The 110,135-nt window shown below is 63.9% G+C and carries 116 protein-coding genes, 1 tRNA gene and 2 pseudogenes (2 of these 119 cut by a window edge); 63 read left to right on the top strand and 56 right to left on the bottom strand.

Annotated features, from left to right (window positions below; genetic code table 11):
- From ACSBOX_RS14440 to ACSBOX_RS14425, 4 genes are all read left to right on the top strand, one after another.
- Window positions 1-510 carry the 3' portion of a CDP-alcohol phosphatidyltransferase family protein gene (locus tag ACSBOX_RS14440; protein ID WP_442543062.1) on the top strand. 114 nt of this gene lie to the left of the window's left edge, so only the last 510 of its 624 coding nucleotides appear in the window; the start codon falls outside the window, past its left edge; its stop codon occupies window positions 508-510.
- Window positions 510-1,415: a DMT family transporter gene (locus ACSBOX_RS14435; RefSeq protein WP_442543061.1), complete on the top strand. Its 906-nt coding sequence runs from the start codon at window positions 510-512 to the stop codon at window positions 1,413-1,415. Before ACSBOX_RS14440 ends, ACSBOX_RS14435 begins: the two co-directional genes overlap by 1 nt.
- Before the next feature lie 111 nt (window positions 1,416-1,526).
- Window positions 1,527-2,723, top strand: a complete 1,197-nt coding sequence (locus ACSBOX_RS14430) for a glycosyltransferase (protein ID WP_442543060.1) — start codon at window positions 1,527-1,529, stop codon at window positions 2,721-2,723.
- A 246-nt stretch (window positions 2,724-2,969) separates the two neighbouring features.
- Window positions 2,970-3,043, top strand: a tRNA-Ile gene (locus tag ACSBOX_RS14425).
- A 102-nt stretch (window positions 3,044-3,145) separates the two neighbouring features.
- Here the strand turns inward: ACSBOX_RS14425 and ACSBOX_RS14420 are convergent.
- Together ACSBOX_RS14420 and mobF are read right to left on the bottom strand one after the other, a co-directional pair.
- Window positions 3,146-4,327, bottom strand: a complete 1,182-nt coding sequence (locus ACSBOX_RS14420) for a tyrosine-type recombinase/integrase (RefSeq protein WP_442543059.1) — start codon at window positions 4,325-4,327, stop codon at window positions 3,146-3,148.
- Window positions 4,328-4,371: 44 nt separating this feature from the next.
- Complete coding sequence (mobF, locus tag ACSBOX_RS14415) at window positions 4,372-7,971, bottom strand: MobF family relaxase (protein WP_442543058.1); 3,600 nt, start codon at window positions 7,969-7,971, stop codon at window positions 4,372-4,374.
- A gap of 942 nt (window positions 7,972-8,913) precedes the next feature.
- Here mobF and ACSBOX_RS14410 point away from each other — a divergent pair.
- Window positions 8,914-9,309 (top strand): YegP family protein, encoded by a 396-nt coding sequence (locus ACSBOX_RS14410; RefSeq protein ID WP_442543057.1) that lies wholly within the window; start codon window positions 8,914-8,916, stop codon window positions 9,307-9,309.
- A gap of 524 nt (window positions 9,310-9,833) precedes the next feature.
- On the opposite strand, the gene ACSBOX_RS14405 is transcribed toward ACSBOX_RS14410, so the two are convergent.
- Entirely contained in the window at window positions 9,834-10,976 is a 1,143-nt protein-coding gene (locus tag ACSBOX_RS14405) for a glutamate--cysteine ligase (RefSeq protein ID WP_442543056.1), read from the bottom strand.
- Between the two features lie 381 nt (window positions 10,977-11,357).
- Here ACSBOX_RS14405 and ACSBOX_RS14400 point away from each other — a divergent pair, with 381 nt between their 5' ends.
- From ACSBOX_RS14400 to ACSBOX_RS14390, 3 genes are all read left to right on the top strand, one after another.
- Entirely contained in the window at window positions 11,358-11,681 is a 324-nt protein-coding gene (locus tag ACSBOX_RS14400) for a PadR family transcriptional regulator (RefSeq protein ID WP_442543055.1), read from the top strand.
- A gap of 178 nt (window positions 11,682-11,859) precedes the next feature.
- Window positions 11,860-12,066 (top strand): hypothetical protein, encoded by a 207-nt coding sequence (locus ACSBOX_RS14395; protein ID WP_442543054.1) that lies wholly within the window; start codon window positions 11,860-11,862, stop codon window positions 12,064-12,066.
- A gap of 236 nt (window positions 12,067-12,302) precedes the next feature.
- Window positions 12,303-12,563 (top strand): hypothetical protein, encoded by a 261-nt coding sequence (locus tag ACSBOX_RS14390; protein WP_442543053.1) that lies wholly within the window; start codon window positions 12,303-12,305, stop codon window positions 12,561-12,563.
- Between the two features lie 153 nt (window positions 12,564-12,716).
- Here ACSBOX_RS14390 and ACSBOX_RS14385 read toward each other — a convergent pair whose 3' ends face one another.
- Together ACSBOX_RS14385 and ACSBOX_RS14380 are read right to left on the bottom strand one after the other, a co-directional pair.
- Window positions 12,717-13,043 carry a hypothetical protein gene (locus tag ACSBOX_RS14385; RefSeq protein WP_442543052.1) on the bottom strand — a complete coding sequence of 109 codons (327 nt, stop codon included), beginning with the start codon at window positions 13,041-13,043 and terminating at the stop codon, window positions 12,717-12,719.
- 333 nt (window positions 13,044-13,376) lie between these two features.
- The gene (locus tag ACSBOX_RS14380) at window positions 13,377-14,300 is read right to left on the bottom strand and encodes an SDR family oxidoreductase (RefSeq protein WP_442546037.1); all 924 of its coding nucleotides are present in this window, start codon (window positions 14,298-14,300) and stop codon (window positions 13,377-13,379) included.
- Between the two features lie 512 nt (window positions 14,301-14,812).
- Between ACSBOX_RS14380 and ACSBOX_RS14375 the strand changes: the two genes are divergently transcribed.
- The 3 genes from ACSBOX_RS14375 (at window position 14,813) to ACSBOX_RS14365 (ending at window position 16,100) form a co-directional block, all read left to right on the top strand.
- Window positions 14,813-15,265, top strand: coding sequence for an SRPBCC family protein (locus tag ACSBOX_RS14375; RefSeq protein ID WP_442543051.1), 453 nt, complete (start codon window positions 14,813-14,815; stop codon window positions 15,263-15,265).
- Window positions 15,266-15,648: 383 nt separating this feature from the next.
- Entirely contained in the window at window positions 15,649-15,912 is a 264-nt protein-coding gene (locus ACSBOX_RS14370; RefSeq protein ID WP_442546036.1) for a divalent metal cation transporter, read from the top strand.
- Entirely contained in the window at window positions 15,909-16,100 is a 192-nt protein-coding gene (locus ACSBOX_RS14365; RefSeq protein ID WP_442543050.1) for a hypothetical protein, read from the top strand. Before ACSBOX_RS14370 ends, ACSBOX_RS14365 begins: the two co-directional genes overlap by 4 nt.
- Window positions 16,101-16,132: 32 nt before the next feature.
- Here ACSBOX_RS14365 and ACSBOX_RS14360 read toward each other — a convergent pair whose 3' ends face one another.
- The 6 genes from ACSBOX_RS14360 to ACSBOX_RS14335 all read right to left on the bottom strand — a co-directional run bounded on the left by ACSBOX_RS14360 (window position 16,133) and on the right by ACSBOX_RS14335 (window position 20,408).
- Entirely contained in the window at window positions 16,133-16,345 is a 213-nt protein-coding gene (locus ACSBOX_RS14360; protein ID WP_442543049.1) for a hypothetical protein, read from the bottom strand.
- Between the two features lie 11 nt (window positions 16,346-16,356).
- Complete coding sequence (locus ACSBOX_RS14355) at window positions 16,357-17,508, bottom strand: YihY/virulence factor BrkB family protein (protein WP_442543048.1); 1,152 nt, start codon at window positions 17,506-17,508, stop codon at window positions 16,357-16,359.
- Between the two features lie 78 nt (window positions 17,509-17,586).
- A complete protein-coding gene (locus ACSBOX_RS14350) occupies window positions 17,587-18,162 on the bottom strand; it encodes a DUF3618 domain-containing protein (RefSeq protein WP_442543047.1) in 576 nt (191 codons plus the stop codon).
- Window positions 18,159-18,584, bottom strand: coding sequence for a phage holin family protein (locus tag ACSBOX_RS14345; RefSeq protein WP_442543046.1), 426 nt, complete (start codon window positions 18,582-18,584; stop codon window positions 18,159-18,161). The genes ACSBOX_RS14350 and ACSBOX_RS14345 overlap by 4 nt, the downstream gene beginning before the upstream one ends.
- Entirely contained in the window at window positions 18,581-19,528 is a 948-nt protein-coding gene (locus tag ACSBOX_RS14340) for a hypothetical protein (RefSeq protein ID WP_442543045.1), read from the bottom strand. The genes ACSBOX_RS14345 and ACSBOX_RS14340 overlap by 4 nt, the downstream gene beginning before the upstream one ends.
- Before the next feature lie 124 nt (window positions 19,529-19,652).
- On the bottom strand, window positions 19,653-20,408 hold the full coding sequence (locus tag ACSBOX_RS14335) for an HAD family hydrolase (protein WP_442543044.1): 756 nt from the start codon (window positions 20,406-20,408) through the stop codon (window positions 19,653-19,655).
- 239 nt (window positions 20,409-20,647) lie between these two features.
- On the opposite strand from ACSBOX_RS14335, the gene ACSBOX_RS14330 reads away from it, so the two are divergent.
- Complete coding sequence (locus ACSBOX_RS14330; protein WP_442543043.1) at window positions 20,648-21,160, top strand: hemerythrin domain-containing protein; 513 nt, start codon at window positions 20,648-20,650, stop codon at window positions 21,158-21,160.
- A 214-nt stretch (window positions 21,161-21,374) separates the two neighbouring features.
- Here the strand turns inward: ACSBOX_RS14330 and ACSBOX_RS14325 are convergent, their stop codons facing one another.
- From ACSBOX_RS14325 to ACSBOX_RS14310, 4 genes are all read right to left on the bottom strand, one after another.
- Window positions 21,375-21,650, bottom strand: coding sequence for a hypothetical protein (locus ACSBOX_RS14325; RefSeq protein ID WP_442543042.1), 276 nt, complete (start codon window positions 21,648-21,650; stop codon window positions 21,375-21,377).
- 98 nt (window positions 21,651-21,748) lie between these two features.
- The gene (locus ACSBOX_RS14320; RefSeq protein WP_442543041.1) at window positions 21,749-22,123 is read right to left on the bottom strand and encodes a hypothetical protein; all 375 of its coding nucleotides are present in this window, start codon (window positions 22,121-22,123) and stop codon (window positions 21,749-21,751) included.
- Window positions 22,124-22,157: 34 nt separating this feature from the next.
- A complete protein-coding gene (locus ACSBOX_RS14315; RefSeq protein ID WP_442543040.1) occupies window positions 22,158-22,619 on the bottom strand; it encodes a J domain-containing protein in 462 nt (153 codons plus the stop codon).
- A gap of 213 nt (window positions 22,620-22,832) precedes the next feature.
- Complete coding sequence (locus ACSBOX_RS14310) at window positions 22,833-23,258, bottom strand: Hsp20/alpha crystallin family protein (RefSeq protein ID WP_442543039.1); 426 nt, start codon at window positions 23,256-23,258, stop codon at window positions 22,833-22,835.
- A gap of 134 nt (window positions 23,259-23,392) precedes the next feature.
- On the opposite strand from ACSBOX_RS14310, the gene ACSBOX_RS14305 reads away from it, so the two are divergent.
- The 5 genes from ACSBOX_RS14305 (at window position 23,393) to ACSBOX_RS14285 (ending at window position 25,885) form a co-directional block, all read left to right on the top strand.
- Window positions 23,393-23,710: a MerR family transcriptional regulator gene (locus tag ACSBOX_RS14305; protein WP_442543038.1), complete on the top strand. Its 318-nt coding sequence runs from the start codon at window positions 23,393-23,395 to the stop codon at window positions 23,708-23,710.
- 150 nt (window positions 23,711-23,860) lie between these two features.
- The gene (locus tag ACSBOX_RS14300) at window positions 23,861-24,034 is read left to right on the top strand and encodes a hypothetical protein (protein ID WP_442543037.1); all 174 of its coding nucleotides are present in this window, start codon (window positions 23,861-23,863) and stop codon (window positions 24,032-24,034) included.
- A 333-nt stretch (window positions 24,035-24,367) separates the two neighbouring features.
- Complete coding sequence (locus ACSBOX_RS14295) at window positions 24,368-24,880, top strand: PRC-barrel domain-containing protein (RefSeq protein ID WP_442543036.1); 513 nt, start codon at window positions 24,368-24,370, stop codon at window positions 24,878-24,880.
- Between the two features lie 203 nt (window positions 24,881-25,083).
- The gene (locus ACSBOX_RS14290; protein ID WP_415985452.1) at window positions 25,084-25,239 is read left to right on the top strand and encodes a hypothetical protein; all 156 of its coding nucleotides are present in this window, start codon (window positions 25,084-25,086) and stop codon (window positions 25,237-25,239) included.
- A gap of 88 nt (window positions 25,240-25,327) precedes the next feature.
- Complete coding sequence (locus ACSBOX_RS14285; RefSeq protein ID WP_442543035.1) at window positions 25,328-25,885, top strand: Hsp20/alpha crystallin family protein; 558 nt, start codon at window positions 25,328-25,330, stop codon at window positions 25,883-25,885.
- Window positions 25,886-25,955: 70 nt separating this feature from the next.
- Here the strand turns inward: ACSBOX_RS14285 and ACSBOX_RS14280 are convergent, their stop codons facing one another.
- A complete protein-coding gene (locus ACSBOX_RS14280) occupies window positions 25,956-26,357 on the bottom strand; it encodes a hypothetical protein (protein WP_442543034.1) in 402 nt (133 codons plus the stop codon).
- Between the two features lie 469 nt (window positions 26,358-26,826).
- Here ACSBOX_RS14280 and ACSBOX_RS14275 point away from each other — a divergent pair, with 469 nt between their 5' ends.
- Genes ACSBOX_RS14275 through ACSBOX_RS14265 form a run of 3 tightly spaced genes read left to right on the top strand, consistent with a single transcriptional unit; the run spans window position 26,827 to window position 30,108 of the window.
- Complete coding sequence (locus ACSBOX_RS14275; protein WP_442543033.1) at window positions 26,827-27,912, top strand: acyl-CoA dehydrogenase family protein; 1,086 nt, start codon at window positions 26,827-26,829, stop codon at window positions 27,910-27,912.
- Window positions 27,906-29,288: a PIG-L family deacetylase gene (locus ACSBOX_RS14270; protein ID WP_442543032.1), complete on the top strand. Its 1,383-nt coding sequence runs from the start codon at window positions 27,906-27,908 to the stop codon at window positions 29,286-29,288. The genes ACSBOX_RS14275 and ACSBOX_RS14270 overlap by 7 nt, the downstream gene beginning before the upstream one ends.
- Entirely contained in the window at window positions 29,275-30,108 is an 834-nt protein-coding gene (locus ACSBOX_RS14265) for a glycosyltransferase (protein WP_442543031.1), read from the top strand. The genes ACSBOX_RS14270 and ACSBOX_RS14265 overlap by 14 nt, the downstream gene beginning before the upstream one ends.
- Window positions 30,109-30,204: 96 nt before the next feature.
- Here the strand turns inward: ACSBOX_RS14265 and ACSBOX_RS14260 are convergent, their stop codons facing one another.
- The 6 genes from ACSBOX_RS14260 to ACSBOX_RS14235 are packed head-to-tail and all read right to left on the bottom strand — an operon-like array spanning window position 30,205 to window position 37,647.
- Window positions 30,205-32,001, bottom strand: a complete 1,797-nt coding sequence (locus tag ACSBOX_RS14260) for a glycoside hydrolase family 15 protein (protein ID WP_442543030.1) — start codon at window positions 31,999-32,001, stop codon at window positions 30,205-30,207.
- Window positions 32,002-32,005: 4 nt separating this feature from the next.
- The gene (locus tag ACSBOX_RS14255) at window positions 32,006-33,124 is read right to left on the bottom strand and encodes an enolase C-terminal domain-like protein (RefSeq protein ID WP_442543029.1); all 1,119 of its coding nucleotides are present in this window, start codon (window positions 33,122-33,124) and stop codon (window positions 32,006-32,008) included.
- Window positions 33,124-34,917 carry a thiamine pyrophosphate-requiring protein gene (locus tag ACSBOX_RS14250; protein WP_442543028.1) on the bottom strand — a complete coding sequence of 598 codons (1,794 nt, stop codon included), beginning with the start codon at window positions 34,915-34,917 and terminating at the stop codon, window positions 33,124-33,126. Before ACSBOX_RS14250 ends, ACSBOX_RS14255 begins: the two co-directional genes overlap by 1 nt.
- Window positions 34,918-34,919: 2 nt before the next feature.
- A complete protein-coding gene (locus tag ACSBOX_RS14245; RefSeq protein WP_442543027.1) occupies window positions 34,920-36,548 on the bottom strand; it encodes a GMC family oxidoreductase in 1,629 nt (542 codons plus the stop codon).
- Window positions 36,545-37,195 (bottom strand): gluconate 2-dehydrogenase subunit 3 family protein, encoded by a 651-nt coding sequence (locus ACSBOX_RS14240; protein ID WP_442543026.1) that lies wholly within the window; start codon window positions 37,193-37,195, stop codon window positions 36,545-36,547. Before ACSBOX_RS14240 ends, ACSBOX_RS14245 begins: the two co-directional genes overlap by 4 nt.
- Window positions 37,192-37,647 carry a hypothetical protein gene (locus tag ACSBOX_RS14235; protein WP_442543025.1) on the bottom strand — a complete coding sequence of 152 codons (456 nt, stop codon included), beginning with the start codon at window positions 37,645-37,647 and terminating at the stop codon, window positions 37,192-37,194. Before ACSBOX_RS14235 ends, ACSBOX_RS14240 begins: the two co-directional genes overlap by 4 nt.
- A gap of 82 nt (window positions 37,648-37,729) precedes the next feature.
- Between ACSBOX_RS14235 and ACSBOX_RS14230 the strand changes: the two genes are divergently transcribed.
- The gene (locus ACSBOX_RS14230; protein WP_442543024.1) at window positions 37,730-38,215 is read left to right on the top strand and encodes a MarR family winged helix-turn-helix transcriptional regulator; all 486 of its coding nucleotides are present in this window, start codon (window positions 37,730-37,732) and stop codon (window positions 38,213-38,215) included.
- A gap of 7 nt (window positions 38,216-38,222) precedes the next feature.
- Here the strand turns inward: ACSBOX_RS14230 and ACSBOX_RS14225 are convergent, their stop codons facing one another.
- Together ACSBOX_RS14225 and ACSBOX_RS14220 are read right to left on the bottom strand one after the other, a co-directional pair.
- A complete protein-coding gene (locus ACSBOX_RS14225; RefSeq protein WP_442543023.1) occupies window positions 38,223-38,540 on the bottom strand; it encodes a hypothetical protein in 318 nt (105 codons plus the stop codon).
- The gene (locus tag ACSBOX_RS14220) at window positions 38,537-39,553 is read right to left on the bottom strand and encodes an SDR family oxidoreductase (RefSeq protein ID WP_442543022.1); all 1,017 of its coding nucleotides are present in this window, start codon (window positions 39,551-39,553) and stop codon (window positions 38,537-38,539) included. Before ACSBOX_RS14220 ends, ACSBOX_RS14225 begins: the two co-directional genes overlap by 4 nt.
- Before the next feature lie 723 nt (window positions 39,554-40,276).
- Between ACSBOX_RS14220 and ACSBOX_RS14215 the strand changes: the two genes are divergently transcribed.
- On the top strand, window positions 40,277-40,603 hold the full coding sequence (locus ACSBOX_RS14215; protein ID WP_442543021.1) for a hypothetical protein: 327 nt from the start codon (window positions 40,277-40,279) through the stop codon (window positions 40,601-40,603).
- A 394-nt stretch (window positions 40,604-40,997) separates the two neighbouring features.
- Here ACSBOX_RS14215 and ACSBOX_RS14210 read toward each other — a convergent pair whose 3' ends face one another.
- From ACSBOX_RS14210 to ACSBOX_RS14190, 5 genes are all read right to left on the bottom strand, one after another.
- Entirely contained in the window at window positions 40,998-42,119 is a 1,122-nt protein-coding gene (locus ACSBOX_RS14210; protein WP_442543020.1) for an NAD(P)/FAD-dependent oxidoreductase, read from the bottom strand.
- 63 nt (window positions 42,120-42,182) lie between these two features.
- The gene (locus tag ACSBOX_RS14205) at window positions 42,183-43,226 is read right to left on the bottom strand and encodes a Gfo/Idh/MocA family protein (protein WP_442543019.1); all 1,044 of its coding nucleotides are present in this window, start codon (window positions 43,224-43,226) and stop codon (window positions 42,183-42,185) included.
- Entirely contained in the window at window positions 43,226-44,002 is a 777-nt protein-coding gene (locus tag ACSBOX_RS14200) for an amino acid ABC transporter ATP-binding protein (protein ID WP_442543018.1), read from the bottom strand. The genes ACSBOX_RS14205 and ACSBOX_RS14200 overlap by 1 nt, the downstream gene beginning before the upstream one ends.
- Window positions 43,999-44,787, bottom strand: coding sequence for an amino acid ABC transporter permease (locus ACSBOX_RS14195; RefSeq protein ID WP_442543017.1), 789 nt, complete (start codon window positions 44,785-44,787; stop codon window positions 43,999-44,001). The genes ACSBOX_RS14200 and ACSBOX_RS14195 overlap by 4 nt, the downstream gene beginning before the upstream one ends.
- 74 nt (window positions 44,788-44,861) lie before the next feature.
- Window positions 44,862-45,743 (bottom strand): ABC transporter substrate-binding protein, encoded by an 882-nt coding sequence (locus ACSBOX_RS14190; protein WP_442543016.1) that lies wholly within the window; start codon window positions 45,741-45,743, stop codon window positions 44,862-44,864.
- A gap of 145 nt (window positions 45,744-45,888) precedes the next feature.
- Here ACSBOX_RS14190 and ACSBOX_RS14185 point away from each other — a divergent pair, with 145 nt between their 5' ends.
- Window positions 45,889-46,971 carry a LacI family DNA-binding transcriptional regulator gene (locus ACSBOX_RS14185; RefSeq protein WP_442543015.1) on the top strand — a complete coding sequence of 361 codons (1,083 nt, stop codon included), beginning with the start codon at window positions 45,889-45,891 and terminating at the stop codon, window positions 46,969-46,971.
- Here ACSBOX_RS14185 and ACSBOX_RS14180 read toward each other — a convergent pair.
- Entirely contained in the window at window positions 46,968-47,270 is a 303-nt protein-coding gene (locus tag ACSBOX_RS14180; protein WP_442543014.1) for a thioredoxin family protein, read from the bottom strand. The genes ACSBOX_RS14185 and ACSBOX_RS14180 overlap by 4 nt on opposite strands.
- A gap of 663 nt (window positions 47,271-47,933) precedes the next feature.
- Between ACSBOX_RS14180 and ACSBOX_RS14175 the strand changes: the two genes are divergently transcribed.
- The 4 genes and pseudogenes from ACSBOX_RS14175 to ACSBOX_RS14160 form a co-directional block, all read left to right on the top strand.
- Window positions 47,934-51,182, top strand: a complete 3,249-nt coding sequence (locus tag ACSBOX_RS14175) for an RHS repeat domain-containing protein (protein WP_442543013.1) — start codon at window positions 47,934-47,936, stop codon at window positions 51,180-51,182.
- 27 nt (window positions 51,183-51,209) lie between these two features.
- Window positions 51,210-51,404 (top strand): hypothetical protein, encoded by a 195-nt coding sequence (locus ACSBOX_RS14170; protein ID WP_442543012.1) that lies wholly within the window; start codon window positions 51,210-51,212, stop codon window positions 51,402-51,404.
- 91 nt (window positions 51,405-51,495) lie between these two features.
- On the top strand, window positions 51,496-52,209 hold the full coding sequence (locus ACSBOX_RS14165; RefSeq protein WP_442543011.1) for a hypothetical protein: 714 nt from the start codon (window positions 51,496-51,498) through the stop codon (window positions 52,207-52,209).
- Window positions 52,187-52,819 (top strand): annotated as a pseudogene (locus ACSBOX_RS14160) (HAD family hydrolase); the annotation flags it as partial. The gene ACSBOX_RS14165 and the pseudogene ACSBOX_RS14160, both read left to right, overlap by 23 nt.
- A 204-nt stretch (window positions 52,820-53,023) precedes the next feature.
- Here ACSBOX_RS14160 and ACSBOX_RS14155 read toward each other — a convergent pair.
- From ACSBOX_RS14155 to ACSBOX_RS14125, 7 genes are all read right to left on the bottom strand, one after another.
- Window positions 53,024-53,566 (bottom strand): DinB family protein, encoded by a 543-nt coding sequence (locus ACSBOX_RS14155; RefSeq protein WP_442543010.1) that lies wholly within the window; start codon window positions 53,564-53,566, stop codon window positions 53,024-53,026.
- 45 nt (window positions 53,567-53,611) lie between these two features.
- Window positions 53,612-54,034 carry an arsenate-mycothiol transferase ArsC gene (locus tag ACSBOX_RS14150; RefSeq protein WP_442543009.1) on the bottom strand — a complete coding sequence of 141 codons (423 nt, stop codon included), beginning with the start codon at window positions 54,032-54,034 and terminating at the stop codon, window positions 53,612-53,614.
- Window positions 54,031-54,702: an arsenate reductase ArsC gene (locus tag ACSBOX_RS14145; RefSeq protein ID WP_442543008.1), complete on the bottom strand. Its 672-nt coding sequence runs from the start codon at window positions 54,700-54,702 to the stop codon at window positions 54,031-54,033. Before ACSBOX_RS14145 ends, ACSBOX_RS14150 begins: the two co-directional genes overlap by 4 nt.
- A 53-nt stretch (window positions 54,703-54,755) precedes the next feature.
- Window positions 54,756-56,129 carry an FAD-dependent oxidoreductase gene (locus ACSBOX_RS14140; protein WP_442543007.1) on the bottom strand — a complete coding sequence of 458 codons (1,374 nt, stop codon included), beginning with the start codon at window positions 56,127-56,129 and terminating at the stop codon, window positions 54,756-54,758.
- Between the two features lie 177 nt (window positions 56,130-56,306).
- Window positions 56,307-57,308 carry a thioredoxin-disulfide reductase gene (trxB, locus tag ACSBOX_RS14135; protein ID WP_442543006.1) on the bottom strand — a complete coding sequence of 334 codons (1,002 nt, stop codon included), beginning with the start codon at window positions 57,306-57,308 and terminating at the stop codon, window positions 56,307-56,309.
- Between the two features lie 37 nt (window positions 57,309-57,345).
- Entirely contained in the window at window positions 57,346-57,768 is a 423-nt protein-coding gene (locus ACSBOX_RS14130; protein WP_442543005.1) for an arsenate reductase ArsC, read from the bottom strand.
- Between the two features lie 157 nt (window positions 57,769-57,925).
- Window positions 57,926-58,600 carry a metalloregulator ArsR/SmtB family transcription factor gene (locus ACSBOX_RS14125; protein WP_442543004.1) on the bottom strand — a complete coding sequence of 225 codons (675 nt, stop codon included), beginning with the start codon at window positions 58,598-58,600 and terminating at the stop codon, window positions 57,926-57,928.
- 45 nt (window positions 58,601-58,645) lie between these two features.
- Here ACSBOX_RS14125 and ACSBOX_RS14120 point away from each other — a divergent pair, with 45 nt between their 5' ends.
- Window positions 58,646-59,386, top strand: coding sequence for an aquaporin (locus tag ACSBOX_RS14120; RefSeq protein ID WP_442543003.1), 741 nt, complete (start codon window positions 58,646-58,648; stop codon window positions 59,384-59,386).
- A 56-nt stretch (window positions 59,387-59,442) separates the two neighbouring features.
- Window positions 59,443-59,793: an ArsR/SmtB family transcription factor gene (locus ACSBOX_RS14115; RefSeq protein ID WP_442543002.1), complete on the top strand. Its 351-nt coding sequence runs from the start codon at window positions 59,443-59,445 to the stop codon at window positions 59,791-59,793.
- Window positions 59,794-60,066: 273 nt separating this feature from the next.
- On the opposite strand, the gene ACSBOX_RS14110 is transcribed toward ACSBOX_RS14115, so the two are convergent.
- Complete coding sequence (locus tag ACSBOX_RS14110; RefSeq protein WP_442543001.1) at window positions 60,067-60,282, bottom strand: helix-turn-helix domain-containing protein; 216 nt, start codon at window positions 60,280-60,282, stop codon at window positions 60,067-60,069.
- Window positions 60,283-60,772: 490 nt separating this feature from the next.
- Between ACSBOX_RS14110 and ACSBOX_RS14105 the strand changes: the two genes are divergently transcribed.
- Window positions 60,773-61,843, top strand: a complete 1,071-nt coding sequence (locus tag ACSBOX_RS14105; RefSeq protein WP_442543000.1) for a hypothetical protein — start codon at window positions 60,773-60,775, stop codon at window positions 61,841-61,843.
- 384 nt (window positions 61,844-62,227) lie between these two features.
- Here ACSBOX_RS14105 and ACSBOX_RS14100 read toward each other — a convergent pair whose 3' ends face one another.
- The 5 genes from ACSBOX_RS14100 to ACSBOX_RS14080 all read right to left on the bottom strand — a co-directional run bounded on the left by ACSBOX_RS14100 (window position 62,228) and on the right by ACSBOX_RS14080 (window position 64,634).
- Window positions 62,228-62,752 carry an AAA family ATPase gene (locus ACSBOX_RS14100; protein WP_442542999.1) on the bottom strand — a complete coding sequence of 175 codons (525 nt, stop codon included), beginning with the start codon at window positions 62,750-62,752 and terminating at the stop codon, window positions 62,228-62,230.
- A gap of 108 nt (window positions 62,753-62,860) precedes the next feature.
- Complete coding sequence (locus ACSBOX_RS14095) at window positions 62,861-63,133, bottom strand: hypothetical protein (RefSeq protein WP_442542998.1); 273 nt, start codon at window positions 63,131-63,133, stop codon at window positions 62,861-62,863.
- A gap of 27 nt (window positions 63,134-63,160) precedes the next feature.
- Window positions 63,161-63,619 carry a phosphotransferase gene (locus tag ACSBOX_RS14090; protein ID WP_442542997.1) on the bottom strand — a complete coding sequence of 153 codons (459 nt, stop codon included), beginning with the start codon at window positions 63,617-63,619 and terminating at the stop codon, window positions 63,161-63,163.
- A 9-nt stretch (window positions 63,620-63,628) separates the two neighbouring features.
- Window positions 63,629-63,883 (bottom strand): ASCH domain-containing protein, encoded by a 255-nt coding sequence (locus ACSBOX_RS14085; RefSeq protein ID WP_442546035.1) that lies wholly within the window; start codon window positions 63,881-63,883, stop codon window positions 63,629-63,631.
- A gap of 277 nt (window positions 63,884-64,160) precedes the next feature.
- Complete coding sequence (locus ACSBOX_RS14080) at window positions 64,161-64,634, bottom strand: DUF805 domain-containing protein (RefSeq protein ID WP_442542996.1); 474 nt, start codon at window positions 64,632-64,634, stop codon at window positions 64,161-64,163.
- A gap of 321 nt (window positions 64,635-64,955) precedes the next feature.
- Here ACSBOX_RS14080 and ACSBOX_RS14075 point away from each other — a divergent pair, with 321 nt between their 5' ends.
- The 7 genes from ACSBOX_RS14075 (at window position 64,956) to ACSBOX_RS14045 (ending at window position 70,487) form a co-directional block, all read left to right on the top strand.
- A complete protein-coding gene (locus ACSBOX_RS14075) occupies window positions 64,956-65,879 on the top strand; it encodes a hypothetical protein (protein WP_442542995.1) in 924 nt (307 codons plus the stop codon).
- 100 nt (window positions 65,880-65,979) lie between these two features.
- On the top strand, window positions 65,980-67,065 hold the full coding sequence (locus tag ACSBOX_RS14070) for a hypothetical protein (RefSeq protein ID WP_442542994.1): 1,086 nt from the start codon (window positions 65,980-65,982) through the stop codon (window positions 67,063-67,065).
- A 70-nt stretch (window positions 67,066-67,135) separates the two neighbouring features.
- Window positions 67,136-67,807, top strand: a complete 672-nt coding sequence (locus ACSBOX_RS14065; RefSeq protein ID WP_442542993.1) for a nucleotidyltransferase family protein — start codon at window positions 67,136-67,138, stop codon at window positions 67,805-67,807.
- Window positions 67,800-68,576, top strand: coding sequence for an aminotransferase class IV (locus tag ACSBOX_RS14060; protein WP_442542992.1), 777 nt, complete (start codon window positions 67,800-67,802; stop codon window positions 68,574-68,576). Before ACSBOX_RS14065 ends, ACSBOX_RS14060 begins: the two co-directional genes overlap by 8 nt.
- A 77-nt stretch (window positions 68,577-68,653) precedes the next feature.
- Window positions 68,654-69,253, top strand: coding sequence for a TetR/AcrR family transcriptional regulator (locus tag ACSBOX_RS14055; RefSeq protein ID WP_442542991.1), 600 nt, complete (start codon window positions 68,654-68,656; stop codon window positions 69,251-69,253).
- On the top strand, window positions 69,250-70,152 hold the full coding sequence (locus ACSBOX_RS14050; protein WP_442542990.1) for an SDR family NAD(P)-dependent oxidoreductase: 903 nt from the start codon (window positions 69,250-69,252) through the stop codon (window positions 70,150-70,152). Before ACSBOX_RS14055 ends, ACSBOX_RS14050 begins: the two co-directional genes overlap by 4 nt.
- 68 nt (window positions 70,153-70,220) lie before the next feature.
- The gene (locus ACSBOX_RS14045) at window positions 70,221-70,487 is read left to right on the top strand and encodes a three-helix bundle dimerization domain-containing protein (RefSeq protein WP_442542989.1); all 267 of its coding nucleotides are present in this window, start codon (window positions 70,221-70,223) and stop codon (window positions 70,485-70,487) included.
- Between the two features lie 34 nt (window positions 70,488-70,521).
- Here ACSBOX_RS14045 and ACSBOX_RS14040 read toward each other — a convergent pair whose 3' ends face one another.
- Complete coding sequence (locus ACSBOX_RS14040) at window positions 70,522-71,394, bottom strand: SGNH/GDSL hydrolase family protein (protein WP_442542988.1); 873 nt, start codon at window positions 71,392-71,394, stop codon at window positions 70,522-70,524.
- A gap of 83 nt (window positions 71,395-71,477) precedes the next feature.
- Here ACSBOX_RS14040 and ACSBOX_RS14035 point away from each other — a divergent pair, with 83 nt between their 5' ends.
- Window positions 71,478-72,395, top strand: coding sequence for an alpha/beta hydrolase (locus ACSBOX_RS14035; RefSeq protein ID WP_442542987.1), 918 nt, complete (start codon window positions 71,478-71,480; stop codon window positions 72,393-72,395).
- Between the two features lie 128 nt (window positions 72,396-72,523).
- Here the strand turns inward: ACSBOX_RS14035 and ACSBOX_RS14030 are convergent, their stop codons facing one another.
- Window positions 72,524-73,627 carry a hypothetical protein gene (locus tag ACSBOX_RS14030; RefSeq protein WP_442542986.1) on the bottom strand — a complete coding sequence of 368 codons (1,104 nt, stop codon included), beginning with the start codon at window positions 73,625-73,627 and terminating at the stop codon, window positions 72,524-72,526.
- Window positions 73,628-73,863: 236 nt separating this feature from the next.
- Here ACSBOX_RS14030 and ACSBOX_RS14025 point away from each other — a divergent pair, with 236 nt between their 5' ends.
- Window positions 73,864-75,054 (top strand): acyl-CoA dehydrogenase family protein, encoded by a 1,191-nt coding sequence (locus ACSBOX_RS14025; protein ID WP_442542985.1) that lies wholly within the window; start codon window positions 73,864-73,866, stop codon window positions 75,052-75,054.
- A gap of 156 nt (window positions 75,055-75,210) precedes the next feature.
- On the opposite strand, the pseudogene ACSBOX_RS14020 reads toward ACSBOX_RS14025, so the two are convergent.
- Window positions 75,211-75,618: pseudogene (locus ACSBOX_RS14020) on the bottom strand (peptidoglycan DD-metalloendopeptidase family protein); the annotation flags it as partial.
- 435 nt (window positions 75,619-76,053) lie between these two features.
- On the opposite strand from ACSBOX_RS14020, the gene rpsB reads away from it, so the two are divergent.
- The 6 genes from rpsB to ACSBOX_RS13990 all read left to right on the top strand — a co-directional run bounded on the left by rpsB (window position 76,054) and on the right by ACSBOX_RS13990 (window position 80,962).
- Complete coding sequence (gene rpsB, locus ACSBOX_RS14015; protein ID WP_442542984.1) at window positions 76,054-76,932, top strand: 30S ribosomal protein S2; 879 nt, start codon at window positions 76,054-76,056, stop codon at window positions 76,930-76,932.
- A gap of 120 nt (window positions 76,933-77,052) precedes the next feature.
- Window positions 77,053-77,889 carry a translation elongation factor Ts gene (gene tsf / locus ACSBOX_RS14010; RefSeq protein ID WP_442542983.1) on the top strand — a complete coding sequence of 279 codons (837 nt, stop codon included), beginning with the start codon at window positions 77,053-77,055 and terminating at the stop codon, window positions 77,887-77,889.
- Between the two features lie 146 nt (window positions 77,890-78,035).
- Window positions 78,036-78,773 (top strand): UMP kinase, encoded by a 738-nt coding sequence (gene pyrH / locus ACSBOX_RS14005; protein WP_059387847.1) that lies wholly within the window; start codon window positions 78,036-78,038, stop codon window positions 78,771-78,773.
- Between the two features lie 102 nt (window positions 78,774-78,875).
- Window positions 78,876-79,433, top strand: a complete 558-nt coding sequence (gene frr / locus ACSBOX_RS14000) for a ribosome recycling factor (protein ID WP_078105729.1) — start codon at window positions 78,876-78,878, stop codon at window positions 79,431-79,433.
- Window positions 79,433-80,356, top strand: a complete 924-nt coding sequence (locus ACSBOX_RS13995; protein ID WP_442542982.1) for a phosphatidate cytidylyltransferase — start codon at window positions 79,433-79,435, stop codon at window positions 80,354-80,356. The genes frr and ACSBOX_RS13995 overlap by 1 nt, the downstream gene beginning before the upstream one ends.
- Window positions 80,357-80,377: 21 nt before the next feature.
- Window positions 80,378-80,962 carry a DivIVA domain-containing protein gene (locus ACSBOX_RS13990; RefSeq protein ID WP_442542981.1) on the top strand — a complete coding sequence of 195 codons (585 nt, stop codon included), beginning with the start codon at window positions 80,378-80,380 and terminating at the stop codon, window positions 80,960-80,962.
- A 118-nt stretch (window positions 80,963-81,080) separates the two neighbouring features.
- On the opposite strand, the gene ACSBOX_RS13985 is transcribed toward ACSBOX_RS13990, so the two are convergent.
- From ACSBOX_RS13985 to ACSBOX_RS13970, 4 genes are all read right to left on the bottom strand, one after another.
- A complete protein-coding gene (locus tag ACSBOX_RS13985) occupies window positions 81,081-81,668 on the bottom strand; it encodes a hypothetical protein (RefSeq protein ID WP_442542980.1) in 588 nt (195 codons plus the stop codon).
- 28 nt (window positions 81,669-81,696) lie between these two features.
- Window positions 81,697-82,110 carry a DUF4383 domain-containing protein gene (locus tag ACSBOX_RS13980; protein ID WP_078105726.1) on the bottom strand — a complete coding sequence of 138 codons (414 nt, stop codon included), beginning with the start codon at window positions 82,108-82,110 and terminating at the stop codon, window positions 81,697-81,699.
- A gap of 128 nt (window positions 82,111-82,238) precedes the next feature.
- Complete coding sequence (locus tag ACSBOX_RS13975) at window positions 82,239-82,859, bottom strand: hypothetical protein (RefSeq protein ID WP_442542979.1); 621 nt, start codon at window positions 82,857-82,859, stop codon at window positions 82,239-82,241.
- A gap of 125 nt (window positions 82,860-82,984) precedes the next feature.
- On the bottom strand, window positions 82,985-83,470 hold the full coding sequence (locus ACSBOX_RS13970) for an Lrp/AsnC family transcriptional regulator (RefSeq protein WP_078105724.1): 486 nt from the start codon (window positions 83,468-83,470) through the stop codon (window positions 82,985-82,987).
- Between the two features lie 195 nt (window positions 83,471-83,665).
- Between ACSBOX_RS13970 and pdhA the strand changes: the two genes are divergently transcribed.
- Genes pdhA through ACSBOX_RS13955 form a run of 3 tightly spaced genes read left to right on the top strand, consistent with a single transcriptional unit; the run spans window position 83,666 to window position 87,266 of the window.
- Entirely contained in the window at window positions 83,666-84,832 is a 1,167-nt protein-coding gene (gene pdhA / locus ACSBOX_RS13965) for a pyruvate dehydrogenase (acetyl-transferring) E1 component subunit alpha (protein WP_442542978.1), read from the top strand.
- Window positions 84,832-85,842 (top strand): alpha-ketoacid dehydrogenase subunit beta, encoded by a 1,011-nt coding sequence (locus ACSBOX_RS13960; RefSeq protein WP_442542977.1) that lies wholly within the window; start codon window positions 84,832-84,834, stop codon window positions 85,840-85,842. Before pdhA ends, ACSBOX_RS13960 begins: the two co-directional genes overlap by 1 nt.
- On the top strand, window positions 85,839-87,266 hold the full coding sequence (locus ACSBOX_RS13955) for a dihydrolipoamide acetyltransferase family protein (protein ID WP_442542976.1): 1,428 nt from the start codon (window positions 85,839-85,841) through the stop codon (window positions 87,264-87,266). Before ACSBOX_RS13960 ends, ACSBOX_RS13955 begins: the two co-directional genes overlap by 4 nt.
- Window positions 87,267-87,379: 113 nt before the next feature.
- On the opposite strand, the gene ACSBOX_RS13950 is transcribed toward ACSBOX_RS13955, so the two are convergent.
- The gene (locus tag ACSBOX_RS13950; RefSeq protein WP_442542975.1) at window positions 87,380-88,033 is read right to left on the bottom strand and encodes an SACE_7040 family transcriptional regulator; all 654 of its coding nucleotides are present in this window, start codon (window positions 88,031-88,033) and stop codon (window positions 87,380-87,382) included.
- Between the two features lie 151 nt (window positions 88,034-88,184).
- Between ACSBOX_RS13950 and ACSBOX_RS13945 the strand changes: the two genes are divergently transcribed.
- The 7 genes from ACSBOX_RS13945 to ACSBOX_RS13915 are packed head-to-tail and all read left to right on the top strand — an operon-like array spanning window position 88,185 to window position 95,961.
- Window positions 88,185-89,792, top strand: coding sequence for a carboxyl transferase domain-containing protein (locus tag ACSBOX_RS13945; RefSeq protein WP_442542974.1), 1,608 nt, complete (start codon window positions 88,185-88,187; stop codon window positions 89,790-89,792).
- 4 nt (window positions 89,793-89,796) lie between these two features.
- Window positions 89,797-91,890 (top strand): acetyl/propionyl/methylcrotonyl-CoA carboxylase subunit alpha, encoded by a 2,094-nt coding sequence (locus ACSBOX_RS13940; RefSeq protein ID WP_442542973.1) that lies wholly within the window; start codon window positions 89,797-89,799, stop codon window positions 91,888-91,890.
- Window positions 91,891-91,892: 2 nt separating this feature from the next.
- The gene (locus ACSBOX_RS13935) at window positions 91,893-93,056 is read left to right on the top strand and encodes an acyl-CoA dehydrogenase family protein (RefSeq protein ID WP_442542972.1); all 1,164 of its coding nucleotides are present in this window, start codon (window positions 91,893-91,895) and stop codon (window positions 93,054-93,056) included.
- A 19-nt stretch (window positions 93,057-93,075) separates the two neighbouring features.
- On the top strand, window positions 93,076-93,843 hold the full coding sequence (locus tag ACSBOX_RS13930; RefSeq protein WP_442542971.1) for a CoA transferase subunit A: 768 nt from the start codon (window positions 93,076-93,078) through the stop codon (window positions 93,841-93,843).
- A 2-nt stretch (window positions 93,844-93,845) separates the two neighbouring features.
- Entirely contained in the window at window positions 93,846-94,598 is a 753-nt protein-coding gene (locus ACSBOX_RS13925) for a CoA transferase subunit B (RefSeq protein WP_442542970.1), read from the top strand.
- Window positions 94,595-95,128, top strand: coding sequence for a MaoC family dehydratase (locus tag ACSBOX_RS13920; RefSeq protein ID WP_442542969.1), 534 nt, complete (start codon window positions 94,595-94,597; stop codon window positions 95,126-95,128). The genes ACSBOX_RS13925 and ACSBOX_RS13920 overlap by 4 nt, the downstream gene beginning before the upstream one ends.
- On the top strand, window positions 95,125-95,961 hold the full coding sequence (locus ACSBOX_RS13915) for an HpcH/HpaI aldolase/citrate lyase family protein (protein WP_442542968.1): 837 nt from the start codon (window positions 95,125-95,127) through the stop codon (window positions 95,959-95,961). Before ACSBOX_RS13920 ends, ACSBOX_RS13915 begins: the two co-directional genes overlap by 4 nt.
- Window positions 95,962-95,983: 22 nt before the next feature.
- On the opposite strand, the gene ACSBOX_RS13910 is transcribed toward ACSBOX_RS13915, so the two are convergent.
- Window positions 95,984-97,438, bottom strand: coding sequence for a lipase maturation factor family protein (locus tag ACSBOX_RS13910; protein ID WP_442542967.1), 1,455 nt, complete (start codon window positions 97,436-97,438; stop codon window positions 95,984-95,986).
- 38 nt (window positions 97,439-97,476) lie between these two features.
- On the opposite strand from ACSBOX_RS13910, the gene dxr reads away from it, so the two are divergent.
- The 5 genes from dxr to ACSBOX_RS13885 all read left to right on the top strand — a co-directional run bounded on the left by dxr (window position 97,477) and on the right by ACSBOX_RS13885 (window position 102,420).
- Window positions 97,477-98,661 carry a 1-deoxy-D-xylulose-5-phosphate reductoisomerase gene (dxr, locus tag ACSBOX_RS13905; protein ID WP_442542966.1) on the top strand — a complete coding sequence of 395 codons (1,185 nt, stop codon included), beginning with the start codon at window positions 97,477-97,479 and terminating at the stop codon, window positions 98,659-98,661.
- A gap of 17 nt (window positions 98,662-98,678) precedes the next feature.
- Window positions 98,679-100,010 (top strand): M50 family metallopeptidase, encoded by a 1,332-nt coding sequence (locus tag ACSBOX_RS13900; RefSeq protein ID WP_442542965.1) that lies wholly within the window; start codon window positions 98,679-98,681, stop codon window positions 100,008-100,010.
- Window positions 100,011-100,043: 33 nt separating this feature from the next.
- A complete protein-coding gene (locus ACSBOX_RS13895) occupies window positions 100,044-100,337 on the top strand; it encodes a YciI family protein (RefSeq protein ID WP_442542964.1) in 294 nt (97 codons plus the stop codon).
- Window positions 100,338-100,403: 66 nt separating this feature from the next.
- Window positions 100,404-101,570 (top strand): flavodoxin-dependent (E)-4-hydroxy-3-methylbut-2-enyl-diphosphate synthase, encoded by a 1,167-nt coding sequence (gene ispG / locus ACSBOX_RS13890; protein WP_442542963.1) that lies wholly within the window; start codon window positions 100,404-100,406, stop codon window positions 101,568-101,570.
- Window positions 101,533-102,420: a GNAT family N-acetyltransferase gene (locus tag ACSBOX_RS13885; protein ID WP_442546034.1), complete on the top strand. Its 888-nt coding sequence runs from the start codon at window positions 101,533-101,535 to the stop codon at window positions 102,418-102,420. Before ispG ends, ACSBOX_RS13885 begins: the two co-directional genes overlap by 38 nt.
- 133 nt (window positions 102,421-102,553) lie before the next feature.
- Here the strand turns inward: ACSBOX_RS13885 and ACSBOX_RS13880 are convergent, their stop codons facing one another.
- The 3 genes from ACSBOX_RS13880 to ACSBOX_RS13870 are packed head-to-tail and all read right to left on the bottom strand — an operon-like array spanning window position 102,554 to window position 104,711.
- Window positions 102,554-103,171: a TetR/AcrR family transcriptional regulator gene (locus ACSBOX_RS13880; RefSeq protein ID WP_442542962.1), complete on the bottom strand. Its 618-nt coding sequence runs from the start codon at window positions 103,169-103,171 to the stop codon at window positions 102,554-102,556.
- Entirely contained in the window at window positions 103,168-103,911 is a 744-nt protein-coding gene (locus ACSBOX_RS13875; protein WP_442546033.1) for an ABC transporter permease, read from the bottom strand. The genes ACSBOX_RS13880 and ACSBOX_RS13875 overlap by 4 nt, the downstream gene beginning before the upstream one ends.
- An 8-nt stretch (window positions 103,912-103,919) precedes the next feature.
- Window positions 103,920-104,711, bottom strand: coding sequence for an ABC transporter ATP-binding protein (locus ACSBOX_RS13870; protein WP_442542961.1), 792 nt, complete (start codon window positions 104,709-104,711; stop codon window positions 103,920-103,922).
- Window positions 104,712-104,877: 166 nt separating this feature from the next.
- Between ACSBOX_RS13870 and ACSBOX_RS13865 the strand changes: the two genes are divergently transcribed.
- From ACSBOX_RS13865 to ACSBOX_RS13855, 3 genes are all read left to right on the top strand, one after another.
- Window positions 104,878-106,026, top strand: coding sequence for a DUF4062 domain-containing protein (locus ACSBOX_RS13865; RefSeq protein ID WP_442542960.1), 1,149 nt, complete (start codon window positions 104,878-104,880; stop codon window positions 106,024-106,026).
- Between the two features lie 713 nt (window positions 106,027-106,739).
- On the top strand, window positions 106,740-108,551 hold the full coding sequence (locus ACSBOX_RS13860; protein ID WP_442542959.1) for a proline--tRNA ligase: 1,812 nt from the start codon (window positions 106,740-106,742) through the stop codon (window positions 108,549-108,551).
- Entirely contained in the window at window positions 108,548-109,345 is a 798-nt protein-coding gene (locus tag ACSBOX_RS13855; protein ID WP_442542958.1) for a sulfite exporter TauE/SafE family protein, read from the top strand. The genes ACSBOX_RS13860 and ACSBOX_RS13855 overlap by 4 nt, the downstream gene beginning before the upstream one ends.
- Before the next feature lie 51 nt (window positions 109,346-109,396).
- Here the strand turns inward: ACSBOX_RS13855 and ACSBOX_RS13850 are convergent, their stop codons facing one another.
- Window positions 109,397-110,135, bottom strand: the 3' portion of a protein-coding gene (locus tag ACSBOX_RS13850; protein ID WP_442542957.1) for an aminoglycoside phosphotransferase family protein. It continues 308 nt past the right edge of the window; 739 of the gene's 1,047 nt are visible here — the last part of the coding sequence; its start codon lies off the right edge, out of view — the gene reads right to left on this strand; the stop codon is at window positions 109,397-109,399.

The raw sequence follows: 110,135 nt of genomic DNA, 5'->3' as shown, positions 1-110,135 counted from the left end.
GTGTGGCTGGTCCTCTGGCAGAGGGAATACGGTTTCGCTGTCCTGGTACTTGCCATCATGGGCGGTACCGACTGGGTGGATGGCTACGTCGCACGGCGTTTCAACCAGACCTCCAAACTGGGCCGCATCCTCGATCCCGTCGCGGACCGTCTGGCACTCATCACGGTGGCTGTCACGCTCGCCATCGCCGGGGTGGTGGATTGGTGGTACCTGGCCGCCTTGGTGGTGCCCGACGTCGTCCTGGCTACAGCCTCGTTGTTCTATTTCCATAGCCACCCCGACCTCCCGGTGAGCCGGATCGGGAAGATCCGCACCGCGTTCCTGCTTCTGGGCACACCCCTCCTGGTCCTCTCCAAGCTCGCGGTTCCCTTCACCGGTGTCTATTTCGTGATCGCCTGGATCTGCCTTGGCTTGGGCCTGGCGGGGCACTGGGTAGCGGCCTACAACTATTTCTGGGCGATTCTCCGCAAGGGCAAAGAACTCAAAGCCCACGACGGCGGTCGCAGCTGATGGTCTGGTTAGCAGTCCTTCTTGCGGTGCTTGGCGCCTTCTGCCTCGCCATTGGCGCCCAGCGGCAGGGCAGCGCGGTCAAAGCCGATACCGGTGGCCTTGCCTTGAGTTCCCATGGTTTCCTGAGGCTCCTCCGAAATCCGCGCTGGATGTTCGGCCTGCTGCTCCTTGCCCTGGGCATGGGCATGAACGCCATTGCCCTGGTGTCGGCACCCTTGACGGTGGTCCAGCCCATCGGCGCCATCGCCTTGGTCATCACCACGGTGGTCAACGCTAAGGACCAGGGACTCAGTATCAACCGCGGCACGGTGGTGGCGATCTCTGCTTGCGTGACCGGCTCGGCGATGTTCGTCCTGTTGGCCGTCAATGCCACCCAGGAGAACCATCACGTCAGCGGCGAGGATGAAATAACCATCGTGCTCCTGCTGGCACTCGCCGTCGGACTTTTTGGCACGTTGGCCGTGATGTTCCGGCACCGCATGAGCGCCTTTGTGTACATCCTGGGTGCCGGGGTGTTGTTCGGGTTCGTCGCCGTCCTGACGCGCATCATCGGCCGGCACCTGCTGGACCCCAACGGGCACTTTCTGCTGAACGTGCAGTGGTACACCGTGGTGGCCATTGCCGCGGCAGGCGGTCTTGGTTCCTGGTTCGTGCAGAGTGCCTATTCGGGCGGGCCGCCGGACCTGGTGATCGCAGGATTGACTGTCATCGACCCCATTGTCGGAATTGCCATCGGCATCGCAATTTTGGGTGAGCTTCGTCCCGATGTCCACGCCGTATTGGCAATCGCCATGGCTGTGGCCGCTTCCCTTGCTATCGTGGGGGTTATTGCCTTGAGCCGGCACCATCCCGAGGTCACCAAGCGAAAGCGTGACGCGAAGGCGGCAGCAAGCCGGAAGGCCTAGGGCAAAAGTTCGACAACCGTGCCCCGCACACCCGCGGCAGGCAACCGGCGAAGACACCGCAGGGCGAGGCGTTTTGCGATGTTCGCACCGTGACCATCAGGAGTTCTCCACGTGACCGTTCCCGAAACCAACAAACCCCTCACCATCTTGATTGCGGCGGAAACCTACCGCCCGCAGGTCAACGGTGCTGCTCAGTTCGGGTACCGGCTTGCCAAAGGAATGAAGGCGCGGGGCCACAACGTCCATGTGCTGGCGTGCCGGGCGGACAACGGCAAGAGCTTTACCGAGTTCGGCGATGAGGGCACGATCCATCGCTTGAAGTCCCACGGCGTCTTTACGCACGAGTACTTCCGCATCTGCTACCCCTGGGAAATCAAGAACGACATTCGGCTGCTCTTCGACAAGGTGCAGCCCGACGTCGTTCACATCCAAAGCCATTACATGATCGGCGAGCACGTCCTCTACGAGGCGAAGAAACGGGGCATCCGGATCATCGCCACCAACCACTTCATGCCCGAAAACCTGAATCCGTTCCTGCCGTTCCCGCAGTGGTTCAAGGACATCATCGGGCGGGTCTCGTGGAAGGACATGGGCAAGGTCATGGGCCAGGCCGACGTCGTCACCACTCCTACGCCGCTTGCTGCCAAGGCGATGCACCAGCACGCATTCCTCCGCAAGGTCCTGCCTTTGTCCAACGGTATTGACGCGGCCGCCTATGAACTGGGGCCGGGCGAAGAGATCGAGCGGCATCCAAACCCCACTGTTCTCTTCGTCGGCCGCCTTGCCGAGGAAAAGCATGTGGACGTCCTGATCGACGCCGTCTCCAAGACACCCGCCGAACTCAACGTCCATCTTGAAATCGTCGGTGGCGGCGAGGTCCGCGCCGCGCTGGAGGCCCAAGCCAAGCGCCTGGGCCTGAGCGAGCGGGTCAGGTTCCTGGGGCTCGCAAGCGATGAGGAACTCAGGAAGTCGTATCTTCGCGCCGACCTGTTCTGCATGCCCGGAACCGCCGAACTGCAGTCCCTCGTGACGCTCGAGGCGATGTCGGCGTCGACGCCGGTTCTTCTCGCCAATGCGATGGCCCTGCCGCACCTTGTGCGCGACGGCGAAAACGGACACCTGTTCACGCCAGGGGACAGCAACGAGTTGGCAGCCAGGATCACAGAGCTCTTCCGACTGCCGGCCAGCGAACTCGAAGCCATGGGCAAGGCGAGCCGCGCCATGGTGGAACCGCACAGCATCCAAGGCACACTACAGACGTTCGAGGACCTCTACCGCGGGGCGAGCTACGAGGACAAGGTCATCTAGCCACGCGAGTCCGGCGTAGCCTGCCGCTTCTCAAGCGACCGAAACGAATTCCCCACCTTTGGGAGACCGAACCGACCGCAATCCCGGATTCCTAAGGTTTCGGAGGTTCGATCAGGACCAAAACCGGGGAACTTCAGCGCCCCTCCGTGGTTTTGGTTATGATCGGTGCGCCTGGGCCTCGGAGATGACTATTATTGCTAGAGTGTTTTGGCCCGGGAGCTTCCTATGGAAGCCCGGGCACTTTACGGGGCTATAGCTCAGCTGGTTAGAGCGCGGGACTCATAATCCTAAGGTCCTCGGTTCAAGTCCGAGTAGCCCTACCTGAAGAGTGCCCCTGACCTGCGGAAACGCTGGGAAGGGGCACTCTCGTTTTTGCGTTCTGAGGTAGCGATCCACCGGAAACCCACCGGAAACGAATTGAACTAGTTTCCGAACGCCTCCAGGAGCGAGGTGTTATCCGGCGCCTCGTGGGTCTTCTGGACGTAGTGCTTCCTCGTCACGTTTTCGCTCGAGTGGCCAAGCTGGGCGGAAGCGACAGCCACGCCTGACGAGGCTTCCAACAGGGTTCCGACGGTCTTTCGAAAGGTGTGCGGGGTGACCCATTGGAATCCAAGATCCAAACTCGCAGAACGCCACTGCCTGCGGAAGTTGTTGGGATCGCGCAGCGAACCAACGGCCGAGGGGAACACGACGTCCCATGGGTTGGCCTCCAGTTGGCCAATTTGCCGTCTCAGGAGCATTTCCACGGCGAAAGACGGTAGGAAGTACTTTTGCCGGGAATTGGCGCTCTTTGGGTGGTCCTGGATGGTCAGCCCCTTTTTGGGCACGTAGACAATCGTTCCGTTCACCGTGACGGTTGGTTTCTCGGATTTTAGATCGACGTCCTTCCACCGTACGGCTAAGGCCTCACCAATGCGTGCGCCCGTGGCGAGCATGATGTCGATGACGTCGAGGATGTCCACAGTCGGGTATCGGCCGGCCTGCTTTTTATCGGCCTCCCATTGCCTGAGACCTGCACGTAATGCCCCGACCTCTGTGACGGTTAGCGCCCGGACTTCCTTGTGATTTATCGGGATGGTCGCCACGTCCCGCAGAGGGTTCCCATCCAGAGCGCCGTGGCGCGCTGCGAGACCGAGCATTCCAGACAGCACCGTTTTGCACTGCTTGGCCGTGCCGTTGCCATGCTTGATGCGCATGGTCTTGAGGAAGCGATCCAAAGTGGAGACTGTTGCCTCGCGAATTCGTAAGCCCCCGACTCCGGGAGAAACGTAGTTTTCCAGGATGTCCCTATACCGAGTGCGTGTATTGATGGCACGATCCGCATCCTCAAATTCCGCCCACCAAATCAGACCGAGCTTGGTGATCCGAGTGTCTGAAGTGATGTCTTCACCTGCGGGCATGGCACGGTCCGTGAGCGCAGCAATCAGCAGCCTTTCGGCCTTTCCGCCTTTGTCGTTCTTCGACGTGGCCGCCGCCCGAGCCTCGACTTTGCGGGTGACGCCGTCGAAGTCCCGGAATCTGGCCATTGCACGCCAGACCCCTGGCGATACCTCATCTCGGCTGATCTTGCCCCAGGTGCCGATTTGGAGCGGTGGCCTAGACATTGTGGGTGCTCCCTTCTCGCCCGATTGGCCTGCTCGAGCCCAGTTTAAAGCTGCCAGCCGACATTTATTCGGCTGGGCTCTTGCGTGGGCGGCCCGTCAAACCACATGCCTTGGTGCGGACTGGCGAATGGCGCGGGTCCGGCGGCGTCGATGATTCGCTGAATGCTCACGGTCTGAGATTTCCGCTCCCATTCGTACTCCGCCGGTACAGGTCCGAGCGGAAGGGGTGAGTCTCCGATGCCCCATCTGTCCCGGTGGATGGCGACGGTGCCAATCACGCGGCGTAGATCTTCTGCACTCACGTTCGGTCGCAGAGCTCCGAGAAGGTTTCGTTTCCATTCGGGGTGATTTATGAGTGCTTCGAAGGTGACTTTGTCGGTCCGGCGTTGTATTAACTTCTGTACCTGGCTGATCATGCTTGCGAGATCGTGACGCTCGGTGCGGATCGGCTCGGCCAAGGGATCAGGCCCTCCGGCGGCCATTCTGTTGAGGAAGCTGCGGAGTCGGGCATGGATGACCGCGGTCGGGTCATTAGCTGACGCGCTTGTCTCCAGCGCGTTGGCGACAATCCGCAGGGCACTTGGTCGGCTTACACTTGTGGATCTGCGCCAGGCCGCGACGGTTGCTCCCCACGACGGGGACTGTTGCAGTTCCTTTAGATTCCTAGGGTTGTGCGCCGTAAGGAACTTGGTCAGGTCGTCGGCTGCCGCGATTTGCGCGAGGTAGTCGTATTCGGCGCTGAGCCTTTCCAGGCTGTCTGCTTTGGATTGTTCTGCGTCGCGGACTTCGTGGGCGGCCCGTTCGGCGCCTTCGGCAGCGAGCACTTCGCCAAGGATCTCTCGCCACGACGCTTGCAAGGAGGGATCAAGTGGCTCGTGGTCGGCGGGGTCACTTTCGCTGACGTAGGCGTAGTTACCGCCGCGTCCCCGGGTCATGCTGACGTAGAGAAGCTCACTGGTGAGCCGGCCTTGGGTGACGATGGTGTGGCCAGCGTCGACCGTAATCCCCTGGGAGCGGTGCGCCGTGGTCGCGTAACCGAGCTCGACCGCGGACTCGATATAATCGCGGTGAAGGGTGACGATGGCGCCGGTGTCCCTGCGGACCGCGGTGAGGGACCCGTCGCGCCCGCCGGCACGGACGACGTCGAGCAGGCTTCCGTTGCGGATGAAGTCGCCGTTGCTGTCTGTAACCGTGCGGTCGTTGCGGCGGGCGATGACCGTGTCACCGCGGCCGGCACGCAGACCGTCACCAAGCAGTGCTGTGTGTTCGGCGTCCACCAGACTATGGATCACCCGGTCGGCCTGGGCCCGTTCGTTGAGCATGCCGACGGTGTCGTTGTCCGCGGCGATCAAGATCGACGACCTTCCGGCCCGGATGTCCGCCTGCCAGTTCAGATAGGCCTGGTCGACCATGTCCAGGTAGTTGCCGTGCCGTATTCGTTGGTGCTTGTCATATTCGGCGATGGCCTCAGGGTCCCCGGCACGCAGCTTCAGCGAAGCCTCCCGCTCCCAGGCGTGGTCGAACCGCCAGATGGTGCTCAATCTTGTGGTTTTGCCTTGCCGGTCCAGCCAGCCGAGGATGCCGCCGGCATCGATGGCATCCAGCTGGCGGGGATCACCGACCAGCAGGACCTTCGCTCCGGCGTCGTTGGCCTGATGCACCAGGGCGGACAACTGAACGGTAGACACCATGGAGGCTTCGTCGACCACGACGAGCTGGTTGGGATGAAACCGCCACCGATCCTGCTCGGCGGCCAAGCGGGCGGCTTCCTGAGCGGCGCGCGTATTTGTAGCCCACGAAATACGCAGGCGCTCTTCGGTCGCGAAGAAGCGTTCGCCCCGGTGACTGGCTCCTGCCCCGACAGACTCGTACAGCCACTTCGCGACATTCTCCGTGACCATCGACAACTCCCGTCCCAGAACCTCGGCGCTCGCCGCCGCAGGGGCCAGCCCGACGACACTGCCGGCCCCGAACTCTGCTTCCCACGCGGCTTTGATCGCGCCGAGGGTGGTGGTTTTGCCGGTGCCGGCCGGTCCGACGACCGCGTCTAGACGGTTGCCGCTGAGCAGCACCTGACCCGCGGCGGCTCGCTGGTCCTGATGCAGCCCGAACCTGCCGTGGTGTTTGTATCCGGCGAGTGCCTCCATGGCAGCGGATGCGCTGATGGCCGGTCCACCGTCGTTGTTCCTTGCCGCCATGACGGTCTCCTCGCTGGCGAGGGTCGAGGCGTCCGTGTAGAGACGGGAGCCGTGGAAGTCGAAGACGCTCTGCTCGCCGAGGCGGAGATCTGGCCGCGCGTCCGAGGGGACGCTGTACCGGTAGTCGTTCAGTGGAACCGATTGGGTCTCGGCAGCTGTGGCCACGGCGTCGATCAGAGCGTTACGGTCCTCGGGGGCATGGCAGCGGATTGCGGCGCAGACCCGTTCGGCCTCGGCGATCAGGTTCCACCGGTTCCAGGTCGCGCGTTTGGCCGCGACACGGTCCCGGGTCAGCGAGGCCGCGGCGTCGACCCAGGATGCTTCGAAGTCGCAGGCACGGAAAGGGGTGGCATGCGACCGCCGGACGGTGGCGGCCAGCACAACTCCGGGGTCGAAGCCCTTGGCGGTGGCCCGCGACCGCCAGCGAGCCGAGAGTTCGTGGAGAGGGGCGATGGAGTCGGGTTTGGGGGTTCGGGTGGCGAGGGTGGCCTGCTGGCGGAGCTTGATGGTGGTTGTCGCCGATGGGGGAGTGCCGTGGTCTTTGGTCCATTCGGCTACGAGGCGGTCGGTTTCTACCTCGATGAGGCGGGAGCGGTTTGAGAATTCGAGGACCAGGGCGTCGTCGATACCGGTGAGCTGCGGGCTGGGATTGTGTGTGGTGGCTGCTGGCTGGCGGATCTCGGTGTCGGTCCCGAGCTGGCGGTGGAGGGCGTCGAAGAGCAGCCCGTTGTAGTGCTCGCTGGCGGCGACCGCTGCTTTGTAGAGGGTCCGGGAGTCGAGCGTGACCCAGGCGTCGTCGATCATGCGTTGCACGCGGTTGGCGATGACCAAGTGCGTGTGGAGCTGCGGGTCTCCGGAGCGTGATTCCCAGTGATCGAACGCGGCGGCAACCGCGCCGCGGGTGTCGAGGCGGGCGACGCCGTTGCGTCCGGCCCGGGTGTGGATGACAAGCTTTTCCAGCCAGTCGAGGGTGGCGGTGACAGCGTCGTGGTGGGTCTGCAGGATCTGGTTCTGGAGGGCCCGAGGGCTCAGCGCCCAGAGCACGGACACGGATTTCGGGACGCTGAAGGTGAGGTCGAATCCGGCGACGGCGCGGCGCGTGCTGGATTGGCCGTGGTTGTTTTGGGCGATGGTTGGTTGGCCGTGTGGTCGGCCAAGAGGCGCAGCCGTGTCTGGATGGGTCGCGCTATCGAAGATGGCTCTGGCATCGGATTCGGTGACCGCGTCACCGGTTGTACGGTTGATGCCTTTCAACCCGGAGCCGATCCAGCGACCCTGTGGAGTCCCGGCCTTCATGTAGTACGTGGTGGTATCTGCTGGGGCGACCGTCCGATCGTCCATCATCGTCGTCTTGAACAGGTACTTCAGGCCCGATTGCGCGGACAGCCTGGCGATGGACATCGTCATGGCCGGGGTACGGTCGGTAGCCGATGGCTGGACGTCCATCTACGACGGCGAGGGCTGGAGGGCGGGTCGATCCCATCCCCGCACTCCTTCCAAAGTTTCCAGTTCACCTCGATTCATCGACTCAGCGCCCAACCGCTACATGACCTGCCGGGAGGCGTGGCTCACGGCGAGCCTTGAGTGCCAGAGGTGTAAGGGAGGGGAGGTGTAAGGGAGGGGAGGTGTAAGGGAGGGGAAGTGTAATGCCTTACCGAGGGAAGAGAACGGTTAATAGTTGCGCCGCTTGGCGACGTCGGTGAACCCGCGGAGTGTATGAAGCAACGGACAACAGGAGGCAACGCCCGCAAGTTCGTCGTTGGGACCTGTGCCGGCGGGCCACCTCGCAGCCGCGTCTTGTGAGCGCTCTGCGGTCCAGTCCCTGGGCAAGGACGGAATCGGGAACCTCAATGTGGCGTCGAGTTCCCTTCCGTACAACTCTTTCGAGAGCACCTTGACAGGAGTAATTACGACCGGACAACGAGGTCAGTGGCAGATCGGCCGGCCCGCCGCCGTGAATGGCAATGCGATGAGGAACCCCCGCGCGAGTCGGGAGCGACTCCAGCGCAGGGATTCCCGGCGGCTGCACAAATGGGGGACATGCGAAGATACCAGAACAACCGTACGCCCATGGCCGCCTTCGACGCCGTACCTGTGGGCCTGGGTTTGAGGCTCGGTGGACTTGTCGGACATTTCCGTCCCAGGAAGGGGACACGTCATACAACAGAACCCAATCCTCTGGTCGTGACGCAGGATCAGGGCGGGGAGGGGACTCGCCAATGCCGGCTCCCTCCGGTATGGTTGGCGCCTGACGTCATGTGGTGCGAGGCACCTTTTTTGGAATACGCATTCGTTCCGCGGGTCAGCAGAGCCGGAACGCAGCGACGCGTTCAGGCCCATGAGCAACGTCTAGCGGCCCTTCGGGGCCGGACGTGAAGGAGGACTTCCATGACAGGTTCATTCGAGCTGTTCGAAGATCAGCGCGGCTGCTTCAGGTTCAGGATCACAGCCCCCGACGGGACAATGATGGCCCTCTCCGGGGACTTCCCTGACAAGCGGTCAGCGGTAGCCGGCATCGAAGCCGTGCGAGAATACGCCGGAATGGGTCTTATAACCGACCAGTGTCCGAAGATCCCGCTGCGTGCACCGGACGCCGGGGACAACGAGGGTACAGGCCGTCGACGCAGCACGATCGCGGCCGCCCCGGAGCCCTCTCTCACGCCTCGGCAGACAGCCCCGCACTTGATCGGGACGGTCCACGCTCCGCAGCGCACAGCCCCGCTGGAAATGGCCGGTGCCGGCCACCGCGCAGTCACAGCCCGTCCTCGCCAACGGCAGCCCTGACTGGGTCCGGCCACGGTCACAAAACGAACAGCCTGCGCTTAGCATGTGCACCGCTTGGCATCCCGTACCTCCCATTTTGCCGGACACGGCGCCGCCCGCCGACACCACCGCCGGGTTCCTGCGACCACCTAAAACCACCTGAAACAGGTAGTCGGCACTCAAGTGCGGGGCCGCATCCGCGGCCTACGATCAGCACGAGGGCGTTTCCCTGAAAGATGCTCTCGGTGGTAGCTGCGCCAATGCCCGGCACAAGGTGACACCGGGCATTGGCGCGTTTCCTTGTCGCCGGTCCACGCATCCGCGCGGCCGGGAATCAGCAGCTCACGCATTTTGTTACAAATGCACCGTCGCGGCGTGGACACCGGAACAACCACGGAAACACTGTCTGGGGAGACCACGACCTCCAGCTCCACCAAGGAGAACGCCGGGACTTAGACGCTGCCGTTGAGAATGTAGTCCACCGCCGCGGCTCCTGTTTCAAGGACAATTAGCACGGATCAAGCGGGACAAAATATCTGCGGCGGTTAATGACGACTTTGATACCGGTTCTCGTCCGGGGCGGTTGCGTTCCCGCCGGTCCTCCGGCCTCCGTGGGTGGCTGAGACAATGGCCGCGACAACATCGGCGGTAATCCGTCGTTTGAAGGCTTGGCGCTGCAGCCGCTCGCCTGTTCCGCGGGAGAAGATGTCTGCGAGGCCGGCGCGGGCGAACATGAGGTCTCCGGATTGTTCCAGTGCGTGGCGGACATGGCCGGTCAATTCGTTGACTGCTGTGGCGGTGGGTCGGGGCCGTCCATCGAGGGGCCCGAGCAGGGGACCGTTGACCCCGAAACGGCTCGCCTGCCAGTTGGCGAGCCTGAGCGTGCCGGTGTCCACGGCCGGGGGCGCGGTACCGAGCCGCCATTCCCGGGCGGCGGTTTCAACCAGGGCCCGGATCAGCGCGGCGATGACGGCGGCGTCCTCGGCGTACAGGCAGATGTCGGCGATTCTGATCTCGACCGTGGGATTGTCTTTCGAAAGCCTGGCATCGAAGTAGACCATGCCCGCATCAAGGAGCACCCCTGTTCCGATAAGCCCGGCTATGGCGCGGTCGTAACCGGCGGCGGAGCCGAAGACCTCGGTCGGCCCGGCCGTGGGCCACCTACTCCACATTTGCGTGCGGTAGCTGGCGAAACCGGTGTTTTCGGCCTTCCAGAACGGTGAGTTGGCACTGAGCGCCAGCAGCACCGGAAGCCAGGGCCGGATCCTGTCCAGCACTCCGACGCCTTCTTCACGGGATTCAATGGACACGTGGACGTGGAACCCGCAGGTGATCTGCTCCCGGGCAACCGCACCGAACCGCTCGGCCATCACCTCGTACCGCGGGTTCCCCATGGTCGGGGTCGCCGAGTACAACGGCGGAGTTGCGGTCGCAGCAATCCTGGCCCCCAGCAAGCCGGCCGCCGCGTCCGCCAAGGCCCGCCCGGCCCGGATTTGCGCCAGAAGCTCATCCACGGTCCCGCATGGCCTCGTGTTGACCTCGAGCTGCTCCTGCTTGAATTCCGTATTCAGTACAGGCCCGGAGTCCCTGGTCCCGGCAGCGTCCAGGGCCGCTCCGGCCAGCGGCAGAGGCAATCCGCTTCCCGCCGAAACGATCAAGAGCTCTTCCTCAACCCCGATCGTGCGCATCTGCGTCTTCCTGTCGAACATCGGTTGGCTGGAGAAAGGGAGCACCCGGCCAGAGCCAGGGTCGCCGCTACTTGATCCGTGGTCCTTCCTGGGGCGGGTGCAATTGTTGTTCGAGTTTGGCTTCCGCGTCGTTGCGGCGCCGCGCCAGCACACGCATTTGATGCGTGGCCGGTCTACCGGCGTCATCCATCAACGTCACCGGTCGCCGTGTCACCCGATGGGCTGGATGCGGCGGGACCTACGGCTTCTTGTTTCCACTCATGCTTGCATCATCCCACCGCGCCCTCCCGGGCAGAAGGTATCTCCAGGACATGGGACAGCGCCGCGGTTCCGGCCGTTTGATCTTGTCAGCGTCCCGTCCCATACCTAGACACTCTAGGCATGGGACGAAGTTCAGTGAACGGACAGCTTGACCTGCTGTTGCTTGGCTCGCTCGGGGCGGGCGACGCACACGGCTACGCGCTGATCGCGCGCATTCACGAGCGCAGCGGCGCGCGGATTGAGCTCCAGGAGGGCTCGGTCTACCCCGCGCTGCACAAGCTCGAGGCCGCGGGGTGCGTCGCGAGCCGCTGGGCGGACGACGACGGCGGCCGACGTCGCGTCTATGCGCTCACCGGGGCCGGACACGCCGAGCTTGCCCGCAAGGTGGAGGAATGGAAAGGCTTCTCGGCGGCGGTGCAGGGCGTTCTTGGAGCGGCGTCGTGAACGCGGGAACAGCTTGCATTCTGCCGTCCATGGCCTGGTGAGTGACTAAAACCGGCCGGATGGCCTTCGGGGTTGTGACAGGATGCGATGAGTGGGATGGTGGATGGTGTCTCAAGCAGAGGGATGCGAAGGCGATGGCTGCCCAGGGCGCGGCTCCGTGGCAGTGGTGAGGCACCAAATGAAAAATCCACGACTCACGGCGCGAATGATGCTCCTGCACGACACCGAGTGGCTTGACGAACTATGGCTTTGGTACTGGGCCAACGGCGGTAACGCAGATAAATTCGAATTCGAGGCACTCCTGCATGGACTCGGCGAGGAGGATCCCTTTGATGAAAAGATCCTTGCTTGGGCAATCGAAGACCTCTCATGCCGCCTTGCATAGCGCTTGCGTGGCCGCCAAACGAATGCCCTGCAGACTTTTGGCCCATTTGTATCAACTTGGCACCGACACCTGCTCTTCATGCCATCACCGGTAATCATCGATGTCGTTTCCCTTCTGTCCTCGATCTCTTCCGGGCCTGCGGCTGGAGCGGGTCGACGGTGGTCGAGGCCGGAGATACCGCGGTAACCTTCGGCGTCCACCTCACGGCCGCAAAAGTTGATCGTTAGAGTTGGGCCATGATGACCTCGCATTTTCAACAGTTCCTCCGCGAGGCAACTATCCGGGACCCTGGGGCCGCTGGTGACCTGCTGGGGCCGGACAGTTTCTACGGGCTGTACATCAGCTGGTGCCTCCTCCACGGGATCACCCCTGTGCCGGACACCGACTTCCGAGCCGGCATGCGCCGCTGCGGCATCGACATCCACCACAGCGGGCTGGCGATGACCGGACCCGCCGCGGCCGACTACATCGTGGCCAGCCACCCCGACGTCAGCTGAACCTGTGGACCATCTACCGGGGCGGCGCCCATGTGACCGTTCTTCAAAGGCTTTCAGTCCCCGTGCACGCGACACACGGGATACGCCCGTGCGGAATGGCACGGGTCGTGGCCGGTAGCACATGCGCGGGTTAGAGTGATGGAAATGGGTCGGTCAGGCCGCCCGGCTTCCCTTCCATACGGCCGTGGAGGGATCCCGGGGTGCCAGGATGCTGAAGCTGCAGTCGGCTTGGAACGGATCGATGTGCGCCGGCAGGTGATGGGACTGCGAGCAGGCGCGCAACTGCTCCAGGGCGTCGGGTTCGATTCGGGCGCGTGTCACGTCGATTTCGAGGGCCAGGCCCTCCATCAGGGAGTTGGCGCGTTTCACGACCACGTAGATGGCCTGGAGGCTTTGCGTTGTCACGCGGCCTTGGGCCGCGATCTTGGCGCGGGCGCAATCTATGTCCACACGGACCAGGACGTTTAGCTTGTCTGTCATGGTGCTCCTGCCGTTCATGGACGGCCGCGACGCTGCGACCGCCCCCCGCAACCTTAGGCACGATCTGTGACGCGCGCAACACTCGTGTGCGATCGCTGTATCTATGCTTTTCGTCAAGCGGTGAGCGCTTCGGACCCGTCCTTGCCGCCGAATTCCTCGGCATCAACGCCCTTTGGCAGGTCAATGGATGACGTCTTTCAAATGCGACTCGCAAGGTTGGCGCCCCATGGTTCCTCGCGTTTCCCCTGCGAGCTCATGGTGGCGCCTCCTCCATGTGGGATTTTCGTCCCCTGTGGGCTGACGGCCTGCGCTGATCCTCCCACTGGCGTGGTTCTAGGCGAGGTGCTTTCCTCCGGTGACTCCGATAACGGACCCTGACATGTAACTGGATTCAGCGGTTGCCAGTAGCACGAAGGTTGACGCAAGTTCAGCTGGCTGGCCCGCCCTCCCGAGAGGCGTGTCCTCGCCAAAATGCTCTATTTTTTCGCGCGGCTGGGTCGGTGGCTGAAGCGGGGTCCAAATTGGTCCGGGTGCCACCGCGTTCACCCGGATCCCACGAGGCCCCAACGATTCTGCCAGTGAAAACGTCATGTTGATGATGGCCGCCTTGGTGGCGGCGTAGTCGATGAGGGAGTCACTCGGGTGGTAGCCCTGGATGGAAGACGTGTTGATGATCGCGGCGCCCGGTTTGAGGTGGGGCAGTGCGCCTTTGACCAGCCAGAACAGGGCATAGACGTTGGACTTGAAGGTCCGATCGAACTGTTCGCTGGTGAGGTCTTCGATGCCATGGCTGGTGGTCATTTGAAAGCCGGCGTTGTTGACGAGCACGTTGAGCCCACCGAACTCGGTAACGGTTTGGGCGATGACTTCCCGGCAGAAAGATTCGTCCTGGAGGTCCCCCGGCAACGCCAGGGCCCTGCTGCCGGCGTCTTCGATCAGTTGGACCGTGTTTACCGCGTCCTGTTCTTCTTCGGGCAGATAGGTGAAGGCAACGTCTGCACCTTCCCGGGCGTAGGCGATGGCTACGGCTTTTCCGATTCCGGAATCTGCCCCAGTGATCAAAGTCCGGAAGCCCGTCATGCGGTGATGGCCTATGTAGCTGCTTTCCCCGTGGTCAGGCCGCGGTTGCATGGCGTCCGTCCAGCCGGGGTAGTCCTGGGTCTGGGGCTCGAATCTCGCCTTTGGGTATTGGGTCCGGGGATCCTGCGCTCCGAATGGAACATCAGAGTGCCCAATGACCTGGTTTTCCAAAGCCATCGCAACGTCCTCGTCCAAATCGGTGGAGTCCCTATCGGTGGGGTCCAGATCGCCCGGAATTGACTTGTTGTCGCCAAACAGCGCTTCCTTTTCCAGTTTCTCGTTTTGAGGGAAATTGCTCTCTGTCATCGCTATTCCTCCATCGGCTTTGCTTCAGTCGTCGAAGGTCTGGTCGTTTTAAAAAAGTAAAACCGCCAGCAGGTGTGCGCAAGTTCTTCAGCATACTTATCTTCCAGCGAGCCCCGAGAAGGTGGTATCCGTTCTTGCTCGTCAGCCGAAAAGAGGTCACGGCAACGGTCTTCCGGCGCGCGAGGTCGGCTACCGCATTAGCCTGTCCATGATCGGCTCCGTGTCCGGGATGACGAGCGACCAGTTGAGTGATCCTTGCGGGAACCGGTCACGTGCTTGAACGAGAAGATAAGCATGCTGATGGTTTTGTGTAGAATGACTGCCGGGTAGGTCACAACACGACGGATCGTTTTGGCCGCCGGTTACAGACGGGAGTCTGCGTCATGAATGACGTTCATGGGTCAATCAACGTCAACGTTCCGGTTCGGCTGACGTATGAACAGTGGACACGGTTCGAGGAATTCCCGCTTTTCTTGAGCGGAGTCGAGTCCGTGACAAGGATCGGTGACGTTCGCCTCCGGTTCAAAATGATGGTCGGCGGAGTGCCCCGCGAATACGATGCGTGGATCATCGCCCGTGAGCCGGACGAACAAATTACTTGGGAAAGTGTTGGCCATCCCCTCGCCGGAGGAACCGTGCTTCTTGAGCCGATGGGGCCGACGGAAACCAAGGTACTCCTGCGCCTGAACTGGGAGCCGGACTCACTCCGAAGCGCGAACGCCGAAGATCAGGACGCGTTACAAGTGCGGCAGGACCTGGAGCGCTTCAAGGAAATCGTCGAGCGGCCAGAAGGGGTGGGCTTCGCCGGGCGGATCACTCCCGCGCGGGAATCGTAGCGGCTCGCCCCGGGCCTGCCTGATGGGGCTGCTTCCTGCCGTACGCTGAGTCGGATCGGGGATAATAAGCATGCTTAGTATTTAGGCGTGGTTTACAACTGAACAACGGGAGAACGACATGAGTTCTGTGGAAGCTACCGAACCGGAGTCCGGCGAGGCCCTGGCCATCGATACCAGGACAGAGGAAGCTTCCGGAAGTGGTCGCGCTCCTACCGGCGCGAAACGCTCGTCGGCCAGGCGGTTCCTCGGCCTGCTCGGACCGGGCCTGGTCACAGGCGCGGCCGATGATGATCCGTCCGGAATCGCGACCTATGCCCAGGTCGGCGCCACGTTCTCCAACGGGATGCTCTGGACTGCGCCGGTGACTTTGCCGATGATGATGGCTGTCCAGGAAGGCCCTGGAACCCATCGCGGGCCCCGCTGCCAAGTTCCTCTTCGCGGCAGGGTTTGTCGGCTCCGGGATCCTCGCCGTCCCGGTCCTGGCCGCCTCGGGCTCTGTCGGCCTTGCCGGCCTGCTCGGAACGAATTGGGGTTTTGACCGCCGTCCCAGCAAGGCACGCACCTTCTATGTACTGCTCGGAGTGGGTTCCATCGGCGGCGTCATCATCAGCCTCTTCGACTCCGACCCCATCGGGCTGCTCGTTTGAGTGCCATGATCACCGGGATCGCCGCCGCGCCGTTCCTCGTTGTCACCATGCTCATATCCAGGGACAAAGTCCTCATGGGCAACTACCGTGACGGAAAACTCGCCGCCACCCTCGGCTGGACCGCCACCGCCATCATGGTGGTGGCGGGAGCCATCGGCATCTGGACCACGGTCACCGGGGCAGCGTAAGCCGATGATAGTTACCGTCGAACGACCTGAGTCTATGGATCGCTCTTGGTAATTCCTTGGTGTCGGTGATCGTCCGTGGCGTTTTTGTTCCGGCGTCGATTCCTGGGCTCGGGCGGAGTAAGTCCCAAGGGCGGCAAGCCCAGGGCCTTCCGCCTACGCGAGGAGCGAAGGTTTGCGTAGACCAAATACACGAAGAAGCTCAATGACGGGACCAGCATGACGATGATCCACGGGAGGTTGCCCATGCGCGCCTCCTTCAGTTAGGAGCTGAACGCCGGTCGGACGTCGAGTCATCCTCTAAGCCGGCACTAACGGTGGGCTGTTCCATTAGCCTAGCGTTTGATGCGCTCCGGGTGTGCCGCGCGCCGAGCCTCTCGCCGTCGACGATTTCTTTCTCCTCGTGTTTCGCGAGTTTCTCGCTGCGCTTGATTCCGCGGGGTGGGAGCTGGATGGTTTCTTCGGCGTCGATTCCTGCCTGCAGTTCCCGCCCGCGCTCCATTTCGGCGTCGAACTCTGCCCCGAACAGGAGGGACATGTTCAAAATCCATAACCACAGGAGCATCACGATGACGCCTCCTATTGCCCCGTAGGTCTTGTTGTAGTTGCTGAAGTTGGCCACGTAGAAGCCAAAGCCCATCGATGCAAGGATGAATGCCAGCAAGGCGATGAAGGAGCCGATGCTCATCCAACGGAACCGCGGCTGCTTCACGTTAGGGGTGGCGTAGTACAGGACCGCGATGATCAGGATCACCAGCAGGAGGACGACGGGCCATTTTGCGATACTCCACACCGTCAGGAGGTCCCCGCCCAGGTTGACTGCCCTGCCGGCAGCCTCGGCCACGGGACCGCTGAGCACGAGCATGCCGGCGATCAGGGCCACGAGCATCACCGCGAACACGGTAATACCGAGCATGGTTGCCCTGAGTTTGATGAATCCGCGCCCTTCGTCCACTTCGTAGATGCGGTTCATGGCCCTGCTGAAGGCTCCCACGTATCCGGACGCTGACCACAGGGCAGCGACGAGACCGAGTATCAGGGCGAAGCCGGCCGAGGTCGAGGTGGTGAGCTCTTCAATGGGCTGGCGGATGGTGTCGATGGTGGATCCAGGGGCGATGCCTTGGAGGAGGTCCAAGAGGGCGGACGTGCTCTTTCCTGCCTGCCCGAAAATACCGAGCAGCGAGACGAGCGCAAGCAAGGCGGGGAAAAGGGACAACACCGCGTAGTAGGTCAGTCCCGCGGCAGCGTCCGGGCACTGATCCTTGCCGAACTCACGGAAGGTCCTCTTTGCTATGTAGGTCCAGGTTGGCCTGACGATCTCGGTGGGCCTGTCCGGTTTTCGGGCATCATCCGCATCCGGGGCTGTGGCTGCCTTCGCCTTGCTGCTGTCGGCGGGGTTCTTCGTCGTCATGGATGTCCCTTTCAAAAGCGGGCTGGAGGCGTGCCGTCCTTCATGCTGCCTTGGCCGGACAGCACGCCTCCGTGTGGATCAGGCGGGCTCGATCCGGTCCCTGGCCGCTGTGGTGCTGTCCGTGACGTCGGAGACGGCGGTCTGGGTTTCATCCTTGACGTTTTCGACTGCCTCTGTGGCCGCGGACTTCACGTTTTCCAGCGCTTCCTGGGCAGGTTCCTGGAGATCCTGGGCCACGTCCTGCGCCGCACCAGCAAGTTCGGTGGTCAGGGGTTCGGCCGCTTCCTTCAGGGCCGTCGCTGCTTCCTTCTCCTTTTCGCTTGCCGGGATCAGGGAAGCCACCAGCAGCCCGGCCCCGAAGGCTATCAGCCCGGCAGCCAGCGGGTTGCCTTGCGTTTTGCCGGCGAGGCGGTGGGGCACGTCGCCGATCGCCGCACCGGCGTCGTCGATCGCTGATCGGCCGCCGTCCGCCAGATCATCAGCAGTACCCATGACGTTCTCCTTCACGCCGAAGACGGCGTCTTTGACTCTCTCGGTTTGGCGTCGGACAACGTGCGACGGCGTCACCTTATCGGCGACGGCGTCAACGTTGGTGCCAAGACGCCGGCGGGTTTCTTCGATCTCGGAACGAATATCATCCGGATTTTCACTCATCGTTGCTCCTCGCGTGGTTTGAGTGTTCCTGGGATTTCCTGGATTGTTGCGGCCGTCTGGGGCATGCCTTTGACGGCTTTGAGTTCCTTTCGGCCGATCGACGCCAGGACGGCCGCAACGATCGCCCAGATGACAGCCACGACGACGGCGGACCAACCCAGGCCAATCAGCTCGCCAAGTGCGTACCAAAGGGCGAGGGAAAGGAAAAGAAGGACGAAATGCCCGGCAACGCCGGCGCCTGCCAGCATTCCTCCGCCCTTGCCTGCCCGCGCCGTGGACTGCTTCAGCTCGGCCTTGGCTAGTTCCACTTCCTGGCGCATCAGCGTGGAAATGTCCCGAGTCACCTCGCCTAGAAGGTCTCCCAACGATGTCGATTCCGCTTTGGCCTGTGCGGGCGTCGGCGGGATTTGGTTCTCGGTCATCGCGACTCACCGCTGGCGGGCTCGACGCCGGGCCTGTTTTCGCCGTCGGCTGCCTCAGTTCCTGCCGAGGGAGCCGGAGAACCGAGGCGATGCGAACGATCACGGGTGAATGGATCCTCGGCTATCCCGCCGTCAGGCCAGGGGTCGGCTTCCGGCTCCGTGACCGGTGCGGGTTGGGGCAGAGTGCCGGGTGCGCCGTTGGGCGCAACGGTCCCTTCGCCCGAGCCTGGGCCAGGGTTCGCGTATCCAGCGGTCGTGGTGGTTGGGCCGGGAAGCTGGACCGGGGGAGGGGGCACTGTCATCCCCGGCCCGGGGACGAAAGGTCGAGCTTCCTCGTGGGCGGGCTGGTTGGAGGGATGCCTGGGGACCGTTCCGCGTGGGGAGTCGTCAGCGCCGGCGCTCAGTCCGCGGCTGAGACGGCCGGCTAGGACGCCTGCTCCGGCGGCCAGGAGGAGGAACATGCCAGGACGCTGTCGAGCGAAGGTCTTCACTTCGTCGAGCAGGGAGCCTGGGTCCCGGCCCTCCAGCCAGGTTGCCACTGATGAAGACCGTTCGGCGGCTTGCCGCACCAAATCCGTTGCGACGCCGGGTTGCTCCGAAGCGGTGGCCATGGATTGCAGTTCCTCTGAGATGGACCGAAGGCCTACAGCGACTTTTTGCTGCTGCTTTCCGGCCTGGTCCTTGAGGTCCAGCCTGGCCTGCTCCAGCAGATCCCTTGCGCTTGAGTTCACTTCAGAGGCAACGTTCGCGACTTCGGATTTGGCGGTTTCAACGACATTCTTCGCAGAGTCCCCGGCCTGCTCGGCCACGTTCCCGGCTTCGTCCTTGATGGTTTCCGTCGTCGGCATGCCGCTGCTCCGGGTGGACGGGGGCACGTGCGTACCCGCTACTTGCCCGGTGGCCGGCGGGGGCGTGTAGTTCCCGTCCCATTGGTTCTCTGTCATCTTCGCTCTCTTTCCAAGAAGGTCGGCTGCGGATCAAGAACCAGAAATACTGGCAATTAAGATAGTAAGCATGCTTACCATCTGTGCGGAACCCCCTGTCACGAATGTGACCTCACTTCGGTGACTATTGCGACGGGGCGTCCCTGGGGGCTCCTGGGGTGGCTCCATCGGGTTCCGCGCCATCGTTCCGGTGGGCAAGCTTTCCGATGGAGCTGGCGCCTAATCGATGGAGGAGTGCTCTCGGTCCCGAATAGACTTCGACCGCTCCTGCTTCGAAAAGCTCGGCTGCGCTGATTCCTCCGCAGGTGAGGCCGATGGTTTCGATGCCGAGTCGGGCCGCAGCCTTGACATCCCAGACGGAATCGCCGACAAATGCCACATCTGCCGCCTTCAACTGCAGCTTTTCAAGTGCGGCCAGAAGAATGTCGGGGGAGGGTTTGCTCTCGGTGGCGTCGGCCGAACTCGTCGCACAGTCGATCCATGGTTCGGCATCGAGAATGCTTCGGAGTACCCGAAGATCCCGTTCGTGTGCCGAGGAAGCCAATGCCACGGCCAATCCGGATTCCGCACACACTTGCAGGAGGTTCCTTGCCGATTCGAAGGGCCGGATAGCCGGCCAAAAGGTCGAGAATATTGCGCCATGAGCGCGCTCGACGGTATCGCGTACATCTCTAACGGAACCCGCAGGGAGCAGGCGATCAAGCAGTTTGTCTCCACCCATGCCGATGTGGCGGTGGATTGAGGCCATAGGCACCTCCAATCCCTGTTGCCGGAAGGCTTGCCACCACGCAATTGTGTGGAAGTAGGTGGAATCAACCAAGGTGCCGTCCACATCGAACAGGACTCCGACATCTTTCGAGCTTTTCGTTTGGTCGTCCATGAGTGGCAGCCTCCCTTGGCTGGCTGGCGTGGCCCGCCACGGCGCGAGTGCGGGTGAGGCAACCATGGACCGACGGTCCGTGACTGCCCTATCCCTCGGGCGGCAGAAGCAGCAGAATATGGTAAGTATACTTACTGAACTGGGCACGCGACGTCGTTCCATCCGATCAATTTGCAGAATTCTCGAGCTTTCCTGGCATGCAGCCGGGGACTATCTGAGCGGTGCCAAAGGAAGAGGCTATGGACATAACCGATGTGATTCTCAACGATCATCACGACCAGCGCCGTATGTTTGCGCTTCTGGACGAGATGCATGAGGCGTCGGCTTCGGACCTGGACGCGGTCTGGTCCAGGCTACGGATCCTCCTTGAGGTCCATGCGAGGGCAGAAGAGCTGTTGTTCTACCCGGAGTTGCTTTCGCTGGGCAAGGGAGCCGGTGGCAAGGACTCGCCGGAGGATGAGACGAGCGACGCGATTCATGACCACAATGAGATCCGGGACGCGATCGAAGCCGTAGGCGCCCACGAAACCGGCTCTGCGGAGTGGTGGCTCGCAGTTGCGCGGGCGAATGAAGTGAACGGTGACCACATGGCGGAGGAAGAGCGCGAGGGACTGAGCGATTTTCGTCGCCACGCCAGCTTGGACCTCCGGCACCAGATCGGGTTGGCCTTCTGCGCCTTCGAAGCCGGCCATGCGGGAGGGATCACTGGCCACGACCTTGATCCCGAGTCCTACGTCCGGCGGCATGAATAGCGAGGTCAGGACATTCCGGGGAACATCCTGCCCTCCCGTACTTTCTTTGCGACGTCTCGCAATCTGGAGTGCTGTGAGAAAGGGCATCATCGCGGAGACTGACTTTCCGGTTCAGGGAACTCCGGTCCCTGGCCTTGCAGGCCTGACTACGGGGCGAGCTCTTCCCTCTTTGCAGCCTTCCCTGCCATGGCATCGGCGCAGTGGTGTCCGGGTTTTAGTCGCCGCTGTTGAGGATGTAGTCCACGGCGGCTGGCCCTGTCATGCGGAGGCCTTGGAAGACTGCCTTCTTGCCCTTCCCGTTCTTTTCGGTGCGAAGGCCTGCGATCCGGAGCGCGGTGCGGAAGGCTTGGTCAGGGAGGGGGACTTTGAGGTTCAGGGAGCACCAGCTGACGTAGAGCCCGTAGAACATGTCGGCGTCGAGTCCTGAATCGTTCGTGTCATCTTGGATGATGCAGTCCTGGAGGAACTGGCTGATCTGTGGAGGGGTCATGGTGTACTCCGGGTAATTGATTTTGTAGTCCGGGTATTGTGTACCAGTGTCCGGACCATGGCAGGAGTTTTCCGGCGGGTGCGGGTGCGGGTACGGTGTCAGGGTTGGGTTCCGTAGATGAATTCCTTTGCGTGTGCGACGGCTTTTCTGAAGGCGTCGTTGCGCAGGTTGGCTTGCTCGGTGTTCCTGGTGTCGGTTTCGAGGTAGTTTGTGTAGCCGGGTCGCAGTATCCAGATGTCGCCGGCCGGGGGCAGGTAGAACACTCCGAAGGAGCGGTGTTGGGGGTCCTCGGTCCAGATGGGGACGACCGCGACAGCGGCGCCTGTGTCGGGGTTGATCCATTGGGCCCGGGGCATGGGTTGTTCGTGGATCTCGGGGTCCAGGAACGGCGCTGTTCCTTTGCCCCACCGCTTTTCGAAGCGTTCGTAGAACGCTGGCATCAATTGGTTGTCGTACGGGCGCCAGGCACTCATGGGGGCTCCTTGGACTTGTGTGGTGTTTCGGCTCTCAGCGCCTGATCTGCAGCATCAGCGTGTAGCCGGTTGGCGAATATGACCGTTGCCGGAGCGGCATTCCGGGGCACCGTCCGCCCGGCGGCTCCCAGATGACCGGTCCGATCAGCAGCGACGTGGCGGGAAGCAACTGCCCTGAAATCCGAACGGTGGCGGCGCCGGGCCGTTGCGGCGTGGCGTTCGAGGCCGGACTCGGGTGCGCGCGGTCATAGGCGGCCCGTCTTTCCGGGTTGCCGAGGATGGCGTAGGCGGCCATGATGTCCCGGAGCTCCTGAGGTTCGTCCTGCGTCTTCGTCCCCGGTTCCGTCGGCCCGGGGCCGGTGGGGTGTTCGCGGGCCGCCCGGGTGTCGGGGTGCAGGCCTCGGATGAGCGCGCGGTAGGCGCGGGTCACCTCGCGCGCCGTGGCAGTGGGGGCGATATGCAGGATGTCGTAAAGGTCGGGGCCGTTGTTCCTCATGGTTGGAGGTGGTGTGGGGTTTAGATCCGGGTGTTTTCGTGGGAGGGGGATGGTCCCCGGCCTGTTCGGCCGGGGATCATCGTTGCGGGAGTTATCCTCGGGGCCTCATCCATCCGTGCGCTGGCTGCGCTGTGGCGTGGTCTGTGAACTCGACCGCCCTCTTTACATGGTGGGCCGCTGTGGTGCTCCCGGTCCGGGAAGTCGGGCCGGCGGTCAGGCGTTGATCTCCTGGCGCTTTTTTCCGGTGGTTTCGATTTCGATGCGGCGCGGCTTTGCTTTTTCCGCCACCGGGATGCGCAGGGTCAGTACGCCGGCGTCGTAGCTGGCGGTCACGGCGTCGGTATCCAGGGCATCGCCGAGGATGAGCTGGCGGCTGAAGACGCCGCGGGGCCGTTCGGAGGCGATCAGTTCGGTGCCCTCGCCGACGGGGTCCGGGCGTTCGGCCTTGACGGTCAGCACGTTGCGTTCGACGTCGATGTCCACAGAGTCGACGGTGACTCCGGGGAGGTCGAAGGCGACCACAAAGTCGTTCCCTTCCCGCCAGGCGTCCATCGGCATGGCCGCAGGCCGGGCTGTGGTGCCGAGTACCTGTTCGGCGAGCCGGTCGAGTTCACGGAAGGGGTCCGTTCGCATCAGCATGGTGTGTCACTCCTTGCAGATCGCAGCTTTTTTGTTGTAAATCCAGCCGATCTATGGTGGCTGGTATATATTTCTTATAGCGCTGCGTATGGGTCAGGGCAAGTCTGATTTTCGAAGGATTTTGGAGGTGCCCGATGGGCCAGGCCGAGGACCGGGGGAGGGGTGTGTATGCGATTTCCGTTGCGGCCGCACTGGTGGGAACGGGTCAGCAGAACTTGCGCCTCTATGAACGTAAGGGCTTGCTGGAGCCGGGCAGGACTCTGGGCGGTACGCGCCAGTACAGCGAGAACGACCTTGTGATCTTGCGGCGGATCGGGGAGCTTCTGGAGTCGGGGTTGAATCTGGCCGGCATCCGGATGGTCCTGGTCCTGGAGGCCGACAACCAGCGCCTCGAAACGGAGCTCAGGTCCGCGAACGCTCCACGGGACACGGCCCGGCCCCCGTCAGGATGAGGCGGAACTGGGCCGCCCCGAACCTTCTAGGGAACTAGGCCGGGCCTTCAAAGGACCGGCTGGCTTCGGGCTTCGACCTGGCATCGGCGATCCTTGATTTGCGGCTGATGCGACCTCGACAGCGCGTGCCTACGGCGATACTTTGGGGACATGAGCGAAGAACGCCCAAAAGAGCGGTACACGCGCGATGCGAACCAGACACCGGGGAATATGCCGGCCGGCAGCCGGGGCAGCGAGGTGGACCCCGACTTCGTCCCGGACGAAAGACGCGAGAACCCAAACGAGAAGCGGGCGAGGAAACGCCCCGAAGAAACCGGAAGCTGACTTCTCAGGCTGGGACATGGCCGTTCACTGAGGAGACGAAGATGAACGCCGAAACAAGCGAACCTGACCAACCGGTCCATGATGGCGTCCAAAACGATACAGATCCGGTCTCCAGGGAGCCCGTCAGCTCGCCGACCTCCGGGGCCAGCCCATCCGACGGTCATGTGCCGGTCCCGGAGGCCGGTGCCAGGGAGGCATTAGAGCCTGGCTCCGAAGTTCCGCCCGGTCCGGCAGAAGAGCACAACCGGGCTTCTGCCGATGACCGCGGTCTGACGACTGAGGTAGCCCCGAGCGACTAGCAGTCGGAGGGAATCCAGAATCCGAGGAGTGATCATGATTGCAAGGGAAAACATCGACGCCCTGCTTCGGGGCAACGGCGATGTACTGAGCCAGGACGGGGAGAAGATCGGGGGCATTGGTCAGTTCTATCTCGACGAAGAAACCGGTGAACCCGCCTGGATCACAGTGAAGACGGGGCTGTTTGGCCTGCGGGAGTCGTTCGTCCCGCTGGAAGGTGCTTGGGTCCAGGGTGATGACCTTGTTGTCCAGCATCGCAAGGAGGAGGTCAAGGACGCTCCGCTCATAGATCCTGACGGACATCCCGGCCCGGAAGACGAGGCACGTCTTTACGAGCATTACCGTCCGGAAAGGATGCGCACCTACGCTGAGGCCGCTGACGGGGAGGGTGACGCAGATATCGCGAGACCGGAAGCGCATTTAGCTTTTCATCGGGGCGCCGGACGTCCCAGACTCCACCGCTACATGGGAACAGCCACGAACGGCGCTGATGAATCCCTCGCCGAGGAACTGCGTAGGGAGAACAGCGACAGGGACGAAGGGGTCTGACCCTGGCACGAGACTATGGTGGCGGGCCAGGACGCATGAGGATAGAACTACCCGGCCGCCATTCACGCCTTCTGTGAACCATACCGCGCAACGGCTCGTCCAGGCCCGGAGCGTATCACTGGAAACGCTGTTCCGCGCAGAGTAGATTGGGGCCAGCCGCCGATCAGGGGCTGTTCGAGAAGACAATTTGGGAGGTAATGGTAATGAGCGCGTTGCTGTGGATCCTGGCTGTTATCGCGATCGTTTTGTTCATCATCGGCGGCACCGTGAAGGCTGTCGGCTTCTTGTTGTGGATCGCTCCGATCCTGCTTGTGGTCGCTGTGATCATGTTCTTCGTCAACCGTGGCCGAAGGGTCTAAGCCCCGATCAGGCGCTGATCACCCAGAGCCTCCCGCAAGTCCGGACTGGTGCCTGCCTGCCGGAGGCGCATAACAGTGGAGGATAGTCATGAGCGATTTCTTGCGGCACGTGCCTTTCGATGTACCGGAGCCGGTACGCCGCTTCCTACAGGGAGATACAGGATCCTGGCTGCGGGTCGAGGAGTTCAGCGATGGCGCCACGATGGTCATCCGGGCAGAGCTTCCTGGCGTTGATCCGGAAAAGGACATCGACATATCCATCTCGGACCACACGCTCACCATTGAGGCCCGTCGAAAAGAAGTGTCGGCGAACCAAAGTAAGGCTAATTACCGGTCCGAATTTCGTTACGGCGAGTTCACTCGCAGTTTTCGGATGCCCAGCGGGGTCAACGAGGAAGACATTCTGGCTTCCTACAGCAGCAGGATCCTCGAGGTTCGCGTTCCCCTCTCCGGACAGCAGAGCACGCCCCGACGGAAAGTTCGGGTAACCCGCACGGATACAACCGGCTCGTCCGCTCGTAGCACCGACACCCCCGCCACGGAAACCATGGGTGCCACGCGCGAAGACAGTTTGCCTTCCAAGGCCGAGTTTGTCCCGGGCGATCAACAGCACCCGGACACACCGCAGGAGGACTCCACGTCCTGATTCGGGAGGAAAGGGACCATAGGCATCGGCCGGCGATTCTTCGACCGCGCAGCAAACGCGCACCCGCAGTTCAGCCGCGCCAACTAACAGTGATGGCTTCACCTTCGGGCACGGCCTTAATGTGCAAAGAGACATCCAGGCCCTCGGGATCACGGCACGGGTCCGTTCCGGTAGTGGTGATGATTTCCTGGATCAGCTGGGTCAGGGCAAGGGCCGTGGCCCGTCCCCAGTCCTCCGGGTGGGTGCTGGACGCCTCCACGGTCACTGAACGGACGGTTGTTTCGGGTTCGAGCTCGGGGTCTGTCTGCATCACGGTCACCATCTTCCGCGGAAGACTTCCCTCAGCCTCTGCCCATACCGACAGAAGGATCTTCGTCGGATTCGAGGGCCTCGGACGTCCCGTCCTGTGGGTCATGCTCCGGAAGGCCAGCTGGCCCAGGAGGGCGACTCCTAGCTGCTTGTGCGGTGACACCTTCCACCCTGGGGCTCCGGTCAACATCAGCTGCATGCAGACTCACGGGAGGAGTCTGTGAGTCGGCTTCACGGGGGCCAGTTGAGGTTCCATCGGGTGACGAGCCATCGGTGGCGGGGCCTTCGCGTTCGGCTTCTGACGCGTTTGTGGCCTCACTGACCGAGGAATTCACTTTGATGGGCTCTCCAGGCTTTCCGGGCTCTGGTACGTGACCGTCGTCGGTCGGTTCTGACGTCCCCGCGAGGTCTTCCATGGCGTTCTCCACTGCCTTGCTGATTTCGTCGTGCGCACTCATCATGCCTCCCAGGGGCCAGCGGGCCGGCGGTTCCGGCGCCTCCAAACCAGATTAGTCAGCATGCTGACTAATACGCTAGTGCTCCCTGGAGAAAGCGGCTTGCTGGCCAGTTGATAATAAGGCTGCTTACTATTATACGGGAAATGGTTTGGTCGAGGTGATGCGGAGGAAGACATGAACATGCACCGCCCGGGCAATGACAAGACGAGCAAAGGCGTGCGGCTTGGGAAGGCTCCACTGCCTGACGACGTCGAGCGACTGTTGTCGCAGACCGAAGAGCGGATAGGCGACGTCCCCGCGTTGCTGGCGCTGGCGGAGGTGACAGGCCAGACGACGCCGGATCCCGGCGAAGGCGAGACGGTCCGGCTGTGGGAGATCCTGGCGTCGCTGGCCACAGTCGACGTCGCCGCTGCGCGAGTCTTCGAACCGCACTTGGACGCCGGCGCAATTCTGAAACAAGCGGGAAAGCTGGCCCTTTTCGAGGGAACATGGGGGGTGTTCGCCGCCGAGGGGCCGGGCCACGCTCTCGAGGCGCGTGACCCCGGGCAATCCGCACCCCCAAAGGCCAACGTAACCCTTTCCGGCTCGAAGCCGTGGTGTTCCTTGGCGGGCTACCTTGACCACGCAGTCATCACCGCGAAGACGCAGTCGGGCAGTCGCCAGGCATTCGCCGTCGACTTACACTCCCAGGGAGTGAAGGTCGAGGAATCGACCTGGATTAGCCACGGCCTGCGTGAAATTCCCAGCGGTACGGTGCAATTCGCTGACGTACCTGCTGTTCCCGTCGGCGAGCCCGGCTGGTATTTCGAACGACCCGGTTTTGCCTGGGGAGGCATCGGCGTCGCTGCTTGCTGGTTGGGCGGCGCCGTCGGACTGCTGCGAACGTTCAAGGATGCCCTGGCGCGGCGGGACCCGGACCAGATCGCGCTCTCGGGCCTTGGCGAAGCGGACCGATTGCTCGCCTCCGGATTTGAGTTGCTCCGCGGCGCGGCGGCGGCGATCGACGGTGGCACCTTGGGCGATAACGAGGACAGCAACGGCGCGTGGGCGCACGCATTGCGAGTCAGGGGAAACGTGGCTGAGATCGTGGAAAGGATTCAGGAAACCGTCGGAGAGAACCTTGGCCCGGCCCCGCTTGCCCGGGATGAGCGGCATGCTAAGCGGGTTTCCGATCTTCGCCTCTACGTCCGGCAGCATCACGGCCAGCGCGACGACGCCCAGCTCGGTTCCTTGGTCTTGAAAGGCGCAAGCACATGGTGACTTTTGCACATGCCGATGCAGGCACGGCCGAGGACGAGTGGCTGAGGGCGGGGGCGGACTCGCTGCCCGAGCTCCCGCTGGACGATGCCGAACTGGCCGGGCGGACCGTCGTCGTGCTCGCTGCCCATCCCGACGACGAGACGCTCGGTGCCGGAGGCCTCATCAGCCGCCTGGCGGACTTGGGCGCCGCTATCAGGGTGGTGCTGTGCAGCGCGGGCGAGGCCTCGCACCCGTACTCTCCGACTACCGCTCCTGGCGAACTGGCAACGCTCAGGCTACGGGAATTCGAGGATGCGATGGCGGAGCTCGGACTGGGGGGCCGTTGGACGTTCCTCCGGCTCCCCGACGGCCAGCTTGGACATCACCGCTCGGCGATCTGCGATGCCCTGAATGCTGCCGTTCGGGACGCTGCTGGCGGCTGCCCGCCGTCGGACGTCGTACTGGTGGCGCCGTTCCGGGCAGACGGCCACACCGATCATGACGTCGCCGGTTCCGTTGCCGCGCAGCTCGCCAAAGAAGAAGGTTACGGGCTCCTCGAATACCCGATCTGGTATTGGCTTTGGGCCGATGTAGCTGACGAGCGATGGCGTCGCTGGGTGCGGTCGGATCTGACGGCGGGCGGCCGGGAAGCCAAGTCCGCGGCGTTGCAGGCCCACCGCTCACAACTGGAACCGCTGTCAGGTCAGCCTGGTGACGAAGCACTCCTGCAAGAGGGTTTCGTCGATCACTTCCGACGGAGCTGGGAGACCTTTGCGTGGACTCCTCCTTCAGGCACCAACACTGCTGCCGACGCGGAGCGCGTCTTCGACGCCATACACCTTGCGTCCAGCGACCCCTGGGACTATTCGAGCAGCTGGTACGAGAAGCGAAAACGCACCTTGACCATGGCGGCGCTGCCCAAGCCGCGCTACGCCCGGGGACTCGAACTGGGCTGCTCCACTGGAGTGCTCAGCGCGGAACTCGCCCAGCGCTGCGAGCAACTTCTCTGCGTGGATGCGAGCGGCCAGGCACTCGCATCGGCGGAGGCACGGCTTGCCGATATCCCCGGGGTCACGACGGCGCACATGACGGTGCCCACCCAGTGGCCCGATGGCCGGTTCGACCTCATTGTCATTTCCGAGGTGGGCTATTACTTGGGGGCCGCCGAATTGGACGCCGTGCTCGACAAATCGGTGGATTCCCTCTTGCCGGGCGGGACGTTGGCGATGTGCCATTGGCGCCGGCCTATTTCTGGCTGGTCATTGGATGGGGACAGCGTCCATGCGGCCGCGCGGGGGAGGCTGCCCTGGCCGTCCGCCGCGGTCTACCGGGAGAGGGACTTCATCCTTGAGACGTTCATCGCGGCCGCGCCTGGAAGCGCCGATGCCCGCGCTTAGGCTTGAGGACGGCAACCGGCCCCTCGCTGGAATACCGCCCGCCCGCGGTGGACTATTCGATGGCAGCATCGCCCATGTCGCCGTCGTGGTGCCGGCCCGTAACGAGGCCGAGCGGATCGCCCCGGCGATCCGCGCCATATGCCGGGCCGCCGCCCAGTTGCGAGCGGCCCGGCCCGGCGTGGACATCGGCGTAGTGGTGGTGTTGGACTCGTGCGACGACGGCACGGGAGAAGCCGTCGTCGACGCCGCCAGCCCCGCCGGATGCCTCAGCCTCCTCGACGTTCGGCTGCACAGTGCCGGGGCCAGCAGGGCGGCCGGCATCCGCGCCGCCCTCACCGCCACAACCGCCGCCCCTGAGCGGATCTGGTTGGCCAATACAGATGCCGACTCCGTGGTTCCACCGCATTGGCTCTGCGGCCAAGTCGAACTTGCCGAGGCCGGGGCGGACGCAGTACTGGGCACCGTCGAACCGAACCCCAATGAGCTGGACAAGGGCCTGCTCAACGCGTGGGCACACAGGCATCGCTTCGCCGAGAACCACCCGCATGTGTTCGGGGCGAACTTCGGCGTGCGTGCTTCGCACTACCTCCGAGTGGGTGGGTTTGAGCCCGTGAGCCTCCACGAGGACCGGATCCTGGCGGAGCGCCTCCGGCGCGCCGGCAGCGCCGTGGTGGCTACGGACACCCTGAGGGTCATCACCTCCAGCCGCCTGCACGGCAGGGCGCCCCACGGGTTCGCCGGTTACCTCCGCGGCTTGGGCGAGGCTTTGGCCGCGCCGCCGGACGCAGCAGTAGCGACCAGCGCCGCGCTCGATGTTTGAGACCGATTAGCTCGTTGGCGTGGAGACGCTAATCGAAACCGGTGGGTCCTATAAACCGTGTGCTCGGGTCCGCGACGCGTTCGTGCGTTGCAGTCGTTACTGTTCATTGACTTGGAACGATCGTCGGGGCGTGGGTGGACCGGCGAGTCGGTATGCCGTTTCGAGCATGGCGGCATGGACGAAAGCTTGGGGAAAATTCCCGCGAAGCTGGCGTTGTTCGATGTCGTATTCTTCCGTGAACAATCCGGGGGAGCCGCATGCGGACCGGTTGCGTTCAAAGAGCCGGATTGCCTCCGTGATGTTGCCTTGCAGGTGTTCCGTCAGGGCCAGGTTGAATCCGCAGAGGAGGAAGGCGCCTTCGGAATCGGCCAAGGGACCGGGCCGGTGCCTGAATCTGTAGACGTATCCGTCGTCGAGGAGTTCCTTTCTGACCGCTTCTGCCGTGGCAAGGGAGCGGGGGTCGCGGGCTGGCAAGGCTCCGCGGATGGCCGGAAGAAGAAGTGCCGCGTCGATCCTGTCGTCGGCGGCTGATCGTTGCCACCTACCGCTGGGATGCGTGCACGTGGCCGCGGTGTGGGTCAGGATCAGCCCGGCCAGTTGGTCCAAGGCCGACGCTTGGTCGGCGGGGGCATAGCGGGAGATGGCCTTGAGGCCGGCGACGCAGCTCAGGCGGGAATGGGTCCATCGTTCGTCCCCGAGTTCCCAGATGCCGGCATCGGGGACGTCCCATTTTGCTTCGATGGCCGCCACGGCCTGCCCGACCGCGTGCCAGTGCTCCTTGTCGAGATGGTCGTGGCGGGCGGCCGTGGCGAAGAGCAGCAGGGCTTCGCCGAAGGCGTCAAGTTGAAACTGTTGGTTGACCCAGTTGCCTACTGTGTCGGTGCCTCCCGGGTAGCCGGGAAGTTCGAGTGTGTGCTCGTCCGGTACCCTGCTGCCGGTGACGGTGTAAGCGGGCCTGAGGTTGATCCCGTCGGTCAGCAAACGCTCGCTGACGAAATGGACGGCGCTGTCGAGCAGGTCGGTGGCCGCCCCCGCTCCAGCTGCCTGTCCGGCAAAGCATTGGTCCCGGATCCAGGCGTAACGGTAGTCGTAGTTGCGTTTTGCCTCGGCACGCTCCGGCAGGCCCAGAGTGGCGGCCGCGACCATGGCCCCTGTCGAGCTCGTCATCCCGCGCAGGACCGCGTACGACTGGCGCGCATCGTCCGGCGCGACCGTCTCGTCCATCGCAGGCACCGACGAGGCCCAGGCCTGCCCCGTTGCGGTCCAGAGATCAGCCGGTTCAGGCGACCGTGACGGTAGCGGTTTGCTGGAGAGTTCCAGTACGAGGTGGTGTTCCCCTCCGGGCTCAAGCCCAATGTCCTGCCGCAGCATGCCGTCGATCACGGTAGCTTGGCCCATCCCGCTGATCCGGAGCCTAAGTCCGCCGCCGTCACCGGACCACACGCCGTCATCGGACCTGGAGACGTCCACGCCGTGCCGGCCGAAGCCGGGACGGGGTTGAAGAAGGATCCGGACCGGAGCGCTTCCGGAGATGAGCCGGATGTGGCGCATCAGCACTGCCGTGGCGGGGTCGCCGGGCATGGCGAGGGCTTCGCGGCATTCGACGATCCCGTCCGTCGTGACCCAGCGGCTGTTCCAGATCAGCGTGCCGTCCTCGTAGTGTCCTCCCCAGACATAGCGCGGGTTCAGGGGGGTCACGGCAAACACGCCGGAACCGCCCACCAGGGAAGAGAACACTGCGGGGCTATCCCATTGCGGGGCACACATCCAGACCACGTCTCCGCGCGGCCCGATCACTGCGCCCCGTTCACCATCGCCGATCAGGGCGTATTCGCGGAGAACCTGGGCAGGAAAAAGGAGATCGTTGCTGTCGGATTCTTTGCCGGATTCCACCTAACTATGCCTGGATCCGGTACTTATCGGCGTCCCGCGCACGGAAAGTGAGTCCGTTGCCCGGACAGTCCTCGCCGGGCCGGACGCTACCGCCGGCGGGGTCGCCTGTACCGTCAAAGAACATTTCCTCGATCCGGACGTGGTCGTGGAACCACTCCAGGTGCCGGAAATTCAGCGTGCCTGCTGCCGCCGGGACGGTCAGGTTGGGGGCACAGTGACCGGAGACCTCCAGTCCGCGGGCTGCGGCTACCGCAGCGGCCCGGAACCACTCCGTGAACCCGCCGCACCGGCTCAGATCCACCTGCAGGCAGTCCACGGCGCCGGCCTCGCACATCCGCCGGAAATAGAACAGTGTGGTGCCGTATTCGCCAGCTGCGACATCGGCTGAGATGGATCGCCGGACCTGGCGGAGTCCTTCGAGATGATCGCTGGACACCGGCTCTTCGAACCAGACCACCTCCTGCTCGGCGCATGCTTCGAAAACCCGGACAGCCTGCTTGGCGGTGTAGCCGCCATTTGCGTCGACGAAGAGCTCGACGCCGGAGCCGATCGTTTCCCGGGCCTGCCGGATCCGGGCGAGATCGCGGACTGTGTTCGTGCCGCGGTCTTCTCCGATCTTGATTTTCACCCGCGGGATCTGCTGGTCACCGGCCCATCCCTCCAGCTGGGTGCGCAGCTGCTCCTCCGAATACGTGGTGAAACCACCGCTGCCGTAAACATCCACGACCGCCCGGGCCGCGCCGAAGAGACGGTGCAAGGGAAGACCGAGGATCCGTGCCTTGAGGTCCCAGAGGGCGCAGTCGACGGCGGAGATGGCGTAGCCTGCCAGTCCGGGGCGTGAAGCGTTCCGGACGGTCCGGGCCAAGGCCTCGGCCGCAGCCGGAACGTCGAAGCAATTGAGCCCGACCACAGCCGGCTCCAGAATTTCCCTGATCAATGCCGCGCAGGCCGCGGGCGCGTAGGTCCAGCCGACGCCGGTCCACTCTCCCGCCGTGGCCTGCACGAGGACCATGGTGGTGGCGTCCCAGGCGTAGGTGCCGTCGGCCTCGGGCGTGGTGGTCGGGACGGTGTAGGCCGATACGTCAAGGGACTTCAGCCGAAGCGTCGAATCGGTCACGGCCATCAATCGTTCCTTTGCGGCAGGAACTCCTGGGCCTTGGTTTTGATTCCTTCCTTGATGAAGCCCCAGGCGCTGTCGTCGCCCTTCATGACAGCCTTCGCGCTGTTGAGGGCCTGCTCGAAAGTTGCGTGGGGCGGGATCGGAGGGATGTCGGGGTCGGTGCGCACATCCAGGACGGTGGGCCGGTCCGCGGCGAGGGCCTTCTCCCAGGCGCCTCCGAGCTCGTCGGGGGAGTCGACGTTGATGCCCTGCAGCCCGAGGCTGGATGCGAAAGACGCGTAGTCGACGTCGGGCAGGTCCTGCGATTCACGGAAGGACGGGACGCCTCCCATGGCCCGCATTTCCCATGTAACCTGGTTCAGGTCATCGTTGTGCAGGACCGCCACGATGAGCCGGGGATCGGCCCACTCGCGCCAGTAGCGGTGGATGGTGATGAGCTCGGCCATGCCGTTCATTTGCATGGCACCGTCCCCGGCGAAGGCGATTACGGGACGTTCCGGATGGGCGAATTTCGCTCCGATGGCATACGGGACCCCGGGCCCCATGGTGGCGAGGTTGCCGGAGAGGGAGCCGCGGATTTGCCCGTGGAACTTCAGTTGCCGGGCGTACCAGTTGGCTGAGGAGCCGGAGTCCGCCGTGATGATTGCGTCCTCCGGCAGGCGGTCGGAGAGTTCCGAGAACAGCCGCATGGGATTGATCGGGTTGGCTTCCACCATGGCCTCGGCGTGCATGGTTTCCCACCACCGGGTGATCTTGGATTCAAGGTCAGCGCGCCAGGACCGGTCCGCTTTGCGTTCCAGATGCGGAATGAGGGCCCGCAGGGCGGCCGCGGAATCGGCAACGATGTTGAATTCGTAGGGGTACCGCAGGCCGATCATGCCCGGATCGATGTCGATCTGGACGCCGCGGGCCTGCCCGTCTTCGGGCATGAACTGGGTGTAGGGGAAACTTGACCCGATGGTCAGCAACGTGTCGCAGTCGCGCATCATTTCATAGCTCGGACGGGTGCCGAGCAAGCCGATCGATCCAGTGACGTACGGCAGGTCGTCCGGCAGGGAGTCCTTGCCGAGAAGCGCCTTGGCGACCCCTGCGCCCAGCAGTTCGGCGACTTCGCGTACCTCCGCCGCGGCCCCGCGTGCGCCCTGGCCGATCAGCATGGCCACCTTGCTTCCCTGGTTGAGCAGCTCGGCCGCACCCCGGATCGCTTCGTCATCGGGCTGGATATCCGGCCAACGGATGCCGAGGCTGGACGGAACCATTTTGAAGGCGTGGGTCGGCGGCGTGTATTCAAGATCCTGGACGTCGGACGGAATGATGACCGCCGTGGGTGTGCGGTTGGCCAGGGCTATCCGCAGCGCCCGGTCCAGGACGTTGGGGAGTTGCTCGGGGACGGTGACCATCTGGACGTAGTCCGAGGCCACGTCCTTGAAGAGGCTAAGCAGGTCCACCTCTTGCTGATAGGAACCGCCCATGGCGCTGCGGGCCGTCTGGCCGACGATCGCCACCACCGGGACGTGGTCCAGCTTCGCGTCGTACAAGCCGTTGAGCAGGTGGATGGCGCCCGGGCCGGAGGTGGCCATGCAGACTCCGACCTTTCCGGAGAATTTGGCGTAGCCGACCGCTTCGAAGGCGCTCATTTCCTCGTGTCTGGCCTGAATGAATTTCGGCTCGTTTCCGGCTTTTCCGAAGGCGGCGAGTACACCGTTGATGCCGTCCCCCGGAAAAGCAAAGACCTTGTCCACGCCCCATTCGCGGAGCCGGGCGAGCAAGTAGTCTGCGACCGTCTGTGATGTCATGATCAATCTGCCTTTCCTGCGATTAGTCGTTCGGCGGCGCGTGCCGCTACTGCCATGATCGTCAGCGCGGGATTCGCGCTTCCTTGGGTCGGCAGCACGCTGCCGTCGGTGATGAACAGGTTGGGGACCGCGAAGGTGCGGCACATCGGGTCCACTACACCGTGGTGTTCGTCGGCGGCCATCCGTGCTCCGCCCACGAGATGTGCGTACCGTTTGATCGTGATGACTTCGTCCGCGCCGGCGGCCTTCAGGATCTTCTCCATGACGGATTGGGCGGCGCCCATCAGCTGCCGGTCGTTCTCGCATTGGCTGTAGCTGAACCGGGCGACGGGCAGCCCGTGGCGGTCCTTTTCGTCCGCCAGGGTGACGCGGTTTCCTTCCAGCGGGAGAAATTCGCACAGCGCCCCGAGGCAGGCCCAATGCGGATAGTCACTCATATACCGACGCAGCTCCGCGCCCCAGTGCCCTTGGGCGGCTACGTGTTCGGCCCACGCGATGGGAAGTGGCGAAACGGTCTGGATTGAAAATCCGCGCTTGTAGGGCTTGGTGGAATCTGTTTCGTAGAACTCCTCGGTGCTCACCTCAGGTGGTGGAGCCTTCCACATACGGACTTCCGCGTCGAACCGGCCCGCCGTCTGCGGCGCGCCCTGGACCATCAGGTACCGGCCCACCTGATCGAAGTCATTGCACATGCCGTGCGGGAACCTCGTTGAGATCGAGTTCAGCAGGAGCCGCGGTGTTTCGATCGAATAGCCGGCGACGGCGACCGTGCGGGCGCGCTGGAACCGCTCCTTTCCGCCGCGGACATAGTGGACGCCGGTGGCCCTGCCTGTCCTTTCGTCGAAGCCGATGCGGGTCACCATCGAATCGGCCCGGACTTCGGCGCCGTGGGCGAGCGCGTCCGGAATGTGGGTAATCAGGGGTGAGGCCTTGGCGTTCACCTTGCAGCCCTGAAGGCAGAAGCCGCGGTAAATGCAGTGCGGCCGGTTGCCGAAGCGACCGTTGGCGATCGCTACCGGCCCGACCTTGGCACTGATGCCGCAGGCGCGGGCACCGCGCAGGAACAGTTCACCGTTGCCTCCGACGGGGTGGGGGCGGTGCGGGTACCGGTGCGGATCGCCCCAGGGCCAGGATTCTCCGGCGACCGGGAGTTCCTCTTCAATGTCTTCGTAATACGGACGCAAATCCGCATAGTCCAGGGGCCAGTCGGCGCCGACTCCGTCGGTCGTGAAGGTGCGGAAATCGCTGGGGTGGAAGCGGGGTGTGTAGCCGGCGTAGTGGACCATGGACCCGCCTACCCCACGGCCTGAATTATTCGATCCCAGCGGCACGGGGTCCTCGCCGCCGATCACCCGCGGATCGGTCCAATACAGGTGATGCGATCCTGCCTCGTCACTTACCCAGTCCCGATCGGGGTCCCAGAACGGGCCGGCGTCGAGAGCTACCGCCCTCCATCCTGCGCGGGCCAGCCGTTGCAGGAGTGTTGAGCCGCCCGCGCCGCATCCGACGATGACGATGTCCACGTCGTCCCGGTCATCGAACGTGCGCATGTCATCGCGCAGGCGGTGGTTGCTGCCGGGACCGGGTGGAAGCAGCCACGCCGATTCGTTGCGGTTCCGGACGTGACTCATGGCCGGACTCCTCCGTCATGGGCCACGGGGTCTTCCTGCGGACTCGCGTCGGCCACTTCGAACGGTTCCAGCCGGTCGACGCCTAGGTTCTTGTAGCCGCGCGGATAGGCGGGACCGCCGAAGCCGATTTCGTCCCACACCCAGGGATTCGAGTAGAAGGCCGTGCAGGCGTAGCGGGTCCACAGCCCCCACACGTGTCCGGCCGGCATGCCTTGCCACATCGAGCTGCCGAGGGCCTGGATGGCCTGAAGCACGGCGGCCTGTTGCTCGTCGCTGCAGTTTGCGAAGGATTGATTGAATGATTCCTCCGCTGCACGGTCCAGCGCCGACAGCGACGTGCGCCAGGCCTCCCCATCTTCGGGCATGTCCTCGTAGCGCCAGCCATCCGTCTGGTTTTCAGCAAGTCGTGCGTCGACGAAATTGACCACCGGGATGCGGGGCTCGGCGTGCTGGGCGAGCAGTTGGTCAAACAGCGCCTTGGCCGTGGCCTCTTCGGCCGGAGTGAAGAAGCGGATGTCGGCGGGCCGGGCGAGCCGGCCCAGGACCACACTGGCGGTGGTCTTGTCCCAATGGCCGGATTGGGCAACGGTGCTGAAACCTGGGTATCGGCCGCCCCCGGCCTCCTTGTCCAGAGGAAGCGAACTCATTTCTCTCGCCTCAGTATTGAAGCCAGCAGCCCCATGCCGCCGACAAGCGTCACCAGCAGGGGCGCGAGCAGGGGCGGTCCCATCTCCAGGTTGTAGCGCAGATTGGAGAACCCGCCTGGCTTTTGGGCGATGCCGCGGGCGTGGAGGTAGGTTCCCTGCAATCCGTTGGCGACGATCGCCGCGCTTGCGATCGGCAACGCAGTTTTAGCCATCCTGCGGCTGAAGACCCCCGCTATGCCGGCTGCCGCGCCGACCGGGCCGAGCGCCACGGGAAGCCACATCCATTTGTTCCCGAAGCTGGCCTTGTCATGTTCGAAGTAGATCTCCGCCGCCGTCACCAGTGCGCCCGCAGCTGTGAGTCCCGAAAGAGATTTTTCAAAGCGACCCCCTTTCACGTTGCCGACCATGCGATCGACGAGGTGGATCACTTCGCCTTCGGCTTCACGTTTCATGCTGTTCCTCCTCAACCAGACACGTTCGGTGCAGTGCTGCAAATATTGCAGTCACGCAAATACCAGGGTGATACTGGGGTTCGTGGAGAGAATCGAAGACCATGACGCCGATGCCCAGATCGATGCGGTGCTTCGGGCCGCCAACGTGCTGCTTCGGGTCGTGGCGCAGTCGGTCGTGGAAGTCGAGGACATCGTCACGAGCCCGCAATTGCGTGTGTTGGTCATGATTGCCTCGCGCGGACCGCAGAATCTCGGCGCGGTCGCTGCGGAGTTGGGCGTGCATCCCTCCAATGCCACGCGTATCTGCGAGCGGATGGTCAATGCGGGGCTGATCGGTCGGCGCGATGACCCCGGTGACCGCCGGTACCGGGCTTTGTCTTTGACCCCCGAGGGTGTCTCCCTGGTCAACAAGGTCCTGGAACACCGCCGCAAGGCCGTTGCCGCGGTGATGGGTCGGATGCCGGCGGAGTTGCGCGGGGTTTGCGCTGTGGGCATGGATGCGTTTGCGGCGGCGGACGGTGGCGAAGGCTCCGAAGACGGCCGGTTCAGCATTGATCTCGACGGGTGACGGCAGCTCATTCGTACTCTCCCGCTGCAAAGACAAGTGCAAGGACGGCATTGGCGGCCGCGGGCGTCCGGTACCTGACGTCCAGCGCAGCGAGCAGGACCATGCTCGCGGCGTGGACCGCGTCCACGCTGCCTCCGATGCGGTGGGCAGTACGCCCGGCCCGGGCAGTCAGCACCGCCTGAATCAGGTGCCGTGCTCCGAGGATTCGGATGACGGTCCGGGCCTTGCTGTCAGGTGTGGAGCCCAACAGCCGGCCGGTCAGGAAATCCGGGGCCAGAAGCTCGCACATGCCGTAGACCCCCCGGACAACTTCCAAGGGCTTCATCGCTCTGCTCTCCGCAAGAACGCGCCCCGCGCAATTGCCACGGCCGTGAGGAGCCCGACGGCGGCACCCACCATTGCATGACGTTGGGATGCCCAAAGCTGGGCACTGCGCCGGGAAGACCTGCGATCAAAAATGCCATGCGTGCCGAAATCCCTGCTACTGTCTGCGGGCTCCCAGAGGTTCACCGGCTGCTGCGGACTTCGGGGCTCCGAGGTCTGCTGGGCCTTGAAGCCAGTCTTGGCGAGGTAGCGGTCGAGCAGTGCGGGGGCGAAAGCGTTCACGATGAGGGTTCCGGCGGTACTGCCGCCCACCCAGTATTCGCGCCGTTTCGGGTGGTTCGCGGCGTACACGACCGCCCGTGCGGCCACCTCCGGCTGGTAAATCGGCGGCACCGGTTGCGCGTGATGCGGAAGACGGGAGAGCACCCAGGAAAATTGGGGTGTATTGACTGCGGGCATCTGCACCATGGTGGTGTGGATGCCGCTCGATTCATGGAGCAGTTCGCACCGCAGAGACTCGTTGAATCCTTGAATCGCGTGCTTGGCGCCACAGTAGGCGGTCTGCAGCGGGATGCCCCGGTAAGCGAGGGCTGAGCCTACCTGCACAATGACTCCACGGTTCCGTGTCCGCATACGCTTCAAAGCCGACATGGTTCCGTAGACGTAACCGAGGTAGCTTACCTCGGTGACACGCTTGAATTCGTGCGCGGTGATTTCTGAAAACGGGGAGAAGACAGAGGTGAAGGCAACGTTTACCCAAACATCGATCGGCCCCAGCTCGCGCTCGATCCGCCCGGCGGCGTCGTCGAGCGCCTCCGCATCGGCGACATCTACGCTCAAAGTCCACGCACGCCCGCCAGCCGCTTCCACCTCCCGTGCGGCTCCAGCCAAGCCGGCCTGGCCGCGGGCAAGTAACGCGACCACGGCACCCTGGCGGGCAAAAGCAACCGCAGATGCGCGCCCGATTCCGCCGCTGGATCCTGTGATGACAACAATGCGTGCGGTCTTATCCATGAACGTGACTCCTTAGCGTGTCAGCAACGGCGTCAACACCCGCAGCCCGATGCCGGAGGAGCTGCCGCGGATCCCCACTAATTCATCAATCTAGCCGGAATGCTTGCGCTCATGCAATGGTACGTAGGCTTAGAACTTTGACTTTACGGTCAGGGCTGCCGGGATAGAAAATGACCTACAAAGGGTGTGGGTGGTCCAATGTTGCAGGACCGGAATGTAGCTATACATGCCGGTCAAGGGCCGATGTCCAGTCTGGTTTCTGGCGAGCGGAAAGCTGGGCTGCTTGAGGCGCTGTCGTCTAATTCCTTGGTCTTCTGTGCCCGCGGAGGATCCGGCGGGAAATGGCCTACCCCGCTGCCTCCTGCGAGATCGGCCCTCGGTCCCGGAAGGTCCCGGGCCCCGAGCACACTTTCCACACCGCGGTCCGGCTCGCTGGACTCCGTCCGGTAAACGACCGAAAACAAAGGACGTGTCCGGGTCTACGCATGACTGGGGCTTCTGGAACGGAATGTCCCGCCTGATGGGGGATCAGGCGGGACTTTCCAACCATACAGTCAGGCCGACGATGTGCGGGGACGGGGTCTGGGGAAGCCATCGTCGAGGTCCGACTCGCCTTTCGCCAAGCGGCACAACGTCCCAGTGCTATCGTCCGCCGGAAGTCAGGGGTAATCTGGACGGAATTCATTCGGAAAGGCCTCGGGCAGGAAGGCGGCATTCACGAGCGTGAGCATCAAGGACGAGTGGGACCGGCTCGATTCCGGTACCCGGACTTGGCTTCTGGAGAATCCGGCGTGCACGGTCCTTCCCCCCGCCATATCGGCGAAGGTCAACAAGGACGCACGCGAGAATATACCGTGTGACCCGACCGGGCAGGTCGTGCTTTCCCGGGACGACCGAGATTTCATCCGCGAGAAAGCGGAGGCCGCCGGAAAAGCAGTCCGCGTTCCGACGAGGGAATACCGATTCTTCGACACCGCAGCTTTGCCTGTTATTAGGAAAGAGTTGCCTGAAAACCGCGCCGCGCCGTCCCCGGACGAGGGCCCAGTATAAAAGTTGGACGGTCCGTAAGACGAACACCTGACCGACCCGCTCGCAGGGTCTGCCGCCCAGCTGGTCACTGTCCGCTCCGCTGCCATAGATCCAGACCCATCTCTGGCGCTGTCATCAGCAGCGCTGCAGCCTTTCAGCGGCGCGGCATCTTCCTGCTTGAACGCCGCTCTGGCCTCGCCTGGCGCTGACGTGCCGACGCGGGTCATTCCGTCTGGTCGACTGGATCGATCAGGACCGCGGCGGTCGTGACGGCGCTCATTAGATGCCGGTATTGTCTCAGCTGGCGCCTAAGGTGCTGGAAAGACTGTGGCATGGTCTTCCTCCATAGCGGCTCACGCCCTGCCGGCACCCGGTTGGCAAGCAGGGCCGCTGTGGGGCCCTGCCTGCAGACGGTTTAGGAGAACCTGCCGGGACGGAAGGTGGAGAGCATGGGGTGCTTGCTGCCGGTAAGTATTTCGCCCGCCAGCAGTTCGCCGGCGATGAGTCCGAGCGTGGCTCCGGAGTGCGTGAAGGCCACGAAACAGCCGGGCACGTGGTCGAGTTCGCCGAGGACGGGTTCTCCGTCGCCCGGGATGGGTTTGTAGCCGATCTTCCAGGATGCCGGCTTGAGTTCGGGGTTGCCGGCGATGAGTTTGGACGCTTCGTCGGCGAGTTCCTGGACGATGTCTTCGGGGATGCTGAAGGAGCCATCGGTGTGTTCGGTGATGTGCTCTTCGTACCAGTCGTGGTCCAGGGCGAGGGTACTGCCCGGGTTGGGCCGCACTGCGGCACGCGGGGTGTTGAGCACGGCCTTCAGCTCGTGGTCCACGGCTTTGGTCAACACGAGCATCGAGACGGGGGAGCCGTTGGGGATATCGACGCCGAGGGGTGCGACGACGTCAGGCGTTGCGGCACCGCAGGCGACCAAGACGGCGTCGGCCTCGTAGGTCCCGCCTGCGGCGGTTTCGACGCCGGCGGCCCGGCCTGCATCGACCATCACGGAAACCTTTCCGGCGTTGAGGATGAGTTCGCCGCCCCGGGCGTGGAATTCCTCCATCAGGAATTCGATCAGGTCCGGAAGGCTGACCCAGCCCTCGCCGGGGTTGAAAATAGCGTTCTCCGGCACGGCATCGGGATCAATGCCGGGAGTCGCTGCGGAAATCTGTTCGGGCGTCAGGAGCCGGGAGTTGTAGCCAATGGACGTCTCGTACGCGTGGCGGGCTTCCGTGACGGCGCCCTTTCCGGCGGCGTTCCAAGTGAGGCCGCCGCCGAACTGCAGCCATTCACGGCCGGGGTCCGCGGCGAATAATGTGCGGTAGCGGTCCACGCCGGCCACCCGGAGCTGATGGTAGGGGGTGGAGCGTTGCCCGGCGGAGTTCAGCCAAGAGAGGGATCGGCCGCTGGCCTCGCTGCCCAGACCGCGTTCGGTCAGGAGTATCACGGAGGCACCTTCGCGGAGCAGGTGCACCGCTGTGGAGACGCCGAGGATGCCGCCGCCGATGACGGCGACGCGTTTGGTGGAAGGTATGGAGGACATGGGTCTCCCTTTCTATTCGTATTTGGGCGCTGAGGTTGCGCAGGGACTTGTGTCGCTGTGTGGCTAGGCGACGGCGCGGATCTTGTCGATGGTCTTCAGGACTTCGAGGGACTCTACGGGGTCGACCGGAATCGGCCCCTCGCCCCGGATGGCTGCCGTGAGTTCTGTATAGAACCGGGGGTAGGCGCCCGCCTGGGCGGGGACACTCTCTTTGGCAATGTCAGTTCCCAGGACGCCCCATGAGTTCCGTGGCTCAACGCCGTAGGCGGGATCCGACGGCGGCATTCCGGCCGCGAGGGCGGGCTCCTGGCTGTCCAGTCCCCACTTGGTGTAGCCGGCCTTCGAGCCCAGGACGTGGAACCGCGGTCCTACCTGGGCCGCCATGCCGTTCATCCACAACCTGGACCGCACCCCGGAGTCATGGAGCAGGGACACGAAGGCCTCGGTATCGGCACGTTCCGGATGGCGACCGCGGTTTGCGGTCTCGCCGTAGCAATCTTCAATGGGACCGAAAAGCTGGATGGCCTGGTCGATCAAGTGGGAACCGAGGTCGTGGAGGATCCCGCCACCTTCATCCACGGAAGCAGTGTCCCGCCAGTTGCCGAACCCTTCGGGACGCCACCACTCGAATCGCGATTCGTAGCTTCGGACTTCCCCCAAGGAACCTTCACGAATGATCTTCTGGAGGGTCAGGAAGTCGGCGTCCCACCGCCGGTTCTGGAACACCGTCAGCTGCACGCCGCCGTCCGAGGCTCTGGCGATGAGCTCTTCACCGTGAGCCGACGTCGTAACGAACGGCTTGTCCACCACCACATGGAGGCCGTGGGCGATCGCGGTAGCGGCGAGGTCGAAGTGCGTGAGCGGGGGAGTGCCGAAGATCAGGAGATCAAGGTCGGGCGCCAGTTCGAACAGTGCTTCCGGTGTCCCGACAACACGTGCGGTGGGGTAGAGCCTGGTCGCTTCCGCAGCGCGCCCTTGGTCAGCGGTCACGATGACGTCCAGTGAGTAGCCGGGGTCGGCGGCGATCAGCGGCGCATGGAAGACTTTTCCGGAGACCCCGAATCCGACGACGGCGGTCCGGATGGGAGCCGCTCCAGCGTTCGCCATTACAGGACTTCCGAGAGGAATCGCTGGAGCCGTTCGCTGCGCGGGTTGTCGAAGAGCTCGGCGGGGGTGCCTGATTCCACGACTTCACCCTCATCCATGAACACCACCTGGTCGGCGACCTTCCGGGCGAAGCCCATTTCGTGTGTGACAACCAGCATGGTCATGCCGCGCCCTCCCAGCCCGGCCATGAGGTTCAGCACGCCCTTGACGAGCTCGGGGTCCAGGGCGCTCGTGGCTTCGTCGAAGAGCATGACCTCCGGTTCCATGGCCAGCGCCCGGGCGATGGCGACGCGTTGTTGTTGGCCGCCGGAGAGGTCCCGGGGGCGGTGGTCGGCGCGTTCGGCGAGCCCGACTTCGGCGAGGCTACGGTGGGCACGTTCCCTGGCTGCGGCCTTAGACATTCCCTTGACGCTCCAGAGTGCCAAGGCGACGTTCTCGAGGGCAGTGTGGTCGGGGAAGAGGTTGAAGTGCTGGAACACCATGCCGATACGGCTGCGCAGGATATCCGGCTTGACCTTTAGCGCGCTTTCACCTGCCAAGAGGACATCACCGCTCTTGGGTTCGTGGAGCCGGTTGACGCCACGGAGCAGGGTCGACTTTCCGGATCCGGAGGGGCCGATGATGCACGTGGTGGTGCCGGGCGCAACGTTCAGGCTGACGTTGCGCAGCACCTCGATGTCCCCATACGCCATGGTCAGGCTTCTTAGCTCCAGGCTGGAACCGTGGAACGTCTGGACACCGGCGGCGGTGTTGTTGGTGCTGGTACTGGCGCTCATGTGTTGCTCCCGGTGATCAGCGGCGATGCCGCGTCGAGTTCTGTGACTTCCTTCAGGCCGCTGCTCGGCGCGCTCGGACGACGCCGGCCCGTGCGGAAGCGGCTGTCGAAGTAGTTCACGAGGTGGGTCAGCGGGACGGTGATCACGAGGTAGAAGACACCGGCCATGACCAGCGGCGAGAGGTTGCCGGACAGCACGGCCGCGTCCTGGCCCACGCGGAAGAGTTCGCGTTCGCTGACCAGCAGGCCCAGAAAGTACACAAGGGAGGAGTCCTTGACGATGGCGATGAATTGGTTCACCAAGGCCGGGAGCACCCGGCGGATGCCTTGGGGCACCACCACGAGCCGCATGGATTTGGCGTAGCTCATGCCCAGGGCGCGGCACGCCTCGCCTTGTCCCTTGTCGACGCTTTGGATGCCGGCGCGGAAGATCTCGCCGATATAGGCGCTGGCGATAAGGCTCAGCGCGATGATGCCCAGCGGGTAGGGGGAGGGGCCGAAGATCGACTGGCTCAGGCGGGCGAAGCCTTGGCCGATCAGCAGGATGGTGAGGATGGCCGGGAGGCCCCGGAACAGATCGGTGTAGATTCGGGCAGGGACGCGCAGCCATGTGGAGGATGAGATCCCCATGACGGCAACGACCATGCCGAGTGCGACGCCGATGATGGTGGCGGACACTGAAATGATCAGGGTGTTCAGGAGACCCACACCGATCAGTTGCGGCAGGACTTCGGCCATTGCGCCGAAATCGAAGAATGTACGTGTGATGGTGCTTAACCAGTCCATGGTTTGCTCTCAGACTTAGGTGGCTGGTGGGCGGGCGGACCGGCTGCGGTCCGCCCGCCTACTTGGTAGGTGGTCTACTTGCTGGGCGCCGGGCTGGCGGTCTGCTCGGCCTTGGGCAGGTACTGGGAAGGCATCGGGGAGCCCGGGAACCACTTCTGGTAGAGCTTCTCCCAGGTGCCGTCTTCCATTGCCGCGGCCAGTCCCTTGTTCAGGGCGTCCTTGAGGGCGGTCTTGTCCTTGGCCAGGGCGAAGCCCGCCGGTGCGTCGAAGGAGGGAATGTCGGCGGCGCTGACCAGGCCGAACTGCTGCTCGTAGGACTTTGCGGCCTCGTAGTCGAGGAAGTGTGCGTCCGCCGAGCCGCTGTTCACTGCAGAGATCGCGGAGTTGTTGTCCGGGAAGCGCACCAGGTTTGCGGTGGGGAAATTCTTCACTGCATAGGCTTCCTGCAGGGTGCCCTGCACCACTCCAAGGCGCTTGCCGGCCAGGTCGTTGACGCTCTTGATCCCGGAGGTTTTGGTCGTCAGGACGGTCAGGTAGCCAGCAAGGTAGCCGTTGGAGAAGTCCACGGTCTGCTTGCGTTTGTCCGTGATGCCGATGGCCGCGACCCCGACGTCGAACTGGCCGTTGGCGACGGCCGGCAGGATCGCCGAGAAGTCCTGTCCGGTGAAGACGACCTTGTCCACTCCGGCGCGGTGCGCGACATCCTTGAACAGTTCGACGTCGAAACCTGTGAAGTTTCCGGTGGCATCCGTGAAGGTATAGGGCTTGGCATCTCCCAGGCTCGCCACCCGGATGGTGCCAGGTTCTATGAGGCCGTAAGGGTTTCCAGCCGTCGACGACGAGGCCGGGGTCGATCCGCCACACCCGCTCAGCGCCAGGAGGGCTGCGACAGCAGCCGCAACGATCACCCCCGAGCGGAAGTTCAGTCGTTTAATCACAGCAAATTTTCCAATCATGAGAAGCGAAGCGGCCTAAAAGCCTTGTGGAATTCCTCTTGTTGAGTCCGGTCTCAGTGATTAGGATTGAGACCGGACTCACAAGGGGTTGCAAAAAATGTAACCCAAGCCACACTGGCCGTCAAGGCCCCTTCGGAAGGCATGCATGAGCAGCAACGGTTCGAGGCGACGCGAGATTACCGTCGCCGACGTCGCGAAGGCGGCGCAGGTGTCCAAGGCCCAGGCTGCACGGGCACTGGGAAATTACGGGGCTGTCAGCGAAGAAGTCCGGGACCGGGTTCTTGCGGCAGCAGAGGAGCTTTCCTATCGGCCCAACGAGCTGGCCCGCAGCATGAACACGGGGAGATCCAACACGATCGGGGTAGTGGTGGGCGACATTGAGAACCCCCACTTCGGACTCGCAACGAGGGGCATTACGGACACTGCCAAGAAGAGCGGCTACAACGTCATCCTGATCAACACTGACGAGGAATTAGCCGCGGAAATCGAGGCGGTTCAGGTCCTGCTCGATAAGCGCGTGGACGGACTGATCGTGGCGCCGGCGTCGTCTGTTGAAACAGAACATTTACAGCACGTTCACGAATCCGGGCGGCCCCTGGTGCTCCTGGATCGAAAAGCCGAGGGGCTGGACGTTGAGACCATCGCAGTGAGCATGACCGGGATTTCCTACGAGTCCACCCGGTATCTCCTCCAGGCCGGCCACCGCCGGATCGCCTTTGTCTCCACCCTCAAGACCGACTCTCCGTACCGGGCAGGAATGGTTCTGGACTCCTCGCAGATCTCCGAGCGCTTGGAAGGCATGCACCGGGCATTTCTCGAGGCCGGATCGGCTTTCCCCGAGGACCTGGTGCGCCTCAACGCCGGCGACACAGAATCCATCCGGAAAATCACCCGCGAGGTCCTCTTCATGCCGGAGCCGGCCACCGTCATCGTCGCATCTGACGGCCTTATCGCGCTGAGCGTCGTCGAAGCCATACAGGAGCTGGGCCTCTCGATCCCCAACGACGTCTCGTTCCTGATGTATGACGACTTCTCCTGGACCCGGCTGACCAGCCCGCCACTGACGGTCATTGCCCAACCCGTCTACAACATGGGCGTGGCTGCGGCAAAGGCACTGATCCGCCAAATCCAAGGCCTACGCCCTCTGGCCCCCGCACCCAAGTTCACCGCGACCCTGGTCCGCCGGGGATCCGTAGGGACGCGCCGGACAGCGGAGACCCATAGCTAACACTCCGGGGACCGGGGAAACCTGGGACCGACCCAGGGCAGCGGTCGAACCCTGAAAGCAAATACGGTTCCACCCGTAGCCGCGGGTACACCGTTCTTGGTGATGACCATCAGGGCATGAGTCACCGTGATCGTTAGGGAACCGGCAAAGCCGGTTCCGATGGTGTCCTCCAAAGAGTCGATCAAGCGCATGTGGATTGTGGTTCCTCGATGGTTTAAAGCGGCCAGAGCCGCCACGAGGCACCGGGCTGCTTCGTCCGGGTTCGGGCACTCGTTGATGTGCAGCAGTTCAATCCTCATGTGAGTATTCTCCGCGTTCACAAGAAAAAGCCCTGCGGATGCCCAAGGATGAACCATCCACCATTGGAACCTATGCAATCGGATATCAGCAAGCGAGTGAGAGAGAAATCGTCCGCACGGAAATTGAGATCGCGGTCGTCGACGTCTCTCCCATGCTCCGGGGGGACTTGCCGAGAGTATTCGCAAAACTGTCAACAGGTTAACTATTATTGACAGGATCATAAACTAGCGTCAAATACGCGAGATTCATGAGCGTCGCGACCCACCCCTCCGGGCATGGCGGACAGGTCGGCGTCCGGAAGCATTGCGTTTCTGACAAGGGGAAACGTCGAACGCCGGTGTCTTGCCTGGGTCACCAAGGCTTTTGGGGACGCCTCTGTCACATCCGCGATGCGAGGCGGAGCGGAAGCGGCCCGCACTGTCGTCCGCCGGGAAAATTCCCGGTAGTTGGCTCTTGATTTCCGGGTTTAGTAAGCATGATGATCATCCCGTGCTCACTGAGGGCGCAAAAGATGCTCACTGGGGAGCACATAAATTCGGGGGCGAAGCATGGCTGCTTTACGGTCTCTTTTTTCTGGTCTGGTTCTTTCATCCGTCGTTCTGACGGGGCTGGCCGTGCCCGCACAGGCCACAACCCCGCCACCATCACCGTCACCATCCCCGATGGGGAAGGCTGCCGCAGCGGCTCCGGGTAAACCGGCGGCGGCGAAGAAACTGCCCACGGTTGCGCAGCCGAAGAAGCCGGTCCCGCAGAACTTCAGGAACGGACCGGCCCCGAAGCCGGCACCGCTGACGGCCGCCGTGGCACTGGCCCCGGCCACGGGCAACGGTGCTCCTGCGGGTTCGCGCGGGGCGGCGTCGATGATCGATCACCAGCTCACGGATCTGGCGAAGCTTTCGCTGAATCCGACGAACGGCAATGCCGTGCTGACCGGCGGACTGCTGCACGTGCAGGGGGCGTTGCTGGACGTGAACGTGGGCTGGCGGTACAACAGCCTCACCGACATCCGCCCCACCCTGAACGTCGGCACCCAGGAAACCACCTTGATGACCGGGCCCGGCACCGGGGCGTATACCTATGTGGCCGACGACGGTGGCTGGTACACCTTCACGCCCGACGGCGCGGGCGGCTTCATCACACCCCCGGGAATCCGCGCCACACTCACGGCGCTGAGTGGCAACGGCACGGCCTTCTCGCTGCAGTTCAATGATTCGCTGCTGACAAACCAATACCAGCTCTCCGGGAACAACCTGGTGCTGACGAACACGAACAACCCGTACGGCGGGGTGATCTTCGCGGTCGATTACTTCTACAACGCCAACGGCCTGCTGGACCACACCACGGACACGGAGAACCGGACGGTCTCCTACGCGTACACGGACCCGAACAACGCTTCCCAGCCCTCGAGCATCACCGATAACTCCCTGGGCCGGAGCATCAGCATCGCCTACGGCGGGCCCGGCGGGGCGATGTCCTCGATCACCGATGCCACGCAGGACACCCTCACCTTCAGCTACAACGCGGCCGGGAAGATCTCCCAAGTCGAAGACGGGATGTCGAACTACACGAAGCTGACCTACGACAGCAGCGGGCGCATCGCGAAGATCAGCTACGCCTACAACACCAACGACCAGGGAGACTGGACCCCGTCCTACGGCACCGGGGCCACCACGGTCACCGACCCGAACGGGCACCAGGCCGTCTACACCTTCAACACCAGCAACCAGGTCACCAGCGTCAAGGACGCCAACGGCAACAACCTGCAGTCAGTCTTCGACACCCACGACAACCAGACCAAGTCCACCGACGCCCTGGGCAACGCCACCACCGCCACCTACAACGGGGCCAACTTCGTCACGCAGATCACCGCACCGGCAGGAGCCACCGGCGGCAGCGGAGGAAGCAACACCTTCACCTACGCCACCAACACCAGCATCCGCCCTACTTCCTCCGCTGATGCGGAGACCAACGCCACTGGTTACACCTATGACACGAACATCGCTTTCGTGTACAGGACCACCTACGCGGACGGGTCCTACACCCTGCGCAACTACCAGGCCGACGCGGAGAACACGAACTGCAACGCCTGGAACGGGCAGCTGTGCACCTACCGCGACAACAACGGCAACATCACCAGCTACACCTACTCCTACGCCGACCCGGTCACGGTCACCCGCCCCGCACCGCTCGGCGTGACCACCAACACCTTCGATAACGCGAGCCGGCTGCTGACCTCCAAGGACGGCAACGGGCAGACCGCCACCTACATGTACGACGACAACGACCGGCTCCAGCAGATCCAATACGGATCCTCCTGTGTCCCGGCCACCTGTGTCACCTTCACCTACGACGGGGCCGGAATGCTGGATTCCCGGACAGATGCTTCCGGCACCACCACCTATGTCCACGACAGCCAGAACCGGCTTATCTCCAAGAAGACCGGCGGGAACGTCACGAGCTCCGTCACCTACGACGGGGCCTCCAACGTCTTGTCCTTCACGGATCCGACCGGCACCGTGACCTACGCCTACGACCCTGCGAACCGGCTGGTCAAACTCGCCGAGCCCGGCGGATCCTGCCCCGCCACGCCGGTCTTCCCCAACAGCACCGGGTGCAGCGGTTTCGGTTACGACACCGCCAACCACCGCACCAGCACCAGCTACCCCAACGGGGTCAAGAACACGACCGTGTACGACAACGCCTCACGAATCAAATCGATCACCGCGACCAACAGCACCGGCGCCACCCTGGCCACCCGCGTCTACACCTACAACACCATCACCGGCGGACATGACGGAGACCTGCGGGCCTCCATGAACGACGGAACCACCACCACCAGCTACACCTACGACAACCGGCTCCGGCTCAAGACCGACAGCATAGGGACAACCACGGACACCTGGGGCTACGACGCCAACGGCAACCGCACCTCCGACGCGCGCACCGGTACCGCCACCGTCTACAACGCCTACAACGCCGCCGACGAACTCTGCTGGGCCGGGCCCAGCGCCGGGACCTGCTCCGCCCCGCCGGGAGGCTCCACCACCTACTCCTACGACGGGGACGGAAACGCCACCCTCTCCGGGCCCACCACCCAGGCCTACAACGTGTTCGACCAGTTCACCTCCAACGTCAACGCAGGCATCACCACGACCTTCACCTACGCCGGACCCCGCAACGATGAACGGCTCACCTCCGGCTCCACCAGCTTCCTCAACGGCACCCTGGGCATCACCCAGCAAAGCAGCGGCGGGGCAACCACCTCGTTCATCCGCGACCCGGAGGGTAACCTGATCAGCATGCGCACCAGCGCCGGATCCTTCTACTACACCACCGACGCCCTCGGCTCCATCATCCTGCTCACCGACAGCACCCAGGCCAAAGCAGCCACCTACTCCTACGACTCCTGGGGCAACGCCACCAGCACCGGCACCCAGGCCGCCAACAACCCCTGGCAATACGCCGGCGGCTACTACGAAGCCTCCACCAACCGGATCAAAATGGGCGCCCGCTACTACAACCCCTACCGCGGCCGCTTCACCCAAACCGACCCCTCCGGCCAAGAAGCCAACCGCTACCTCTACGCCGGGGCCAACCCCATCAACAACACAGACCCATCCGGGCTCGATTTTTGGAGCGACTTCACGAATTCTGCAGGACCGGACATCGTCGGAGGTGCAGTCAGCGTATTTGGCGGCGTTCTAGCCCAAGGCCTTATTGATTCGACCGGAGTTGGGCTTGTTGCGTCCTTTGCCATTGGTTGCGTGGCGGGGTTGGTAACAACGGCCGCGAGTGACAGTTTGACAGGCCAGAGTAGTAGTGCAGGAGCCTACGCCGGCCACTGTTTAGGGGGAGGTGTCACCGGCTTGGCCGGGTTTGGGGCAGCTGCTCTCGTGGGCGCTCTGAGATGACATCAAGACCACGACGCGAGGGGCGCCATGTTCACTGCTTTTGAGTTGATAGGCATCATCGGACTGTTGGGTGTCTTTGCCGTTTTCGGTTTCATGGTTGTGCGGCGCCCTGGGCAGAAGATGAGTTTCAAACACAATCGCGGACCATATACAGCACTTCTGTCGCTCCTCACGATTTCGTTGATTGCTCTGGTGCTTCATGTTTTTACGGTTGCACATTAGTGATGGCACCACTGCGTCTTCGCTGTTCATGTTTTTCTGGGCATTGATGACTGCCCGGTGTGAGCCACGGCACAAGCGGGCTTGAAGCGGCATGGAGTTGGCCCATGCTCTTAAATCCACGGCGTACACCAACGAGCGGCTCTGGAACGAACTCGCAAAGCAGGCCACCCAGGCCCGCACCGGTACCGCCACCGTCTACAACGCCTACAACGCCGCCGACGAACTCTGCTGGGCCGGGCCCAGCGCCGGGACCTGCTCCGCCCCGCCGGGAGGCTCCACCACCTACTCCTACGACGGGGACGGAAACGCCACCCTCTCCGGGCCCACCACCCAGGCCTACAACGTGTTCGACCAGTTCACCTCCAACGTCAACGCAGGCATCACCACGACCTTCACCTACGCCGGACCCCGCAACGATGAACGGCTCACCTCCGGCTCCACCAGCTTCCTCAACGGCACCCTGGGCATCACCCAGCAAAGCAGCGGCGGGGCAACCACCTCGTTCATCCGCGACCCGGAGGGTAACCTGATCAGCATGCGCACCAGCGCCGGATCCTTCTACTACACCACCGACGCCCTCGGCTCCATCATCCTGCTCACCGACAGCACCCATGCCAAAGCAGCCACCTACTCCTACGACTCCTGGGGCAACGCCACCAGCACCGGCACCCAGGCCGCCAACAACCCCTGGCAATACGCCGGCGGCTACTACGAAGCCTCCACCAACCGGATCAAAATGGGCGCCCGCTACTACAACCCCTACCGCGGACGGTTCAAGCTCCGCCGTAACGACCGCATTGCGTGACGCCAGCCAGCACCTCCTGCCCGGCCTTGACTCCGCCGGATGGGAGAAATTCGCCCGCTTCTTCACCCATGAAACAGTCCGCTATTTTGACCGCTACCTGGCCGGAGAGCTGAACTTCAAGGAACAGCGTCTCTTGCGTGGTCGTGCGGCACTGCGTGAGTTCGGCGTTGAGTTGGCCGAAGGTGAGGAAGCCAATCTCTGGCTGGAAGATTACTCACTGCGTCAGCCAGGCTACGTGCGGGCTTTCGACGACGTCGCCCCGGTCCTGGATGTCTTGGCGGCCGCTGGTATTCCGTTCGGCGCAGTGAGCAACAACGTCCATGCCCACCAGCGCGCCAAGCTGGACACCGCTGGCCTGGAACGGATTTCCGTGCTGGTGGGAACGGATACCGCGGGCGTGCCCAAGCCGGACCCCGCCATTTACCTGGAAGGGGTCCGCCAACTCGGCATCGCTCCGAACGAAACCCTGTTCGTGGGCGACAGCCGCCTTCTCGACGCGGAAGGCGCCTCCGCGGCGGGGCTCAAGGGCGTGTGGCTGAACCGTGCCGCGGAATCAGCGGACGGCTTTGCCGGGCGCGAGATCGCCTCACTGGCGCAATTGCTCAGATAGAAGATGACTTCCCAACGGTTGCCTGGACGACTCCCAAAGGACACCGTCCCGGACCGCCCGTGGGGCAGGCCAGGCGTCGATCTTGCCAGGCCAGAGGGATCGGCATCCGGTTTTGCAGCGCCCTCAGCTGCGCCAGGGCGGGCCGGTCGGAGTCCCAGTGCGGAACGGGCAAGGTCAGGATCGGTACGAGACCCGGCGGCTGGGTCAGATCGAGGGCTGCGTATCGGATCGGCTGAGGCTCAGCTGTTTGGCATGAAAGTCGAAATGCTGGGTGGCGTAGGCGTAGACCTCCGCCAGTGTCATGGCGGTTGTGAAGAAGGGATCCCACCGGGTGGGGAAGGGCATCGATCTGACCAAGGACCTTGCGGTTTCGCGTTCGAGGCGTCGGGCCAGGGCCGTGATTGTCTTCTGGAGTTTCCGGTTCATCCGGTGCCGGTTGTAGATTAGGGCGGCCGCCCGCGATCCCCAGTAGTTCACGACGTCGAACGGGACCGTCGCTGCGTTCAACATTGCGGCGAAGCCTCTGCCCCAGGGGCGGGGTAGGCGGCTGAAGACCCGGACCAATGGCAGGAGCGCGCGGACGATCATGTAGCCAAAGACCATGTGGAAGAGGAGTTCCTCGTTGGTCCAGCGGGTCCCGTCGCTTTTGCGCCGCAGGTCCGAGAGGGTCGCGGTCTCCAGCCAGCCGGTCAGCTCCCGGCAAGCACGGTTGTATCCGTCAAGAGTCGCTTCCCGGGTCGGATCCATGGCTCCAGTGTCCTCCGACTCGGTGACCGAGGAAACGCCGGCCGTCTACTTGTCGGCGAGTTCGGCGTGGAGCTTTTGGACGCGGGCCTTGATGTCGTCGCGGACCAGACGCATGCGTTCCATGCCTTCGATGCCGCGGACGGAGGGTTCGTCGGTTTCCCAGATTTCAAAGCGCTTCCCGGCAGGGGCATCCAGCTTGGCTTCGGTGCCAAGCACAACCACGACGTCGACGGCCTCGAGGACCTCGTCGGTGACGGGTTTGGGGTGCTCGCCGGTGACATCGATGCCGAGTTCGTTCAGGGATTCCACGGATTCCGGGTTCAGGGAGTTTCCGGGTTTGGTTCCGGCAGAGTAGACCGCGACGGTGTCTCCGGCCAGGTCGCGCATGAGCCCGGCGGCGAGCTGGGACTTGCCGCCGTTCTTGCTGCAGACGAACAGGACGGCAGGGGTGTGGGTGGTTTCGGTCATGCCGAGGTTTCTTCCTTCTGTTCCGTGGCCAGGAGCGAGGCCACGAGGGTTTTGATGCGGTCGTGGATTTCGTCGCGGATCACCCGGACGGTCTCCAGGGACTGGCCAGCGGGGTCGGTAAGTTCCCAGTCTTCGTAGCGTTTGCCCGGGTAGATCGGGCAGGAGTCCCCGCAACCCATGGTGATCACGACGTCGGAGGCGCGCACGACGTCGTCAGTGAGGGGCTTGGGGTAGTCCTTGGACAGGTCCAGTCCCATCTCGGACATGGCCGTGAGGACGGTGGGGTCGAGTTCGGAGGCGGGCATGGACCCGGCGGAGCGGACCCGGATCCTGCCCTTGGCTTCAACGTTGAGCAGGGCGGCGGCCATCTGGGAGCGTCCGGCGTTCTGCACGCAGACGAACAGCACCTCGGGGACTTCGGAGACGATCGAGCCCTTGGATGTGGCCAGGGCGGCCAGCCGGTCGTTGGCGAAGTGCTCGGTGGTCGCGGGCAGGTAGGCGCTGATCTTCGCCGTCCTTGCCAGGGCGGTGTAGGACTCGAAGACGTAGCGTTCAACGGTTTCGGCGGCGAAGATCCCGGCGAACCGGTCGGCAAGGCGTTGGCTGATCCGGTGAAGGACTTCGGTGTTGTCCTGCAGTCCCAGCGTTGTTTCCTGTTGTTCGGTCATGGCAGTACTCCCTTGGGGTGGGTCCGGCACGGTGTGAACATTTGTAGTTGTGGTCAGAGTCCGCCGGAACGGCCATGGGTCAGCCCGGTGGGGAACCCGACAAGCACCGGCTCGGGCGCGGCGCAGCACCCGGCGTCCTGCGCTGATGCAGTGCCCGGGGCGGGGACGTCGCAGCTGGTGCCGGCGTCGGTGGAACAGACCCCGGTTTCCGGTAGCTCCAGGTGGACGGTGTCGGCTGAGGCCATATCCCCTGCGAGGGAGGCGGCGACAGAGCGGACCTGTTCGTAGCCGGTGGCCAGCAGGAAAGTCGGTGCCCGACCATAAGACTTCATGCCCACGATGTAGAAGTCCCTCTCCGGGTGCGCCAGCAGCTTTGCCCCGTGTGGGGGGACGGTGCCGCAGGAGTGGAATTCGGGGTCGATCAACGGTCCGAGCTCCGTCGGGGCCTCGACGGCAGGGTCCAGGTTGAGCCGGAGTTCGCGCAGGATCTCCAGGTCCGGACGGAATCCGGTGCAGGGCACAACGACGTCGGCGTCCAGGGTGCGGCCGTCGACGGCTTCAATGCTCACCTGCGTTTCGAGCGTCTTGAGCGAGGCGATGCCGAATCCGGTGTACAGTTCGATGGTTCCGGCCTCGACGAGGCGGCGGAGCCTGGATCCGAGTTGTCCGCGGGCGGGCAGGCCGTCGGGCTCGCCGCCGCCGTAGACCTTCTCCGCGGACGCGCCGCGGACGGCCCAGAGGATCGTGGTTCCAAGTGCTTCCTTGGCGAGGTCCGCGAGGTTGATCAGGGTGTTCGCTGCCGAGTGCCCGGCCCCGACGACCAGGACCCGGCGGCCGGCGAAGGACTCCCGGTCCCGGCCGAGGACGTCGGGCAGGGGCGAGGAGATCCGCTCTGTGGCGATGTTCTCGCCGATGGCCGGAAGGCCCGAGGTGCCGAGCGGGTTGCGGGTGGACCAGGTCCCGGAGGCGTCGATGACGGCTGCCACGGTGTGGTCCCGGACCTCCCCGTCGTGATCGACCCGGACGATGAAGGGGGTCGTGTCGCGGTCCCGGACATGGGTTTTGTCCAGACCCTGACGTGTCACGGCCATGACGCGGGCGCGGGTCTGAAGACGGGAGGCGATCTCCGGTGTCGCGGCCAGAGGGGTGAGGTAGTCATCGATCAGTTCCCCGCCATACGGGAGCGCCGTGAGGCGCGGTGTTTCCCAGCCGGTTGGCTCGAGCAGGCGGACGGCCGGGGCGTCGAGGTTGAACCGCCACGGTGAGAAGAGCCGGATGTGCCGCCATTGTTCGATCGCGGCGCCAGCAGTCGGGCCCTGTTCGAAGATCACCGGTTCCAGGCCGCGCTCGAGCAGGTGGGCCGCGGTGGCGAGTCCGACGGGGCCGGCGCCGATGACGGCGACGGGAAGGTTCTTCACTGAATCCATGCTGTCCTCTTTCTTCTCCGTTGGTGTGGCGGTTCGGGTCGGGGTGCCTGCCGGATCGTTGTGGGTCCGGCAGGCCGGGGTGGTGCTGTTCAGCAGCAGTCCGGATCGTTCTCGTCGCAGCAGCCATCGCCGCAGCATCCTGTGTTCATCCGGTTCACCCCCTTTCCCTCCCCGGGGTCAGACGTGGGTCGGTTCTTCGACCAGTGCGGTGGCGATGCTGTCCGCGTCCTCCAGCGCGGCCAGGTAGCGTTCGGCGTCCAGGGCGGCGGCGCAGCCGGTGCCGGCGGCCGTGATGGCTTGCCGGTAGCGGTGATCCACGGCGTCGCCGCACGCGAAGACGCCCGTGAGGTTCGTGACGGTGGTGGGGGAGTCGACCTTGATGTAGCCCTCGGCGTCGAGCTCCACCTGCCCGGCGACGAGTTCGGTGCGCGGCAGGTGCCCGATCGCGACGAAGATTCCGGTGGCGGCCTGCTCCCGGGTTTCGCCGGTGAGGGTGTCGATGAGGGTGACGCCGGTGACCTTGGCGTCGCCGTGGATCCTGGTGATGGCCGAGTTCCAGGCGAAGCTGATCTTCGGGTTGTCCTTGGCGCGCTGGGCCATGATCCGGGAGGCCCGGAGTTCACCCCTGCGCACGACGACGGTCACGGACCGGGCGAAGCGGGTCAGGAAGGTGGCTTCTTCCATGGCGGAGTCGCCGCCGCCGACGACGATGATGTCCTGTTCGCGGAAGAAGAACCCGTCGCAGGTGGCGCACCAGGACACCCCGTGGCCGCTGAGCTTCTTCTCCTCGGGCAGGCCCAGTTCCTTGTAGGCCGAACCGGTGGCCAGGATCACCGCAGGGGCCTCGTGGGTTTTACCGGCGCCGGTGACCACGCGCTTGAGGTGCCCGGCCAAGTCCACCTCGGTGACGTCGTCGAACACGATGCGGGCGCCGAAGCGTTCGGCCTGTTCCTGCAGCCCGTCCATGAGCTCCGGGCCCTGCACGCCGGCAGGGAAACCGGGGAAGTTCTCCACCTCCGTGGTGTTCATCAGCGCGCCCCCGGCCGTGACGGATCCTGCCAGGACCAGCGGGGCCAGCCCGGCCCGGGCGGCGTAGATCGCGGCCGTGTAGCCGGCAGGGCCGGAGCCTATGATGATCAGCTGTTCGGTACGGACATCGCTAATGGCGTCGGTGCTCACGAAAGGCCCTCCTGGGACTCGGTATACGCGGGGCGGGTTACTTGGCGGCCGGGATCAGGGACTCGATGAGGCCCTCGATCCGGGTCTTGATCTCGTCGCGGATGGGGCGGACGGCGTCCACGCCCTGCCCGGCAGGGTCTTCCAGGACCCAGTCCTCGTAGCGCTTGCCGGGGAAATACGGGCATTCATCGCCGCAGCCCATCGTGATGACGACGTCGGATTCCTTCACGGCCTCGGTGGTGAGGACCTTCGGGATCTCGGCGGACATGTCAATGCCCAATTCGGCCATGGCTTCGACCGCGGCGGGGTTGACCTTGTCCGCGGGCTGGGAACCGGCGGAACGGACCTCGATGGCCCCCTCGGACAGGGTGGTCAGGAAGGCTGCGGCCATCTGGGAACGGCCGGCGTTGTGGACGCAGACGAACAGGACGGAGGGCTTCTTGATGGTTTCGGTGCTCACGGGCTTTTCTCCTGGATCAGTTGTGGTGGTGGGATTCGGTCTGGTTGATGGTCATCGTGCCCGCACCTTTGCCGCACTGCCTAGATATTGATGTTTGTCGATGTATGGAAGTATCGACCGATACATCGATGATTGTCAATATATGGCCCGGGTGGGTTCAGACGGCGTGGAGGCGGGGTGCGAGGTCATTGATGCGGTGGGAGATGTCGGTGAAGGCGTTCTCGAAAGCCTCCTCGGTGTTCAGGCGGAGGGGGTCCGGGACGGACCAGTGGATGCCGCGCAGGCCTGGGAGTTCCTCGTGGGCGTTGTCGCACACGGTGACGACGAGGTCTTCCTCCCGCGCGACCTGGTCCAGCTGGCGCGGGGTCACGCCTGCAAGCTCGAGGCCGTAGCGGCGGGCGACGTCGATGGCACCCTGGGCGATGCGCTCGGCGGGGTGCGTCCCTGCCGAGGCCGAGGGAATGTCGCTGGCCTGCCGCCAGAGTGCTGCGGCCAGCTGGGAGCGGGCGCTGTTGCGCGTGCAGACAAACAGGACACGCCGGGCGCCGTGTTCGCGACCCGGCGTCAGTCCATCGAGGGCGCCGGGGGCGAGCCGGAAGTAACTGCGCCGTTTGTCGGCCTCCGAGCGGTGGCGGGTCGCCAGCCCGGCGTCTTCCAGGGTGCGCAGATGGTGGGACAACAGGTTCGAGGGCATCCCGAGTTCGGACTGCAGCTCCGTGGGGGACAGGTCGCCCAGGGTCAGCAGGTCCACGATGCGCAGGCGCGCGGGATCGGCGAGGGCGGCATGCTTGGCGACCCGCGCCCGGAAAGCGTCAGTTTGCTCAATATTCATTGATTCAATTTTGACTGAGTTACTTTCATCGGTCAAGCTGTTTCCATGACTTCACACCAGCCGCCGTTGTGGCGCCGCGCCGTCGCCGAACTTCTCGGCACCTGCCTGCTTGTTTCCATCGTCGTCGGCTCCGGGATCGCCGCGCAGCAGCTGTCCCCGAATGACGTGGGCCTGCAGTTGCTGGAGAACAGCACAGCGACGGTGCTGGGGTTGACGGTGCTGATCCTCGTCTTCGGGCCCGTGAGCGGCGCGCACTTCAACCCGGTGGTCTCTGCCGCGGACTGGTTCCTGGGCAGGCGCAGCCGCACCGGCCTGACCCTGGCCGAGCTGGGCACCTACGTGGTCGCGCAGGTTGTCGGTGCGGTCGGCGGCAGCGTCCTTGCGAACGCCATGTTCGACGTCGGGACTTCCATCTCGGTCAAGGAGCGAGCCACCGGCGGGCACCTGCTAGGCGAGGTAGTCGCCACGGCCGGGCTGATCGTGCTGATCTTCGCCCTGGCCTCCACCAACCGCGGCGCCCTCGCGGCCCCCGCGGTGGGCGCCTATATCGGGGCCGCGTACTGGTTCACGTCCTCGACCTCGTTCGCGAACCCCGCCGTGACGGTCGGGCGCATCTTCAGCAACACCTTCGCCGGCATCGCCCCAGCCTCTGTCCCTGGCTTCGTCCTTGCACAGCTGATCGGCGCCGCACTGGGGCTCGGCCTCCTCGCCGTTCTGTTCCCCGTCGCTTCGCGCAACGCGGACGACGTCGTCCTACCGCATTCCATGGAGAAGGCCGGCTCTTAGATTTCAGGACCGGCGATATACATTGATGGTGGTCAATATTCGGGCATAATGGGTAGATGAACGCGCTGCCCATCCTCGAACCGGTAACGGACGAAACCTGCTGCACGCCGGCCGGACCTCCGGCCCTGGGCGCCGAAGAGGCGAAACAGCAGGCTGTGGTCTTCAAGGCGCTGGCGGATCCGAACCGGCTGCGGCTGCTTTCCATCATCAAGGCCGAATCCTCCGGCGAGACCTGCGCTTGCGACCTCATTGAACCCCTGGATCTGAGCCAGCCCACGGTGTCCCACCACCTGAGGATCCTGGTCGACGCCGGGCTGCTGCACCGCGAAAAGCGCGGCACATGGGCCTACTACTCCTTGGTCCCGGGCGCCCTGGACCAGGTCGCGGGCATCCTGACGAAACTATGACGCCGCCGGCTCGCCTCGAGGGCCCAAGGATGTTCCATTTCCCTCCGCCGCCATTGGATGTCTGAGTCGTTCTGATACGGGGACCGCTGCTGGGCATGAGGGGTCGGAGTGCAACTTGGGGAACCGGGCGCGATTCAAAAAATTCGCGAGGAAATAAGCGGAGCGCCGAACGAAGTTTTTGAATTGCGAGCGGGCGCAAAGCGCCCTGGTTGCGCGAAGGACCCGCCCAGCAATCATCGAGGATCAGAATGACAAAAAGCGAAGACGCGAGATCTAATCTTCCGCGTGCGAAGACAACCACGAGTTGAAGTCGCTTCGGCTGATCCGTAGGTGTCGGCCGATCCGGTAGGCGCGGGGACCAATGTGCTTCACCCGCCACTGGTAGAAGGTCTGTTCAGGAATGTGTAACTCGGCGCAAATGTCCCTTGGGCTCAGCCATTGTTCTTCGGCCGTTTCCAGTGTTTCGCTGCGTTCTGGCGTCGTTTTCATTGGTGTCCCCGTATTGTCCGCTGTTAGTCGCCGGCGGAAGCGCCAGCTGTGTTCGTACTTCATGGAGGCGCGAGAACGAGACAGCATGACCGTTGGCGCGGGTTGAACCCTATAACGGCATTTCGCCCACCGTTTACCCACCGGAAACAACGAAGCGTAACGGAAAATGATGAGCGCTCAAAGCACTCGTTTGGCCCATTCTGCCGCGGAATCTAGGCATTTTTAGTATCCACCGAATACTAATGAAAAATGCGAAATCATTCTCCTAAGGTCCTCGGTTCAAGTCCGAGTAGCCCTACCAAAAAGAGCCCCTGAGCTGCGGAAACGCAGATCAGGGGCTCTTTCGTTTTGAAGGTGTGGAGAGAGGCGTTCCGGGAGCGTCTCCCAGCGAGCGGCCGTCCTGCGTTCATCTCCGCGTAATGTCGCATCCATGCGGTGGCCGGATGATTGCCCCGATGGGGAATCGACTATGACACTGAGGAACTTAACCATGGACATCAGACCTTCCCGCAAACCCTTCATGTTCGGCGCTGCACTCTCCGCCGCAGTCCTCCTGAGCTGCACCGCCGTCCCGGCCAACGCCTCCCCGGCCAACGCCGTCCCGGCCAACGCCACCCCGGCGTCTCCCTACACGGTCAAGTCCTTCGCTGCTGTCGGCAGCGAGAGCAAGCCGGATGACATCACGCGCCTTGGCAACAACATCTACGTGGCCTTCCAGAACGGCGTCGGCCCGATGGGCGAACCCTCCACGAGCGGTGCAACCGCAAGCACGATCCAGCAGTACTCCCTCGACGGAACCCCAGGCGCGTCCTGGACGATCACGGGCAAGATCGACGGGCTGCACGCTGACGAGGCAGGCCAAAGGCTGTTGGTGACAACGAACGAGGACGGCAATTCTTCCTTCCACACCGTGACACCGTCCGCCGGCGCCGCCGCCGTGAAGGACTTCGCCTACACCGGATTGACGCATGGGGGCGGCACGGACACCGCCACGATCTACCAGGGCAAGATCTTCATCACCGCCTCGAACCCGGCCGACACCACCGGGCCGGCCATCTACCGAGCAACGCTGAGCGGCTCAACAGCCGCGCTGGCCCCGGTCTTCACCGACAACGCCACGGCAACCGTCGCCAACGCCGGTTCGACAGGGACCACGACCCTTGCCCTGACCGACCCTGACTCCGCGACGGTGGTCCCGGCTGCTAGCCCCCGCTTCAAGAACCAGTTCGCGCTTGCCTCACAGGGCGACCAGCAGCTGATCTTCGCGGACCGCGCCGGGACCCCGCAGCAGTCGCTTCAGGTGCTCAACCTCAGCCAGCAAGTCGACGACACCGCCTTCGCGACGACGTCACGGCAAACACTATGGATCACCGACCCCGACCACAACACGGTACTCTCCGTGACCGGACCGTTCGCGGCTGGCCAGGCACTTTCGACCGTGACGCCGGATGCCGCCCCGGACTACCTCGCGACGCTGGACCTCTCGACCGGATCGCTCACACCGGTCCAGGGTCTGTCCTCGATCCACCCGAAGGGCCTGCTCTTCACGAGCGCACAGTAGGTTCGGGTCCGAAGACGAAATCCGCGCGGTACCTTCCTTGGGAGGTGCCGCGCCGTCGTTCCCGGCCAGGCCCGAGCTCTCATCCTCTAGCCCAGTGCGGGGGTGTTGCCAGGTAGGAGGGGAGAAGAGTCGCGCGGCTCCCTCTCGCGGCGTTGAGCTGAGGCTGTGTCAGGAATAGGGCCTTCGACTCCACACTCGGCGCCGACCCTGGCATTCTCTGGGTCGAGAAGACGAACGAAAGGGCCAAGGCTTTCTACCGACGCAATGGCTTTGAGCTGGACGGCACCGAGGAAACCGAAGAGCAGAACCCCGTTTTCGTCGATGTGAGGATGGTCCGCCAGGGGACCCCTCACCCGACTCAAACCTGTAGGTTGTTCCGTGCTCTCAGCGGCCAAGCACCGAGTCCGCAATCTGCTGCGCGGCTTGGTCCGGTGTGATGTGCGTGGTGTCGATGACCTCGGCTTCATCGTGCAGCCAAGTACGGGCTGCATCGGCGTATGGCTCCAGGTATGCGAAGCGGAAAGTCGAGGGACCGAGGTCTTTGTCGTTCTGTATGCGTTCGCGGAGCGTGGCCTGGTCCGCGTGGAGCACGAAGTGCTGGATCGGGATGCCGTGCCCGGTAAGGCCATCGCTGATCTCCCGCCAGTAGCTCTCGACCAGGACAGTCATCGGCATCACGAGTGTGCCACCAGCAAACTCGAGCACGCGCCGGGCGGTCTCGACGACGAGTGGTCGCCAGGGCTCCCAGTGCTGGAAGTTGTCCGTTGCAGGAAGTCCCGGCTTGATGTCCATGAGCACTTCACCGACCTTTTCAGCGTCAAGGACGCGCGCGTCGGGCAGCAATTGCTGCACGAGCGCGCTCGTCGTCGTCTTTCCCGCCCCGTGGGTGCCGTTGAGCCAAATGATCATGGACGGAACTGTAGCGCAGCCAAGGATCATTTCCGGTGAATCGCGTACCTGGAGAGGGCGCGCGATAGCTTCGGCAACATCTTCTCGAAGCCGCGGCAACGCACCGCCTCAGCGTGGCGACGTGAGAAGCGCTTCGGACCAAAGATCCCGATGACGCTCTACGTATGCGGTCGCAGCCCGCCAGTGGTTCCCATGGCCTTCGATGTACATCGAGCCCCACGGTTCATGCCCCGAGTCATGGGAAGACTTCAGAAGGTGATACATCGCCGCGGCGCGCTGGGACATCGCTTCCGGTAGTTGCTCGCGCATGTGTCGATCCGCATCGTACCCACCAATGAAGGCCGTCAGATTGTGCGCGGCTTCCTCCGGCTCCTGGTTCATGTCCGAGAGCGCGAATGCTTGAGCGGCCTAGGCCAGGTCCCACAGTCGGGTGCTCGGTGCGGCTGCGTCCCAATCGATAAACGTCCAACGATCACCGATGATGAGGTTCCATGGCGCCAGGTCGTTATGGCAGATCAACTCTTCGCCTGGCGATGGGATCGCCACGGTCCATCGCGCGTCACGCGGGGGAACGAATGCCGCGCTCGCGTCGTGGATCGCGCGCACCATCGCTCCGACGCGATGAAGTTCCGAATGCGTGAGTGGATCTGACCCGAGCGCGAGTCGCCCCGGAATGAACTCGGTGATTTGCCGGCCCTGCTCATCCTGGCCTAGGACCGCTGGCACGTCGACGCCAGCTTTCCTCACAGCTTTCATGAACTCGAAGACGCTCGGTGTCGAGTCCATCCACGGCTTACGGACAGTCGATCCAATGCGTACGACAGCATCGCTGACATTGCCGCCTTCGAGTATCTGCTCGGCATCCATTGCTCGATGCTAGCTCTGGAGGGCTACGCGGAAACGCACCAAAACAGTTTCAGTCGAGTCCGAGACCGTAAAAGTGGGATCACGCAGGGCCGCCCGAAAGTCGGCGCTATGCCAGAATTCCTCGTGGCCTACGCGCCAGTCGGAGACTCCTTGGTAACCCTCGCCTTCGTCGATCGCGTGAGCTGCATCAACGGCACCGAGGGACACTACGCGAACCTCGGTAACTTCCGTGATGCAAACGGGTAGCCCTGACGAATCAACCACCACGCCGCGTTCACCGACGACCGGCAATAGCTGGCCCTCTTGTATTGGACGAGGAGCGAGGTCGTCGCCGTCTTCCGTCCGTCAAGGATCGCGCCCACGAGTTCATCTCGCAGGGAGCCCGGAAACCCGTACGCTTCGACCGTCAGGCCGGCAATATCGTCTGGAGATAGCATCTGAAAATCCTAAGCCCCGAGCCATGAGGCTACTTCTCCATCGGAACACCGAAGGGCCACTCGCGTCACGCGAGTGGCCCTTCAGTTTGTCCTTTGGTGTGGACTTAAGCGGGGACGTCGAACCGCTGGCCTTCCGGCTTGGACGGCAGGATCGAGAAGATGAGCAGGGCCAGTCCACCGAGGAACGGGACGAGGCCGATCAGGATCATCCAGCCGCTGAAGTTCACATCGTGGAGTCGGCGGACCGTGAGCGCCAGGGACGGGACGATGACGGCCAGTCCCCAGATGACGAGAAGAATGACACCGACCATCATGCCCGGCCCTGGGACCGTGGCGCCGGAGTCATTGACGGTCGCACCCGCGGACCCGGCCACTGACATGATGATGTTCAGAACGATGCTCACGACCAGGGAGATAAGCATCCACCACCAGTACTCGCTGCGGCTGGCCCGGCCAGTGAAGGTGGCGTACTTCTTGAAGAACCGGCGTGCTGCCTCGCCGATAGGCGCACCGTAGTAGGGGGCCCAAAGCGGGACGGCACTGCCAAACTGGGCGGTCTGTTGCTGCTGGTACGACAAATGGATCTCCTAAATAGACGAGTAATGACGCTTTATCGTAGGGGGCCAAACCACCCGTCAAGTTGTACCGCAGATGAAATTTCGGTACGGCGTGTCGGAACTTGCGATCGCTCTCGAACGTTGAAGCACTTCATTCGTGCCGAGAACCGAAACCAGGGCGCTCCGCCACGACTTTGAGTGCTTATTTGAAGAGCGACCCATCCGAGCGCCGCGCGTCACCGAATCCCTTGTGAAACCGCGACCACTTCCCAGGCTTTTGAGCGCTCCAGCGCATGGGGGGAGGGCGACGGCTATCGCGGCAGTCGGCTGATTGGAGGTGGGATGGACCGGGTAGGCATCAATCCTCTTTCGGCTGTCCGCTTGCTGTTGGTCAGCGGATTGTTCGTGGTGATCTGGCTGATTTTCGGTGCCGGCTCCGCTCACGCGGCTGAAATAAGCCCCGCCGATGGCTCATCGAGCCAGCCTGCTGCCGCTGGCGGCCTGCTGCCTTCCCTTGCCGGACCGGTGACATCGCTTCTCACTCCGGCCCAGCCCCCGACGCCGACCCTTCCGTCCGCGTCGCCCGTTCCGTCTGCGTCGGATGCCGTTTCGTCTACCGTGGCACCCGTGGCGGGTTTGGCCCGGCAGCTCACGGAGGCGGTTCCTGCCCTAACCGACGCGATTGCCGCGCCTGTCGTTGCCCCGGTCACGCAATTGGTCCCGGATGCTCTCCAGCCGGTTTCCGGGCCGGTCAACAGGCTGACGGACAACGTGTTGAAGATCGTAGCCCCTCTTCAACAGCCGCTTACCGGTGTGATTGCCCCGCCGGTGGCTTCCCTTCCTACCGCCGCCGGGGCGGTTGAAACCCCTGTCAGCGGGACCGCTGAGGGTGCTTTGCCGCCCCGGCAACCCGCTACCGAGGGTTCTGGCGCAGTCCCGGCGGCCACTCTTCCGGCGTCCTTCGCTGACAGTCCTGCCCGCGGACACTCGTCCCCGTCGTTCTCCATGGCCGGTCAGGGTGCCCCCCTTCAGGATCCGCCCCCGGCGCCCGGCGGGGTGGATCCCTTCGAGGTTCCCGCGCCGGTGTCCAACGCGGGCGGCCAGGGCCAGTCCGGGGCCGGCAATCCAGGCCCGGCAGGCCAGGGAGCTGTCGCCGATCTTGGCTACCGTTTCGTTCTGCCTGTGACCCGGGACGGGGTCGGCTCCCTTTTCAGCTTCGTGCTACCCGGGGCACCTGCACAGGAGACAGGTTTCTCACCCGATTGATGACGCCCTTGCGTCCGCGCCTTGCTTTACCGCGGCACGCCTGCAGGCATAACCGGCCTCTTGCCGGTTCATTATTCATTTCACGTGAGGAAAAACAGTCATGAAATCATTCGTCCGTAAGACCCTTTGCACCGCTTTCGCCGGCGGAGTCCTTGTGCTCGGCGCCGGAGCCGGAATGGCTTCGGCCGACACCGGCACCCACCAGGACCTGGGCACCCATGCCGGGTCCAGCGTCAGCTCCAACTCGTCCATGAACAACCGGGACAGCATCGCCTCTGCCCTGGGTGTGAACCTGGGCGCCGGCCTGTCCGGCATGCTCCAGCACAGCACGACCGGCACGACCGGCACCAGCGGCTGGAACACCGGCCGCGGGAACTTCGGGGGCGTTTCGAACCTCGGTGTGAACATCGGTGCCGGCGCTGGAGTTTCCAGCACGGTGCAGCACAGCACGGCCGGCACGACCGGCACCAGCAGCTGGAACGCTGACCGCGGGTCTGTTGCTTCGGCCTCGAACCTCGGTGTGAACCTGGGCGCGAACGCGGGGGTTGCCGGCACGGTCCAGAACAACGCCAACGGCACCAACACCAACCGCGGGTCTGTCGCTTCGGCCTCGAACCTCGGTGTGAACCTGGGCGCGAACGCGGGGGTTGCCGGCACGGTCCAGAACAACGCCAACGGCACCAACACCAACCGTGGGTCTGTCGCTTCGGCCTCGAACCTCGGTCTGAACGTGGGTGCGAACGCCGGGGTCGCCAGCACGGTGCAGAACAACACCAACGGCACCAACACCAACCGTGGGTCCGTCGCTTCGGCGTCGAACCTCGGTGTGAACCTGGGCGCCAACGCCGGCATCGCCAGCACGGTCCAGAACAACACCAACGGCACCAACGGCTGGAACGCTGACCGAGGGTCTGTTGCTTCGGCCACGAACCTCGGCCTGAACGTAGGCGCGAACGCAGGTGTGGCTAGCACGGTGAAGAGCACCAACGGCATGAACACCAGCCGCGGGTCTGTCGCTTCGGCCTCGAACCTCGGTCTGAACGTGGGCGCGAACGCCGGTATCGCCGGCACCGTACAGAACAACACCAACGGCACCAACACCAACCACGGGTCCATCGCTTCGGCGTCGAACCTGAACGTGAACCTGGGCGCCAACGCCGGCACCGCCAGCATCATCGGCGGCTAATCCGGTCGAGGGGGCCGGGTGCCGGAAACGGCATCCGGCCCTTTCCCGTGCCTCCTGGCAGATTTGGGCCGTGGAAACGCCGGGGATGGGGCAGGATGATCCGGTGACGACCTCTGACGAGCAGCTCTTTCTGGCCCGGATCCTGAAGAACCCGATCAACCGGAGAATTCTTCGTCTGGCGCCCAGCCTTGGCGTCTCCGACTGGTGGTTGACTGCCGGAGCCCTGTTCCAAACCGTTTGGAATGTGCTGGAGGGGAAGGATCCGCGGGCCGGTATCCGGGATTACGACCTGTTCTACTTCGACGAGGACACCTCTTACGAAGCAGAAGACGCGGTGATTCTGCGGGCGCGTGAGCTGTTCGGGGACCTGGGAGTCGACGTCGAGGTCCGCAACGAAGCGCGCGTCCACGTTTGGTACGAGGAGCGCTTTGGCGTTCCGGCCGCTCCCTTCACCAGCAGCACTGATGCAGTGGACCATTTTGCCGCGAAGACCTGTTGCTTCGCGGTCACCTCAGATGAGGCGGGCGCCCTCACAACTTACGCCCCGCATGGCTATGATGACCTGTTCGCGCGGAAGATTGTGCCGAACCCGGTGCTGGCTCCCCAGGATGTGTATGAGGCAAAGACCAGAAGATGGAAAGCGGAATGGCCCACGCTGAATGTGCTGCCATGGCCGACCAGCCCGGCATGCTCGACCCTTCAATCCCGCTGTGGTCCTGCCATAGGCTCGGGGGATGACTGATGGCGTACGTATCAAGGTTGACGGCCTTGACGTTCTCGATGGAACGCTTTCCCACCTTGCCCTCGTAAACTACGGGCATTTCACCGCGATGCAGATTCGCGGCGGGCGTGTGCGGGGGCTGTCGCTGCACCTCGATCGGCTGAAATCCGCGCACGCCGAGTTGTACGGAACTGAGATTGATTCAGGAATGATCCTGGAGAGGGTCCGGGAAGCCGCGGACGATGCGCCCAACTCATATCTTCGGGTGACTCTCTTTGAGAGCGATCCGGGGAAGGTTCGCGTCATGACTTCTGTCCGTCCGGCCGTCGACCCGTCAACGGTGCCGATGGGGCTACTCCCGGTCGTCTATCAGCGGCCTGTCGCGCACATCAAACACGTGGGAAGTTTCGGACAGCTGTACTTTGGCGGCCTGGCAGAGCGGCAGGGCTTCGACGACGCCCTTCTCACGACGGCGGGTGGCGAGATCTCCGAAACGACCACAGCCAATATTGCATTCATCGACGACGATGGAACCCTCGTGTGGCCGTCGGCACCTTCGCTGTATGGGATTACCTGGCAGATTCTTGACGCAACCCTTGTCGACGCCGGGTTCAGGACGCGCAAACAGTCCGTCACACTGAAAGACATTTCCCGATTCCCCGCAGCACTCGTCACGAATTCTGTCGGCGTCGTGGGCGTCTCATGGATCGGGGAAATCGCTTTCGACGACGTCGAGGGTGTTCAAGCCGTTGCCGACGTTTACGCTTCCAGCCCGTGGGACAGCATCTAGCAAACTGCGACGGCGGCGGCTGAAGTCCGTCCGAACGATTAGTTGACTGAGTACTCACTCATTTATAGACTAGCCACATGGCACGTCCCAAGAACCCTGCTCACCGCGCGGCACTGCTTTCTGCCGCCACGCGCGTGTTCGCCGGCCACGGACTTGGTGCCTCAACGGCAATGATCGCCCAGGAAGCAGGCGTCTCGGCCGGGACTCTGTTCGTCTATTTCGACACCAAGACAACGCTCATCAATGAGCTGTACGTGACGTTGAAGGGCGAAATGGCTCAGGTCGCAACCGCCGGTTTGCGAGCGTCGGACACGCCCCATGACCAGTTGCGGCGCATGTGGGACAACTGGATCATCTGGGCAACCACCGACCCGAACCGACATCGCGCCCTCGCGCAGCTCAGCGTCGCCGAGGACCTCAGCGGCGACAGTCATCAAGCGGTCCGGGCCGCTTACGCCGGGATCGCTGAACTCCTCGCGGCGATCACCGCCGACGGCCCGATGCAGGACGTGCCGCTCAGCTTCACCACTGCCCTCATGTCCGCGATTGCGGACACCACCATTGACCACCTCATCCGGCATCCGGACCCCGGCGGCATTCGGAGCTCGACGGCGTTCGGCGCGATGTGGCGGGCACTCACCGGCCCGTCGCCAACTGAAACAGGAGCAACCCCATGACGACATCCGCATCGGCTTGGGTCATTACCGGCCCCACTTCCGGCTTCGGCCACGCCACGGCCTTGGAGCTCGCCCGCCACGGCACGGTCGTGCTTGTCGGTCGAAACCCTGACAAGCTCGCCGCTGTCGCGGCCGAAATCGAAGGCCGGGGAGGTGCCGCCGTCGCCATCGTTGCCGACCTGTCCGACGTCGTGAGCTCACGCCGCGCCGCCGCGGAAATCACCGCCCTTGAACTGCCGGTCCGCGGCGTGCTGAACAACGCCGGCGTCATGCTGTCCACCCCCGCGACCAGCAAACAGGGGTGGGAGCTATCGTTCGCGACAAACCACTTGGGACCCCTGGCATTCACGGACGCACTCCTTCCCTCCCTCGCGGATGGCACCAACGTCGTCTTCATCGCGTCCGCGGTCGAGGATCCCGGGAGAATCCCGGCGGTGCGGGCCGGCTTCCGAGGCAGCCGCTTCATCTCGGCCCAAGCCGCCGCACGGGGCGAGTACACACCCGGAGGCTCGAGCCGCCCCGGAATGGACGCCTACGCCACCTCGAAGCAAGGGAACCTCGCCGCGGTGTTCAGCCTCGCCCGCGAATACCCGCGCCTGCGGTTCAGGGCAATCGAACCGGGGGTCAACCCCGGCTCCAACCTCGGCGAAGTCCCGGCCGTCGTTCGCGTCATAGCGAAGGCGCTCACGCCGATCCTCACGGTCTTCCCGCACTTCACAACCTCGAAGCGCGCTGCCCGCGTCATCACCCGGATCCTCACCGACTCGTCCGCTGCCACAGGGACCTACTACAACGAGGATGGCAAGCCGATGGCCGCCTCCACGCAGGTGAGCGACGTTGCTTTCTGCGACCGCTACATTGCCGAGAGCCGGGAACTGCTGGCCACCGTCACGTCATAAGGTTGGCTCGTTTGACCAATGCCGTCATCTTGTTGACCTTCCTGCGCCCGGATCGGACACTTAGCCCTATGACGAGGGAAGACGAAGCGCGGGCCCTTGTGGCTGTCATCAACAACCTGTCCGAGCGGTTCCCCGATATGCCACGCCCGGACATCGAGTCCGTGGTTGCTGAAGAGCACGGGAACTTGAACGGCGGCCCGATCCGGGATTATGTGCCACTCCTGGTTGAACACGCGGCCAAGAAGCGCCTCACCAAATTGGCTGCCGGAGTCCGTGCGTCCGGCGGTCTCTCATCCGTCCTTGCCGGGAAGCAGCCAGCTGTCGATAACCCGTAGGCGCCGCGTTGATCTGGAACCTCTGAGATCGCCGTCAGTTTGGCGGATCGTCGCCCACGAACGTACCCGGCGGCATCCAGGCGCCGAACACGGGGCCGGGATCCGGCCGCTTTGCGTGCCGCCCGTCGTCGGAGATTCCTTGTTTGAGGCGTTGCAGGACCCATGGGAACAAGTGCTCGCGCGCCCAGATAATGTCGTCGGCCCGTGCTTCCCGCCAACTGCGTCCGGGGAGCTCTTTCGGAGTCATTGGCTCCAAGGTGTGCAGGACGTTGAGGGTGTCGAGCACCATGATGGCGATGGTGTGCTGGCCCAGCGGCGAGAAGTGCAGCCGATCCGGATCCCACATCCGCGGGTGGGTAAGTTGACGCAGGGCCCAGAGATCGGCGATGACCGCATCGTGCCGCACCGCAATGGTCCGCAGGTTCTCGTTGAAGATGGCCACCTTGGCGCGGGTCCGTCCCAGCACGGGCGTAGCGCCCCAGTCCGGGCCAACGAACAGGACAACCGTTGCCCCGGTGGAGGCCAGGAGTTGCACTCCGGCGTCCATCCTGACGGCGAGTTTGTCGGGATCGCTTCTGCGGAAGATCAGATCATTGCCCCCGGCATTGAGGGTGATCAGATCCGGCTGCAGGGCCAGCGCAGGGCCAACCTGCTCATCCAGGATCTGATGGAGCAACCGGCCACGGACCGCCAGATTCGCGTAAGCAAAATCTTCATGTCCGGCGCTCAGTTCTTCCGCGACCCGGTCCGCCCAGCCTCGCAGACCGCCCGGGCTGCGGGGCTCCGGATCTCCTACCCCTTCGGTGAACGAATCACCCAGGGCCACATAACGGCTCCAAGGGTGCAGGCGGGCCCCCGAACCTACGGAGCCACCCTGCGCCAGACCATCGGCGCTGGGAGCATTCATCCCTCCATACTGCGCCCAACGGGCCGAACACGCCACGGCGTGCGCCGTGTTCGCGCGCCGGATGCGCATCCTAGAGTTATCCAATGAGCTTCGAACTGCCAGCGCTGATCGATCCTGAACTATTGTCACTCGTCGATGAATCCCGCGCCTTCTACGCCCACAGGCCGGCCGGCCGCGGCCCGAGGAGCCGCGAAGAGCTCCTCGCATTCCGAGCTGGCGCGGCAGCACCCGCGGAGTGTGATCCACGGCCAATCACGGAGCAGGCCCGTGCGCTTGGCCGAAGCGTTCCGGTGCGGATCCACCTGCCGGTCAGCTCTCCGGTGGCGGGCGTGTTCCTGGAAATCCACGGTGGCGGCTTCTACATGGGCTCGGCCGCTGGAAGCGATGTTCGCAACAGGCGGCTTGCTGACGCACTGGGTATTGCGGTGGTCAGCGTGGATTACCGGCTTGCCCCCGAGCACCCGTGGCCGTGCGCCCCTGACGACTGCGAGACGGCAGCGCTGTGGCTGGTGGAGCACGCCGGAAGCCGTTTTGGTACCGCGAAACTCGCTGTCGGTGGCTTCTCTGCCGGTTCAACGCTGGCGGTTTCCACTCTTGTCCGGTTGCGCGATCGCGGGGTCACGGCCTTCAGCGGCGGCGTGCTGCAGTTCGGCACCTATGACCTCGCCGCGAAGACGGACGCCGGACGCCTGATCGCCGACGAGTATTTTCTTGACGCGTATGCCGGGACTGCTCCGGATCGCGCCCACCCCGACCTTTCACCACTCTTCGCCGACCCCGCGGGCCTGCCCCCGATCCTTATCGTGGTTGGCCGTGACGACATCCTTCTGGAAGACAATCTCGCCATGGCCTCGCGGCTTTCGGACGCCGGGGTCGAGGTCGATCTGCGTATCTATCCCGCATCCCCTCATGGATTTACCGGGCATGCGACGCCCATGGCACGAGCCGCCCTCGAACGCATCGACGCATGGCTTCGAGCTCGGCTAGGCCAGGCGGACTGAATCGTTCGGCCAAGAGGATCACAAGGATCGAATCCCGGCATCAATTCCTGCGACAGGGGCGGCCAGACCTGCACAAAGAGCCCCCGACCGCGCAGAAGCGCAGTCAGGGGCTCCTTCGAAGGTGTTCGCTACTCGGAGCGCTCGCCGTCGTGCGAGTTGTCACCGGCGCCGCCGGTGAACATCAAGCCCTTGGGCTGGACGGAAGCAAGTTCCTTGATCGGGGTGAGGGCGCCCGTGCCCAGGTCCAGGTTTGCCAGGTATGCCGGGCCCGCGTCGGGTACCACGGCGGAGACCGCTTCGCCGGCCTTGAACGGGCCGGTGATGGAGAAGACCTTGTTGTCCTTCGGGTCCGTGACCAGGAGAGTCTGGTTGGAGTGCGCCGCGAACACGGTGTCATCCAGGGGCTGCGAAACGGACAGGACCTGGAGAGCTTGTTTCCCGCTGCCCGGACGGGAGGCGAAAATCAGTTGCTGGTCCGCCTGCGCGTCAAGCATGAAGGAGTTCTTGAACCGCGGAGCGGCGGCCGGAACCACCGTGTTGGAGTCCGGGTCCGTGAGGCCAAGCTTGGTTGCCTTTCCAGCCTGGGGACCGTTGGCTGCGGTAGCCGTGGCGCTGTCGCCGAAGAGAGGCGTCAGTTTGGCCGTGGTGCCTTCCAATGCGACGGAATAGGCGGCCGGACCCGAAGCGTCAACCGGCGCCGAGGCGCTGACGAGGATCTTGCCGTTTACGACGGATACGGCGTCCGTTCCACCACCGTGGGTGAGGCCGGAATATGTGTACGTAGTCAGCGCCTTCGCCTGGTCAGGGCTGAGGGTTGAGAAGCTCGAGTTGCCGTCCTCGTTGGCGGTGAGGAGGAGACGGTGGTGCTCCGGATCGGCCGTAAGCCCATCAACCTTGCCCGTGACTTGCCAGGACTTGCCGGGCTTTCCGTCGAGGCTGAACTGCTGAACCGTGCTGGCTGTGGCGCCGCTCGCGGAGGCCTCGCCCAAGGGGCCAACGCCATTCTGGAACGAGACGTACACGGAGTCGCCCATCCGGGTGATGTCGTCAGGTGCCGACTCGGTGCCGACCGGCGAAAAGGCCTTCACGGTGAATCCGGCGGCCGGGGCGTGTGCTTTGCCCTCGTCGGCAGCAGATGCCGGCAAAGCAACGGAGCCAAGAGTGGAAGCAGCAACGGCTGCGCCCACCAATACCATTGAGGTCCGCTTGAGCTTGTTGGGTGTCACAGGCATTGAAAATCGTCCTTAGGTTGGGGAAACGATGTCCCTGCCAAGCTATGGAGGCGGGCTGGGAGCGAACCGTGTAAAGGGCAAACACCCGGGGCCCCGGAGGTTAACGGCGATTGTTTCGGCCGTGGAGGATGACGCCACGCAGGAAGCCGACTCCGCTTTTGGAGTGCGCGGGGTTGCTTGTGGTGGCCCTGCTATTGCGGTATGTTACTCATCAGTAACTTACGCGAAGGAGCGCCATGTCCAAGGCAGCAATCGACCTCGAGAATCTCCCGTACGCCGACGGCGACTTCTATGGATTTGAGCAACTGCTTACGGGCAAGGAACAAGACCGGCTGGCCGAGATCCGGACCTTCCTGTGCCGTGAGGTCAAGCCGATTGCCGTTGACTGCTGGAACCGTGGGGAATTCCCGATGGACCTGATTCCCAAGCTGGCTGAGATTGACCTGGTCAGCCCGGTGAGGCGGCAAGGCTATTCCAACGTGTTCGCTGGCCTTGTCCACGCAGAAGCAACGCGCGCCGATGCCTCGATTGCCACGTTCATGGGCGTCCATGACGGTTTGTTCACTGGTTCCATCGAGGCCTTGGCATCCCAGGAGCAACAAGAAGCCTGGCTGCCGGACATCTACTCCCTCAAGAAGATCGGCGCTTTTGGACTGACCGAGCCTCTGGGTGGCTCGGACGTCGCAGGCGGCACCCGGACCACTGCGCGCCGCGACGGCGACAACTGGATCCTCAACGGGGCCAAGCGCTGGATCGGCAACGCCACCTTCTCGGACTGGGTTGTGGTCTTCGCCCGCGACCTCGCCGACAACCAGGTCAAGGGCTTCCTTGTGGACACGGGCCTCCCCGGATTCAAGGCCAGCAAGATCGAGAACAAGATCTCGCTGCGGACCGTCCAGAATGCCGATATCACCCTTGAAAACGTCGTGGTTCCGGACTTCTTCAAACTGGCCAATGCCAACAGCTTCAGGGACACCAACAAGGTTCTGAAAGTCACCCGGCTTTCAGTCGCGTGGCAGGCTGTGGGCCAGCAGCTTGCGGCGTTCGACGTTGCCCGCCGCTACGCGGTTGAACGGATGCAGTTCGGGAGGCCCCTGGCATCGTTCCAATTGGTGCAGCAACAACTCGTGCAGATCCTGGGCAACACAGTCAGTTCCATGGGCATGATGGTCCGTCTCGCGCAGCTTGAGGATGCCGGCGTCGCCAAGGACGAGCAGTCCGCGTTGGCGAAGGCCTTCACCACGGCCCGCATGCGCGAGAGCGTAGCCCTGGGGCGGGGAATCCTGGGTGGCAACGGCATTGTCACCGACTACGAGATGGCCAAGATCTTCGCCGACGCCGAGGCCATCTACTCCTACGAAGGCACCCACGAAATCAACACCCTTGTCACGGGGCGGGCCATCACCGGGATTTCCGCCATCGTCTAGCGCCGGTACATCTTGCAGCGCCAGCAAATCGTCCAACGCCAACAGATCGTCCATGGGCAGCAACACTGACGGCCGGAGATCCGTGACGAAGTCAAGCGGGTTCACATAGTCCTCCCCGGACCGAACTCCCCAATGGACGCACGGAGATCCCGCGCAGTGGCCGGCTCTGACCACGCCGATGGCTTGGCCCTTGCCCACGGTGGCGCCTACTTCGAGTTGGCTGTCGACGGGCTCAAAGCTGCTCCGCAGCCCGTTCCCGTGGTCGATAGTGATCACCGGCCGGTCCACCACGACTCCCACGAAGCTCACGGTGCCGCCAGCGGGGGCGGCGACCGTGGCGCCGTCTTCGGCTGCTTGTAGATCCACGCCGCGGTGCCCGCTCAACCACGGCTTGTCGGGAGGGTCGAAACCACGCAGAACGGTGGGCTTGGGGGAGAGGGGCCACGCCCAGTCCGGGCCGGTCCCGGGCAGGATGGGCGGGCCCGACGGCGGCGATGCAACGGCGGGCGCCGCGCCGAGGGCAACGAGCAAGAGAAGGTAGGCCGGTAGGTATGCGGTTCTCATGGAACAAGCCTTCGTTGGGGTGGCGCGTCCCGAAAGGCGCCAGCCTGGCTATGTGGAAAACGGGGCGGAAAATCTGCCGGAGGACGGACCCCTAAGAGCACGCGATGGCGGTCATGAGGCTGAAGGCGCTGTAGTACACTTGGTGGAGCAGTTTGCTGTGCCCTCAAGCTTGTTCAGAAGCGCTTCTCATTCAGTCGCGCGGGGGCTGCAGGCTGACTACGCGTATCCAACCCTCCAATTGCGAATCCTCGCGGATTCAACGCTGCGGAGGATTGTGCCTCTTGCGGTCCGGCGAGTCAGTGGCCGGATGAGAAGTGCAATGGATGCCAGGAGCCATGGCCCGTTCGGGTCCGGCTAATCAACCGTCAACTATTGGCAGGGTAAGAGTGGCCCGTGTGGCGCTCTCATGAATGACCTGCCGGAAGGAGCGTCGGCATGCCCGTCGTAACTATGCGCCAGCTGCTTGACAGCGGCGTCCACTTTGGACACCAGACCCGTCGTTGGAACCCGAAGATGAAGCGATTCATCTTCACGGAGCGCAACGGCATCTACATCATTGACCTTCAGCAGTCGCTGTCCTACATCGACCGCGCTTTCGAGTTCGTCAAGGCTACTGTCGCCCACGGCGGCACCGTCCTGTTCGTCGGCACCAAGAAGCAGGCTCAGGAAGCAATCGCTGAGCAGGCTACCCGTGTTGGCCAGCCGTACGTCAACCAGCGTTGGTTGGGCGGTATGCTCACCAACTTCCAGACCGTTGCCAAGCGTATCCAGCGCATGAAGGAACTCGAAGAGATCAACTTCGAGGACGTTGCGGGCTCGGGTTACACGAAGAAGGAGCTCCTGCTCCTCAAGCGCGAACTCACCAAGCTGGAAACCAACCTCGGTGGTATCCGCAACCTGACCAAGGCTCCTTCCGTTCTGTGGGTTGTTGACACGAAGAAGGAACACCTGGCCGTTGACGAAGCCAAGAAGCTGAACATCCCGGTTGTTGCCATCCTGGACACCAACTGCGACCCCGACGAAGTTGACTTCCCGATCCCGGGTAACGACGACGCCATCCGCTCCGTAAACCTGCTGACCCGCGTGGTTGCCGACGCCGTTGCCGAGGGCCTCATCGCCCGTAACCAGCGCGCAACCGGTGCCGCAGAGGCACCGGAAGAGCCGCTGGCTGAGTGGGAGCGCGAGCTCCTCGAAGGCAGCAAGGCCGAAGCTGCTGAAGCTCCGGCCGCCGAAACTCCGGCTGCGGAAGCTGCTGAAGCCCCGGCTGCCGAGGCCACCGAAGCTGCTGCTGGCGAAGCCGAAGCAGACAAGTAAATCCGGACCTTTCCCGCGCTGATTTCGGTGCGGGGAGCTACTGACAGGATGGCGGCCCACCAGGTGGGCTGCCGTCCTGTCAGTCCGTAAACACATAAATTTCTAGACAGAGGGGTTCACATGGCGAACTACACTGCTGCTGACATCAAGGCCCTGCGCGAGCGCACCGGCGCCGGCATGATGGACGTCAAGAAGGCTCTTGACGAGGCCAACGGCGACGCCGAGAAGGCCATCGAGATCATCCGCATCAAGGGCCTCAAGGGCGCTACGAAGCGTGAAGGCCGCTCCACCGCCGAAGGCTTGGTTGCAGCCAAGGTCACGGGCGGCGTCGGCGTAATGATCGAGGTCAACTGCGAGACCGACTTCGTTGCCAAGGCTGACAAGTTCATCCAGCTGGCCGACAAGGTCCTGGCCGTGGCCGTCGAGTCCGGCGCTGCCGACCTCGAGACCCTGCTGGCCATCGACGTCGAAGGCAAGCCCCTTTCCGAGGTTGTCGTCGAAGAAGGCGCCGTTCTCGGCGAAAAGGTTGTTGTCCGCCGCATCGCCCGCATTGAAGGCGGCACGGTTGACGCTTACCTGCACAAGACCTCCAAGGACCTCCCGGCCCAGGTCGGCGTCCTGTTCGCCGTCGAGGGCGAGGGCGACGCCGCTGCTACCGCAGCCCACGACGTTGCCGTCCACGTTGCAGCCATGGCGCCGAACTACCTGAGCCGCGAAGACGTCCCGGCCGAGCTGGTCGAGTCCGAGCGCCGCATCGCCGAAGAGACCGCCAAGGCCGAAGGCAAGCCGGAAGCTGCCCTCACCAAGATCGTCGAAGGCCGCGTGACGGGCTTCTACAAGGGTGAAGTTCTCTTGGACCAGGCATTCGCCAAGGACTCCAAGAAGACCGTTGCACAGGTCCTCGAAGAGGCCGGCGTCAAGGCAACCGCAGTTGCCCGTTTCCGCGTCGGAAACTAGTTAGACATACAAAAGGGGTGGTCACTTCGGTGGCCGCCCCTTTTGCATGCAACCGCAGGCCCGCACCGGGTGCATCCACGGCCGGCAGCTTTCTGCCCGGCCCCCAGCAAGATAATCTAGCCAGAGTCCACAAACGGGAAGGCACCATGGAAACCGAGAACACTGCAATCCATCCGGAGAAGACCCGTCGTCGTGTACTGCTGAAGCTGTCCGGCGAGGTCATCGGCGGCGGAAAGCTTGGTGTTGACCCGGAGACGGTCCGCGCCATTGCCAAGCAAATCGCCGCAGCTGTTTCCGAGGTCGAGGTGGCAATCGTCGTCGGAGGCGGGAACTTCTTCCGCGGCGCCGAACTTTCCCAGAGCGGCATGGACCGTTCCCGCGCCGACTACATGGGAATGCTCGGCACTGTCATGAACTGCCTGGCCCTGCAGGATTTCCTGGAGCAAGCCGGCGTCGAGACCCGCGTCCAGAGCGCCATCACCATGGGACAAGTAGCCGAGGCCTACATTCCGCGCCGCGCCATCCGCCACATGGAGAAGGGCCGCGTGGTCATCTTCGGTGCAGGCGCAGGCCTTCCGTACTTCTCCACCGACACCGTGGCCGCCCAGCGTGCACTCGAAGTGCATGCCGACGTCGTGCTCATGGCAAAGAGCGGCGTGGACGGCGTGTACACCGCGGATCCCAAGAAGGATCCCACGGCTGAGAAGCTCGAAAAGCTCAGCTACGACGAGGCCCTGCGCCGCGACATCCGCGTCATGGACCAGACCGCCATGACCATGTGCAAGGACAATAATTTGTCCATGGTCGTCTTCGGCATGGAAGGCGAAGGGAACGTCACCCGGGCCATTCTCGGCGAAAAGCTGGGCACCCTGGTCACCCCCTAGCAAGGGCTAGGATATTTCTAGGACTCTTCCGCCCGCAGGGGCGGAAATTTATTGTGCACTGCGGCCCGTGGACCGGGGCGCGACTATTTCTGAGGAGAAACCGTGATCGAAGAAACCTTGCTCGAAGCCGGGGAAAAGATGGACAAGGCGGTCGAGGTAGCCAAAGAGGATTTCGCGTCGATCCGTACCGGTCGCGCGAACCCCGGACTCTACAACAAGGTGATCGTGGAATACTACGGCACCCCCACACCGCTGCAGCAGCTCGCTTCCTTCGCGATTCCGGACGCCAGGACCATCCTCATCACGCCCTTTGACAAGACCTCGATGCGCGACATCGAAAGGGCCTTGAGCGACTCCGAGGTCGGCGCCAATCCGTCCAACGACGGCAACGTCATCCGGATCACCATCCCGGAGCTGACCCAGGAACGCCGCAAGGAATACGTCAAGATCGTCAAGGGCAAGGGTGAGGACGCAAAGGTTTCCATCCGAAGCATCCGGCGCAAGGCCAAGGACGCCCTGGACAAGCTCGTCAAGGACGGCGAAGCCGGCGAAGACGAGGGTGCCCGTGGCGAAAAGGAACTCGACGCCATCACGAAGGCCCACGTCGACGGTATCGATGAGCTCCTCAAGCGCAAGGAAGCCGAGCTGCTCGAGGTCTGATGAGCGAGGCTGAGCCGGCGCCCGCGCAGGGAATCCCCACACGCGCCAGACGCCAACGAGGCAACCCAACGCCCAAGGCCGGCCGGAATCTTCCGGCCGCCATCGGCGTCGGGCTCGCCATGCTCTTCGCCGTCCTCGGGGGGCTGCTGTTCCTGCCGCTCGGGTTCGTTCTGCTGACCACCGCGTTCGCGGTCCTCGGCGTGTGGGAAATCTTCCGCGCGCTCGAAGGCCAAGGCACCAGGATGCCGATCATCCCCGTGTTGACGGGTACCGTGGCGATGCCGTTGGCGGCTTATTTCGGCGGCACCGAAAGCCTGCTGTTCGCGATGGTGCTGAGCAGCACGGCCGTGCTGCTTTGGCGTTCCCTTGAAAGCGCGGCCGGAGCTCCGCGCAGCGTCTTCTCGGGAATCTTCACGCTAGCCTGGGTCCCTTTCCTGATCAGCTTTGCGATCTTGCCCCTCCATGTAGGCGCGGGAGCGACGACGGCGGGTCCCTGGCCCGGCGGGCAGGTTCCGGCGGGTGCCTGGCAGATTGCCGTGATGCTGTTGCTGGTGGTGTCCAACGATACTTTCGGGTATCTCGTCGGCTCGCTGTTCGGCAAGCATCCGATGGCTCCCAAGATCAGCCCCAAAAAGACCTGGGAAGGTTTCGCCGGCTCGGTGGCAGGTGCCATGGTGATCGGGATCCTCGCCAGCATCTTCGTGCTGGACCGGCCCTGGTGGGTCGGCGTGGTGCTTGCCGTTGGCATGGTTGCCGCGGCTACCGCCGGTGACCTCGCGGAATCCATGGTCAAGCGGGAACTTGGCGTCAAAGACATGAGCAGCATCCTGCCCGGACACGGCGGCGTGATGGACCGGCTCGACTCGATCGTCTTCGCGGCTCCGGCAGCATTTATTCTTTACGCGCTGTTGAGCGGCGCCTGACAACCACCCAGAAGGAAAGCAGTGGCAGTGGACATTCGTCGCCAGATCCCCGCAGCATTTGAGCGCGTGGCGCACAGCAAGTATGGCTACAACGCAAAGCAGGTAGACCAGTTTTTCCAGCGCGCCCGGTTGTCGTTCGAAAACAGGGCCGAGGCATCGGAGAAGATCGGCAGCAGCGATGTCCGCGCCGTTTCATTTGATCCTGTCAAAGGCGGCTACGACGCCACGGCTGTGGACGCAGCCCTGGACCGGCTCGAAGACGCCTTCGCCCGACGTGAGCGTGACGAGCTGATAGCGGCAGAAGGCGAGGAAGCCTGGCTGCTGAAGATTGGAAAGCTCTCCGGAGTGTTGCGCGGCCGTTTGCACCGGCCCGACGGCGAACGTTTCCGTCGGCCGGACAAGAAGCGCTCCCGCAGCTACAACATCGCCGAGGTCGATGCCTTGTGTGTCTCCTTGATCGGTTACCTGGAAAACGACAAACCGCTGAGCGTCGACAACGTCCGCCGGGCAGCATTCTCCGAGGCCCGCGGTCGCGACGGTTACGAAGAGGCGCAGGTTGATGCCTTCCTCGACCGGGTTGTTGAACTCATGGCGGCCATCGACTAGCCAAGCTCGGGCCCACCCCGGAATCGGGTCAGTTCCGCGTTAAGCAGCAATCCCTCCCACACTCGGTGCGGGAGGGATTGCTGCTTCCGCCTGGGCGGAAGGTCCTGGTGGTTATGGCTTAGTGGTTATGGCCGCCCGGCAGGGAGTGCTCTCCGTGCGGGACGGCATGCGCTCCGGCCACCGAGGCGGCGAGCCCCGGCGTCGTAATTGCTGCGACGATGACGGCGGCAGCGAAGGCGGCTCCCAAAAGCGCACCGGCTCGTGGGGGAGCCGAAGCGGTTCCCCCGACGTTGTCGCGAAACCTGCGGGCGAGCCAGGCGGAGGATCCCAGCGCCATCAGGACCAGGAAAAGAGCCGCCAGATGCCCGCCGTCGAGCACCCTTTGGGCCATGCCGGCAACCAGGAATCCGACATGGACCAGGACGGCCGCGAGGAGGCCTGTTGTTGTTGGCTTACGGAAACGGAGCCGCCCCCTTTGGAGGCTGGCAATCGAGCTGGCGAGCAGCGCCAGGCCCCAGACCACGAAGACGCCGCCCGCCCACACAAGGGGTCCCCGGCCCGAGATGTAGCTCGAGGCGATGGAAAGCTCGACGAGACCCGCGCCCATTCCCGCAAAGCACGAGAACAAAGTAAGGGAGGCCCCAAGGGTGGGTCCCACGGACGTCGTTGGCTGAGCTGACACGGGGGTCGCAGCTTGAGCTGACACGGACGGCTCCTTCCGGGTTTCGAGGTGTTTAGACGTGGGCCCTGGCGGTGGTGGCCGGAACCTTGTCCTGCGAGAGGCCGATGCCGAGAAGAACCACAGCGCTGGCAAGGTGCAGGACGTTGTCTGCGCCGTTAAGGGCAATGATGTTCAGTGCGGAGCCCACGAGGAACAGTCCGAGGATGCCGACGAGCAAGTAGACGGCGCCGACGGTGGTGTTGACGGTCTTGGACAGCACGGTGCTGTTCATGCCCGAGTAGAGGAGGGCCGCGCCAATGGCGAGGTGGATGATGTTGTGCAGGGGGTTTACCGCAAAGATGATCAGATTGGCACCCTCGGTAGCGAAGAATCCAATTCCCGAGGTGACGAAGAATCCAACGACACCCACGAGCAGGTAGACGGCGCCAAAGATGGTGGCGATCAGGCGGTTGGGCGAAGTGCGCATGGTCCAAACCTTCCGGTATGGCCGGGGTTGTATCCGGCCTGTGTTCGAAACCCCGGACGGGGCTCTCAACCAGATATTCGGACTCCCCGGCGCTATGGATGGGTCGGATGGGACGAATTTTTTCGGAGTTATCCCTGCGGCTGGAGACTGATGGCGTCCATCTTCAAATCAGTGCCTTCAAAGTTGTACCTCAAGTCAAGGGTTTTGCCTTGGCACTGCAGGGTTCCAACAACGTCGGCGGTGTTGTTCCCGTTGAATGAACCGACGTTTACCGAGTCGTAGTGGGGCCTGCAGGTGTTTTCCAGTCCGAGACCCGCAATGCCGGCGATGAACTTGTCCTTCGTCAGGCTTCGGGTGAGCGCAGGGTTCATGTACTGGTCGTAGGCCTGGGAGCTTTGGCCGTTCACGATCAGGCGGGTGAAGTCGTTGGAGACGGCCTGGGCCCGGTTCGTGGCACTTCCCACCAGGTTGGCCAGAACGACGACCCCCACGATGACAAGGGCCAGGAACGCGGCCACCGCTCCGAGAATGATCCAGAGGAGCTTTCGGCTCTTCTTACGCGGCGGGACGGGCATCCCGTAGGGGTGGGGAGGGTACGCCCCCGGCCCGGGCGGGGCGTAGGGACCGGAGTAGGCGCCGGGGTACTGCCCGGGAGCGGGGTACTGCTCGGGAGCGGGGTACTGCCCCGGCGGGGTGAACTGGGCCCGAGGGTCCTGGTCAGGCTGCAGCGGTACTTGCGGGGTGCTCACGGGTGGTTCCCCTTCCCGGCGACCAGGCCTGCGCCGCCAACCGGACAGAAGCCGCCAGCCGGCCCCCTAGGCGTCCACCTGCATCAAATCGCACATTCCAGCGAGGAGCAAGGGGATTCAAGGGCTCAGCCCGTGCGGAGCGCCTTCTTGGTATTCCGGTTCAACAACGGCTGCACCCGGAAGGGAATCAATTCGCCCATGGACATGGCAGTGTCCGTTCGTTCCACTCCGTCGCACGCAAGGATCTTGCCGTTGATCCGGAACAGATCCTCGGCGTCGAGCGCCACCACCCGCAGCAACAGGTCAGCCGAACCGGTCAGTCCGTACCCCTCCAGGATTTCCGGGATTTCGGCGAGGTCCAAGGCGAGCTGCCCAAGCTTCTGCTGCTGCACATGCACCGAGATGAATGCCATGAGCGGGTAGCCGAGGGCTGCCGGGTTGATGCGCCGTTCGAAGGAGAGAAAGGCATGCTTCTTTTCCAGCTGGGCCATCCGTGCCTGGACTGTATTCCGGGAAAGTCCCAGCTTTTGCGCCAAGGCCACTACCGTGCCGCGGGGATCCTTCGCCATGGCCGAAAGCAGGCGTGTGTCGGTGCCATCTAAAGCTTGCATAATGCGCAACGTTAGCACGGTGCGCACCATCCAGACAGGGCAGAATGCGCAGAAATTTCAACGGTGGTTGTACCCAATGAGCATTGTGAGTAGGGTCACAGTTAATCCAGGCGACGACGCCCGGATGCTGGCCCGCGGGCGGATCACAAGTCCCTCCAAAGGCCTGCGAGCACGAGCTGAAAGGTGCGATCAACTGTGTTGACGGACGAACCCGGCCAGGACGCCTACAAGGTGTCGAATCCCGGAATCAGTGCAGCAAGCCCGCGTCGGACCGGCGGGGATCTGGTCCAACTGATTTCCCCGGAGGGGGAACGCATCAGCCACCCGGAGTTCGATCTCTGGGTCAGCGATGTCACGGACGAGCAACTGTGCTCGCTGTACGAAGACATGATGGTCATCCGCCGCATCGACGCCGAGGCCACGGCCTTGCAGCGTCAGGGTGAGCTGGCCCTGTGGCCGCCACTGCTGGGCCAGGAAGCCTCCCAGATCGGTTCCGGCAGGGCCCTCAGGGACGATGACTTTGTCTTCCCCAGCTATCGGGACAACGGCGTTGCCTACTGCCGCGGCGTGGAGCCAACGGATTTGGTCCGCGCGTGGCGCGGCAACGCTTCGGCCGGTTGGGACCCTTACCGCCACAACATCGCCACCCAACAGATCATCATCGGCTCGCAATCGCTGCACGCAACCGGCTACGCGATGGGCATCCAGTACGACGGAGCGGACTCCGTGGCAATTGCCTACTTCGGCGATGGCGCCACGAGCGAGGGCGATGTCAACGAGGCCATGGTCTTCGCGGCGAGCTTCCAAGTACCCGTGGTCTTCATCTGCCAGAACAACCACTGGGCCATCTCGGAACCCGTCCGGATTCAGTCCCACATCCAGATCGCCGACCGTGCTTCCGGCTTCGGAATCCCCAGCATGCGGGTCGACGGGAACGACGTCCTGGCTGTCCTGGCTGCCACGCGCATTGCGTTGGACCGGGCCCGCAACGGCGGCGGACCGACCTTCATCGAAGCGGTGACCTATCGCATGGGCCCGCACACGACGGCGGATGATCCCACCCGTTACCGCGACGCCAATGAACTCGAAGACTGGGCAGCCAAGGACCCGATTACCCGGCTCAAGGCACTCCTTCGGACCAAGGGCCTCCTCACGGAAGAAGTCGAAGCCAAGACCCAGGCCAAAGCGGACGAGGTGGCCAGGAACCTGCGCGCAGGAGTCATCAACATGCCCGATCCCGCGCCCCTTGACCTCTTCAAGCACGTCTACAGCACACCCAACTCCTGGATCGAACGCCAGAAGGACCACTACTCCCGCTATCTGGAAAGCTTCAGCGGATCAACCCAGGAAGGTGCCCTCTGATGAGCAAGCTGACCTTCGCCCGCGCCATCAACGCCGGCCTGCGCAAGTCCCTCGAGAACGATCCCAAAGTTGTCCTCATGGGTGAGGACATCGGAGCACTCGGCGGCGTTTTCCGTGTCACCGACGGCCTCCAGAAAGACTTCGGCAAACACCGGGTAGTTGATACTCCCTTGGCCGAATCCGCGATTATCGGCACCGCCGTCGGACTGGCCTACCGCGGCTACCGCCCGGTCTGCGAAATCCAATTCGATGGCTTCATCTACCCGGCATTCGACCAGATCGTCAGCCAGGTAGCCAAGATGCATTACAGGACCCAGGGCCACGTCAAGATGCCCATCACCATCCGGGTTCCCTTCGGCGGCGGAATCGGTTCGCCCGAGCACCACTCCGAGTCCCCGGAAGCCTACTTCACGCACACCTCGGGACTCCGCGTCATCAGCGTGTCCAACCCGCAGGACGCCTACACCATGATCCAGCAGGCCATCGCCTCGGACGATCCGGTGCTCTACTTTGAACCCAAGCGCCGCTACCACGACAAGGGCGAAGTGGATGAGACCGCGAATCTTTCCACGGCGCTGTCCATGGAGAAGGCAAGGGTGGTCACCGCAGGCAGCGACGTCACCTTGGTGACGTACGGACCTCTCGTGAAGACCGCGAACGACGCCGCGATGGCCGCCGCCGACGAAGGGGTCTCCGTGGAGGTCATCGACCTGCGCTCGCTCGCTCCGATCGACTTCCCGGCAGTGGAGGCATCCGTCCGCAAGACCGGCAGGCTCGTCATCACCCACGAGGCTGCGCAGTCCGGCGGGCTCGGCGCAGAAATCGCCGCCAGCATCACCGAACGCTGCTTCAACTACCTTGAATCGGCGCCGGTCAGGATCACCGGGTTCGATATCCCGTACCCGTACTCCAAGCTCGAGATGCACCACCTGCCGGACCTCGACAGGATCCTCGACGGCGTGGACCGCGCACTCGGCCGCGGCAACTCCCTGAGCGGGCTGGAAGGATGAGCGCCACCATGATCAAGGAATTCAGGCTGCCCGACCTCGGTGAAGGACTCACCGAGTCGGAAATTCTCAGCTGGAAGGTCGCGGTGGGGGACACCGTGACGTTGAACCAGGTCATTGCCGAGGTCGAGACGGCCAAGGCCGTGGTCGAGTTGCCTTCGCCCTTCGCCGGAACCGTCGCCGCCTTGCACGAACAGGCCGGTTCCGTTGTGGAGGTCGGCAAGCCGATTGTCTCCTTTGAAGTCGACGACGCCGGAGCCTCACCTTCCGGTGGTAGCGGTTCCGATACGGGAGCGTCCAACGGGACCGCCCCGAGCCCGGCGGAGAGCGCGGCCAAGCGCGAGCCGAACCTCGTGGGCTACGGTGCCGTCCTCGAAAAGTCCGGACGCCCGGCCCGACGCCAGCGGAGCTTTGAGGCAGGCGCCACCGAACGCGAGCCAGTCCGGGAGCCCGCTCCCGCCGTCGAGCCCGTTTCCACGGTCGAAACCAAGGCACCGCTTGCGGTTCCAAGCGCGACTGCAGCGGAGCCGGAGCGTCCACGGTCCACGCCTCCGGTCCGCAAGCTGGCGAGGGACCTCGGAATCGAGCTCGAGCTGGTCAGGGGAACCGGACCGGGAGGCCTGATCACCCGTTCGGACGTCCAGGACTTCGCCTCCGGGTCCCAGGCGCAGGTTTCGGTACCCGGGGTCGCCCCCGCCGCCGCGCCCGCCGTCGGGGTTTCAACTGAGCGCGAGACCCGCACGCCCATCAAGGGAGTCCGGAAGTTCACAGCCGCTGCCATGGTGCAAAGCGCCTTCACGGCGCCGCACGTGACGGAGTTCCTGACCGTGGACGTCACGCCCACCATGGAACTGCTGACGCGCCTCAAGGCCAGCCGCGAATTTGCCGGGTACAAGCTCACGCCGTTGACTATCGCGGCCAAGGCTGTGCTGATTGCCCTGCGCAGGAACCCGAGCCTGAACTCCCGCTGGGACGAAGGCGCACAGGAGATCGTGCAGTTCAACTACGTCAACCTGGGGATCGCGGCCGCAACGCCGCGTGGCCTGACAGTTCCGAACATCAAGGACGCGGACAGGATGACGCTGCTGGAGCTGTCCACGGCTTTGTCGGCTCTCACGGACACGGCGCGTTCAGGCAAGACCTCCCCGGCCGACCTGACGGGCGGGACCATCTCGATCACGAACATCGGTGTGTTCGGAATCGACGCCGGAACCCCCATCTTGAACCCGGGCGAGGCCGCCATCGTCGCGCTCGGATCGGTGCGCAAAGCCCCGTGGGTTCACAACGACGAGCTCGCGGTGCGCCAGGTCATGTCCCTGAGCCTGTCCTTCGACCACCGGCTGGTGGACGGCGAACAGGGCTCGAAATTCCTGGCCGACCTGGGCGCGATCCTGTCCGACCCCGCAACCGTCATGACGATGATCTAGCAGCGCGTTTGATCTAGCACTGCGTCGAGGCCCAACTAACTCGCACTAGATGTCGTTTTGAGGGCTCATAACGACAACAACTGCGAGCTAGTTGGGTTCTCGGCGGCAGGAGGTTAGCGCGCCGTCAGGGCCGCGAGGGCCATGCGCTCGAGGATGGGCCGCGCGGTCTTGACCGCCATGCGTCGTCCGTGGTGCCGGACCGAGTGGGGCGTCGAGTTGATGAGACCGAAGGCCGCGTGGGCACGGACCCGGAGTTCGGCGGGATCGGTTTCCGGATGAAGTTCGCCGAGCACGCCCACCCACAGTTCCACGTAATTGCGCTGCAGGGTGCGGACTTCGGCCTGGTCGGCGTTGCTGAGGTTGCTGAAGTCGCGGTCCTGGACCCGGATGACATCGGGATTGCTGAGGGCGAAGTCCACATGGAACTCCACCAGTCCGCGCAAGGCAGCTTCGGCGTCGGGGGCCTCGGACGCTACGTTGCGTCCGCCGTCGAGCAGGTTCCGGCTCACGCTCAGCAGCAGCTCGGCCAGTACGGCTTGTTTTCCCGGGAAATGCCTGTACACGGCAGGACCGCTGACTCCAGCCGCGGCACCCAGGTCCTCAAGGGACACGCGGTTGAAACCGTCGGCGGCGAACAACCCGGCTGCGGCGGTCAGGAGGGCCTTGCGCCGCGTTTCCTTGGCCTGGCTTCTCTGTGTCGGGCTGTCTTGCCTGGGGCTCCGCGGGGTGGGGCCGTCCTGATGGGAGCTCCTTTGGAAGGTGACCACAATTCCTCCTTTTGCACGCGTCCATTTCGGCGCCGGCACCGGGGTGGCCCGGTGCGGAGGTGATGGACAACACAGTTAATAGAGACTAACCTAAATTCCAGTTATGCGGTACTAACTGAGATGGCCCATGGGCCGGGATGGGACACAGTCGATGGAGACACTCGCCAGCCAGCTGGATACCAGCAGCGACCAGTTCGCGGCCAACGCGGAAGCGCAGCTGTCCCTGGTACACGAGCTGAAGAAACGCCTTGCCGTGGCCGCGCTCGGCGGCCCGGAGAAGTCGCGTGAGCGGCACATTTCCCGGGGCAAGCTGTTGCCGCGCGAGCGCATCAACTACTTGTTGGACGAAGGAAGCCCTTTCCTGGAGATCGCCCCCTTGGCGGCCAACGGGATGTACAACGATGACTCGCCCGGCGCCGGGGTGATCGCGGGAATCGGGCTGGTCCACGGCCGCCAGGTGATGGTGGTTTCCAACGACGCCACGGTCAAGGGCGGGACGTATTACCCGATGACGGTGAAGAAGCACCTCCGGGCCCAGGAAATCGCCCTGGAAAACAAGCTGCCGTGCGTCTACCTCGTGGATTCCGGGGGAGCGTTCCTGCCCAAGCAGGACGAGGTGTTCCCGGACAAAGAGCACTTTGGCCGGATCTTCTTCAACCAGGCGAAGATGTCCGCGGCGAAGATCCCGCAGATCGCGTCCGTCATGGGATCCTGCACCGCCGGTGGCGCCTACGTTCCAGCCATGAGCGACGAAACCGTCATTGTCCGCAACCAAGGCACCATCTTCCTGGGCGGGCCGCCCCTCGTGAAGGCCGCCATCGGTGAGATCGTCACGGCAGAGGAACTCGGCGGCGGCGACGTCCACTCGCGGATTTCCGGTGTGACGGACCACCTCGCCGAAAACGACGAGCATGCCCTGCAGATTGTCCGCGACATCGTCGCCACCCTGCCCCAGCCGGCGGCCCCGGCGTGGGACGTGGACACCGCCGTCGAGCCTGTTGTGGACCCGGCCGGGATCTATGGTGCAGTTCCCACGGACGTCAACGCCCAGTACGACGTCCACGAAGTCATCGCCCGCCTGGTGGACGGCTCCAGGTTCCACGAGTTCAAGAAGAACTACGGCACCACTCTGGTGACGGGGTTCGCGAAGCTCCATGGCCATCCCGTGGGCATCGTCGCCAACAACGGGGTTCTATTCAGCGAGTCCGCCCTCAAGGGCGCGCACTTCATCGAGTTGTGCGACCAGCGCGGCATCCCGCTGGTCTTCCTGCAAAACCTCTCGGGCTTCATGGTGGGCAAGGACTACGAGCACGGCGGCATTGCCAAGAACGGCGCCAAGATGGTCACCGCGGTGGCTACCGCCCGCGTGCCCAAGCTGACCGTGGTGATCGGCGGTTCCTTCGGCGCCGGAAACTACTCCATGTGCGGCCGGGCCTACTCACCGCGCTTCCTTTGGATGTGGCCGGCCAGCAGGATTTCGGTCATGGGCGGGAACCAGGCTTCCAGCGTGCTGGCCACCGTCAAGCGCGACCAGTACGAGGCCCGCGGCGAGGAATGGTCCGCCGAGGACGAGGAGGCCTTCAAGGCCCCCATCAAGCAGCAGTATGAGGACCAAGGCAGCCCCTATTACTCCACCGCCCGGCTCTGGGACGACGGCATCATCGACCCCGCAGACACCCGGCGCGTCCTGGGCATGGCCCTCGATACCGTCTCCCGCCAACCCCTGCCGGAAACCTCCTTCGGCCTCTTCCGGATGTGACCCCATGACAATCAACTCCTTCGACACCGTCCTTGTCGCCAACCGCGGCGAGATCGCCTGCCGCGTCATCCGCACCCTCAAGGCCATGGGCATCCGTTCGGTGGCGGTCTATTCAGACGCCGACGCCGGAGCCCGCCATGTGCGCGAAGCCGATACTGCCGTCCGGATCGGCACTTCCGCGGCAGCTGATAGCTACCTTCGGATCGACGCGATCATCGGGGCCTGCCTGCAAAGCGGCGCGCAAGCCGTCCACCCCGGCTACGGATTCCTGGCCGAGAACGTGGAGTTCGCCAAGGCATTGGACGCTGCCGGGATCGCGTTCATCGGCCCCGGCATCGACGCCATCGAGATCATGGGCGACAAGATCCGTTCCAAGAACCACGTCATGTCCTACGGCGTGCCGTGTGTACCGGGCATCGCCGAACCCGGCCTGAGTGACGAGGAACTGATCGACGCGGCGCCCAGCGTCGGCTTCCCCCTGCTGATCAAGCCCTCGGCCGGGGGCGGCGGCAAAGGCATGCACATCGTGGAGCGGCTCGAGGACATGGCGGCGACCCTGCTGACGGCCCGCCGCGTCGCGGCGAGCGCCTTCGGCGATGACACCCTCTTCCTCGAGAGGCTCATCCAAACGCCCCGGCACATCGAAGTCCAGGTCCTCGCCGACAACCACGGCAATGTCATACACCTCGGCGAGCGCGAGTGTTCGCTCCAGCGCCGCCACCAAAAGGTCATCGAGGAAGCACCGTCCCCCTTGCTGGAGTCGCTCGCGAACGGCGCCGAGGTCCGGGCGCGGATCGGTGAGGCCGCCTGCCAGGCTGCCCGGAGCGTCAACTACAGCGGTGCGGGCACGGTGGAATTCCTGGTCTCGGATCAGGATCCCGAGCACTTCTTCTTCATGGAGATGAACACCCGCCTCCAGGTAGAGCACCCGGTCACGGAAATGGTGACAGGCGTCGATCTGGTCGAATGGCAAGTGCGCGTCGCCGCAGGCGAGGTCCTCACGGTGGCGCAGTCCGACGTCGTGCTTGACGGCCACGCGGTGGAGGCGCGCGTCTACGCGGAGGTTCCCGAACGCGGTTTCCTGCCGTCCATCGGCGAGATCGTGACGCTCCGGGAGAGGGCAAGCAACGATCCGCACGTCCGCGTCGACTCGGCCATGCTTCCGGGACTGACCGTCACCGGCGATTACGATCCCATGCTCGCCAAGGTCATCGCGTGGGGACCGGACCGCAAGGCGGCACTGGACACCCTCGACCACGCCCTCGGGGATTACACGCTGCTCGGTGTGCACACGAACGTCGAGTACCTGCGGCTGCTGATCAACGACGACGACGTCCGTGGCGGACGCCTCGACACCGGCTTGATCGAGCGCAAGCTGGACGGGTTGGAATTCCGCCAATCGAGCGACGTCGAGTTGATCGCCGCCGCGCTGCTTCACCGGACAGAACTGGCTCCTGCCGGAACGGCTGCACCCTGGAACACCGCCGACGGCTGGCGCATCGGTGCCCCCGCGCCGTGGAAGACCACCGTCGGACGTCCCGACGGCGGCCTGGCCACCGTGGGGCTCACGGTGAACGGGCCGGGTTTCACGGCGCGCGTGGACGACGGCGTCGAGCACTCTGCCGCCCTCCGGCCGGGATCCGCGGGGCATGCGGTGCTGGTGCTCGACGGCGCCGAGCACCCCTTCGCGTCGGGTTCACCATCGCCGGTGGCCGGGACGCGCGAGCTCTGGCTTGGCAGCGACGGCTGGTCCTGCCGGCTGGAGATCCTGGACCGCGAGACCCGGATCCAACGCATCCTCGCGGGCATCCAGCGCGAAGAAGGCGCCGCGGATCCCGAAGTCCGGTCTCCCATGCCGGGAACCGTCGTCTCCGTTTCGGTGCACAACGGCGACCAGGTGGAAGCAGGCCAGGTACTCCTTTCCGTCGAGGCGATGAAGATGGAGCACCAACTGGTGGCCTCGGTGTCCGGCACCGTGCACCTCAGCAGCAAGACCGGGGACCTCGTCAAGGCCGACCAAGTCCTCGCCACCATCCACGTGGCGGCAGAACCCGCCCCTGAAGTCTCAGCAGAAAACCAGAAAGACGAGGAAGCCTAGCCATGGCAAGTTTTGAACTCACCGAGGAATACCAAGACCTGAGCGACTCCGTCCGGGAATTCGCCGACGAGGTAGTGGCCCCCGTATCCACCAAGCACGACGAGGAACACAGCTTCCCGTACGAGGTCGTCAAGCAGATGGGCGAAATGGGCCTTTTCGGCCTGCCCTTCCCTGAAGAGTTCGGCGGCATGGGCGGCGACTATTTCGCGCTCGCCCTCGCGCTGGAACAACTGGGCCGGGTGGACCAGTCCGTGGCCATCACCCTCGAGGCGGGTGTTTCGCTTGGCGCCATGCCGGTGTACCGCTTCGGCACCCAGGAGCAAAAGGAACACTGGCTGCCCCAGCTGACCTCGGCCGAAGCGCTCGCAGGGTTCGGGCTGACCGAGCCGGAAGCGGGTTCGGACGCCGGAGGCACCAAGACGCACGCGCACCTTGAGGACGGCCGCTGGGTCATCAACGGCAACAAGGAGTTCATCACGAACTCCGGGACCGACATCACGCGGCTCGTCACCGTCACCGCCGTCACCGGGCAGCACGAACGCAAGGACGGGAGCATCAAGAAGGAAATCTCCACCATCCTGGTTCCCACCGACACGCCCGGTTTCACCGCCGAAAAGGCCTACAACAAGGTGGGCTGGAACGCCTCCGACACCCACCCGCTGACACTGAACAACGTGCGGGTGCCCGAAGAAAACCTGCTCGGTGTCCGGGGACGCGGCTACGCCAACTTCCTGTCCATCCTGGACGAAGGCCGCATCGCCATCGCCGCGCTCGCCACCGGTGCAGCGCAGGGCTGCGTCGATTTGTCCGTGAAATACGCCAAGGAACGCATGGCCTTCGGACAGAACATCGGCAAGTACCAGGCCATCCAGTTCAAGATCGCACGCATGCAGGCACGGGCCCACACGGCACGCCTGGCCTACTACGATGCGGCCGCGAGGATGCTGGCGGGCAAGCCGTTCAAGACCGAAGCGGCCATCGCTAAGATGGTCGCAGGCGAGGCAGCCATGGACAACGCGCGCGACGCCACCCAGGTGTTCGGTGGCTATGGCTTCATCAACGAATTCACGGTGGCGCGCCACTACCGCGACTCCAAGATCCTGGAAGTCGGGGAAGGCACCACCGAGGTCCAGTTGATGCTCATCGCCCGCGAGCTGGGCCTTTAACCGTCAGGGAAGGTAAACGATGATCGACAAAGTTGTTGCCAGCGCCGCGGAAGCGGTGAAGGACATCCACGACGGCGCGTCTCTCGCCGTCGGCGGGTTCGGCTTGTGCGGTATCCCGGTGGCGCTGATCGATGCGCTCCACCGCCAAGGCACCAAGGACCTTGAAACAGTCAGCAACAACTGCGGCGTGGACGACTGGGGCCTGGGCATCCTGCTGAGGGACGGGCGTATCCGCCGCACCATCAGCTCCTATGTCGGTGAGAACAGGGAGTTCGCACGGCAGTACCTCGCCGGTGAACTCGAGGTGGTCCTTACCCCGCAGGGCACTCTCGCCGAGAAACTGCGCGCCGGCGGCGCCGGGATCCCCGCGTTCTTCACGGCGGCCGGCGTCGGGACTCAGGTCTCGGAGGGAGGACTTCCGCAAAAGTACGACGCCGACGGCAGCGTGGCGATCGCGTCCTCACCCAAGGAAGTGCGCACCTTCAACGGCGCGGACTACGTCCTGGAGGAATCCCTGACACCCGATTTCGGACTGGTCCACGCCTGGAAAGGCGACCGCCACGGGAACCTGGTTTTCCACGCGACAGCCATGAACTTCAATCCACTGTGCGCCATGGCGGCACGGATCACCATCGCCGAGGTCGAAGAACTCGTGGAACCCGGCGAGCTCGATCCGCAGCACATCCACACCCCCGGCATTTTCGTCCAGAGGGTCGTGGTGGCGCCGGACACGGAGAAGCGCATCGAGAAGCGCACGGTCGCGTTGACCCAGCAGGCAGGAGCATAGCCATGGAATCGAACATCACCCAGGATGTGCCGCCGCGTCCCGAGACGGTCAGGCACGAGTACCGCAGGTCCGGCGTCGAACACCACGAGGGCAAAGGCTGGACGCGCAACGAACTGGCCGCCCGCGTCGCCCGCGAACTGAGCAACGGGCAATACGTCAACCTCGGGATCGGCATGCCCACCCTGATTCCCAATTACATCCCCGAGGGCGTCGAGGTGATCCTGCATTCCGAGAACGGGATCCTGGGCGTCGGCCCCTATCCCGCCGACGATCAGGTGGATCCCGATCTGATCAACGCCGGCAAGGAAACGGTCACTGTCAACGCGGGCGCCGCGTTCTTCGATTCGGCTACCTCGTTCGGCATGATCCGTGGCGGCCACGTGGATGTCGCCGTGCTGGGCGCGATGGAGGTCGCGGCCAACGGGGACCTCGCCAACTGGATGGTTCCGGGCAAGATGGTCAAGGGCATGGGCGGCGCCATGGACCTGGTGTTCGGCGCGAAGCGGGTGATCGTGATGATGGAGCACGTGGACCGCAACGGCAAGCCCAAGATCGTCAAGGAATGCTCCTTGCCCGTCACGGGGAAGGGCTGCGTGGACCGGATCATCACCGACCTCGCCGTGATCGACGTCGTGTCCGAAGGCGGGGCATCGAGGCTCGTCCTGCGCGAATTGGCGCCGAATGTCTCCGCGGAGGACGTGGCCGCCGTGACCGGCGTTGAACTCTTCGAAGAGGACCAGGAGCTGACTGTATGACCGCGGACGCCGAACCCCGCATGCCTGAACCCCGAGTGATCGAGCAGCGGGGCTTGTACTTCGACGAGCTCGAGGAAGGCGTCGTGTACGCCCACCGGCCCGGGCGGACCGTCACCGAAACGGACAACGTCCTGTTCACCACGCTGACCATGAACACGCAAGCATTGCACCTGGACGCGGCGTGGAGCGCGAAGCAACCCTTCGGGCAGAGGCTCATGAACTCGATGTTCACCTTGTCCACCATGGTGGGACAGTCAGTCACGCAACTGACCCAGGGCACCATCATTGCCCAACTGGGCCTCACAGACGTCTCATTCCCGCACCCGCTCTACCACGGCGATACCCTCTATACCGAGACTGTCATCACGGGCAAACGGGAGTCGTCGTCGCGTCCCGGGCAGGGCGTGGTGACCATGAAACACACCGGCCGCAACCAGGACGGAACGGTTGTGGCGCTGGCCACGCGGGCCTGCCTCATGTGGAGCCGGACCGCGCATCTGGCGGCACAACAGGGGACAATCAATACATGACCTTCACCATGGGCCCCGCTTTGCTTTTCTGCCCCGCCGACCGTCCGGAACGGTTCCAAAAGGCCGCTGAACGTTCCGACGCCGTCATCGTGGACCTCGAGGACGCCGTCGCCCCCGCAGACAAGAAGCGGGCCAGGGGCGCGATCCTCGCCCAGCTCGGCTCAGGCGGCGAGTCCGCCGAACTCGACCCCAGCCGCACGATTGTGCGCGTCAATCCAGTGGGCACCCCGGACTTCGAGAAGGACTTGCACTGCCTCGCGCACACTCCCTACCGCACCGTCATGCTGGCGAAGGCCGAGACCGGCGAACAATTGAAAGCACTCGAGGGATACCACGTCATCGCCCTCTGCGAGACGGCCAAGGGAATCGTGAACGCGGCTGAGATCGCCCAGGCTCCCAACGTCGTCGGGCTCATGTGGGGCGCTGAGGACCTGATCGCCTCCATGGGCGGCACCTCCAGCCGCAAGGACGACGGCGGCTACCGGGCTGTTGCCATGCACTCGCGGTCCACGGTGCTGCTCGTGGCCAAAGCCGCAGGCAAGGAAGCGATCGACTCGGTCTATGTCGACATTCCCGATCTTGCCGGGCTGGCCGTGGAGTCAGCAGACGCCGTGGCCAGCGGATTCGGTGCGAAGGCCTGCATCCACCCGAACCAGGTTGCGGTGGTCCGCGAAGCCTACGCACCGTCGCCCGAGGCCGTCGCGGAGGCCCGGGAACTACTTGACGCTGCGGCTGCGGCTGGAACCGGCGTGTTCCAGTACAAAGGCAAGATGGTGGACGGCCCCATCCTGAAACACGCCGAATCCACGCTGCGCAGGGCCCGGCTTTCCTGAAACGCGGCTTCGGCCGGGGCTCTTAGCTGCGTCGTCGTGTCTTCGGCAGGGACAACGGAGCGATGACCTCGTAGAGCTCCATGCGGACCCAGCGTTGGCCCGTCTCGCGGAACTCTGCCCGTGTGGCGAAGCGGTACAGGAAGCTGCGCGCGCGCACCCAACGCGGCCGGTCGCCGTCGAACGGGTCCTGGCGCAACAAGCGCAAGGTGGGCGGATCGGCGTCGAGCAGCTTGCCCAGGAACGCGTAGAACCATTCCTCGTGTACCGTGCGCAAGGGCAGGAACCACATCAGCCAGTCGAGGCGCAAGTGGTACGGCGCCCATTGCCGGGGGAGCCGGCGGACGTCGCCGGGCTTGCCTTTGAAGCCGTATTCGCGCCAATCCGCCTCGTCGACTGGAACGTCGGCCTGGGTGCCTTCCACCACGATTTCCACCCGGTGCCGAGTCACCGTGCCGAACGCTCCGTAGGTGTTGACCAACTGCCACCGGTTGAAGCTGGCGTTCATGAGCTGCTCCCGTGAAAGCAGGTTGCGGATGGGCCAATAGCTGAGCACCACGAGGAGCACCGTCACCGCGAGTACGACGGCGAGCCACCACACCGGGGTCTGCGGAGCCGGGTTGGTTTCCAATGGAATGAAAGGCAGCACGGCGTGGGCCTCCCGGTCGCCCACCGCAGCAAAGGCGAGCACGATCGCGGACCAATTGAGCCAGGCGAAGTTTCCACTCCCCACAAGCCAAAGCTGCGTGAAGACGACAATTCCGGCGGCAATGGTGGCCAGCGGCTGCGGGGCGAACAGGAAGAACGGCACCACCAGTTGGGCGAAGTGGTTGCCGAGCACTTCCATGCGGTGCAGCGGCTTGGGCAGCAGATGCGCCTGGCGGCTCAACGGCCCGGGCATGGGCTGCGTCTCGTGGTGGTAGTACAGGGCGGTTAAATCACGCCACTCCCGTCCGCCATGGATCTTGATCATGCCCGCGCCGAATTCCAGCCTGAACAGCAGCCACACGAGCAGGACGAGGATGGTCCTGGGCGGGGGAGCCTGGTCCGAACCGAGGAATCCGACGGTGAAGCCCATTTCCAGCAGCAGTATCTCCCAGCCGAAGCCGTAGAAGGTCTGGCCGACGTTGACGATCGACATGTAGAGCAACCACAAGGCCAGGAAGGCCGCCAAGGGAAGCCACGGCGGGCCCAGCTGCGGAAACCCGCCCACGAGCGCCAGGGACACCGCAAGTCCGGCGGCGCACACGGCCCGGAGCAACGCGTCCGAATACTTCCAGCGGAACAGGCTGGGCCTGCGCAAGACCCTATGGACGTCCACGTACCTCGGAACAGGCAGGAGCCCGTGCTCCCCGAGGAGTGCGGGAAACTGGTTGAGGCTGGACAGGAACGCGATGAAATAGAGCGCGGCCGTGCCGCGCTGGAGCACCTGCCGGGCGAATTCATAGTCCGGCGCCTCGAACAACGAGACCCAGTCCACAAACCAACGCTACGCCTGGGGTGCGGGATACTTAAGCAATGCAGCCGCGCAAGATCATCCTCCTCGGGTCCACTGGTTCCATCGGCACTCAAGCGATTGACGTCGTCGACGCCGCCCCGCATCTCTTCGAGGTCGTGGCACTGAGCGCGGGCGGCGGGAACCTTGAACTCATCGCGCGCCAGGCTGTCCACACCAAGGCCCAGGCAGTCGGCATCGCCCACGGCGATCCCCATGAACTCCAGAGGCTCATCGGCGCTGCCGCCTCCGCTGCGGGGCTCCGGAACTACGATCCGGCGATCATCACGGGGCCGGATGCGTCCACCAAGATTGCCGCGATCGAAGCGGACGTCGTGCTCAACGGCATCACAGGATCCATCGGCCTGGCGCCCACCCTGGCAGCCCTCAAGTCCGGCGCGATCCTGGCCCTGGCGAACAAGGAATCCCTGATCGTCGGCGGCGCGCTGGTGAAGGCCGCGGCCGCCGTCGACCAGATCGTGCCCGTGGATTCCGAGCACTCGGCCATCGCCCAATGCCTCCGCGCCGGAACCGACAAAGAGGTCGAGAAACTCATCCTGACGGCGTCCGGCGGACCTTTCCGGGGCCGTAGCCGCGAGCAACTCCGCGACGTCACCCCGGCCGAGGCCCTTGCCCACCCCACGTGGGACATGGGCCTGATGGTCACCACCAACTCGGCCAGCCTGGTCAACAAGGGCCTGGAGGTCATCGAAGCCCACCTGCTCTTCGACGTCCCCTTGGACCGGATCGACGTCGTGGTGCACCCGCAATCCGTAGTGCACTCGATGGTGGAATTCGTGGACGGCTCCATCATTGCCCAGGCTTCTCCGCCGGACATGCGCCTCCCCATCGCCCTCGGACTCGGGTGGCCGGACCGGGTGCCCCGCGCCGCCAAGCCCTGCGACTGGAGCCAGGCCACGAGTTGGACATTCGAGCCCCTCGACACGGTAGCCTTCCCGGCGGTGGAACTGGCCAAGGACGCAGCGAAGCAGGGGAGTACCTTCCCGGCGGTCTTCAACGCGGCCAACGAGGAAGCGGTGGAAGCATTCCACGCCGGCAGGATCCGTTTCACCGACATTGTGGACACGGTGGAGTCCGTCCTCAGCGAACATTCAGGATCCTTGGAGCTGACAGTGGACTCCGTGTTGGATGCTGAGAGGTGGGCACGCACGCGCACCCACGATCGTTTAGCCAACAGCACCCTTTAGGAAGCAGTACTTAAGGCATGAATCCCGTCATTCTGTTCATTCTCGGAGTCGTCTTCGTCGCGATCGGCGTGGCCGTCTCCATTGCGCTGCACGAGGTGGGGCACTTGCTTCCCGCCAAGCTGTTCAAAGTGCGCGTCACGAAATACATGATTGGTTTCGGCCCAACCCTGTGGTCCAAGCGGAAAGGCGAGACCGAATACGGCGTCAAGGCCATCCCGCTGGGCGGCTACGTCGCCATGATCGGCATGTACCCGCCCAACAAGGAAGACGGCAGCGTGCGGCCGTCCAGCACCGGGATGTTCCAGACGCTCGCCAGCGAGGCCCGGTCCGCGGCGCATGAGGAAGTTGGTCCCGGGGACGAGAACAGGGTCTTCTACAGGCTGCCGGTCTGGAAAAAGGTCATCATCATGCTGGGTGGCCCGGCCATGAACCTGCTCATCGGCCTGGTGCTGACCGCGGTGCTGCTCATGGGCTTCGGGGTGTCCTCGGCCACCACCACCATTGCCGAGGTGTCCAAGTGCCAGGTCAAGGCCGGTGAGACCGTCGATCCGAACTCGCCGAACTGCCAGCTGACCCCTGCCGCGGTGGCCAAGCTCCAGCCCAACGACGTGGTCACCAGCTTCGACGGCAAGCCCGTGACGAGTTGGGCTGAAATGAGCGGCTGGATCCGTGCATCCGCCGGCAAGTCCGTCCAGATCACCGTGGAACGTGGCGGCAAGAGCGTCACCACGCAAGTAACCCCGGTGCTTTCCGCACGCCCCGTCGTTGGGGACAACGGCCAGCAGGCCAAGGGCGCGGACGGCAAACCGTTGTATGAGCAAGTCGGGTTCCTTGGCATCGGTGCGCAGACCGCCATGGTGCCCCAACCGGCGTCGACCGTTCTTCCGATGGCAGGCGAGAACATCAAACAGATCGCCGGAGTCATCCTCAACCTGCCCGCGAGGGTGGTCGGCGTGGCGCAAGCGGCTTTCGGCTCCGAGCCGCGGGATCCCAATGGCCCCATCAGCGTGGTGGGCGTCGGCCGGGTGGCCGGTGAAGTGGCTGCCATGGAACAGGTTCCGCTGCAATCGCGCATCGGCGCCCTTGTGGGGCTCCTCGCCGGACTGAACTTCGCGCTCGCCATCTTCAACCTGGTTCCGCTCCTGCCGCTCGACGGCGGACATGTTGCGGGCGCGCTCTACGAGGGAGCCCGCCGTCGAATCGCCAAGCTGTTCGGCAAACCGGATCCGGGCGCTTTCGACATTGCCAAGCTCCTGCCGCTCACCTACGTCGTGGCGAGTGTCCTCATGGCCATGAGCGCACTGCTGATCTACGCGGACATCGTCAAGCCCGTCAACCTCTTCGGCTGATCCTGAATTGTGCCGGGGGGATAGGCTATCCATATGACTGTTTTCGCTGTTGAGTACGTGTACGACGCCGAGTCCGCCGAGGTGCGCGACGCGAACCGCCCAGCCCATCGTGCCTGGCTCGCCAGCCTCGCCGAGCAGGGAACCCTGCTGGCGAGCGGCCCTTACGCCGACGGCGCTGGTGCGCTGCTGCTGCTCGAGGCCGCCGACGAGTCCGAGCTGAACGCCACGCTGAAGGAGGATCCGTTCGCTGCCGTCCGAGGGATTGCAGGCATCCGGACATCGGAGTGGAACCCCGTGATCGGGATGCTCTCCGCCCACGCTTCCTAGCAGCATGACCGGCTGGAGTCCGGATTCCAGCCCCACGATCCACCCATTTCAACCCAAGGAGTCCACGTGACCTCGGTCAGCCTGGGAATGCCGTCAGCCCCGCCCCCCGCTCTCGCGCCCCGCCGCAAGACCCGCCAGATCAAGGTGGGGTCGGTCGGCGTCGGCTCCGATTCACCCATCAGCGTGCAATCGATGACCACCACACCCACGACGGATATCAACGCCACCCTGCAGCAGATTGCGGAACTGACGGCGTCCGGCTGTGACATCGTGCGTGTCGCCTGCCCCTCCGCGGACGACGCCGAGGCGTTGCCGATCATCGCCCGCAAGTCCCAGATTCCCGTGATCGCGGACATCCACTTCCAGCCGAAGTACGTCTTCGCCGCGATCGAGGCCGGTTGCGCCGCGGTGCGCGTCAATCCGGGCAACATCCGCAAGTTCGACGACCAGGTGAAGGAAATCGCGGCGGCAGCGCGCGATCACGGCACGTCCATCCGGATCGGCGTCAACGCGGGGTCCCTGGAGCCCGGCATCCTGAAGAAGTACGGCAAGGCCACCCCGGAGGCCCTTGTCGAGTCCGCTGTGTGGGAAGCGTCGTTGTTCGAGGAACACGGCTTCCACGATTTCAAGATCTCCGTCAAGCACAACGACCCCGTCATCATGGTGGCGGCCTACGAGATGCTTGCCGAAAAGGGCGACTGGCCCCTGCACCTTGGCGTGACCGAGGCCGGACCGGCTTTCCAGGGCACCATCAAGTCCGCTACGGCGTTCGGCGCGCTGCTGTCCCGGGGCATCGGCGACACCATCCGCGTGTCCCTCTCTGCGCCGCCCGTCGAGGAAATCAAGGTCGGCAACCAGATCCTGCAGTCGCTCAACCTGCGCCCCCGCAAGCTCGAAATCGTCTCCTGCCCGTCATGCGGACGCGCCCAGGTGGACGTCTACACGCTGGCCGAGCAGGTCACGGCCGGGCTTGAAGGAATGGAGATCCCGTTGCGCGTCGCCGTCATGGGCTGCGTGGTGAACGGTCCGGGCGAGGCACGCGAAGCCGATCTCGGGGTGGCCTCCGGAAACGGCAAGGGCCAGATCTTCGTGAAGGGCGAAGTCATTAAGACTGTCCCCGAGAGCCAGATTGTTGAGACACTGATCGAAGAGGCCATGCGTATCGCCGAAGAGATGGGGGAGGCCGATGGCGAAGATGCTGTCAAGGGTAGCCCCGTGGTTAGCGTCTCGTAGCGAGACAGCCGCCGATGGGATTTCCGTCCGGGTGCTCGGCGCTGCCGACACCCGGGCCCTTCGCGTGCTCGCGATGGAAGATCCTGTAGCGAACGTCTTCATTCTGGCGCACCTCGATTCGTCGGGGAGCGCCGCACCCACGTCCGGAGGCGCGAGCGTCTTCGGAGTGTTCGACGGCGATGCCCTGGTGGGTGCCTGCTGGGCCGGCGCCAACCTGGTTCCGGTGCAGCTGGATCCCGAGCTGGCGTCACGTGTTGCGGCGGTTGCCCACCGGGCCGGCCGACGCTACGCCTCGATTTTCGGACCCGCGGAGACCGTGCTGGCGCTCCATTCCCGCTTGGAGCAACTGGGGCATTTCGCCCACGAGGTACGTGCCGACCAGCCGCTCCTGGCCATATCGGGGCCGCCCGCCGTCGACGCCAATCCACAGCTCGGCTTCGGCAACATCGCGGACTTCGACCGGATCCTGCCCGCCTGTGCCGCCATGTTCGAAGAGGAAGTGGGGTATTCGCCCTTTCTCGGGAGCGAGGACTTCTACAGCCGCCGCGTGGCCGGGCTGATCCGGCAAGGCCACTCCCTGGTGCACATCGATGCGGGCGGGACCGTGAAGTTCAAAGCCGAACTCGGGGCCGTCACCGCCCAGGCCACCCAGGTGCAGGGCGTGTGGATGAACCCCGAGTTCCGCGGCCAAGGGCTCAGCGCCGGGTATATGGCGGGAGTGGTGGTCCTGGCGCAGAAGTTCGCGCCGATCACGAGCCTCTACGTCAACGAATACAACACCAGGGCGCGCGCCACGTACGAGCGCGTCGGTTTCCAACGCCTCGGAACCTTCGCCACGGTCCTGTACTGACCAACCCCGTCCTGGCTAACCCAACTAGTCCCCACCGCCACCCTCGCCTCGCAAGCTCGGCCAGGGAACCCTGGCGGCGTGGGCCCACGCAGTTGTTGTCGTTATGTGCCCTCAAAACGACACCTAGTGCGAGTCAGTTGGGTGGGGTGAGCGCGCCGGTGAGGTAGTGCTGGACGTTCGGGGCCACGAGCCTGACCACCTCGTCCTGGGACGCCGAGGCCAACGGTTCCAGCCTGACCACGTAGCGCATCAGCATGAGTCCCACTACCTGCGTGGCAATGAGGTTGCCGCGCATTTTCGTCTCCTCGGGGGAGCCGGGAAGGCCCGCCGTGATCCTGGACAGGATGGTCCTGGCCACCATCTCCCGCAGCAAGGCGGTCTTGGCCTTGGAACCGATCGTTCCCCGGACGAACGCAACAAGCCCGTGTTGCGCCGGGCTTTCCCACAGCCGTAACACGGCGCGGACGATCGCCTCGGAGCGTTGCCCCGGATCGAGCGATTCGACGCCGGCAAGGACCTCGTCGGGATCCGCCGGGAGCTCGATGCTCTGGGCGAAAAGTTCGTCCTTGCCCTTGAAGAAATGGTGGACCATGGCCGGGTCCACCTCCGCTTCGCGGGCCACTTGCCGCAGGCTCGTGCCGTCGAAACCGTGCTCGGCGAAGAGCCGGCGCGCTGTGGCCAGGATCAGTTCGCGGGAGTCGCTTCCGCCGCTCCGGCGTCCCCGTCGCAGGGGAGGCAAGGCGCCGCTCACGGGGTCCGCCGTCGGAGGGTGAACGAGGCCAGGACCAAGACTCCCACGACGATCGCCGCCATGACCCCGGCATCCTGCCACATGGCCTGGGTCGCCTCGGTGTTGTCGGCGATCTGTTGGAGCGCATCGACCGAAAACGTCAGCGGCAGCACATTGGAGATGCCCTCCAGGAGGCTGTTCATGTGATCCCGCGCCACGAACAGCCCGCACAACAGGATCTGCGGTATGACCACGACGGGCATGAACTGCACCGCTTGGAATTCCGTCCGTGCAAAGGCTGAGCACAAGAGGCCGAGCGCGACGCCCAGCACGGCGTTGATGACGGCGATCATCACGACAAAACCTGGACCTCCCTTGATGTCCAGGTTGAAGATCCAGTAGGCCACAGCCGTGGCAACAAGCGATTGCAGGGCGGCCATGATGGAGAACGCCAACGCGTAGCCGAACAGGAGATCGGCTTTATGGATGGGCGTCGTCAGGAGCCGTTCCAACGTCCCCGAGGTCCTTTCGCGCAACATCGTGATCGACGTGACCAGGAACATCACCACAAACGGGAAAATGGCCAGCATCATGAGTCCCACACGGTCAAAGGTCCGGGGGAATCCGGGAGGCAGGGTTTCGTTCTCGAAGAGATAGTAGACGCCCGTGAGGAGCAGGGCGGGAACCACCATGATGAGCGCGACGCTGCGGTGGTCGTGGCGCAGTTGGTCCAAAACCCGCCTGGTGGTGGCAAACATCATCCGTGGATTCATGACGCCACCTGGCTTTCATTGGCATTCCGGCGGTTCGAGGCACCGCTTGTTTCCTGGATGATGTGCAGGAAGGCCTGTTCCAGGTCGTTGCTGTGGCCCCGCTCGCTGAGTTCCGCCGGACTGAGCTGCGCGAGTAGCAAGCCGTCGCGGAGCAGGAGCAGCGAGGAACAGTGCGAGGCCTCTTCCATGACATGGCTGGACACCAGCAAGGTGGTGCCCGCTGCCGCCATGGCGGCAAACCGTTCCCACAGCTCGGCACGCAGGACGGGATCCAAGCCGACCGTCGGTTCGTCGAGGATCAGCAGCTTGGGACGCGAGACGAGGGCGCAGGCGAGCGAGACCCGGCTGAATTCACCACCGGAGAGGTCTGCCGTCTTCCGCCGTGCCAGTGATTCGAGCCCGACGGCGGTAATCGCCTCCGCGGTGTCGGCCGCCGAGACGCCGTGCATGGCTCCGAAATACCTGACGTTCGCTTCGACGCTGAGATCCGTGTAGACGCTCGGTGCCTGGGTGACGTATCCGACGTCGTGCCGCAAGGACGGCGTACCGGCAGGACGGCCCAATACTTCCACGCTGCCGGCGGTGAGTCGCTGGACCCCTACGATGCAGCGCATGAGGGTTGTCTTGCCGCTCCCGGAGGGTCCGAGCAGGCCCGTGATCCACCCGGTCTCCATGGCGAAGTCCACGCCGCGCAGGATCTTCTTATGGCCGCGAGTGACGTGCAGGCCTTCCGCTTTGACCGCCGGAGGCATGCCCGGCGCATTGCTTCCTGGTGCACTGTGGGACATCGTCGCCTCCGGGATAATTTATTCATCAGGTGATGAATAAAAGGTAGGCCAGGACCCAGCTGGCGTCAACCATGAGAACCTCGAGGGTGGCGCTAAATCAAGTAAAGCCGTGCGCTTCGCGCGTCTGCGCCTTTAAGGCCATGGGCGGCATGCTAAACCTTTGGTTATGACATCTGACCAACGAAGGTTTCAAGTATTTGTTAGCTCGACGTTCCTTGATCTGGTGGAGCACCGACAGGCGGTAACGGCAGCTTTGCTGGAATGTGATGCATTTCCCTCTGGTATGGAGCTTTTTCCGGCCGCGGATGATGATGCATGGACTCTAATAAAGAGGGTCATCGACGAGTCGGACTATTACCTTCTGGTAATCGGAGGCAAATACGGATCGATAGACCCCGATGAGAACCTAAGCTATACAGAAATGGAATTCAATTATGCCGTAGCTCAGAAGAAGCCGGTCATGGCATTTCTACATGGTGACCCCGATGCTATGCCAGTAACGTCTGCGGAAATAGACCCTGATAAGCGGAAGCGATTGTCAGCCTTCAGGAAAAACGTCCAAGGCTCTAAACATGTCAGGTACTGGACATCGACGGAAGGCCTAGCCGGGCAAGTCGCCCTCAGCTTCAACAGATTCACGCGGCTTTACCCATCTCCCGGGTGGATACGTGCTGACCGCGCCACTTCCACAGAATCTATAGTCGCCCTAGCAGAGGCGCATTCGGAGATTGAGGATTTGAAGAGGCAACTGGAATCCCTGAAGAGTTCGGCTCCTGCCGGCACTGAGAAACTCTCTCAAGGCGAAGACCTGTTTGTCCTCCCGACCTTGACCGAATATCTCTATCACGGCCCGAAGGGCAATGATATCGACAGTGACTTTTGGGCGCATGTGCCTACCACGTGGAACGAAATCCTGGGTGCAGTAGGGCCGCAACTGCTAAGTGAGGTCGAGCAAGAAGAATTAAGGGAAGCTATTCATGAATGGCTCATAGTTTCTAAGCGTTTGACCCTTGAGGGGCTGATTCATGAACATTTAAAGAAAGAAAAAGTTAAGTGGGATGAATCTGCCGAATATTATCCGACTAAAGTGAAGATCGACAATGAAGATCTCGGAACGATTCTTGTGCAGCTCAAAGCCACCGGGCTTATCCAGCGAAGCGTTCGAAAGCGCAGCGTGACTGACAATGGTAGTTATTGGACGCTTACGCCTTACGGAGAAAATGAAACCATAAAGATTCGTGCCATAAAGAAGGGTATCGGCAAGGAGCCCGCACTTCTGACAACAGCGGTCGCAGATACGGCCCTTGAGTCTTAGAGGGAAAGGTCATTTGACCACGTGAGGCTGTCACTCAGGACAACCGAGGAAACTCAGTCCGGACGCCGATCGGAGAGGGCACCTTGCAAAGTTATCCCGTTGTCGGTGCTTGTGGATCTCCATCGTGACCGGTATTCGGCATTGTGGGGTCCCTGGCCGTCGTCCAGCGGTCAGTTCGGTTGTCCGTCCGGCTGGTGGGTTCAGCGAGGTTGATTGTGTCGACCTGGGAGTTGCCCACTCTGCCGCGGCGACTGGCTGGAGGGATTCCCCCGGTAGGAGACTCCCGGCGATCTCCGCGAAATGGGCTGCCTCACTACGAAGCCTGCGGCCCCGAAGGAGGGCGGCAGTACGCAAGCCGCCCATTCCAATATTGATAAGTCCAAACCCTTGAAAAAAGTGTTCATCATCACATAAATTCAGAACCAGCCGTGTCGCTGGGGCGCGGGCGGTTTCAGAGAGGAAACGCAGGCTGGTTGCCCTGGGGAAGGTTGACTAGCCCTTCAGGACAGCGCGTGCGGCCCGTTGGCCGCTGAGCCACGCCATGGCAGGATGACCAGCCGCTTGCGGCCAGGGGCTTCCAACGACCATGGCGTGGCTCATCTGCGTTCTGGGGGGAGCCTGCGGAGGTGCCGGGCGAGTGGCCCGGCCGCAAGCCGGTAGATTGGTACACAGTAGTTTTTGCCAGCTCTTGCCATAGAAACGGATTCTGCCCCGTGGTCCTTCGCCTCTCCCAGCTGTTCCTGCGCACCCTGCGTGAAGATCCCGTCGACGCCGAAGTCGCAAGCCACAAGCTCCTGGTCCGCGCGGGCTACATCCGCCGTGCCGCCCCGGGCATCTACACGTGGCTGCCTTTGGGATTGAGTGTGCTGCGCAAGGTCGAGCAAATCATCCGCGAGGAAATGGCTGCCATCGGCGCCCAGGAAGTCCACTTCCCGGCACTTCTGCCCCGGGAACCCTATGAGGCAACCAACCGCTGGACCGAATACGGCGAGGGGCTGTTCCGCCTCCAGGACCGCAAGGGTGCCGACTACCTTCTCGCCCCCACCCACGAGGAAATGTTCACCCTCCTGGTCAAGGACCTGTACTCCTCGTACAAGGACCTGCCGCTGAGCCTTTACCAGATCCAGAACAAGTACCGCGACGAAGCGCGTCCCCGCGCGGGCCTCCTCCGCGGCCGCGAATTCATCATGAAGGATTCCTACTCCTTCGACGTCGACGACGCCGGCCTGGACGCGAGCTACGCGGCCCACCGCGCCGCGTACCTGAAAATCTTCGAGCGCCTCGGCCTTGAGGTCATCCCCGTCGCCGCCACGGCAGGCGCCATGGGCGGATCCAAGAGCGAGGAGTTCCTGCACCCCACCGAGATCGGCGAGGACACCTTCGTGCGTTCGGCAGGCGGCTATGCAGCCAACGTCGAGGCCGTGACCACCGTGGTTCCTCCCGACATCGATTTCAGCAACGCGCCTCCGGCACGCGTCCTAGACACCCCGGACACGCCCACCATCGAAACCCTGGTGGCGGCCGCCAACCAGCTCGCGCCCCGCAGCGATTCCGACGGCGGCGCCTGGACCGGCGCCGATACCCTCAAGAATGTGGTCCTCGCCGTCACGCTGCCCACCGGTGAGCGCCAGATCGTGGTCATCGGCGTCCCCGGAGACCGCGGCGTGGACCTCAAGCGCGTCGAAGCCAATATCGGTTCATTCCTGCCCATTGCCGGCGAGATCGGCCTCGAAGCGGCCAACGAGGAAGACCTCAAGAAGAACCCGGAACTCGTGAAGGGCTACATCGGCCCCGGCCTGGTCCTCGGGGAGGCCGTTCTCGGGCGCGAAGGCACGTCCAAGTTGCTCTTCCTGGTCGACCCCCGGGTTGTCCCGGGCACCAGCTGGGTCACCGGAGCGAACGAAGACGGCAAGCACGTCTTCGGCCTCGTCGCCGGGCGCGACTTCGCCTGGGACGGCGTCATCGAATGCACCGAGGTCCGCGCGGGAGACGAAGCCCCGGACGGCTCAGGTCCCTTGGAGACCGCGCGGGGCATCGAAATGGGCCACATCTTCCAACTCGGCCGCAAGTACGCCGAGGCCCTCGACCTGAAGGTCCTCGACCAGAACGGCAAGCAGGTTGTGGTCACCATGGGTTCGTACGGCGTCGGCGTGACCCGTGCCGTGGCCGCCCTGGCCGAGGCAAACAATGACGACCGCGGCTTGATCTGGCCGCGCTCCGTGGCCCCCGCGGATGTCCACGTGGTCGCCGTCGGACGCGGCGAGGAAATCTTCGCGGCGGCGGAGAAGCTCTCCGCCGAACTCGAAGCCGCCGGCCTCGACGTGATCTACGACGACCGCCCCAAGGTTTCCCCCGGCGTGAAGTTCGGCGACGCCGAGCTCGTGGGCGTCCCCACCATCGTGGCGGTCGGCCGCGGCCTGGTGGACGGCGTCGTGGAGATCAAGGACCGTCGCACCGGAGATGCCGAGAACGTGGCAGTCGAGAAGGCTGCCGACTACGTGGTCAACGCCGTACGCCAGAAGTGATCTCCGGCTTCGAGTCGGTCCAGCTCACCACGCTCGTCATGATCGTGGTGGCTGGATTCGCAGCCGGCTGGATCGATGCCGTGGTGGGCGGAGGGGGACTGATCCAGCTCCCCACCTTGCTCCTGGTTCCGGGGATCACCCCGATCCAGGCGCTGGCCACCAACAAAATGGGCTCCATTTTCGGGACGACAACGAGCGCGGTCACCTATTACCGCCGGGTTGGCCCCGACCTCAAGACGGCCATACCCATGGCCGTGATTGCCCTCGCGGGCAGTTTCGGCGGAGCCGTCCTGGCGGCCAACCTTCCCTCGAGTGTCTTCAAACCCATCATCGTGGTGGCCCTCATCGCCGTCGCGCTCTTCACCGCGCTGCGGCCCAACGCAGGTGAGTTGACGGCCCTGCGTCACGACGGCCACACGCACTACGTCGTGGCGTGCGCCATCGGTGCCGTGATCGGGTTCTACGACGGTCTGATAGGTCCCGGAACAGGCTCGTTCCTGGTGATCGCCCTTGTCTCCGCCATGGGCTATGCCTTCCTCGAGGCCAGTGCCAAAGCGAAGATCGTCAACATGGCCACCAACGCCGGAGCGCTCTTGTTCTTCCTGCCGCACGGATCGCTGCTGTGGGGCGTCGGCTCTGTGCTCGGGCTGTCGAACATGGCCGGCGGCTACCTGGGAGCCCGGACCGCCGTGAAACAGGGCAGCGGATTTGTGCGGATCGTGTTCCTGATCGTCGTCGGCGCCTTGATCATCAAACTCGGCATGGATGTCTGGAACGACGACTTCGCCAAGTAGCGTGACGGACGTCGGGAGCGATCGCCGGCGGGAAGCCGCGGACGCCTGACGCTAATTCGAGGCGGCCTGTCCCGGTTCCGGAAGATTGTGCGCCGCGGGCAGCCCGTCCAGCGGCCGTCCCGCAAGGGTGCTGGCCACCCACAAGGAGCGCGCCAGATCGCCTTCATGGCGTGGTTTGCCGGCATACGACAGGGCATTTTCGACCTCGCGGACCAGGCTCCATTCCCGGGCCGCTTCGCCGTCCAAGCCGGCCGCGCTGCTGAAATCCGCGCAGCGCTCCAGGAGGGCGACTTCCGGCGCCGTCCTGGAGAGATCGCGGATGCGGTTCCACAAGATCGGGGCGACGGCGAATTCCGCCTCGCCGATCATTGGCTGCGGATCGATCGCCACGTAGGCGCGTTTGCCCACGGATCCGGCCGCATTGAAGGCCCCACCGGGGGAGCCGTTGAGATGGGGGAGGATGTTCATGAAATGCAGGTCGCAATGCACCAGGACGTCCCGGCCCGAGCGCCGACCTACAGCGCCCCGTGTTTGGCATACCTCCAATGCGGCTTCGAGGAGCCACCGGGGGAAGGGCTGGCCCAGGTGCTCCCAATCCGCAGGCAACTCATCGCTCCAGCGTTCGGCCCGGGCCGCGATGTGCTCAAACTCTTTCCATTCGGACCGCTCGTCCGGCTCGATGCTGAGTTCCCGCATGAGCGTTCCCCAGACGTCGCGCGCATCATCCATCGGGGCGCCCTGCAGCCAGCTGACGGCGTCGAGCCGCTCCAGGACCATCGCGCAGGAGGCG

It is taken from the genome of Arthrobacter sp. KN11-1C, from assembly GCF_052180225.1.
Classification (GTDB): domain Bacteria; phylum Actinomycetota; class Actinomycetes; order Actinomycetales; family Micrococcaceae; genus Arthrobacter.
The sequence above is the reverse complement of the archived record's forward strand: the minus strand, read 5'-3'. Positions and strand labels throughout refer to the sequence as shown.

Coding starts and splice junctions, on each gene's coding strand:
- ACSBOX_RS14435 (WP_442543061.1), top strand. CDS start 510: ATGGTCTGGTTAGCAGTCCTTCTTGCGGTGCTTGGCGCCTTCTGCCTC.
- ACSBOX_RS14420 (WP_442543059.1), bottom strand. CDS start 4,327: ATGTCTAGGCCACCGCTCCAAATCGGCACCTGGGGCAAGATCAGCCGA.
- mobF (WP_442543058.1), bottom strand. CDS start 7,971: ATGGACGTCCAGCCATCGGCTACCGACCGTACCCCGGCCATGACGATG.
- ACSBOX_RS14410 (WP_442543057.1), top strand. CDS start 8,914: ATGACAGGTTCATTCGAGCTGTTCGAAGATCAGCGCGGCTGCTTCAGG.
- ACSBOX_RS14405 (WP_442543056.1), bottom strand. CDS start 10,976: ATGCGCACGATCGGGGTTGAGGAAGAGCTCTTGATCGTTTCGGCGGGA.
- ACSBOX_RS14400 (WP_442543055.1), top strand. CDS start 11,358: ATGGGACGAAGTTCAGTGAACGGACAGCTTGACCTGCTGTTGCTTGGC.
- ACSBOX_RS14395 (WP_442543054.1), top strand. CDS start 11,860: ATGAAAAATCCACGACTCACGGCGCGAATGATGCTCCTGCACGACACC.
- ACSBOX_RS14390 (WP_442543053.1), top strand. CDS start 12,303: ATGATGACCTCGCATTTTCAACAGTTCCTCCGCGAGGCAACTATCCGG.
- ACSBOX_RS14385 (WP_442543052.1), bottom strand. CDS start 13,043: ATGACAGACAAGCTAAACGTCCTGGTCCGTGTGGACATAGATTGCGCC.
- ACSBOX_RS14380 (WP_442546037.1), bottom strand. CDS start 14,300: ATGGCTTTGGAAAACCAGGTCATTGGGCACTCTGATGTTCCATTCGGA.
- ACSBOX_RS14375 (WP_442543051.1), top strand. CDS start 14,813: ATGAATGACGTTCATGGGTCAATCAACGTCAACGTTCCGGTTCGGCTG.
- ACSBOX_RS14360 (WP_442543049.1), bottom strand. CDS start 16,345: ATGGGCAACCTCCCGTGGATCATCGTCATGCTGGTCCCGTCATTGAGC.
- ACSBOX_RS14355 (WP_442543048.1), bottom strand. CDS start 17,508: ATGACGACGAAGAACCCCGCCGACAGCAGCAAGGCGAAGGCAGCCACA.
- ACSBOX_RS14350 (WP_442543047.1), bottom strand. CDS start 18,162: ATGAGTGAAAATCCGGATGATATTCGTTCCGAGATCGAAGAAACCCGC.
- ACSBOX_RS14345 (WP_442543046.1), bottom strand. CDS start 18,584: ATGACCGAGAACCAAATCCCGCCGACGCCCGCACAGGCCAAAGCGGAA.
- ACSBOX_RS14340 (WP_442543045.1), bottom strand. CDS start 19,528: ATGACAGAGAACCAATGGGACGGGAACTACACGCCCCCGCCGGCCACC.
- ACSBOX_RS14335 (WP_442543044.1), bottom strand. CDS start 20,408: ATGGACGACCAAACGAAAAGCTCGAAAGATGTCGGAGTCCTGTTCGAT.
- ACSBOX_RS14330 (WP_442543043.1), top strand. CDS start 20,648: ATGGACATAACCGATGTGATTCTCAACGATCATCACGACCAGCGCCGT.
- ACSBOX_RS14325 (WP_442543042.1), bottom strand. CDS start 21,650: ATGACCCCTCCACAGATCAGCCAGTTCCTCCAGGACTGCATCATCCAA.
- ACSBOX_RS14320 (WP_442543041.1), bottom strand. CDS start 22,123: ATGAGTGCCTGGCGCCCGTACGACAACCAATTGATGCCAGCGTTCTAC.
- ACSBOX_RS14315 (WP_442543040.1), bottom strand. CDS start 22,619: ATGAGGAACAACGGCCCCGACCTTTACGACATCCTGCATATCGCCCCC.
- ACSBOX_RS14310 (WP_442543039.1), bottom strand. CDS start 23,258: ATGCTGATGCGAACGGACCCCTTCCGTGAACTCGACCGGCTCGCCGAA.
- ACSBOX_RS14305 (WP_442543038.1), top strand. CDS start 23,393: ATGGGCCAGGCCGAGGACCGGGGGAGGGGTGTGTATGCGATTTCCGTT.
- ACSBOX_RS14300 (WP_442543037.1), top strand. CDS start 23,861: ATGAGCGAAGAACGCCCAAAAGAGCGGTACACGCGCGATGCGAACCAG.
- ACSBOX_RS14295 (WP_442543036.1), top strand. CDS start 24,368: ATGATTGCAAGGGAAAACATCGACGCCCTGCTTCGGGGCAACGGCGAT.
- ACSBOX_RS14290 (WP_415985452.1), top strand. CDS start 25,084: ATGAGCGCGTTGCTGTGGATCCTGGCTGTTATCGCGATCGTTTTGTTC.
- ACSBOX_RS14285 (WP_442543035.1), top strand. CDS start 25,328: ATGAGCGATTTCTTGCGGCACGTGCCTTTCGATGTACCGGAGCCGGTA.
- ACSBOX_RS14275 (WP_442543033.1), top strand. CDS start 26,827: ATGAACATGCACCGCCCGGGCAATGACAAGACGAGCAAAGGCGTGCGG.
- ACSBOX_RS14270 (WP_442543032.1), top strand. CDS start 27,906: ATGGTGACTTTTGCACATGCCGATGCAGGCACGGCCGAGGACGAGTGG.
- ACSBOX_RS14265 (WP_442543031.1), top strand. CDS start 29,275: ATGCCCGCGCTTAGGCTTGAGGACGGCAACCGGCCCCTCGCTGGAATA.
- ACSBOX_RS14255 (WP_442543029.1), bottom strand. CDS start 33,124: ATGGCCGTGACCGATTCGACGCTTCGGCTGAAGTCCCTTGACGTATCG.
- ACSBOX_RS14250 (WP_442543028.1), bottom strand. CDS start 34,917: ATGACATCACAGACGGTCGCAGACTACTTGCTCGCCCGGCTCCGCGAA.
- ACSBOX_RS14245 (WP_442543027.1), bottom strand. CDS start 36,548: ATGAGTCACGTCCGGAACCGCAACGAATCGGCGTGGCTGCTTCCACCC.
- ACSBOX_RS14240 (WP_442543026.1), bottom strand. CDS start 37,195: ATGAGTTCGCTTCCTCTGGACAAGGAGGCCGGGGGCGGCCGATACCCA.
- ACSBOX_RS14235 (WP_442543025.1), bottom strand. CDS start 37,647: ATGAAACGTGAAGCCGAAGGCGAAGTGATCCACCTCGTCGATCGCATG.
- ACSBOX_RS14225 (WP_442543023.1), bottom strand. CDS start 38,540: ATGAAGCCCTTGGAAGTTGTCCGGGGGGTCTACGGCATGTGCGAGCTT.
- ACSBOX_RS14220 (WP_442543022.1), bottom strand. CDS start 39,553: ATGGATAAGACCGCACGCATTGTTGTCATCACAGGATCCAGCGGCGGA.
- ACSBOX_RS14210 (WP_442543020.1), bottom strand. CDS start 42,119: ATGTCCTCCATACCTTCCACCAAACGCGTCGCCGTCATCGGCGGCGGC.
- ACSBOX_RS14205 (WP_442543019.1), bottom strand. CDS start 43,226: ATGGCGAACGCTGGAGCGGCTCCCATCCGGACCGCCGTCGTCGGATTC.
- ACSBOX_RS14200 (WP_442543018.1), bottom strand. CDS start 44,002: ATGAGCGCCAGTACCAGCACCAACAACACCGCCGCCGGTGTCCAGACG.
- ACSBOX_RS14195 (WP_442543017.1), bottom strand. CDS start 44,787: ATGGACTGGTTAAGCACCATCACACGTACATTCTTCGATTTCGGCGCA.
- ACSBOX_RS14190 (WP_442543016.1), bottom strand. CDS start 45,743: ATGATTGGAAAATTTGCTGTGATTAAACGACTGAACTTCCGCTCGGGG.
- ACSBOX_RS14185 (WP_442543015.1), top strand. CDS start 45,889: ATGAGCAGCAACGGTTCGAGGCGACGCGAGATTACCGTCGCCGACGTC.
- ACSBOX_RS14180 (WP_442543014.1), bottom strand. CDS start 47,270: ATGAGGATTGAACTGCTGCACATCAACGAGTGCCCGAACCCGGACGAA.
- ACSBOX_RS14175 (WP_442543013.1), top strand. CDS start 47,934: ATGGGGAAGGCTGCCGCAGCGGCTCCGGGTAAACCGGCGGCGGCGAAG.
- ACSBOX_RS14170 (WP_442543012.1), top strand. CDS start 51,210: ATGTTCACTGCTTTTGAGTTGATAGGCATCATCGGACTGTTGGGTGTC.
- ACSBOX_RS14165 (WP_442543011.1), top strand. CDS start 51,496: ATGGAGTTGGCCCATGCTCTTAAATCCACGGCGTACACCAACGAGCGG.
- ACSBOX_RS14155 (WP_442543010.1), bottom strand. CDS start 53,566: ATGGATCCGACCCGGGAAGCGACTCTTGACGGATACAACCGTGCTTGC.
- ACSBOX_RS14150 (WP_442543009.1), bottom strand. CDS start 54,034: ATGACCGAAACCACCCACACCCCTGCCGTCCTGTTCGTCTGCAGCAAG.
- ACSBOX_RS14145 (WP_442543008.1), bottom strand. CDS start 54,702: ATGACCGAACAACAGGAAACAACGCTGGGACTGCAGGACAACACCGAA.
- ACSBOX_RS14140 (WP_442543007.1), bottom strand. CDS start 56,129: ATGGATTCAGTGAAGAACCTTCCCGTCGCCGTCATCGGCGCCGGCCCC.
- ACSBOX_RS14125 (WP_442543004.1), bottom strand. CDS start 58,600: ATGAATATTGAGCAAACTGACGCTTTCCGGGCGCGGGTCGCCAAGCAT.
- ACSBOX_RS14120 (WP_442543003.1), top strand. CDS start 58,646: ATGACTTCACACCAGCCGCCGTTGTGGCGCCGCGCCGTCGCCGAACTT.
- ACSBOX_RS14115 (WP_442543002.1), top strand. CDS start 59,443: ATGAACGCGCTGCCCATCCTCGAACCGGTAACGGACGAAACCTGCTGC.
- ACSBOX_RS14110 (WP_442543001.1), bottom strand. CDS start 60,282: ATGAAAACGACGCCAGAACGCAGCGAAACACTGGAAACGGCCGAAGAA.
- ACSBOX_RS14105 (WP_442543000.1), top strand. CDS start 60,773: ATGGACATCAGACCTTCCCGCAAACCCTTCATGTTCGGCGCTGCACTC.
- ACSBOX_RS14100 (WP_442542999.1), bottom strand. CDS start 62,752: ATGATCATTTGGCTCAACGGCACCCACGGGGCGGGAAAGACGACGACG.
- ACSBOX_RS14095 (WP_442542998.1), bottom strand. CDS start 63,133: ATGAACCAGGAGCCGGAGGAAGCCGCGCACAATCTGACGGCCTTCATT.
- ACSBOX_RS14090 (WP_442542997.1), bottom strand. CDS start 63,619: ATGGATGCCGAGCAGATACTCGAAGGCGGCAATGTCAGCGATGCTGTC.
- ACSBOX_RS14075 (WP_442542995.1), top strand. CDS start 64,956: ATGGACCGGGTAGGCATCAATCCTCTTTCGGCTGTCCGCTTGCTGTTG.
- ACSBOX_RS14070 (WP_442542994.1), top strand. CDS start 65,980: ATGAAATCATTCGTCCGTAAGACCCTTTGCACCGCTTTCGCCGGCGGA.
- ACSBOX_RS14060 (WP_442542992.1), top strand. CDS start 67,800: ATGACTGATGGCGTACGTATCAAGGTTGACGGCCTTGACGTTCTCGAT.
- ACSBOX_RS14055 (WP_442542991.1), top strand. CDS start 68,654: ATGGCACGTCCCAAGAACCCTGCTCACCGCGCGGCACTGCTTTCTGCC.
- ACSBOX_RS14050 (WP_442542990.1), top strand. CDS start 69,250: ATGACGACATCCGCATCGGCTTGGGTCATTACCGGCCCCACTTCCGGC.
- ACSBOX_RS14045 (WP_442542989.1), top strand. CDS start 70,221: ATGACGAGGGAAGACGAAGCGCGGGCCCTTGTGGCTGTCATCAACAAC.
- ACSBOX_RS14040 (WP_442542988.1), bottom strand. CDS start 71,394: ATGAATGCTCCCAGCGCCGATGGTCTGGCGCAGGGTGGCTCCGTAGGT.
- ACSBOX_RS14035 (WP_442542987.1), top strand. CDS start 71,478: ATGAGCTTCGAACTGCCAGCGCTGATCGATCCTGAACTATTGTCACTC.
- ACSBOX_RS14030 (WP_442542986.1), bottom strand. CDS start 73,627: ATGCCTGTGACACCCAACAAGCTCAAGCGGACCTCAATGGTATTGGTG.
- ACSBOX_RS14025 (WP_442542985.1), top strand. CDS start 73,864: ATGTCCAAGGCAGCAATCGACCTCGAGAATCTCCCGTACGCCGACGGC.
- rpsB (WP_442542984.1), top strand. CDS start 76,054: ATGCCCGTCGTAACTATGCGCCAGCTGCTTGACAGCGGCGTCCACTTT.
- tsf (WP_442542983.1), top strand. CDS start 77,053: ATGGCGAACTACACTGCTGCTGACATCAAGGCCCTGCGCGAGCGCACC.
- pyrH (WP_059387847.1), top strand. CDS start 78,036: ATGGAAACCGAGAACACTGCAATCCATCCGGAGAAGACCCGTCGTCGT.
- ACSBOX_RS13995 (WP_442542982.1), top strand. CDS start 79,433: ATGAGCGAGGCTGAGCCGGCGCCCGCGCAGGGAATCCCCACACGCGCC.
- ACSBOX_RS13980 (WP_078105726.1), bottom strand. CDS start 82,110: ATGCGCACTTCGCCCAACCGCCTGATCGCCACCATCTTTGGCGCCGTC.
- ACSBOX_RS13970 (WP_078105724.1), bottom strand. CDS start 83,470: ATGCAAGCTTTAGATGGCACCGACACACGCCTGCTTTCGGCCATGGCG.
- ACSBOX_RS13960 (WP_442542977.1), top strand. CDS start 84,832: ATGAGCAAGCTGACCTTCGCCCGCGCCATCAACGCCGGCCTGCGCAAG.
- ACSBOX_RS13955 (WP_442542976.1), top strand. CDS start 85,839: ATGAGCGCCACCATGATCAAGGAATTCAGGCTGCCCGACCTCGGTGAA.
- ACSBOX_RS13945 (WP_442542974.1), top strand. CDS start 88,185: ATGGAGACACTCGCCAGCCAGCTGGATACCAGCAGCGACCAGTTCGCG.
- ACSBOX_RS13940 (WP_442542973.1), top strand. CDS start 89,797: ATGACAATCAACTCCTTCGACACCGTCCTTGTCGCCAACCGCGGCGAG.
- ACSBOX_RS13935 (WP_442542972.1), top strand. CDS start 91,893: ATGGCAAGTTTTGAACTCACCGAGGAATACCAAGACCTGAGCGACTCC.
- ACSBOX_RS13930 (WP_442542971.1), top strand. CDS start 93,076: ATGATCGACAAAGTTGTTGCCAGCGCCGCGGAAGCGGTGAAGGACATC.
- ACSBOX_RS13925 (WP_442542970.1), top strand. CDS start 93,846: ATGGAATCGAACATCACCCAGGATGTGCCGCCGCGTCCCGAGACGGTC.
- ACSBOX_RS13920 (WP_442542969.1), top strand. CDS start 94,595: ATGACCGCGGACGCCGAACCCCGCATGCCTGAACCCCGAGTGATCGAG.
- ACSBOX_RS13915 (WP_442542968.1), top strand. CDS start 95,125: ATGACCTTCACCATGGGCCCCGCTTTGCTTTTCTGCCCCGCCGACCGT.
- dxr (WP_442542966.1), top strand. CDS start 97,477: ATGCAGCCGCGCAAGATCATCCTCCTCGGGTCCACTGGTTCCATCGGC.
- ACSBOX_RS13900 (WP_442542965.1), top strand. CDS start 98,679: ATGAATCCCGTCATTCTGTTCATTCTCGGAGTCGTCTTCGTCGCGATC.
- ACSBOX_RS13895 (WP_442542964.1), top strand. CDS start 100,044: ATGACTGTTTTCGCTGTTGAGTACGTGTACGACGCCGAGTCCGCCGAG.
- ACSBOX_RS13885 (WP_442546034.1), top strand. CDS start 101,533: ATGCTGTCAAGGGTAGCCCCGTGGTTAGCGTCTCGTAGCGAGACAGCC.
- ACSBOX_RS13875 (WP_442546033.1), bottom strand. CDS start 103,911: ATGATGTTTGCCACCACCAGGCGGGTTTTGGACCAACTGCGCCACGAC.
- ACSBOX_RS13870 (WP_442542961.1), bottom strand. CDS start 104,711: ATGTCCCACAGTGCACCAGGAAGCAATGCGCCGGGCATGCCTCCGGCG.
- ACSBOX_RS13865 (WP_442542960.1), top strand. CDS start 104,878: ATGACATCTGACCAACGAAGGTTTCAAGTATTTGTTAGCTCGACGTTC.